General features: G+C 60.6%; 125 protein-coding genes (2 of these 125 running past the window's edge). 61 read left to right on the forward strand and 64 right to left on the reverse strand.

The window, feature by feature from the left end:
- A protein-coding gene (gene mnmA / locus I5L03_RS01995; RefSeq protein ID WP_197920027.1) for a tRNA 2-thiouridine(34) synthase MnmA crosses the window boundary here: on the forward strand, positions 1-90 show its end. It extends 1,074 nt beyond the left edge of the window; only the last 90 of its 1,164 coding nucleotides appear in the window; its start codon lies off the left edge, out of view; its stop codon occupies positions 88-90.
- 3 nt (positions 91-93) lie between these two features.
- On the opposite strand, the gene I5L03_RS02000 is transcribed toward mnmA, so the two are convergent.
- Positions 94-441 (reverse strand): hypothetical protein, encoded by a 348-nt coding sequence (locus I5L03_RS02000; RefSeq protein ID WP_197920028.1) that lies wholly within the window; start codon positions 439-441, stop codon positions 94-96.
- A gap of 32 nt (positions 442-473) precedes the next feature.
- Between I5L03_RS02000 and I5L03_RS02005 the strand changes: the two genes are divergently transcribed.
- Positions 474-1,631 carry a serine hydrolase domain-containing protein gene (locus I5L03_RS02005; RefSeq protein WP_197920029.1) on the forward strand — a complete coding sequence of 386 codons (1,158 nt, stop codon included), beginning with the start codon at positions 474-476 and terminating at the stop codon, positions 1,629-1,631.
- Here I5L03_RS02005 and I5L03_RS02010 read toward each other — a convergent pair.
- The 3 genes from I5L03_RS02010 to pdxH all read right to left on the reverse strand — a co-directional run bounded on the left by I5L03_RS02010 (position 1,616) and on the right by pdxH (position 4,057).
- Positions 1,616-2,428: a PhzF family phenazine biosynthesis protein gene (locus I5L03_RS02010; RefSeq protein ID WP_197920030.1), complete on the reverse strand. Its 813-nt coding sequence runs from the start codon at positions 2,426-2,428 to the stop codon at positions 1,616-1,618. The two genes, I5L03_RS02005 and I5L03_RS02010, sit on opposite strands and share 16 nt — an antisense overlap.
- Positions 2,425-3,360: a cation diffusion facilitator family transporter gene (locus I5L03_RS02015; RefSeq protein ID WP_197920031.1), complete on the reverse strand. Its 936-nt coding sequence runs from the start codon at positions 3,358-3,360 to the stop codon at positions 2,425-2,427. Before I5L03_RS02015 ends, I5L03_RS02010 begins: the two co-directional genes overlap by 4 nt.
- A 94-nt stretch (positions 3,361-3,454) precedes the next feature.
- Complete coding sequence (gene pdxH, locus I5L03_RS02020; protein WP_197920032.1) at positions 3,455-4,057, reverse strand: pyridoxamine 5'-phosphate oxidase; 603 nt, start codon at positions 4,055-4,057, stop codon at positions 3,455-3,457.
- A 189-nt stretch (positions 4,058-4,246) separates the two neighbouring features.
- Here pdxH and I5L03_RS02025 point away from each other — a divergent pair, with 189 nt between their 5' ends.
- Genes I5L03_RS02025 through fabI form a run of 3 tightly spaced genes read left to right on the forward strand, consistent with a single transcriptional unit; the run spans position 4,247 to position 7,104 of the window.
- Positions 4,247-5,224, forward strand: a complete 978-nt coding sequence (locus I5L03_RS02025) for a DnaJ C-terminal domain-containing protein (protein WP_197920033.1) — start codon at positions 4,247-4,249, stop codon at positions 5,222-5,224.
- 48 nt (positions 5,225-5,272) lie between these two features.
- On the forward strand, positions 5,273-6,304 hold the full coding sequence (locus tag I5L03_RS02030) for a YihY/virulence factor BrkB family protein (RefSeq protein WP_197920034.1): 1,032 nt from the start codon (positions 5,273-5,275) through the stop codon (positions 6,302-6,304).
- Positions 6,301-7,104 carry an enoyl-ACP reductase FabI gene (gene fabI / locus I5L03_RS02035; protein ID WP_197920035.1) on the forward strand — a complete coding sequence of 268 codons (804 nt, stop codon included), beginning with the start codon at positions 6,301-6,303 and terminating at the stop codon, positions 7,102-7,104. The genes I5L03_RS02030 and fabI overlap by 4 nt, the downstream gene beginning before the upstream one ends.
- 3 nt (positions 7,105-7,107) lie before the next feature.
- On the opposite strand, the gene I5L03_RS02040 is transcribed toward fabI, so the two are convergent.
- From I5L03_RS02040 to I5L03_RS02085, 10 genes are all read right to left on the reverse strand, one after another.
- Entirely contained in the window at positions 7,108-7,785 is a 678-nt protein-coding gene (locus tag I5L03_RS02040) for a hypothetical protein (RefSeq protein WP_197920036.1), read from the reverse strand.
- 86 nt (positions 7,786-7,871) lie between these two features.
- Positions 7,872-8,396 carry a demethoxyubiquinone hydroxylase family protein gene (locus I5L03_RS02045; protein ID WP_197920037.1) on the reverse strand — a complete coding sequence of 175 codons (525 nt, stop codon included), beginning with the start codon at positions 8,394-8,396 and terminating at the stop codon, positions 7,872-7,874.
- Positions 8,393-8,851 carry a disulfide bond formation protein B gene (locus tag I5L03_RS02050; RefSeq protein WP_197920038.1) on the reverse strand — a complete coding sequence of 153 codons (459 nt, stop codon included), beginning with the start codon at positions 8,849-8,851 and terminating at the stop codon, positions 8,393-8,395. Before I5L03_RS02050 ends, I5L03_RS02045 begins: the two co-directional genes overlap by 4 nt.
- Before the next feature lie 12 nt (positions 8,852-8,863).
- Positions 8,864-10,204, reverse strand: a complete 1,341-nt coding sequence (locus I5L03_RS02055) for a S41 family peptidase (RefSeq protein ID WP_197920039.1) — start codon at positions 10,202-10,204, stop codon at positions 8,864-8,866.
- Positions 10,205-10,288: 84 nt separating this feature from the next.
- Entirely contained in the window at positions 10,289-11,533 is a 1,245-nt protein-coding gene (locus tag I5L03_RS02060) for a murein hydrolase activator EnvC family protein (protein ID WP_197920040.1), read from the reverse strand.
- A 5-nt stretch (positions 11,534-11,538) separates the two neighbouring features.
- The gene (locus tag I5L03_RS02065; RefSeq protein ID WP_197920041.1) at positions 11,539-11,961 is read right to left on the reverse strand and encodes a 23S rRNA (pseudouridine(1915)-N(3))-methyltransferase RlmH; all 423 of its coding nucleotides are present in this window, start codon (positions 11,959-11,961) and stop codon (positions 11,539-11,541) included.
- Positions 11,962-12,285 (reverse strand): hypothetical protein, encoded by a 324-nt coding sequence (locus I5L03_RS02070; protein ID WP_197920042.1) that lies wholly within the window; start codon positions 12,283-12,285, stop codon positions 11,962-11,964.
- Between the two features lie 128 nt (positions 12,286-12,413).
- Positions 12,414-12,797 carry a ribosome silencing factor gene (rsfS, locus tag I5L03_RS02075; RefSeq protein ID WP_197920043.1) on the reverse strand — a complete coding sequence of 128 codons (384 nt, stop codon included), beginning with the start codon at positions 12,795-12,797 and terminating at the stop codon, positions 12,414-12,416.
- A gap of 138 nt (positions 12,798-12,935) precedes the next feature.
- The gene (locus I5L03_RS02080; protein WP_197920044.1) at positions 12,936-13,601 is read right to left on the reverse strand and encodes a nicotinate-nucleotide adenylyltransferase; all 666 of its coding nucleotides are present in this window, start codon (positions 13,599-13,601) and stop codon (positions 12,936-12,938) included.
- 13 nt (positions 13,602-13,614) lie between these two features.
- Entirely contained in the window at positions 13,615-14,901 is a 1,287-nt protein-coding gene (locus tag I5L03_RS02085; protein WP_197920045.1) for a glutamate-5-semialdehyde dehydrogenase, read from the reverse strand.
- A 243-nt stretch (positions 14,902-15,144) separates the two neighbouring features.
- Between I5L03_RS02085 and I5L03_RS02090 the strand changes: the two genes are divergently transcribed.
- Together I5L03_RS02090 and I5L03_RS02095 are read left to right on the forward strand one after the other, a co-directional pair.
- Positions 15,145-16,308 carry a M23 family metallopeptidase gene (locus I5L03_RS02090; RefSeq protein ID WP_325100038.1) on the forward strand — a complete coding sequence of 388 codons (1,164 nt, stop codon included), beginning with the start codon at positions 15,145-15,147 and terminating at the stop codon, positions 16,306-16,308.
- Between the two features lies 1 nt (position 16,309).
- Positions 16,310-16,729, forward strand: a complete 420-nt coding sequence (locus I5L03_RS02095; protein ID WP_197920046.1) for a bactofilin family protein — start codon at positions 16,310-16,312, stop codon at positions 16,727-16,729.
- Positions 16,730-16,805: 76 nt separating this feature from the next.
- On the opposite strand, the gene I5L03_RS02100 is transcribed toward I5L03_RS02095, so the two are convergent.
- From I5L03_RS02100 to I5L03_RS02115, 4 genes are all read right to left on the reverse strand, one after another.
- The gene (locus I5L03_RS02100) at positions 16,806-17,525 is read right to left on the reverse strand and encodes a DUF1013 domain-containing protein (protein WP_197920685.1); all 720 of its coding nucleotides are present in this window, start codon (positions 17,523-17,525) and stop codon (positions 16,806-16,808) included.
- Positions 17,526-17,665: 140 nt separating this feature from the next.
- Positions 17,666-18,709: a glycosyltransferase family 4 protein gene (locus I5L03_RS02105; protein ID WP_197920047.1), complete on the reverse strand. Its 1,044-nt coding sequence runs from the start codon at positions 18,707-18,709 to the stop codon at positions 17,666-17,668.
- Positions 18,706-19,608 (reverse strand): UDP-2,3-diacylglucosamine diphosphatase, encoded by a 903-nt coding sequence (locus I5L03_RS02110; RefSeq protein WP_197920048.1) that lies wholly within the window; start codon positions 19,606-19,608, stop codon positions 18,706-18,708. The genes I5L03_RS02105 and I5L03_RS02110 overlap by 4 nt, the downstream gene beginning before the upstream one ends.
- 108 nt (positions 19,609-19,716) lie before the next feature.
- Positions 19,717-20,739, reverse strand: a complete 1,023-nt coding sequence (locus tag I5L03_RS02115) for an NAD(P)H-quinone oxidoreductase (protein WP_234034989.1) — start codon at positions 20,737-20,739, stop codon at positions 19,717-19,719.
- A 90-nt stretch (positions 20,740-20,829) separates the two neighbouring features.
- Here I5L03_RS02115 and I5L03_RS02120 point away from each other — a divergent pair, with 90 nt between their 5' ends.
- The 5 genes from I5L03_RS02120 (at position 20,830) to I5L03_RS02140 (ending at position 27,963) form a co-directional block, all read left to right on the forward strand.
- On the forward strand, positions 20,830-21,036 hold the full coding sequence (locus tag I5L03_RS02120; RefSeq protein ID WP_197920049.1) for a DUF1192 domain-containing protein: 207 nt from the start codon (positions 20,830-20,832) through the stop codon (positions 21,034-21,036).
- A 180-nt stretch (positions 21,037-21,216) separates the two neighbouring features.
- The gene (clpA, locus tag I5L03_RS02125; protein ID WP_197920050.1) at positions 21,217-23,598 is read left to right on the forward strand and encodes an ATP-dependent Clp protease ATP-binding subunit ClpA; all 2,382 of its coding nucleotides are present in this window, start codon (positions 21,217-21,219) and stop codon (positions 23,596-23,598) included.
- A gap of 33 nt (positions 23,599-23,631) precedes the next feature.
- Entirely contained in the window at positions 23,632-25,326 is a 1,695-nt protein-coding gene (locus I5L03_RS02130; protein ID WP_197920051.1) for a M1 family metallopeptidase, read from the forward strand.
- Between the two features lie 36 nt (positions 25,327-25,362).
- Positions 25,363-26,367, forward strand: a complete 1,005-nt coding sequence (locus I5L03_RS02135; protein WP_197920052.1) for a ligase-associated DNA damage response exonuclease — start codon at positions 25,363-25,365, stop codon at positions 26,365-26,367.
- Complete coding sequence (locus tag I5L03_RS02140) at positions 26,368-27,963, forward strand: cisplatin damage response ATP-dependent DNA ligase (RefSeq protein WP_197920053.1); 1,596 nt, start codon at positions 26,368-26,370, stop codon at positions 27,961-27,963.
- Positions 27,964-28,097: 134 nt separating this feature from the next.
- Here the strand turns inward: I5L03_RS02140 and I5L03_RS02145 are convergent, their stop codons facing one another.
- The 5 genes from I5L03_RS02145 to I5L03_RS02165 all read right to left on the reverse strand — a co-directional run bounded on the left by I5L03_RS02145 (position 28,098) and on the right by I5L03_RS02165 (position 34,147).
- Complete coding sequence (locus tag I5L03_RS02145; protein ID WP_325100040.1) at positions 28,098-28,667, reverse strand: gamma carbonic anhydrase family protein; 570 nt, start codon at positions 28,665-28,667, stop codon at positions 28,098-28,100.
- Complete coding sequence (locus I5L03_RS02150) at positions 28,664-30,883, reverse strand: fused MFS/spermidine synthase (RefSeq protein ID WP_197920055.1); 2,220 nt, start codon at positions 30,881-30,883, stop codon at positions 28,664-28,666. Before I5L03_RS02150 ends, I5L03_RS02145 begins: the two co-directional genes overlap by 4 nt.
- Entirely contained in the window at positions 30,876-31,454 is a 579-nt protein-coding gene (locus tag I5L03_RS02155) for a GNAT family N-acetyltransferase (RefSeq protein ID WP_197920687.1), read from the reverse strand. The genes I5L03_RS02150 and I5L03_RS02155 overlap by 8 nt, the downstream gene beginning before the upstream one ends.
- Before the next feature lie 4 nt (positions 31,455-31,458).
- Entirely contained in the window at positions 31,459-32,454 is a 996-nt protein-coding gene (gene hemB, locus I5L03_RS02160) for a porphobilinogen synthase (RefSeq protein WP_197920056.1), read from the reverse strand.
- Between the two features lie 76 nt (positions 32,455-32,530).
- Positions 32,531-34,147 (reverse strand): M23 family metallopeptidase, encoded by a 1,617-nt coding sequence (locus tag I5L03_RS02165; RefSeq protein ID WP_234034990.1) that lies wholly within the window; start codon positions 34,145-34,147, stop codon positions 32,531-32,533.
- Between the two features lie 215 nt (positions 34,148-34,362).
- On the opposite strand from I5L03_RS02165, the gene I5L03_RS02170 reads away from it, so the two are divergent.
- From I5L03_RS02170 to I5L03_RS02200, 7 genes are all read left to right on the forward strand, one after another.
- Positions 34,363-36,996 (forward strand): helicase-related protein, encoded by a 2,634-nt coding sequence (locus I5L03_RS02170; RefSeq protein ID WP_325100041.1) that lies wholly within the window; start codon positions 34,363-34,365, stop codon positions 36,994-36,996.
- 6 nt (positions 36,997-37,002) lie between these two features.
- Positions 37,003-37,260, forward strand: coding sequence for a S4 domain-containing protein (locus I5L03_RS02175; protein WP_197920057.1), 258 nt, complete (start codon positions 37,003-37,005; stop codon positions 37,258-37,260).
- Between the two features lie 71 nt (positions 37,261-37,331).
- Positions 37,332-37,670, forward strand: coding sequence for a ferredoxin FdxA (gene fdxA / locus I5L03_RS02180; protein WP_197920058.1), 339 nt, complete (start codon positions 37,332-37,334; stop codon positions 37,668-37,670).
- A gap of 33 nt (positions 37,671-37,703) precedes the next feature.
- On the forward strand, positions 37,704-38,549 hold the full coding sequence (locus I5L03_RS02185; protein ID WP_234034991.1) for a YihY/virulence factor BrkB family protein: 846 nt from the start codon (positions 37,704-37,706) through the stop codon (positions 38,547-38,549).
- A 212-nt stretch (positions 38,550-38,761) separates the two neighbouring features.
- Positions 38,762-39,295, forward strand: coding sequence for a CarD family transcriptional regulator (locus I5L03_RS02190; protein WP_197920059.1), 534 nt, complete (start codon positions 38,762-38,764; stop codon positions 39,293-39,295).
- 183 nt (positions 39,296-39,478) lie between these two features.
- A complete protein-coding gene (locus I5L03_RS02195) occupies positions 39,479-40,240 on the forward strand; it encodes a head GIN domain-containing protein (protein ID WP_234034992.1) in 762 nt (253 codons plus the stop codon).
- A 78-nt stretch (positions 40,241-40,318) separates the two neighbouring features.
- Positions 40,319-40,654 carry a hypothetical protein gene (locus tag I5L03_RS02200; RefSeq protein WP_197920060.1) on the forward strand — a complete coding sequence of 112 codons (336 nt, stop codon included), beginning with the start codon at positions 40,319-40,321 and terminating at the stop codon, positions 40,652-40,654.
- A gap of 8 nt (positions 40,655-40,662) precedes the next feature.
- Here I5L03_RS02200 and I5L03_RS02205 read toward each other — a convergent pair whose 3' ends face one another.
- Complete coding sequence (locus tag I5L03_RS02205) at positions 40,663-41,604, reverse strand: L-threonylcarbamoyladenylate synthase (RefSeq protein WP_197920061.1); 942 nt, start codon at positions 41,602-41,604, stop codon at positions 40,663-40,665.
- 26 nt (positions 41,605-41,630) lie between these two features.
- On the opposite strand from I5L03_RS02205, the gene I5L03_RS02210 reads away from it, so the two are divergent.
- The gene (locus I5L03_RS02210; RefSeq protein ID WP_197920062.1) at positions 41,631-42,455 is read left to right on the forward strand and encodes an ATP-binding protein; all 825 of its coding nucleotides are present in this window, start codon (positions 41,631-41,633) and stop codon (positions 42,453-42,455) included.
- A 6-nt stretch (positions 42,456-42,461) separates the two neighbouring features.
- Here the strand turns inward: I5L03_RS02210 and I5L03_RS02215 are convergent, their stop codons facing one another.
- On the reverse strand, positions 42,462-43,940 hold the full coding sequence (locus I5L03_RS02215; protein WP_197920063.1) for a PQQ-dependent sugar dehydrogenase: 1,479 nt from the start codon (positions 43,938-43,940) through the stop codon (positions 42,462-42,464).
- Positions 43,941-44,016: 76 nt separating this feature from the next.
- On the opposite strand from I5L03_RS02215, the gene I5L03_RS02220 reads away from it, so the two are divergent.
- A complete protein-coding gene (locus I5L03_RS02220) occupies positions 44,017-44,496 on the forward strand; it encodes a GAF domain-containing protein (protein ID WP_197920064.1) in 480 nt (159 codons plus the stop codon).
- Between the two features lie 132 nt (positions 44,497-44,628).
- Positions 44,629-45,519 (forward strand): glycine zipper 2TM domain-containing protein, encoded by an 891-nt coding sequence (locus I5L03_RS13375; protein WP_234034993.1) that lies wholly within the window; start codon positions 44,629-44,631, stop codon positions 45,517-45,519.
- Between the two features lie 85 nt (positions 45,520-45,604).
- Here the strand turns inward: I5L03_RS13375 and I5L03_RS02230 are convergent, their stop codons facing one another.
- The 6 genes from I5L03_RS02230 to I5L03_RS02255 all read right to left on the reverse strand — a co-directional run bounded on the left by I5L03_RS02230 (position 45,605) and on the right by I5L03_RS02255 (position 51,457).
- Complete coding sequence (locus I5L03_RS02230) at positions 45,605-46,570, reverse strand: ParB/RepB/Spo0J family partition protein (RefSeq protein ID WP_197920065.1); 966 nt, start codon at positions 46,568-46,570, stop codon at positions 45,605-45,607.
- A complete protein-coding gene (locus tag I5L03_RS02235) occupies positions 46,567-47,343 on the reverse strand; it encodes a ParA family protein (RefSeq protein ID WP_197920066.1) in 777 nt (258 codons plus the stop codon). The genes I5L03_RS02230 and I5L03_RS02235 overlap by 4 nt, the downstream gene beginning before the upstream one ends.
- Positions 47,340-47,966: a 16S rRNA (guanine(527)-N(7))-methyltransferase RsmG gene (gene rsmG, locus I5L03_RS02240; protein ID WP_197920067.1), complete on the reverse strand. Its 627-nt coding sequence runs from the start codon at positions 47,964-47,966 to the stop codon at positions 47,340-47,342. Before rsmG ends, I5L03_RS02235 begins: the two co-directional genes overlap by 4 nt.
- Complete coding sequence (mnmG, locus tag I5L03_RS02245; protein WP_197920068.1) at positions 47,963-49,816, reverse strand: tRNA uridine-5-carboxymethylaminomethyl(34) synthesis enzyme MnmG; 1,854 nt, start codon at positions 49,814-49,816, stop codon at positions 47,963-47,965. Before mnmG ends, rsmG begins: the two co-directional genes overlap by 4 nt.
- Positions 49,817-49,904: 88 nt before the next feature.
- Positions 49,905-51,179 carry a tRNA uridine-5-carboxymethylaminomethyl(34) synthesis GTPase MnmE gene (gene mnmE, locus I5L03_RS02250; RefSeq protein WP_197920069.1) on the reverse strand — a complete coding sequence of 425 codons (1,275 nt, stop codon included), beginning with the start codon at positions 51,177-51,179 and terminating at the stop codon, positions 49,905-49,907.
- A gap of 11 nt (positions 51,180-51,190) precedes the next feature.
- Positions 51,191-51,457, reverse strand: coding sequence for a DUF6489 family protein (locus tag I5L03_RS02255; RefSeq protein ID WP_197920070.1), 267 nt, complete (start codon positions 51,455-51,457; stop codon positions 51,191-51,193).
- Between the two features lie 69 nt (positions 51,458-51,526).
- Here I5L03_RS02255 and I5L03_RS02260 point away from each other — a divergent pair, with 69 nt between their 5' ends.
- A complete protein-coding gene (locus I5L03_RS02260; RefSeq protein WP_197920071.1) occupies positions 51,527-52,228 on the forward strand; it encodes a dienelactone hydrolase family protein in 702 nt (233 codons plus the stop codon).
- A gap of 9 nt (positions 52,229-52,237) precedes the next feature.
- Here I5L03_RS02260 and I5L03_RS02265 read toward each other — a convergent pair whose 3' ends face one another.
- From I5L03_RS02265 to hemE, 4 genes are all read right to left on the reverse strand, one after another.
- The gene (locus tag I5L03_RS02265) at positions 52,238-52,678 is read right to left on the reverse strand and encodes a hypothetical protein (RefSeq protein WP_197920072.1); all 441 of its coding nucleotides are present in this window, start codon (positions 52,676-52,678) and stop codon (positions 52,238-52,240) included.
- Between the two features lie 10 nt (positions 52,679-52,688).
- Positions 52,689-53,945, reverse strand: a complete 1,257-nt coding sequence (gene rho / locus I5L03_RS02270) for a transcription termination factor Rho (RefSeq protein WP_197920073.1) — start codon at positions 53,943-53,945, stop codon at positions 52,689-52,691.
- Between the two features lie 170 nt (positions 53,946-54,115).
- Complete coding sequence (locus tag I5L03_RS02275) at positions 54,116-54,559, reverse strand: CopD family protein (protein WP_197920074.1); 444 nt, start codon at positions 54,557-54,559, stop codon at positions 54,116-54,118.
- A 41-nt stretch (positions 54,560-54,600) separates the two neighbouring features.
- Positions 54,601-55,617: a uroporphyrinogen decarboxylase gene (hemE, locus tag I5L03_RS02280; RefSeq protein WP_197920075.1), complete on the reverse strand. Its 1,017-nt coding sequence runs from the start codon at positions 55,615-55,617 to the stop codon at positions 54,601-54,603.
- Between the two features lie 303 nt (positions 55,618-55,920).
- On the opposite strand from hemE, the gene I5L03_RS02285 reads away from it, so the two are divergent.
- From I5L03_RS02285 to I5L03_RS02330, 10 genes are all read left to right on the forward strand, one after another.
- Complete coding sequence (locus tag I5L03_RS02285; protein WP_197920076.1) at positions 55,921-56,766, forward strand: pyruvate, water dikinase regulatory protein; 846 nt, start codon at positions 55,921-55,923, stop codon at positions 56,764-56,766.
- Positions 56,763-57,344 carry a Maf family protein gene (locus tag I5L03_RS02290; RefSeq protein ID WP_197920077.1) on the forward strand — a complete coding sequence of 194 codons (582 nt, stop codon included), beginning with the start codon at positions 56,763-56,765 and terminating at the stop codon, positions 57,342-57,344. Before I5L03_RS02285 ends, I5L03_RS02290 begins: the two co-directional genes overlap by 4 nt.
- Complete coding sequence (gene aroE / locus I5L03_RS02295; RefSeq protein ID WP_197920078.1) at positions 57,341-58,198, forward strand: shikimate dehydrogenase; 858 nt, start codon at positions 57,341-57,343, stop codon at positions 58,196-58,198. Before I5L03_RS02290 ends, aroE begins: the two co-directional genes overlap by 4 nt.
- Positions 58,195-58,818, forward strand: a complete 624-nt coding sequence (gene coaE / locus I5L03_RS02300) for a dephospho-CoA kinase (protein WP_197920079.1) — start codon at positions 58,195-58,197, stop codon at positions 58,816-58,818. Before aroE ends, coaE begins: the two co-directional genes overlap by 4 nt.
- A gap of 24 nt (positions 58,819-58,842) precedes the next feature.
- Positions 58,843-59,529 carry a DNA polymerase III subunit epsilon gene (dnaQ, locus tag I5L03_RS02305; RefSeq protein WP_197920080.1) on the forward strand — a complete coding sequence of 229 codons (687 nt, stop codon included), beginning with the start codon at positions 58,843-58,845 and terminating at the stop codon, positions 59,527-59,529.
- Positions 59,530-59,583: 54 nt separating this feature from the next.
- Positions 59,584-60,153, forward strand: coding sequence for a ribosome hibernation-promoting factor, HPF/YfiA family (gene hpf, locus I5L03_RS02310; RefSeq protein WP_197920081.1), 570 nt, complete (start codon positions 59,584-59,586; stop codon positions 60,151-60,153).
- A gap of 120 nt (positions 60,154-60,273) precedes the next feature.
- Entirely contained in the window at positions 60,274-60,735 is a 462-nt protein-coding gene (locus I5L03_RS02315) for a PTS sugar transporter subunit IIA (RefSeq protein ID WP_197920082.1), read from the forward strand.
- Positions 60,722-61,195 carry a PaaI family thioesterase gene (locus tag I5L03_RS02320; RefSeq protein WP_197920083.1) on the forward strand — a complete coding sequence of 158 codons (474 nt, stop codon included), beginning with the start codon at positions 60,722-60,724 and terminating at the stop codon, positions 61,193-61,195. The genes I5L03_RS02315 and I5L03_RS02320 overlap by 14 nt, the downstream gene beginning before the upstream one ends.
- 4 nt (positions 61,196-61,199) lie before the next feature.
- A complete protein-coding gene (locus tag I5L03_RS02325; protein ID WP_197920084.1) occupies positions 61,200-61,541 on the forward strand; it encodes a DUF1491 family protein in 342 nt (113 codons plus the stop codon).
- A gap of 207 nt (positions 61,542-61,748) precedes the next feature.
- Entirely contained in the window at positions 61,749-62,417 is a 669-nt protein-coding gene (locus I5L03_RS02330) for a cell wall hydrolase (RefSeq protein ID WP_197920085.1), read from the forward strand.
- Positions 62,418-62,686: 269 nt separating this feature from the next.
- Here I5L03_RS02330 and xth read toward each other — a convergent pair whose 3' ends face one another.
- The 3 genes from xth to I5L03_RS02345 are packed head-to-tail and all read right to left on the reverse strand — an operon-like array spanning position 62,687 to position 64,269.
- The gene (gene xth, locus I5L03_RS02335; RefSeq protein ID WP_197920086.1) at positions 62,687-63,472 is read right to left on the reverse strand and encodes an exodeoxyribonuclease III; all 786 of its coding nucleotides are present in this window, start codon (positions 63,470-63,472) and stop codon (positions 62,687-62,689) included.
- Between the two features lie 10 nt (positions 63,473-63,482).
- Positions 63,483-63,809 (reverse strand): HesB/IscA family protein, encoded by a 327-nt coding sequence (locus I5L03_RS02340; RefSeq protein ID WP_197920087.1) that lies wholly within the window; start codon positions 63,807-63,809, stop codon positions 63,483-63,485.
- A gap of 31 nt (positions 63,810-63,840) precedes the next feature.
- Positions 63,841-64,269, reverse strand: coding sequence for a CBS domain-containing protein (locus I5L03_RS02345; RefSeq protein ID WP_197920088.1), 429 nt, complete (start codon positions 64,267-64,269; stop codon positions 63,841-63,843).
- A gap of 114 nt (positions 64,270-64,383) precedes the next feature.
- On the opposite strand from I5L03_RS02345, the gene I5L03_RS02350 reads away from it, so the two are divergent.
- Positions 64,384-64,686: a hypothetical protein gene (locus I5L03_RS02350; protein WP_197920089.1), complete on the forward strand. Its 303-nt coding sequence runs from the start codon at positions 64,384-64,386 to the stop codon at positions 64,684-64,686.
- Here the strand turns inward: I5L03_RS02350 and I5L03_RS02355 are convergent.
- Genes I5L03_RS02355 through I5L03_RS02370 form a run of 4 tightly spaced genes read right to left on the reverse strand, consistent with a single transcriptional unit; the run spans position 64,683 to position 67,560 of the window.
- Positions 64,683-65,051, reverse strand: coding sequence for a (2Fe-2S) ferredoxin domain-containing protein (locus I5L03_RS02355; protein WP_197920693.1), 369 nt, complete (start codon positions 65,049-65,051; stop codon positions 64,683-64,685). The two genes, I5L03_RS02350 and I5L03_RS02355, sit on opposite strands and share 4 nt — an antisense overlap.
- Before the next feature lie 2 nt (positions 65,052-65,053).
- Entirely contained in the window at positions 65,054-65,521 is a 468-nt protein-coding gene (locus tag I5L03_RS02360) for a DUF2497 domain-containing protein (protein WP_197920090.1), read from the reverse strand.
- The gene (locus I5L03_RS02365; RefSeq protein ID WP_197920694.1) at positions 65,522-66,967 is read right to left on the reverse strand and encodes a TolC family outer membrane protein; all 1,446 of its coding nucleotides are present in this window, start codon (positions 66,965-66,967) and stop codon (positions 65,522-65,524) included.
- A 2-nt stretch (positions 66,968-66,969) separates the two neighbouring features.
- On the reverse strand, positions 66,970-67,560 hold the full coding sequence (locus I5L03_RS02370; RefSeq protein ID WP_234034994.1) for a protein-L-isoaspartate O-methyltransferase family protein: 591 nt from the start codon (positions 67,558-67,560) through the stop codon (positions 66,970-66,972).
- A gap of 150 nt (positions 67,561-67,710) precedes the next feature.
- Between I5L03_RS02370 and I5L03_RS02375 the strand changes: the two genes are divergently transcribed.
- The 3 genes from I5L03_RS02375 to I5L03_RS02385 all read left to right on the forward strand — a co-directional run bounded on the left by I5L03_RS02375 (position 67,711) and on the right by I5L03_RS02385 (position 71,281).
- On the forward strand, positions 67,711-69,234 hold the full coding sequence (locus tag I5L03_RS02375; RefSeq protein WP_197920091.1) for a fumarate hydratase: 1,524 nt from the start codon (positions 67,711-67,713) through the stop codon (positions 69,232-69,234).
- 94 nt (positions 69,235-69,328) lie between these two features.
- Positions 69,329-70,513: a sensor histidine kinase gene (locus I5L03_RS02380; protein ID WP_197920092.1), complete on the forward strand. Its 1,185-nt coding sequence runs from the start codon at positions 69,329-69,331 to the stop codon at positions 70,511-70,513.
- Positions 70,514-70,540: 27 nt separating this feature from the next.
- Complete coding sequence (locus I5L03_RS02385) at positions 70,541-71,281, forward strand: LytR/AlgR family response regulator transcription factor (RefSeq protein WP_197920093.1); 741 nt, start codon at positions 70,541-70,543, stop codon at positions 71,279-71,281.
- A gap of 84 nt (positions 71,282-71,365) precedes the next feature.
- Here I5L03_RS02385 and I5L03_RS02390 read toward each other — a convergent pair whose 3' ends face one another.
- A complete protein-coding gene (locus I5L03_RS02390; RefSeq protein ID WP_197920094.1) occupies positions 71,366-71,665 on the reverse strand; it encodes a UrcA family protein in 300 nt (99 codons plus the stop codon).
- 231 nt (positions 71,666-71,896) lie between these two features.
- On the opposite strand from I5L03_RS02390, the gene I5L03_RS02395 reads away from it, so the two are divergent.
- From I5L03_RS02395 to I5L03_RS02405, 3 genes are all read left to right on the forward strand, one after another.
- Positions 71,897-72,175: a hypothetical protein gene (locus I5L03_RS02395; protein ID WP_197920095.1), complete on the forward strand. Its 279-nt coding sequence runs from the start codon at positions 71,897-71,899 to the stop codon at positions 72,173-72,175.
- A 66-nt stretch (positions 72,176-72,241) separates the two neighbouring features.
- Complete coding sequence (locus I5L03_RS02400; RefSeq protein WP_197920096.1) at positions 72,242-73,099, forward strand: metallophosphoesterase family protein; 858 nt, start codon at positions 72,242-72,244, stop codon at positions 73,097-73,099.
- An 84-nt stretch (positions 73,100-73,183) separates the two neighbouring features.
- Entirely contained in the window at positions 73,184-73,576 is a 393-nt protein-coding gene (locus I5L03_RS02405; RefSeq protein WP_197920097.1) for a response regulator, read from the forward strand.
- Positions 73,577-73,665: 89 nt separating this feature from the next.
- On the opposite strand, the gene rpsI is transcribed toward I5L03_RS02405, so the two are convergent.
- The 5 genes from rpsI to I5L03_RS02430 all read right to left on the reverse strand — a co-directional run bounded on the left by rpsI (position 73,666) and on the right by I5L03_RS02430 (position 76,994).
- Positions 73,666-74,190: a 30S ribosomal protein S9 gene (gene rpsI, locus I5L03_RS02410; protein WP_197920098.1), complete on the reverse strand. Its 525-nt coding sequence runs from the start codon at positions 74,188-74,190 to the stop codon at positions 73,666-73,668.
- Positions 74,190-74,669, reverse strand: coding sequence for a 50S ribosomal protein L13 (gene rplM, locus I5L03_RS02415; protein ID WP_197920099.1), 480 nt, complete (start codon positions 74,667-74,669; stop codon positions 74,190-74,192). Before rplM ends, rpsI begins: the two co-directional genes overlap by 1 nt.
- A gap of 183 nt (positions 74,670-74,852) precedes the next feature.
- Positions 74,853-75,593 carry a hypothetical protein gene (locus tag I5L03_RS02420; RefSeq protein ID WP_197920100.1) on the reverse strand — a complete coding sequence of 247 codons (741 nt, stop codon included), beginning with the start codon at positions 75,591-75,593 and terminating at the stop codon, positions 74,853-74,855.
- Positions 75,594-75,606: 13 nt separating this feature from the next.
- A complete protein-coding gene (cutA, locus tag I5L03_RS02425) occupies positions 75,607-75,942 on the reverse strand; it encodes a divalent-cation tolerance protein CutA (protein ID WP_197920101.1) in 336 nt (111 codons plus the stop codon).
- Positions 75,939-76,994 carry a COX15/CtaA family protein gene (locus tag I5L03_RS02430; RefSeq protein ID WP_197920102.1) on the reverse strand — a complete coding sequence of 352 codons (1,056 nt, stop codon included), beginning with the start codon at positions 76,992-76,994 and terminating at the stop codon, positions 75,939-75,941. Before I5L03_RS02430 ends, cutA begins: the two co-directional genes overlap by 4 nt.
- Before the next feature lie 115 nt (positions 76,995-77,109).
- Here I5L03_RS02430 and I5L03_RS02435 point away from each other — a divergent pair, with 115 nt between their 5' ends.
- The 3 genes from I5L03_RS02435 (at position 77,110) to I5L03_RS02445 (ending at position 79,379) form a co-directional block, all read left to right on the forward strand.
- Positions 77,110-77,478 carry a MerC domain-containing protein gene (locus tag I5L03_RS02435; RefSeq protein ID WP_197920103.1) on the forward strand — a complete coding sequence of 123 codons (369 nt, stop codon included), beginning with the start codon at positions 77,110-77,112 and terminating at the stop codon, positions 77,476-77,478.
- Between the two features lie 21 nt (positions 77,479-77,499).
- A complete protein-coding gene (gene thiS / locus I5L03_RS02440) occupies positions 77,500-78,486 on the forward strand; it encodes a sulfur carrier protein ThiS (RefSeq protein ID WP_197920104.1) in 987 nt (328 codons plus the stop codon).
- Between the two features lie 365 nt (positions 78,487-78,851).
- Positions 78,852-79,379, forward strand: a complete 528-nt coding sequence (locus I5L03_RS02445) for a hypothetical protein (protein WP_197920105.1) — start codon at positions 78,852-78,854, stop codon at positions 79,377-79,379.
- A gap of 84 nt (positions 79,380-79,463) precedes the next feature.
- On the opposite strand, the gene I5L03_RS02450 is transcribed toward I5L03_RS02445, so the two are convergent.
- The 4 genes from I5L03_RS02450 to I5L03_RS02465 form a co-directional block, all read right to left on the reverse strand.
- The gene (locus I5L03_RS02450; protein WP_234034995.1) at positions 79,464-81,005 is read right to left on the reverse strand and encodes a hypothetical protein; all 1,542 of its coding nucleotides are present in this window, start codon (positions 81,003-81,005) and stop codon (positions 79,464-79,466) included.
- 104 nt (positions 81,006-81,109) lie between these two features.
- A complete protein-coding gene (locus I5L03_RS02455) occupies positions 81,110-82,909 on the reverse strand; it encodes an AMP-dependent synthetase/ligase (protein WP_197920106.1) in 1,800 nt (599 codons plus the stop codon).
- A 106-nt stretch (positions 82,910-83,015) separates the two neighbouring features.
- A complete protein-coding gene (gene ggt / locus I5L03_RS02460) occupies positions 83,016-84,731 on the reverse strand; it encodes a gamma-glutamyltransferase (RefSeq protein ID WP_197920107.1) in 1,716 nt (571 codons plus the stop codon).
- Between the two features lie 10 nt (positions 84,732-84,741).
- A complete protein-coding gene (locus I5L03_RS02465; protein ID WP_197920108.1) occupies positions 84,742-85,785 on the reverse strand; it encodes a quinone-dependent dihydroorotate dehydrogenase in 1,044 nt (347 codons plus the stop codon).
- Between the two features lie 312 nt (positions 85,786-86,097).
- On the opposite strand from I5L03_RS02465, the gene I5L03_RS02470 reads away from it, so the two are divergent.
- The 12 genes from I5L03_RS02470 (at position 86,098) to I5L03_RS02525 (ending at position 96,123) form a co-directional block, all read left to right on the forward strand.
- Entirely contained in the window at positions 86,098-87,915 is a 1,818-nt protein-coding gene (locus I5L03_RS02470; RefSeq protein ID WP_197920109.1) for a DUF885 domain-containing protein, read from the forward strand.
- 64 nt (positions 87,916-87,979) lie between these two features.
- Entirely contained in the window at positions 87,980-88,846 is an 867-nt protein-coding gene (locus I5L03_RS02475; RefSeq protein WP_197920110.1) for a helix-turn-helix domain-containing protein, read from the forward strand.
- A 370-nt stretch (positions 88,847-89,216) separates the two neighbouring features.
- On the forward strand, positions 89,217-89,639 hold the full coding sequence (locus tag I5L03_RS02480) for an SUF system Fe-S cluster assembly regulator (protein WP_197920111.1): 423 nt from the start codon (positions 89,217-89,219) through the stop codon (positions 89,637-89,639).
- Positions 89,636-91,147: a Fe-S cluster assembly protein SufB gene (gene sufB, locus I5L03_RS02485; protein WP_234034996.1), complete on the forward strand. Its 1,512-nt coding sequence runs from the start codon at positions 89,636-89,638 to the stop codon at positions 91,145-91,147. Before I5L03_RS02480 ends, sufB begins: the two co-directional genes overlap by 4 nt.
- Positions 91,148-91,339: 192 nt before the next feature.
- Positions 91,340-91,834: a DUF559 domain-containing protein gene (locus tag I5L03_RS02490; RefSeq protein ID WP_197920112.1), complete on the forward strand. Its 495-nt coding sequence runs from the start codon at positions 91,340-91,342 to the stop codon at positions 91,832-91,834.
- The gene (sufC, locus tag I5L03_RS02495) at positions 91,834-92,586 is read left to right on the forward strand and encodes a Fe-S cluster assembly ATPase SufC (protein WP_197920113.1); all 753 of its coding nucleotides are present in this window, start codon (positions 91,834-91,836) and stop codon (positions 92,584-92,586) included. Before I5L03_RS02490 ends, sufC begins: the two co-directional genes overlap by 1 nt.
- Positions 92,586-92,969 carry a hypothetical protein gene (locus I5L03_RS02500; protein ID WP_197920114.1) on the forward strand — a complete coding sequence of 128 codons (384 nt, stop codon included), beginning with the start codon at positions 92,586-92,588 and terminating at the stop codon, positions 92,967-92,969. The genes sufC and I5L03_RS02500 overlap by 1 nt, the downstream gene beginning before the upstream one ends.
- A complete protein-coding gene (locus I5L03_RS02505) occupies positions 92,966-93,292 on the forward strand; it encodes a hypothetical protein (RefSeq protein ID WP_197920115.1) in 327 nt (108 codons plus the stop codon). The genes I5L03_RS02500 and I5L03_RS02505 overlap by 4 nt, the downstream gene beginning before the upstream one ends.
- Positions 93,289-94,047: a SufD family Fe-S cluster assembly protein gene (locus I5L03_RS02510; RefSeq protein WP_197920116.1), complete on the forward strand. Its 759-nt coding sequence runs from the start codon at positions 93,289-93,291 to the stop codon at positions 94,045-94,047. The genes I5L03_RS02505 and I5L03_RS02510 overlap by 4 nt, the downstream gene beginning before the upstream one ends.
- Complete coding sequence (locus tag I5L03_RS02515; protein WP_197920117.1) at positions 94,044-95,228, forward strand: aminotransferase class V-fold PLP-dependent enzyme; 1,185 nt, start codon at positions 94,044-94,046, stop codon at positions 95,226-95,228. The genes I5L03_RS02510 and I5L03_RS02515 overlap by 4 nt, the downstream gene beginning before the upstream one ends.
- Positions 95,228-95,767: an SUF system Fe-S cluster assembly protein gene (locus tag I5L03_RS02520; protein ID WP_197920118.1), complete on the forward strand. Its 540-nt coding sequence runs from the start codon at positions 95,228-95,230 to the stop codon at positions 95,765-95,767. The genes I5L03_RS02515 and I5L03_RS02520 overlap by 1 nt, the downstream gene beginning before the upstream one ends.
- Positions 95,767-96,123 carry a HesB/IscA family protein gene (locus tag I5L03_RS02525; protein WP_197920119.1) on the forward strand — a complete coding sequence of 119 codons (357 nt, stop codon included), beginning with the start codon at positions 95,767-95,769 and terminating at the stop codon, positions 96,121-96,123. The genes I5L03_RS02520 and I5L03_RS02525 overlap by 1 nt, the downstream gene beginning before the upstream one ends.
- A gap of 44 nt (positions 96,124-96,167) precedes the next feature.
- Here I5L03_RS02525 and I5L03_RS02530 read toward each other — a convergent pair whose 3' ends face one another.
- Complete coding sequence (locus I5L03_RS02530; protein ID WP_197920120.1) at positions 96,168-96,596, reverse strand: hypothetical protein; 429 nt, start codon at positions 96,594-96,596, stop codon at positions 96,168-96,170.
- A 4-nt stretch (positions 96,597-96,600) separates the two neighbouring features.
- On the reverse strand, positions 96,601-97,308 hold the full coding sequence (locus I5L03_RS02535; RefSeq protein WP_197920121.1) for an EI24 domain-containing protein: 708 nt from the start codon (positions 97,306-97,308) through the stop codon (positions 96,601-96,603).
- Positions 97,309-97,400: 92 nt separating this feature from the next.
- Here I5L03_RS02535 and I5L03_RS02540 point away from each other — a divergent pair, with 92 nt between their 5' ends.
- Positions 97,401-98,396, forward strand: a complete 996-nt coding sequence (locus I5L03_RS02540; RefSeq protein WP_197920122.1) for an adenosine kinase — start codon at positions 97,401-97,403, stop codon at positions 98,394-98,396.
- On the opposite strand, the gene rhuM is transcribed toward I5L03_RS02540, so the two are convergent.
- Both rhuM and purD read right to left on the reverse strand, forming a co-directional pair.
- Positions 98,397-99,416 (reverse strand): RhuM family protein, encoded by a 1,020-nt coding sequence (rhuM, locus tag I5L03_RS02545; protein WP_197920123.1) that lies wholly within the window; start codon positions 99,414-99,416, stop codon positions 98,397-98,399.
- Positions 99,417-99,491: 75 nt separating this feature from the next.
- Positions 99,492-100,772, reverse strand: coding sequence for a phosphoribosylamine--glycine ligase (purD, locus tag I5L03_RS02550; protein WP_197920124.1), 1,281 nt, complete (start codon positions 100,770-100,772; stop codon positions 99,492-99,494).
- Between purD and xseA the strand changes: the two genes are divergently transcribed.
- The 4 genes from xseA to I5L03_RS02570 are packed head-to-tail and all read left to right on the forward strand — an operon-like array spanning position 100,771 to position 104,395.
- Positions 100,771-102,231, forward strand: coding sequence for an exodeoxyribonuclease VII large subunit (xseA, locus tag I5L03_RS02555; protein WP_197920125.1), 1,461 nt, complete (start codon positions 100,771-100,773; stop codon positions 102,229-102,231). The genes purD and xseA overlap by 2 nt on opposite strands.
- Positions 102,232-102,291: 60 nt before the next feature.
- Positions 102,292-102,495, forward strand: a complete 204-nt coding sequence (locus I5L03_RS02560; RefSeq protein WP_197920126.1) for a DUF2093 domain-containing protein — start codon at positions 102,292-102,294, stop codon at positions 102,493-102,495.
- Entirely contained in the window at positions 102,495-103,427 is a 933-nt protein-coding gene (locus I5L03_RS02565; protein ID WP_197920698.1) for a M23 family metallopeptidase, read from the forward strand. Before I5L03_RS02560 ends, I5L03_RS02565 begins: the two co-directional genes overlap by 1 nt.
- Before the next feature lie 11 nt (positions 103,428-103,438).
- Positions 103,439-104,395, forward strand: a complete 957-nt coding sequence (locus tag I5L03_RS02570; RefSeq protein WP_197920127.1) for an esterase-like activity of phytase family protein — start codon at positions 103,439-103,441, stop codon at positions 104,393-104,395.
- A 70-nt stretch (positions 104,396-104,465) separates the two neighbouring features.
- Here the strand turns inward: I5L03_RS02570 and rpmB are convergent, their stop codons facing one another.
- Positions 104,466-104,768, reverse strand: a complete 303-nt coding sequence (rpmB, locus tag I5L03_RS02575) for a 50S ribosomal protein L28 (protein WP_197920128.1) — start codon at positions 104,766-104,768, stop codon at positions 104,466-104,468.
- Between the two features lie 114 nt (positions 104,769-104,882).
- Here rpmB and I5L03_RS02580 point away from each other — a divergent pair, with 114 nt between their 5' ends.
- Positions 104,883-105,338, forward strand: a complete 456-nt coding sequence (locus tag I5L03_RS02580) for a nucleoside deaminase (RefSeq protein ID WP_197920129.1) — start codon at positions 104,883-104,885, stop codon at positions 105,336-105,338.
- A 21-nt stretch (positions 105,339-105,359) separates the two neighbouring features.
- Here the strand turns inward: I5L03_RS02580 and I5L03_RS02585 are convergent, their stop codons facing one another.
- The 7 genes from I5L03_RS02585 to ileS all read right to left on the reverse strand — a co-directional run.
- Positions 105,360-105,551 (reverse strand): hypothetical protein, encoded by a 192-nt coding sequence (locus tag I5L03_RS02585; protein ID WP_197920130.1) that lies wholly within the window; start codon positions 105,549-105,551, stop codon positions 105,360-105,362.
- A 2-nt stretch (positions 105,552-105,553) separates the two neighbouring features.
- Positions 105,554-106,282 (reverse strand): ribonuclease T2 family protein, encoded by a 729-nt coding sequence (locus I5L03_RS02590; RefSeq protein WP_197920131.1) that lies wholly within the window; start codon positions 106,280-106,282, stop codon positions 105,554-105,556.
- A complete protein-coding gene (locus I5L03_RS02595; RefSeq protein WP_234034997.1) occupies positions 106,258-106,674 on the reverse strand; it encodes a hypothetical protein in 417 nt (138 codons plus the stop codon). The genes I5L03_RS02590 and I5L03_RS02595 overlap by 25 nt, the downstream gene beginning before the upstream one ends.
- Positions 106,675-106,738: 64 nt before the next feature.
- A complete protein-coding gene (gene nadC, locus I5L03_RS02600) occupies positions 106,739-107,614 on the reverse strand; it encodes a carboxylating nicotinate-nucleotide diphosphorylase (protein WP_197920133.1) in 876 nt (291 codons plus the stop codon).
- A gap of 106 nt (positions 107,615-107,720) precedes the next feature.
- The gene (locus I5L03_RS02605; protein WP_197920134.1) at positions 107,721-108,131 is read right to left on the reverse strand and encodes a DUF3035 domain-containing protein; all 411 of its coding nucleotides are present in this window, start codon (positions 108,129-108,131) and stop codon (positions 107,721-107,723) included.
- A gap of 27 nt (positions 108,132-108,158) precedes the next feature.
- The gene (lspA, locus tag I5L03_RS02610) at positions 108,159-108,677 is read right to left on the reverse strand and encodes a signal peptidase II (protein ID WP_197920135.1); all 519 of its coding nucleotides are present in this window, start codon (positions 108,675-108,677) and stop codon (positions 108,159-108,161) included.
- Positions 108,674-110,221 carry the 3' portion of an isoleucine--tRNA ligase gene (ileS, locus tag I5L03_RS02615; RefSeq protein ID WP_197920136.1) on the reverse strand. Its footprint extends 1,320 nt past the window's final position, so the window shows 1,548 of its 2,868 coding nt (coding positions 1,321-2,868); its start codon lies beyond the right edge, outside the window; it ends in the stop codon at positions 108,674-108,676. Before ileS ends, lspA begins: the two co-directional genes overlap by 4 nt.

Raw genomic sequence — 110,221 nt, forward strand, 5'->3', positions numbered from 1 at the left:
TTCGGTGTCGCGCCGGGGCAGGCAGCTGTCATCTATGCAGGGGAACGCGTTGTGGGTGGCGGCTGGATCGAGGCCACGCAACCCGCCTGATTCTTAGCGCGAGTAAGCTTCCAGCACGCAGCCATACCCTTCGCGGTAGCTCGCTTCTTCGCTCGCGATCAGCGGGATCGACGCAGAGACGCTTTGTGCATCGGCATCTTCGCTGAGCCAGATCGGCCACATTTCGGGCGTCAGGTCGGCATAGCAACTATCGATATCGCGCCCAGCAATATAGACGCAGCCGCAACCGTGCTTGGCTGCGTAGCTTGTGCCGACATCGCTGAAGCCTGCGATGGCTTCACCGAAGAAGAACGTGATCAGGAACACGGCAACGACCATAAAGCCGGTAGCGCGCAAGAGAATGGAGAAGAGGCTTGTCTTGGCCTGTTTTCCGGTTGCCATTTGCAAGTTCCTGCAGGAAAGGATGCGTCCCGATGACGCGTCGCACCTCCCCTAGCCGCCAACAGCGCCGCTCGCCAAGAGCTGTGATGGCGCTCGGCATGATTGCCGCGCTGCTGGGCGCCTGTGCGCAGGACGGACCTCCGCCCATTCCGCCGCTTCCCGAAGAAGCACTGAATGCCGTGGTAGTCGAGCCGGGAGTATCGCAGGAGCAGCTGGCGCGGGCGGTAGATGACGTGTTCACTGCAGAGGGTGTGGGCGAGACGCGTGCGCTGATCGTCATGCACGAGGGCGAGATCGTTGCCGAGCGATACGCTGCCGGGATCGATCCGGAAGCGCCTCAGATCGGTTGGTCCATGTCCAAAAGTGTGACCGGGCTCATCATCGGCTCGCTCGTTGCAGACGGGCGTTTGCGGCTCGATGATCCGGCGCCTGTATCTTCCTGGCAGCGCACTGGCGATCCGCGCAGCGATATCACTTTGCGCCAGCTGCTGCAGATGCGCTCCGGCCTTCGGCATGAAGAAGCCGCAGCACCGCTCTACACCTCGCCGGAAGTGCGCATGATGTATCTCGAAGGGCGCGGCGACATGGCGGCATGGGCGGAAGCGCAGCCGCTTGAAGATGAGCCGGGTTCGACTTTCCAGTATTCGACCCCCACCAGCATGATCCTTGCCGACATCGCCACCGATTTGCTTGCGCCCGATGAGGATGCCGAAGACCGGCAGCAGGCCATGGCGGATTATGTTGCCGCCCGCATCGCCGGGCCGATCGGCGTGCCATCGCTCGTCGGCGAGTATGACGCGAGCGGTACGCTGCTGGGCGGCAGCAATTTTTGGGCGACCCCGCGCGATTGGGCGAAGCTTGGTGAATTCATGCGCACAGGCGGGGTTGCAGGCGGCGTGCAAGTCGTCCCGCGGCGTTGGATCGACTTCATGCGCACGCCCAGTCCGGCATCGGATGATTACGGCGCGCAATTGTGGCTCAACCGCGCGACCGAGGCGGACCGCAATGTCCTGTTTGCAGAGCAGGGCCCGGATACAGCCTTCGCCATGGTCGGCAGACTCGGCCAATATGTGATAGTCTCGCCGGATCAGCGGCTGACCGTGGTGCGCATGGGAATGACGCAAGGCGAGGAGCGACCTGCGCTGGTTGAGGAATTGGCCGATATCTTCGCGCTCTATCCGGTCAGGTAGAAGGTCCCCTCCACCACAGTCACACAGCCGCCCGTCAGGATCGCGCGGTCTCCGTCGAGGCGGCAGATTGCGTGCCCGCCGCGTTCGCTCGCTTGAAAGGCAGTGAAGCTTTCCACTCCCAGCCGCTTACACCAGAAGGGTGTGAGGACGGCATGAGCGCTGCCGGTGAAGGGATCTTCATCGACTCCGCCGCCAGGCACGAAGTTGCGGGTGATCACATCGGTCTCCTCGCCGGGAGCGGTACAGATGAACTGGTGATCGCCCAGCTTTGCCAAAGCGCGAAGATCCGGATCGAGCGCGCGGATCTGTTCGGCATGGTCGAACAGGAAGATGTTGTATCGGCCCGGATTGCGCCACACCTCGCGCGGCTGGGTGCCGAGCAGCGCAACCGCGTCGTCGAACGCCTCCTGCTCGGTCGGGATCGCAGGGAGCGCCAGTTCGTACCGGTCGCCAGCGCGGCGCACTTCCAGAATACCGGCTTTGCGAGTCGAAAAGGTCACTCGCCCCTTTGCCTCATTGCCAGACAGGACTGCATGGCCCGAAGCCAGCGTCGCATGGCCGCACAGCGCGACTTCGAGGGTAGGCGTGAACCAGCGCAGCTTGTAATCCGCCTCGCCGGTTGGCGTGGGAATCAGGAAGGCGGTTTCGGCGAACATGTTCTCCGCCGCGACCGTGCGCATCACGTCATCACTCGGCCAAGCATCGACAATGACTACTGCGGCCTGGTTGCCGCCATACGCCTCTTCCGCGAATGCATCGACATGCCAATAGGGAATCGCTTTGGTGGTGGTGCTCATTCTGGCTCCTTCAACTTCTTGAACTCGTCTGCCTCGACAAGCGTATTGCCCGGCTCATCCACATGGCCTTCCGGGTCGATATGGATCAGGATCTCGGTGTTGGGGAAAGCCTCGCACAAGTCCGTCTCCACACGCTCGATCACATCATGCGCCTCGGCCACGGTCATGTCTGCAGGCAGATCGACGTGGAACTGCGCGAAGTCATGCGTGCCGCTGGTGCGGGTGCGCAGATCGTGCATCTTGGCGAGCTCGGGGTGGCGGGCAGCGCGCTCGACAAAGGCGCGGCGCTGCTCTTCGGGCCATTCATGATCCATCAGGTGATCGATCGCCTCGCTCGACGCCTGCCACGCGTTCCACAGAAGCCAGGCCGCAATGCCGAGGCCGAACAGCGGGTCGGCTTTGGTGAAGCCCATATACTGGTCGAGCACCAGCGCCGCGATCACCGCGAGGTTGAGCAGCAGGTCCGACTGGTAATGCACGCTGTCGGTCGAAATTGCGATGGAGTTGGTGCGCATCACCACATGTCGCTGCCACGCCACCAGCGCGAGCGTTGCAACGATAGCGATCACCGATACGCCGATGCCTGCCTCTGCCGCCTTCGTTTCTCCGCCCTCGATCAGGTGCAGCACTGCGCGGAAGCTAAGCGCGCTGGCGGACAGGACGATGAGGATCACCTGGAACATGGCCGCGAGCGATTCAGCCTTGCCGTGTCCAAACCGGTGGTTGGCATCGGCAGGCTGCGCGGCGACGATGACTGCGACCAGCACCGCAAGGCTCGCCACAAAGTCAAGCGCCGTATCGGCGAGCGAGCCGAGCATGGCGGTGGAGCTCGTTTGCCACACCGCCCAGATCTTGAGCGCGCCCAGCAGCAGCGCCACTGCGATAGAGGCCAAGGCTGCGCTTTTGGTGAGGGCGGCGCGGGTATCGTTCATGCGCGACTCCCCGTTCGTCCTGAGCCTGTCGAAGGACGTAGCCGCTCGCGCCCTTCGACAGGCTCAGGACGAACGGAGGTTGGGATGCCTGTCTTCACGGATAGAGCAAGCTGCTGGTCCAGCCGCCACCATCAGAGATGAACCGCCGCCGCTCGTGCAGGCGGTTCGGGCGGTCGGTCCAGAACTCGATAGCGCGGGGCTGGCAGCGAAAGCCTGTCCAATGCGGCGGGCGAGGCACCTCGCCTGCGTCTTCGTAGCGCTCGCGCAGCAGCTCCACCTGATCGAGATAGACCTGCCGATCGGGCAGCGGAGAGGACTGGTCACTCGCCGCGCTGCCGACCTGGCTTTTGAACGGGCGCGAGTGGAAGTAGGCATCCGCCTCCGCACTGCTCACTTCCTCGAGCGGGCCTTCGATGCGGATCTGGCGGCGCAGGCTCTTCCAGTGAAACAGCAGCGCGGCCTGCATATTGGCGCGGATTTCACCGCCTTTGCGGCTCTTTGCATTGGTGTAAAACACGAAACCGCGTTCATCATGGCCTTTGAGCAGCACCATGCGAGCGGACGGGCAACCTTGCGGCGTCGCCGTGGCGAGGCACATCGCATTGGGATCGTTGGGCTCGCAATCCTGTGCCTCGGCGAACCAGTCATCGAAGATGGCCAGCGGGTTTTCGGTCGGGATGGTGTCGGTTTCAACCATGGTTTCTCGCAAGGGTGTGACAGGTGTGACAGTGTTCATGAGCAAAAATGCAAGGCAGCGAAAACCGGTCCGAAAAGCGTAAGTCATTAAAGGCGATTGGCGCGGTCATGCGAAGGGACCTAAACCGCCCGCAAGCCGTAGGAAAGGCATGTCTTGCCGAATCCTCGCGCCTTACCTAACTAATACACCATGAGCGATCCCTACACTCTTCTCGGTGTCAGCCGTTCCGCGAGCGAGGCGGAGATCAAGTCTGCCTATCGCAAGCTTGCAAAAGAGCTGCATCCGGACCGGAACAAGGACAAGCCCGACGCGTCCGAGCGTTTTTCCAAGGTCACGCAGGCGTATGATCTGCTGTCCGACAAGGAAAAGCGCGGCCAGTTCGATCGCGGCGAGATCGATGCTGACGGCAATCCCGCCATGCCTTTCGGCATGAATGGCGGCTTTGGCGGCGCGCGGCCCGGCGGCGGTTTTGGTGGAAGCGGCCCTGGCGGCGCACAATATTCGGCGCGCGACTTTCAGGGCTTCGGCACCGAGGATGTCGACATAGGCGATCTGTTTGAGGGGTTGTTTGGCCGTGGAGGTGGTCCACGCGGCGGGACAGGTCCCGGCGCAGGTGGCTTTCGATCCCCTCCGCCACCGCCCCCGCGCAAAGGCGCGGACATTCGCTATACGCTGACGGTCCCATTCATTGACGCTGCCGCCCGCACCAAGCAACGCATCACGCTTGCGGATGGCAAGACGATCGACCTCTCGCTTCCCGCAGGCGTGGAAGACGGCACGCAGATGCGTCTCAAGGGCAAGGGTCAGTCCGGCCCAGGCGGCAATGGCGATGGCATTGTGACGATCAAAGTCCAGTCGCATGCCCATTTCTGGCGCGAAGGCGATGATGTCCGGCTCGACCTGCCCATTACGCTTTCCGAAGCGGTGAATGGCGCGAAGATCAAAGTACCCACAGTCGATGGCGCGGTGATGATGACGATTGCGCCCGGATCGAGTTCGGGCAAAGTCCTGCGCCTCAAAGGCAAAGGCTGGAGCACCAAAGGCGGTGGGCGCGGCGACCAGCTCGTTACCCTCGAGATCGTGTTGCCGGAGGACCTTTCCGGCCTGCAGGAGGAGCTTGGCGACTGGACGGACGACAGCAATCCGCGCAGCGAGATGGGCGGCTAAACCTTTGCCAGTGCTCGACACTCGGCTTGACGCTGTTAAAAGGCCGGAGTGAGCGGTCTTGCCGACATCGAAGAAGAGACGCTGCCCGAGGACAGGGAGCTGGAGACCGCTACGCCCGAGGCGCGGCGCAAGGCAGCGCTCGAACGAAAGCAGGATCCCGATGCGGAAACGGCGGAGAATCCGTGGGGCCGAGCATGGGTCATCACCAAGCGGGTGGCCATCGGTTGTTTCAATGACGGGCTGATTCATGCCGGCAACCTTGCCTATATGTCGGTGTTGGCGATCTTTCCCTTCTTCATCCTTGGCGCAGCAGTGCTTTCGGTTGTGGGCGAGGACTACGAACGCACCGCCGCGATCGACACGCTGGCGCTGGCCCTGCCGCCGATGGTCGCCAATGTGATCGAGCCTGTGGCCCGCAATGTCGTGCAGATGCGCAGCGGGTGGCTGTTATGGGGCGGCGCGCTGGTGGCGCTGTGGACCGTGGGCAGCCTGGTGGAGACGATACGCGACATTTTGCGACGCGCCTACGGAACGCGCGCGACCAAGGCCTTCTGGACCTATCGCCTGTTTTCCTCCGGAATCATACTTGGCGCGGTGTTCCTGCTCGTCTTGTCGCTGTTCGCGCAGATCATGCTGGGCGCAGCGCAGGAATTCATCGATGCTTACCTGCCGCAATTGAGCAACGCGCTGGGCACGCTGGAAATATCGCGCATCATTCCCGCTATCGGCCTCTATTTGTCGCTATTCCTGCTGTTCATCTCGCTCACGCCCGAACAATATCGCACACGGCGCTACCCAAAGTGGCCGGGAGCCCTGCTGGTTACAGTGTGGTGGATTTCGGTCACCGTGGCGCTTCCGCCTGTGCTGCGCAGCCTGTTTGCCTATAATCTCACCTACGGATCGCTCGCCGGTTTCATGATCGCGCTTTTCTTTTTCTGGCTGGTGGGCTTAGGGATGGTTGCAGGGGCGGAACTGAACGCGGCACTTGCCGAAACGCCCGAGGAAGAACGCAACCGCATCGGTGGACCCGCCAATGATGAGGCGGCAACCGCTGCTGGTAAGGAGGACGAAACGCAATGAGTGGACTGATGGCTGGCAAGAAGGGCCTCATCATGGGGCTCGCCAATGACAAGTCGCTGGCATGGGGCATTGCGAAGAAGCTGCACGAGCAGGGCGCTGAAATGGCCTTTTCCTACCAAGGCGAAGCGCTGAAAAAGCGCGTCGGCCCGTTGGCCGAGCAGGTCGGCAGCGATTTTCTGATCGAATGCGATGTGGCCGATATGGCGAATATGGACGCCGCCTTCGCCGAGATTGAAAAGCGCTGGGGCAAGCTTGATTTCCTCGTCCATGCCATCGGCTTTTCTGACAAAAGCGAGCTGCGCGGCAAATATGTCGACACCAGCCTCGATAATTTCCTGATGACGATGAATATTTCGGCCTACTCACTCGTCGCCGCTGCCAAGCGCGCTGCTCCGCTGATGAGTGAAGGCGGCTCCATCGTCACGCTCACCTATTACGGCGCGGAAAAGGTGATCCCGCATTATAATGTGATGGGCGTTGCCAAGGCCGCGCTGGAAACCAGCGTGCAATATCTCGCCAATGATCTGGGGCCAGACAACATTCGGGTCAACGCGATCAGCGCGGGGCCGATCAAGACCCTGGCGGCAAGCGGGATCGGCGATTTCCGCTATATCCTGAAATGGAACGAGCTGAACGCGCCGCTGCGCCGCAATGTCACGATCGAGGATGTGGGCGGCGCGGGCCTTTACCTGTGTTCGGACCTGTCATCGGGCGTGACGGGGGAAACCCATCACGTGGATGCGGGCTATCACGTCGTTGGCATGAAGCAGGAAGACGCGCCCGATATCGCGCTAGGCTAATCCTTAGAGCGCGCCGGGTTCTGCGGGCGGCGGTGTCGCATCGAGCGGCACCTGCTCTTCATCATCGTCGAATTCGGGTGCGGGCAGATCGCGCGGCGGCATGCGATCGGGATCGACGATGTCGGCAGGCGGCGCGTCGGGATCGACCACTTCATCGCCAACTGGCTGGGCCTGCGCACGGCGGCGGCGCTCCAGTTCGGCGTCTTCCAGCTCTTCCACGCGCTCCTGATAGATCGCCGCATCTTCATCGATGGTGGAAAGGCGCTCTTCACGCGCGGCTGCGATCAGTTCGCCCATGCGCACTTCGCGGCCTGCGGCACGCTCGGCATAGGCCTGCTCGATCATCTGCATGGTGCAACCATGCGCCGCGCCCGAACCAACGGGCGTGCATGAAAGCGGGCCGAATGCGCCGACGACTTCGAGACTTTCGAAGCGATTGTTCCAGCTTTCGTTCTGCGGCGAGTCGCTATTGCGTAGCTGCGGCGGGATGCGATAGCGCTCCGATTCATTCATGCGCGCGCACACGGTGATCGTGTTTTCGTCCGATTCGGGGCACTCGTCATCGCCATAGACGATGATCTGGTTCACCCGGTCTCCGGCCTCATCCTGCGCAGCAGCAGGCGCGGCGGAAAAAGATATGGCAATGGCCGAAGCGGCGGACAGGGCGAGAAGGCGAGTCATGATAATCCCTCGGGTCACAAGTGTTTCGCGCATAGAGCGCTTCATCCCTTGAACGGGCGATGAAGCCATTTGTGTCGCGATTTTTATCAGATTTTCTCGGAAATGCGGATAGCCGCCTTGCAGCCGAGACGAATGACAGCGTGAAGCAGCGGATACCCCGGCGTTTCTTCCGCCCCGTGTGCAATCGCCGCATCGCGGTGCTCGCGCTCGTCTTCGCGGAAGCGGTGGATCATATCGGCAAGCTCAGGGTCATCGCCATCTGCTTCCAACTCATCGAGCTGGCGGGAATAATGAAGGTCTATTTCTTCCTCGACCGCCGCTGTGCAGGCCATCGCCGCCTTGGGGCCGAGCAGTGCTGTGCCTGCACCCAGCGCATAGCCTGCGACATTCCAGAACGGCTGGAGGAGCGTCGGGCGAACCCCGCGCTTGGCGATCAGCGCATCGAATTCCGCGCGGTGGCCGGCTTCCTGCTCTGCCATGGCGCGGATTTCGGCTGAATGCGGGCCGCGTTCCCCCATCACGGCAAGCTGACCGGCATAGATGCGCGTGGCGCCGAACTCGCCCGCCTGATCGACGCGGATCATTTCCGAACGGTCTTTTGTGGCGGTCATACGCGTTTCTCCTTCGCTATCAGCAACACCCATATGGTGATGGCGCTGCCGATGGAAAGAAGCGCATTCCACCCTGCGAGGGAAATACCGAGGAAAGACCATGGCGCGATATCGCAGCGAATGACATCGAGCGACATGGCATCACCCGTCGTCGCGCAACCTGTGATTCCGCGCCACCAGCCGTACTCGACCCCGGCATGAAAGGCTCCGATCAGGCCCGAAGCGAGAATGGCGAGCGCCGCAAGGGCGATCCAAAGCTTTTTTGGCGGGGCAGCGAAAGACAGCAGTGCAAGACCCACGGCAGCGAAATGTGGATAGCGCTGCCACCAGCACATTTCGCACGGAAACAGGTCGAACCCGTATTGCGAAATATACGCGCCCGCGAGCAGCGCAGCAGGAACAGCCAGCGCAAGCCGCTGGGCCAGGCGATCAGACGCGTCTGTGAGGTTGGTCATGGTATCGGAGGCTTAGCGCTCGCGGGAGGCCAGGGAAATACCGGTCGTGCGGCGCAGGGTGCGCACGGCATAGTCGAGCTGGAAGTCGTCCACGCCCTGCGCTTCCAATTCCTCGGCGGTCAGCTGGAAGCGTGGATCGTCGATCCGGTCACGCTCGAGGCCTTCGTCCTCAACCCCGATCTCATTGATCAGATGACCGCGCAAATCGCTTTCGCGCAGGGCAAGGCGCTGGCGGCGTTCGGCATCGGGATCGGAAAGCTGCGGCACGCGAATATCGGGCTCGATCCCGCCTTCCTGCACGCTGCGGCCCGAAGGCGTGTAATAGCGCGCGGTAGTTAACTTGAGCGCTGTGTCGCGCGTCAGCGGAAGCAGCGTCTGCACGCTACCTTTGCCGAAGCTGCGTTCACCCATCACCAGCGCGCGGCGATGATCCTGCAGCGCGCCTGCAACGATTTCGGATGCCGAGGCGGAGCCTTCATCGATCAAAACGATGATTGGCAGACCTTCTGCCACATCGCCGCGATAGACCGTCTCTGCCTCGTAAAACACACTGTCGCGCCGGGTGCGGCCGCGTTGCGACACGATCTGACCGTCGGTCAGGAACAGGTCGGACAGTGCGACAGCTTCATCGAGCGAACCGCCCGGATTGCGGCGCATGTCGAGCACAAGGCCGGCAAGGCCGCCCGGCGCCTGCCGCTGCAGACTTTCCAGCGCGCCTCGCACATCCGCGCCCACATCGGCAGAGAATTCGTTCACGCTGATATGGCCGATGTCATCGCCGATCAGCTCCCACGTCACCGGCTCCAGCTCGATCACGCCGCGCGTCACCGTCACTTCGAAGCTGTCGGCACGGCCGGGACGGAAAATCGTCACTTCGACATCAGAACCGGCAGGTCCGCGCATTTGTGCAACGGCTTCGTCGACTTCGAGGCCGTAGATCAGTTCGCCATCGATATGGGTAATGTAATCGCCCGCCGCGATCCCGGCGCGCTCGGCAGGGCTGCCGCGGAACGGCGAAATGACTTTCACCGCGCCATCTTCCATCTGGATGGTGATGCCGAGACCCTGGTAATTGCCGTCAATCATCGTGGTCAGCCGCTCCATCGCGGCGCCATCGATATAGGCGCTGTGCGGATCGAGCGATGCCAGCATGCCGTCGATAGCGCCCCGGATCAGGACTTCATCCTCGACCGGCTCCACATAGCTTGCCTTGATCCGCTGGTACGTCGCGAAAAGACGCGCAAATTCCGGCGAAGCGCGGCCTTCAACCTGCGCGATGGCGGCAGTGGTGACGGGCATCAGCGCGACAGCGGTGCACAGGGCAGCGGCACGGATGGCGGGGGCAAACTTCATAGTACGGTATTCCTAGACGGGTTGAGTCCCATTGCCCCGGGTTTATCGCACAGCGGCGCTTAACGCCAGATGAGGAAGTAGAGCTCAGGATACGAACGTAATTGGATTTACAGGCTCACCATTGCGCCTGAGTTCCAGTGTCACGCTGGGCCTGTCTGGCCCGGCGACGCCTAAGGGCGCTCCGCCGACTACGTCCTGCCCGACGCGCACATCGCTGCGGGCGAGGCCAGTGATGAGGCTGGTCCAGCCGCCGCGGTGTTCGATGATAACGATCTGGCCGTACCCGCGGTAAGGGCCTGCAAAAGCGATCCGCCCGTTGGCTGGCGCAACGACTTGCGCGCCAGCAATGGGGCCGAGCGTCAGCCCCTGGCTCAGCCCTGCCTCCTGCGGCGCGCCGAAGCCGGTAAGGGTGCGCCCGGCAACGGGCAGGATGTAGGGTGACGGCGGCGCATCTGCCGCGCCAGCTGAAGCGCTCGCTGAGGGAATACTGCCAGACGCGGCGCCGGACGCGTCGGTAACCCTTGCAGACGCTGGCGATGCAGGGCGCAATTGCGGTCCGGGCAGCGCGGCAAGCCTTTCCCGCAAGGCGGCAGCGCGATCGAGCCGATCCACCAAGCCGTCGAGATCCCGCGCCTCTTCCGCCAGTGCGAGTGCACGTTCGGCTTCGCGATCTGCCGCGCTGTCGGCAGCGCGCGCGGCGAGGCGTTCGCGGCTTTCAATTTCTGCGAGTTCGTCGCGCCGCTCGGCTAGCGCCGCTTCATCTGCGGACAGCGCTTCGGCGGCGGCGGCTGCTTCACGACTTAATTCGGCGGAGCGGGCGATCTGCGTGCGCAATCCTTCGGTGCTCTGCTGCACCTGCGGCACAGCATTGTGCAGCATGGCGCGAAGGTGGACGACATCGGACACATCGCCTGGGCGAAGCACGGAAAAGGCGACCGGGCGGCGCGAGAATTGCTGGAGCGCGGCGGTGAGGCGCACGATCGGGCGCTGCTCACGGCCCAATTCTTCACGCAGATCGTCGCGTTCGCGCACGATCATCGTCATGCGAGCGCGGGCGGCGGCTATTCCGGCTTCGGCCTGCTGGATGCGCGCGGCAATCGCCGCAGCCTCGCGAGCGGCGCGTTCGGCGGCATCTTCGGCCTCGGCAGCTTCTGCTTCCAGCCGTTCACTGCGCGCTTCGGCAGCGCGGCGTTCCTGCAGCGCTTCGGCGAGCGCGGCGCGGGTATCGTCGGGATCATCGAGAGCGGGCGCACGCTGGCCCACGGCGGCGACTGCGCAGAGCAGCGCCGATCCGCCCAGCAGGAATAGTCTGTGATTGAGCCACGCCATGGGCGCTATCCTGCCCGATGATAGGGATGGCCTGCAAGGATGCTTGTCGCGCGAAATAGCTGCTCCATCAGCATGGCCCGGGCGAGAAGATGCGGCCAGGTTGCCTTGCCATATGAAAGCAGAAGATCCGCCTCTGCGCGCTCGGCAGCAGAATGACCATCGGCGGCGCCCAGCACGAAGCGGCATTCGCGCATGCCATCATCGCGCCAGCGTTCGAGAATGGCGGCGAGCTCCTCGGAGCCAAGGTTTTTGCCTTTTTCGTCGAGCAGGACGGTTTTAAAAGGGGCCGATGGTTTGGGGATTTTCCCGCCTGTTTCAGGCAGTTCCGTAAGCTTGAGCGGCCACTGGATGCGTTTGGCATAGCGATCGACGAGTTCACCTTCGGGAGAGCGAGCGATCTTACCGCGTGCGATCACATGTAATAGCATTCAGTCCTCTCCCTGCCAGACCCATGCATGCTCAATTGAGGCATCGCATTTGGAGCAACCATTTTTGGCAGGGAAAATCACGAACATGCGATCGAAGAAGCGATGGCGACATTTGCCGCAATGCACCGTCTTGTAAGCGCGCTTTGCCAGCCAGAACTGCACGCCCATGGCCACCAGCAAAAGTATGAAACCGAAGGTGAAAAGAGGCTCTCGCGAAAGGCGAAACGGCCCGTTGATCGCGCTGTAGACCACCAATGCAGCGAACAGACCCCAAGATGCCCACATGGCGCGGTTGGCCATCCGATATCGCGACTGTGCGCTCACAAAAACCTTCCCAAAATCGTCGCCCTAAGGCGGCGACAAAGGCCGAATTGGCCGCCCGCAGGTGCCGCGCAGCGTAGCGGAGCGATTAGCACCGAGGAAGTCCGCGCGGATGCGCGGACTCAAATCAATCAAGCACTACCCATCTGGCGAGTTTTACCGTCTTCGCCAAAGCCCCACATCCGCTCCAGATTATAGAAGCTGCGGACTTCGGGCCGGAACAGGTGCACCACCACGTCTCCGGCATCGATCAACACCCAGTCGGCAGCCGGCAGGCCTTCGACACGCGGCATGGCCTTGCCCGATTGCTTGATCTTTTCCGCCAGCTTGTTCGCCATGGCGGCGACCTGACGGGTGGAGCGGCCCGAGGCGATGATCATGTGATCCGCGATCGAGCTTTTACCCTCGAGCGGAATGGAGACCATTTCCTGCGCCTGATCATCATCGAGCTGCTGGAGGACAAGCTCGTGAAGCGAGCCGGGTTTTGCGTCTTGCGGAGTTGCGTATTCAGTCATGGATAGGAGTGTAGCTGTTGCGGCGGGACTGCCATTTGCGGCTGCGCGCGTTTCTGCGGCATTGCTGGGCTGGGTCATCGCGTTTGATCATGCTCCTGAAATGGGAATGGAAACAAGCCTTTCCAAGAGCTGACTGCATTATGCGCCACCTCCCGGACTGGTTTCATGGATGAGGGAATGCGTTACGTCGTCCCGCGGCACAGGCCCGGCATAGCCGTCTGCCCATTGGGGATCTGCGCGGCGGATCGCTGTCGCCGAGCGCGGATCGGGATCAAAACGCAGTTCTATCAGCGCAGGTGCGCTCCATTCGCTCCGGTTATGAAGTCCAACTGCAGACAACCGGTATTTCCGCAGCCAGGCCATTGCGGGGCTCGCGATAGCATCATCGTCATAACCCGGACGGGCGATTACGGCAATGGGCATCTGCCTCGCTATACCGCGCCAATCCTTCCAGCGGTGGAATTGGGCGAGATTGTCTGACCCCATCAGCCAGATGAAACGACGCTTGGGATAGCGCAGGCTGAGTGCGTGCAACGTGTCCACCGTGTAGCGCGTGCCAAGCTGCTGTTCGATTGCCGTCACGCGGATTGGCGCGCGGCGGCTCATGGCCTTGGCCGATTTCACCCGCGCGGCGAGCGGCGCCATGCCCTTTTTCGGTTTCAACGGGTTGCCGGGGGAGACCATCCACCAGACCACATCCAGCCCCAGCGCATCGGCTGCGAACAGCGAAATGCGACGGTGGCCGACATGGGCGGGATTGAAACTCCCGCCCAACAGGCCGGTGACGGACCCGGTTTGGTTCAAGTGTGCAGGCCGCTCAGGAACGCGCCTGGCCTTGGCCAAGCACCTGCCATTTATATGTCGTCAGACCTTCCAGCGCGACGGGTCCGCGGGCGTGCAGGCGACCGGTGGCAATGCCGATTTCTGCGCCAAGCCCGAATTCGCCGCCATCGGCAAACTGGCTCGAGGCGTTATGCATTACGATTGCGCTATCGACTTCATCGAGGAAACGCTGCGCCGCGGCATCGTCTGCCGTCACGATCACATCGGTGTGCCCGGAAGAATGCGCTGCGATATGCTCGAGCGCCTCACCAATCCCGTTGACCACTGCGACGGACAGGATGGCATCGAGATATTCGGTGTCCCAATCCTCATCATCGGCAGGTTTGATCCGATCATCGAGTTCCTGCGCCCGCGCATCGCCGCGCAATTCGCAGCCCGCATCGAGTAAGGCTGACAGGACATCGGTGCAATCATCAAACAGGCTGTCGATCAAAAGCGTTTCCATCGCCCCGCAAATGCCGGTGCGGCGCATTTTCGCATTGAGCGCGATTTCGCGCGCCATTTCCGGATCGGCGTCGGCATGGATATAGGTGTGGCAAATGCCATCGAGGTGAGCGAGCACAGGAACGCGCGCATCTTCCTGCACACGGGCAACCAGGCTCTTGCCGCCGCGCGGCACGATCATGTCGACGAGCCCTGCAGCTTTCAGCATCGCGCCAACTGCCTCGCGGTCCTGCGTCGGCATAAGCTGGATCGCATCTTCGGGCACGCCTTCCTGGCTGACGCCTTTCACGAAAGCGGCATGCAGCGCGCGATTGGAATGCACCGCTTCGCTACCTCCACGCAGCAGTGCAGCATTGCCTGACCGCAGGCACAGGGATGCCGCGTCTGCGGTTACGTTGGGGCGGCTTTCATAAATGATGCCGATGAGGCCAATCGGAATGCGGCGGCGCACGAGAGTCATACCCGCAGGAGCTTCGGACCGACTGATTTCTTCGCCTACCGGATCGGGAAGGGAGGCAACGTTCTCAATCGCGCTCGCGATACCTTCCAGCCGCTCGGCATCCAATTTCAGGCGATCGAGCATCGCGCCGGAAAGGCCGCGAGCTTCCGCTTCGCTCAGATCTTTTGCATTCGCTTCGAGGATCGTGGCCTCATCTCGGCGGATTGCCGCAGCAGCAGCGCGCAGCGCTTCGGCTTTACGCTCATCGCCAATTCGAGCGAGCTTGCGCTGGGCGGCACGGCCGCGTGTTGCCAATTCTTTTATCAGCTCTTCAGGCGACAGGGTGGAGGGATCGGGCGTGTTTGACATATCGTTCATAAAAATTCTCAGTCAGCTCTTATCTGCTTTCGACATGGGCTCTTGCTGACCAATCGCAAGCGACGTCGAATCGTTCCGAGACAACTTGGTTCCCGCTTTCGGCAATAAAATTGTGAACGTTAAAACGATTCATCGCATCGAACGTCCGTTTCGCCCTGTGCTGGGCAAGGTTGACTCGACCTTGGCGCTATGTTGGGTATGGACCCGACACAACAAAAAGCTTCCAAAACACACGGGGTCGTTTTGCAAAAAGAAACCGCTGGCGGAAAATGGGATCGCCTGCGGAGCTGGTTTCCAGAGCGTGAGTTTTTCATGCGCTCTCAGGGACAGGTCCGCTTCATAACCATCACCACACGCATGCAGATGACAGTTGCAGCCGTTGTGCTCGCAGCCGTGCTTGGCTGGGCGATTTCGATGAGCGTGATGGCTTTCAATCAGTATCGCGCTAGTTCGGAGCGCGCTTCGCTGCTGGAGCGTGAAGCGCATGTCGCGCAGAGCGAAGAACGCTTCGACGCCTATTCGGACGATCTTGATGCGACTGTGGCCGATCTTCAGGCCCGCCAGGAAATGCTCGACGGCATCGTAGAGATGCTCCCGGAAGATCTCGTCGCCGAGGCGGAAGACACTGTCTCCGACAGTTCCGAGGAATCGGCAGAGCTTATCAGCATGATGCGCGAAGTTTTCCCTGAGGCAGTTGGCCTCGCACAGATCGAAGCGCGCCAGCTCGCAACGGTTGAAGCGCTGACGCTTTATGCCGATCGCCGCGCGGCGCGCGCGGAAGCTGCAATTCGTGAGCTTGGCCTGGACCCTCGGCAAGTCGCCGACAGTTCGACCGCGATGGGTGGTCCTTTCGAAGGCATGTTCGGCGATGGTGACAGCGCAATCGATCCGCGCTTCGAGCGCCTCGGCCTCAGCCTTGCCCGTATGAGCGCGCTGGAACGCGGCATGGAGACCATCCCGCAATTTATGCCCGCCGATATCAACTCGATTTCTTCGGGCTTCGGTTATCGCCGCGATCCGTTCAATGGCCGCGCCACCATGCATTCCGGCCTCGATTTCCGGGCTCCGCATGGCGCACCGATTTACGCTGCCGCCGCTGGTGAAGTGACCTTTGCGGGCCGCAAGTCGGGCTACGGCAATGTAGTGGAAATCACTCACAACACTGGCATCGTGACGCGCTATGCGCATATGTCCGGCTTCAATGCCCGTGTCGGCATGGCAGTAGAAGCTGGTGATCGTATCGGCGCCATCGGCAGTACTGGCCGTTCAACCGGACCGCACCTGCACTTTGAAGTGCGCGTCAACGGCCGCGCGGTAAACCCGCGGCATTTCCTGGAGACTGCTCCCCATGTTCTCGAAGAAGCCCGCGCAGAATTCGCGCCCCATGCCGCAGCGGCAGGCCAGTGACATGAAGGGTAATTCCGGCAGCACATTCTCTGTCATCGGCACCGATGTAACGATCCGCGGCAATATCGAAGCCACGGTGGACCTCCATGTCGATGGCCGCGTTCATGGCGATATCGCCTGCGCCTCTCTGGTACAGGGTGAAGACAGCCACATCGAAGGCGAAATCAAGGCAGAGACTGCGCGCCTTTCAGGCAGCGTGCATGGCCGGATCGAGGCGAAGAACCTCGTCGTGCTGAAGTCCGCCAAGATCGACGGCGATGTCAGCTACGAAACGCTGACGATCGAGCAAGGTGCTCACGTCGATGGACGTTTCGCACCGCTCGGCGCGAAGAATGGCAAGGCTGTACCGACCGGCAATCCTGTCGCTGCAAAGCCTGCCAAGACTGACGCGCCAAGCGGCGGATTGCCGCTGACGAACTGAGTCACCAGCGCACAATCAGATTTTCCAGTTTGGGAGGGAGGGGCGGTCCATCGGGCCGCCCCAACTCGTTTAGGGCTTAGATCGAGTCCTTGTCGGGCTCGGGCTCGGGATTGGCTTCGGCTTCGCGCTTGGCTTCGAGCCATGCTTCAGCTTCGGCTTCCTGCGCCGCCTGGGCTGCCGCCTTGGCCGCCTCTTCGCGCTCTTTGCGCAGCTCCTCGATCAGCTTTTCCTTGTCGTCGCGCGGATCGCCAACGACCACCGGCGCCTCTTCGCCTTCCACAGGCTCTGCCGGAGCAACGCGCTTGGCGGCCTTCGCCACTGCTGCGTCAAGCTCACGCTGCGAGCACAGGCCAAGCGTTACCGGGTCCTTCGGCTGGATGTTGGCAATGTTCCAGTGGCTGCGCTCACGAATCGCATTGATCGTATTGCGCGTCGTGCCGATGAGGCGGCCGATCTGCGCATCGGAAATTTCAGGGTGGTTGCGCAGGATCCAGGCGATACCATCGGGCTTGTCCTGCCGCTTCGACACCGGCGTATAACGCGGGCCCTTTGTGCGGCTGACATCGACCGGAGCCTTCTGCATCTTGAGCGAATATTCAGGATCGGCCTGGCCGCGTTCGATTTCCTCATGCGTCAGCTCGCCAGAATGCACCGGATCGCGCCCGGTGTATTTCGAGCTGGCGAGATCATCCGCCATGGCCTGCACTTCAAGAATGTGAAGGCCGCAGAATTCCGCGATCTGCGTGAAGCTCAATGCGGTATTGTCCACCAGCCAGCTGGCAGTCGCGTGCGGCATGAGGGGTTTGGGCTGATCAGCCACGATGTTTCTCCGAAATAAAAGGGCCGCCCCTCACGGGACGGCCATTGCGAGGGTGATGTAGGCGGTTTCGCGCTTGCTCGCAAGCTTTTGCGCCGTGCGCGGGTGCGGCGGAGTGCTCAGGCGGTGCGCAATACTCTGCGATCGCGAGCCGGGGCCGGTTCGATAAGCGCCAGTCCGGCAAGAAATTGCCGGGTACTTTCCCGCCAGCTGAAGGATTGGCCATGGACAAGACAATCTGCTCGGTCGAGCGCAAGCGCGGCTGCGATCGCTTGGTCGAGGTCCTCCGCAATCGCGCCGCTTTCCGGCCGCAGCACATCAAGCGGTCCCTGCACCGGGAAAGCAGCGACAGGTGTTCCGCAGGCAAGTGCTTCGATCATCACAAGGCCAAACGTGTCGGTGCGGCTAGGGAAAACGAAGACATCAGCGCCCGCATAGCAGGCGGCGAGGTCTGCGCCTTTGCGGCTGCCGAGAAAATGTGCATCGGAGAATTGCGTCTTCAGTTTGGCGAGCGCGGGGCCGTCTCCCACCACCACTTTCGATCCGGGATGAGCGCTGCGCAGGAAAGCTTCGATGTTCTTCTCCACCGCGACCCGGCCGACATAGAGCTGTATCGGTCTCGGCAGGCTGAAAAACATTTCCGGCGGCAGGTGATCGGGGTGGAACACAGAAATATCCACACCGCGAGACCAGTGATGCAATTGCGTGAGGCCGTGAGCGCGCAATTCCTCACGCACGCTTTGGGTCGCGACCATGATGCGCTCGGCTGGTCGATGAAAGCGGCGGATGACGGGCCAGAACAATCCCGCAGGCAGGCCCGTACGCCGCGAAAGATATTCGGGGAACTGCGTATGGTAGGCCGTCGTAAAAGGAATGCCGCGCTTAATGCACCACCGCCGCGCTGCCGAGCCGAGCGGACCTTCAGTGGCGATATGGATCGAATCCGGCGCAAACCGCTCCAGCCGCTTCCCCACTCCGTGCTTGCCGGTCAGCGCGAGCCGAATTTCGGGATAGGAGGGCGCAGGAATGGATCGGAAGTCACCCGGCGAGATGATCTGGACGCTGTGCCCCTGCCGCAGCAATTCACCCATCACTGTGGTGAGCGTACGGACGACGCCATTGACCTGCGGATGCCAGGCATCGCTGACGATGGCGATCTTCATGCCGCCTCTGCCACTGCGGGCGCTTCAGCGTCGCGCTTTGCGACTTCCTCGGGCCAGTGAAGGATTTCCATGCGCCCGTCGAAATGTTCGACCAGTGCATTGCAGCCCTCAACCCAATCGCCATCATTCCAATATTCGGTGTCCCCGAACATGCGATGCTCTGCCGTGTGGATGTGGCCGCATACCACGCCATCGACACCGCGTTCTGCGGCCGCGCGGGCGACGACTTCTTCGTATTTGCCGATGAATTCGACGGCGTTCTTTACCTTGTGCTTCGCCATTTTGCTGAGCGACCAATAGGGCAAATCAAGCCGCCGCCGCACGACATTGACCCAGTAATTGGCCCGCATCGAGAGATGGTAAAGCGCGTCCCCCACAAAGGCGAGCCAGCGGTGTGATAGCATGACGGCATCGAATTCGTCGCCATGCAGCACCATCAGCCGCCGCCCATCGGCGGTATCGTGAAAGGCAGCGCGCTGGATCTCAATCCCGCCGAAATTCATACCTGAAAATTGCCTCAGCATTTCGTCATGATTGCCGGGAATGTAGATGATCCGCGTGCCGCGCTTGGCGCGTTTCAGGATCCGCCAGACGATGTCATTATGCTCTGCAGGCCAGTAGAACTTCTTCTTGAGCCGCCAGCCATCGATGATGTCACCGACCAGATACATGGTCTCGCTATCCACGCTGTCGAGAAAGTCGATCAGCAGCTCCGCATTGCAGCCCTTCGTGCCGAGGTGGACATCGCTGATCCACACGGTTCGGTATTTGCGCCGCTCTTCGCCGGAGCGCTCTGGTACGGTGGGTTTCGGGGGCTCAGCACTGCCGGACACATAATCCGCCAGGCTTTCAACTACGCCGTTATTGCCGAATTCGCCTTCGAAATACTGGCCAAACATGCTGCCACATCCCTTGTCGCCACATCCTGGCTAAGGTCAGATGACAGCGAATTATGACATGCGAATCGCAGTTTGGCGGCAGTTCGGCGACAGTATGACGGTTGCGAGTCAGTCCTCTGCGACGCGCAACACGATTTTGCCGATGTGGTCTCCCGCTTCCATACGTGCATGAGCGGCGGCCGCCTCGCTTAGAGGGAAAATCTGATCCATTGCCGGGCGCAACTCTTCATGCTCGACTGCAGGCCAGACTTCGCGGAAAAGTTCATCGGCAATCATGCCTTTGAAGACATCGCTGCGCTGGCGCAACGTCGATCCGGTCACCATCTGGCGCTTCATCATCAGCTTGATCATGTTGATCTCTGATTTGGGCCCGCCAAGCGTTGCGATAATGACCAAGCGACCATCCTCCGCGAGGCAATCCAGATTGCGCTGCGCGTAATCTCCCGCCACCATGTCCAGGATCAGATCGCAGCCGCGCCCTTGGGTAATTTCCAGCACGCGGGCGGAGAAATCCTCCGACTTGTAATTGATAGCCTGATCCGCGCCAATTTTCCGCGCCGCTGCGCATTTATCGTCCGAACCGCAGGTGACGATCACTGTCAGCTCGAACAGCTTGGCCAGTATGATGGCGGTCGTGCCAATCCCGCTTGTTCCGCCATGAACCAAAAGCACCTCTCCATCGCGCGCAAAGCCGCGCTGGAAGACATTGTGCCACACTGTGAAAAGCGTTTCGGGAAAGGCCGCCGCTTCTTCCATCGAAAGATTATCAGGCACCGGAAGGCAGTGTTCCGGCCGCGCGATGCAATATTGGGCGTAGCCGCCGCCGGCGACGAGGGCGCAGACGCGCTTGCCCATCTCGCCCGGATCGACACCTTCGCCCAGCGCCACCACCGCGCCGGAAATCTCCAATCCCGGCAGATCAGAGGCGTTCTCGGGTGGCGGATAGAGACCCATTCGCTGGAGGCAATCGGGCCGATTAACGCCCGCATGGCTGACTTTCACCAGCATTTCGCCCGCAGCAGGCTGCGGCACGGCGCGCTCTGCCAATTGCAGGACTGCAGGCCCGCCCGGCTCGCTGATTTCGACAACCTGCATCTTGCCCGGCAAGGCATCGCCCCCATTGCGGCTCATCGCATCCCCGTTACATCGCCCACTTTCTCCACCACCCCTAAGGCCGCACGCCATTGACAGCAAGCGCGGCGAGAGGGATGTTCTATGCCAATGGACGATGACCTGCCCCGTCGGCGCAGTGACGCCGCAGCCGGACTGGCTGGCGAGAGCCTCGACAGCTATTCGCAGGACGAATTGATGGAGCGCGTGGCGCTGCTGGAGGCGGAAATCGCGCGGGTAAAGGCGCAGCACGCCAAGGCCGCCGATCATCGCAAACTGGCGGATAGCCTGTTCAAATCGAAGGGCAGCGACGGGTGAGGCTGGTAAGGCCTTTCGGACCCCTCGCAATTGCGCAGAAGCGCACCATATCTTTCACGTCAGATAAAACAGCTTCGTTGAAAGCTTATTTTATTCGCTGCATTTTGCCTGTGTTCAGCACTGTCCCCGCAGCTTTTCTTTCCGCCGCCTTCCCGGCCAGACCATAATCCAAGGACGATAATGCCAAAGTTTGCGCAAAATCTCGAAAAAACGCTCCACACAGCGATCCAGCATGCGATCGATCGTACGCATGAATATGCGACGCTCGAACATCTTCTGCTGGCGCTGGTAGAAGATAGCGACGCGGCCGAGGTCATGAGCGCGTGCGGCGTCGACGGGGAAGAGCTGGCGAGCGTCGTTCGCCAGTACCTTGATCAAGAATATCAATCACTTAAATCAGAAGATGACACCGATCCGCAGCCGACTGCCGGCTTCCAGCGGGTGATCCAGCGCGCCATTCTGCATGTGCAGTCTTCGGGCAAAGACATGGTGACCGGCGCGAATGTGCTTGTCGCCCTGTTCTCTGAGCGGGACAGCTATGCGGTCTATTTCCTGCAGCAACAGGATATGAGCCGCCTCGATGCGGTCAGCTTCATCAGCCACGGCATCGGCAAGAACGGCCGGCAGATTGCCGATCGTCCTGCTGAAGGCGCGGAAGACGAAACCGCAGCAAAGCCAGAGGAAAAGGCTGAAAAGAAAAAGGATTCGGCGCTCGACCAGTTCTGCGTCAATCTCAACCAGAAGGCGCTCGACGGTAAAGTCGATCCGCTGATCGGACGCGGTCCGGAAGTTGATCGCACGGTGCAAATCCTCTGCCGCCGTTCGAAGAACAACCCGCTTTATGTGGGCGATCCCGGCGTCGGTAAAACCGCGATTGCAGAAGGCCTGGCGCGCAAGATTGTCGAAGGCGACGTGCCCGAAGTGCTTGAACCGGCGGTGATTTACGCGCTCGACATGGGCGCGCTGCTGGCTGGCACGCGCTATCGCGGCGATTTCGAAGAGCGACTGAAACAGGTCGTCAATGAACTTGAAAAAATGCCCGATGCCATTCTTTTCATTGACGAAATTCACACCGTCATCGGCGCTGGTGCCACCAGCGGCGGAGCGATGGATGCGTCCAACCTGCTGAAGCCCGCTCTTTCCAGCGGCGCAATCCGCTGCGTGGGTTCGACGACTTACAAGGAATTCCGCAATCACTTCGAAAAGGATCGCGCCCTGCTCCGCCGGTTCCAGAAGATCGATGTGAATGAGCCGAGCATCGAAGACACGGTGAAAATCCTCAAGGGGCTGCGCAGCGCCTTTGAAGAGCATCACAAGGTCAAATACACGCCCGACGCCATCAAAACCGCGGTCGAGATGAGCGCGCGCTACATCAATGACCGTAAATTGCCCGACAAGGCAATCGACGTGATTGATGAGGTTGGCGCGATGCAGATGCTCGTCCCGCCGAGCCGCCGCCGCAAGACGATTACTGCCAAGGAAATCGAAAAGGTCGTGGCGACCATGGCGCGCATCCCGCCGAAATCGGTCAGCAAGGACGACAAGGCCGCGCTCGCCAATCTCGAGAAAGAGCTGAAGCGCGTTGTCTTCGGACAGGATCAGGCGATCGACAAGCTGTCGACGGCAATGAAGCTCAGCCGTGCAGGCCTGCGCGATCCGGACAAGCCCATCGGCTCGTTCCTGTTCAGCGGCCCGACCGGCGTCGGCAAGACCGAAGTCGCTCGCCAGCTCGCTTCCATCATGGGCATTGAGCTCAAGCGTTTCGACATGTCCGAATATATGGAGCGGCACAGCGTTTCGCGCTTGATCGGCGCGCCTCCGGGCTATGTCGGCTACGATCAGGGCGGTCTGCTGACCGATGCCATCGACCAGCATCCGCACTGCGTGCTGCTGCTCGACGAAATCGAGAAGGCGCATCCGGACCTGTTCAACATCCTGTTGCAGGTGATGGATAATGGCCGCCTGACCGATCATCACGGCAAGACGGTGGATTTCCGCAATGTCGTGCTGATCATGACGACCAATGCCGGCGCGTCTGACGCGGCAAAGCAGGGTATCGGCTTCGGCGCCGGGCAGAAGACGGAAGCTTCGGAAGAGGCGGTGAAGAAGATGTTCACCCCCGAATTCCGCAACCGCCTCGATGCCATTGTGCCCTTCGGCTACCTCGGCAATGAGACGATCAGCCGGGTGGTGGACAAGTTCATTCTCCAGCTCGAACTGCAGTTGGCCGACCAGAACGTACACATCCAGTTCGATGGTGACGCACGCGAATGGCTGGGCAAGCGCGGTTATGACAAGCTGATGGGTGCCCGCCCGATGGCTCGCCTGATCCAAGAGAAGGTCAAGCAGCCGCTCGCTGAAGAGCTGTTGTTCGGCAAGCTGGCACAGGGCGGCGAAGTGCATGTAAGCGTGAAGGACGAAAAACTAGCCTTCGAGCTGACACCTGCTCCGCCCAAGACCAAGGCGAAGAAAAAGCCCGCTGCGAAGAAGAAAACTGTCACCAAGAAGAAGCCGGATAGTCCGGCGGCTGATGGTGGATCGGAAAAGAAAAGCGAGGACTAGTCGAGGCGCGACGCGCGGGTTACACCTGCCGCCATGACGCCAAGATTTTCCGAAGCATTGTGGACGGCGGGGGCTGCGGCTCTCGCCGTTTGCGTTTCCGCTCCTGTTGCCGCCCAGTCGCTAAATGAACGCACCGCGATCAGCGGCCTCCCGCTTGAGGGGCCACGCGCTTCGATGCAGATCGAGCATGTCGATCTGGCGATCCAGGTGCTTCCGGATCAGCGGCGCATAGAAGGCTCTGCCGACTACACGATCAATGTGTCTGACCGGCTTGAGCAGCTGCAATTCGATCTCGATCCGCGTTACGCCGTGTCTCGCGTCGCCGTGGGCGGAGCTGAATTGCCTGCGAGCGCGATCAGCAATCCGGACGGACTTCTGACACTGGTGCTCTCCGATGCGGTTGAGGCCGGGGAGACTGTAGCGGTTTCCATCACCTATGCGGGCTCTCCGCATGTCGCCCGCAATGCGCCATGGGATGGCGGCATCGTATGGTCGGAGCATGAAGGCCAGCCATGGATCGCAACCGCCTTCCAAGGCGAGGGTTGCGATATGCTCTGGCCCTGCATCGACAATTTCACTCACCGTGTCGATACGATCGAGACGCGCTGGACAGTGCCGGGCGGCCTCGTTGCGACAGGCAATGGTGTGCTGGTGAGCGAGAATGACAACGGCGATGGCACCACCACTTTCCATTGGCGCGCACGTGATCCGAGCAATTACGGCGTGGTGCTGCAGATCGGCCCATATGAGCTTGCCGAGCGGATGTATGAGAGCCGCTATGGCAACACCATCCCGATCCGGTTCTGGCATCTTCCCGGCAATGGCAAAGATGCGCGGCGGCTGGTGCGCGAGACCGAGACCTATCTCGATTTCTTCGAGACGCTGATCGGGCCCTATCCGTTCGGAGACGAAAAGGCCGGCATCGTAGAGACGCCACATCTCGGCATGGAGCACCAGACAATCAACGCCTATGGTAATCGCTACCGGCCCGACCCTTTGGGCTATGACTGGCTGTTGCATCACGAATTCGCGCATGAATGGTTCGCCAACCAGCTGACGCATGCCAGCGTCAATCACATGTGGTTGCACGAAGGCATCGGCACGTGGATGCAGCCGCTTTACCTCGGCTGGATGCATGGGGAGATGTATTACACATCCGAAATGTGGCGCCAGCGCCAGATGATCAACAGCCGCGTGCCGCTCGTCCCGCCCGAAGGCCAGCTGCCCGATTACAATGATCGCGAGGCGGGCTGGGGAAGCGATATCTATGCCAAGGGATCTTGGGTCATGCACACGCTGCGCTATTTGGTGGGCGAAGATGTGACCTTCACCTCGCTCACCCGGCTGACTTACGGCACCGATACTCCGGTGCCTGGCCAGATCGAACCTGTAACGCGCACCACCGATGATTACCGCCTGATCCTTGAGGAGATGACCGGCGAGAACCTTGAATGGTTCTTCGATGCCTATTTCTATCAGCCCGAGCTGCCGCGGCTCGTCTCAGCCCGCGATGGCGACGTACTGACGCTGCGCTGGGAAACGCCTTCTGCGCTCGATTTCGAAATGCCCTTGGACGTGGTGGTGGACGGGGTGGAACAGCGGGTCGAAATGCCGGGCGGCACCGCACAGATGAGTCTGCCACGCGCCGACGCGCATGTGCTGGTCGATCCGCGCAACCAAATCCTTATGTATGACGAGGCGATCGCCCGCTGGCAGGAATCGCGCTGAACGGAACAGAGCGCGCGGCGGTGAATTCTCCTAGGGATGGCCGCACCTTTTTCCTGGATCAAACCTGACCCGCACGGGATCTACATCCCGCCCGCCGATTGCTGGATCGATCCCTCGCGCGCGGTGGACAAGGCGCTGGTCACGCACGGCCACGCCGACCACGCACGCGGCGGGCATGGCAAGACCGTCGCCACTCCCGAGACGCTCGCCATCATGGAGCTGCGCTACAACACGCGAGAGAACACGCGGCCGGTCGGATATGGCGAGACGGTGCGGCTCGATGGCGGAGTCGATGCGACCTATATTCCCGCGGGACACGTTCTCGGCAGCGCGCAGATCCTGCTCGAGCATGCGGGGGACCGGGTGGTGGTGACAGGCGATTACAAGCGCCGGCCCGATCCCACTTGCCCGGCTTTTGAAGTCACGCCCTGCGACATTTTCATCACCGAGGCGACATTCGGCCTGCCGCTGTTCACCCATCCTCCGATCGAGGACGAGATGGCGAAGCTGCTTTCCCGGTTGGATGCGCATCCCGACCGCTGCGTGCTTGTCGGCGCCTATGCGCTAGGCAAGGCGCAGCGCGTGATCGCGGAGTTGCGGGCGGCAGGGCACACGCAGCCGATCTATCTCCACGGCGCGATGGAGAAAATGTGCCGGCTCTATGAAGAGCACGGTGTCGATCTGGGCGAACTGCGCATGGTGATGGACCATGACAAGGACGATATGCGCGGACACATCGTCGTTTCACCGCCCAGCGCTCTTAATGACCGGTGGAGCCGCCGCCTGCCCGATCCGATCACCGCCATGGCCAGCGGGTGGATGCGGGTTCGCCAGCGTGCCCGGCAACGCAATGTCGAACTCCCGCTGGTTATCTCCGACCATGCCGACTGGGGCGAGCTGACGCGGACGATTCAGGAAGTCGACCCGCACGAAACATGGATCACGCACGGCCGCGAGGAAGCGCTGCTGCGTTGGCACCAGCTGCACCAGCGCCGCGCACGTGCGCTTGCGATGGTTGGGCGTGAGGATGAGGATGAATAATTGGAAGAGTTCGCCGATCTCCTTGAAGCTCTGGTCTACACCCGCTCCCGCAATGAAAAGCTGCGGCTGATTGCGGAGTATCTGCGCGAAACGCATGATCCCGACCGGGGCTGGGCTTTGGGCGCGCTGACGGACGGGCTCGATTTCAAAGCGGTCAAAAGCTCGACAGTGCGAAATTTGATGCAGGACCGGGTCGATCCGGTGCTGTGGAAACTCAGCCGTGACTTTGTCGGCGATACGGCAGAGACGACCAGCCTGTTATGGCCTGAGCCCCTCGGCGATGTCGCGCCTGCACCCACGGTGAGCGAGGCGGTCGCCGCGCTATCGGCGATGACGCGAAATACCGCGCCGACCGAATTGCCGAAAATGCTCGACCGGCTCGACCCGTCGGGGCGCTACGCGCTGATCAAACTGGCGACGGGCGGCATGCGCATTGGCGTATCGAGCCGCCTGGCCAAGGTCGCCTTTGCGCAGGCTTTCGAAGTCAGTGTCGATGATGTCGAGGAATATTGGCACGCGCTTGAGCCGCCTTTCGAAGAGCTCTTCGCTTGGGCCGCCGATGGCGCCGATCCGCCCGATACCGAGAACATCCCTCTTTTTCGGCCCTTCATGCTCGCGCATCCGCTGGAGGAGACGCGAGTCGATCTCAGTGACTATGCGGCGGAGTGGAAATGGGACGGCATCCGCGTCCAGCTGGTCCATGTCGCGGGGGAGACGCGGGTCTATTCGCGTTCCGGCGATGATATCAGTGCGACTTTTCCCGAAATGGTCTCTGCGCTCGACCGGCCTGCCGTCCTCGACGGCGAATTGCTGGTGCGCGGCGACATGCAGGGCGGCGAGGAAGGCGGCGCGGCGAGCTTCAACGCGTTGCAGCAGCGGCTCGGTCGCAAGACCGTGAGCAAGAAGATGCTTTCCGAAAGTCCGGCCTTTGTGCGGCTTTACGACGTGCTGTCTTGGGATGGCGAAGATCGCCGCGGGCTCGAATGGGAGAAGCGACGCGGAGTGTTGGAAGACCTCGTTCCGAAATTGCTGGACAGCCATTTCGATCTCTCCCAACTCGTTGAAGCGCGCGACTTCGATCATCTCGCCGAGATCCGCGAAGGGACGCGCGATGCAGCGATCGAAGGGCTGATGCTCAAAAAGCGCGACAGCCTTTATATTCCCGGCCGCAAAACCGGCCTGTGGTACAAATGGAAACGCGACCCGCTGCTGATCGACGCGGTGCTGATGTACGCTCAGCGCGGGAGCGGGAAGCGCTCGAGCTTTTATTCGGACTACACTTTCGGTTGCTGGGATGGCGACCCCGATGAGGGCGCTGAATTGCTTCCCGTCGGCAAGGCCTATTCGGGCTTCACCGATGCCGAGTTGAAAAAACTCGACAGGCTGGTGCGCCAGACCACGCTTAACCGCTTCGGCCCTGTGCGCGAGGTGGAGCGGACGCTAGTTTTCGAAGTCGCTTTCGATAGTGTTCACACCAGTAAGCGGCATAAATCAGGCCTCGCAATGCGCTTTCCCCGCATTCACCGCATCCGCTGGGACAAGCCCGTGCACGAGGCGGATAGGATCGAAAGCTTGAAGGCGTTGATCAAGGATTGAGTTAAGCACAAAATCGCTGGCCATGGGTCAGCGACCGAGCGCACAGCGCGACCCGCAGGTGCCGCGCAACGGGAACGTAGTCCCGGCGGAGCGAATAGCACGGAGGACGAAGCCGCGCATGCGGCTTCGCAAGACTAAGAAGTCGCGCCGCGCAACTCAGCCAGATGCCGCTGAGCCAATTTACAATATCGCTCGGTCTGGAATTTGATCTTGGCGATCTGCGCTTCGTCCTGCGTCTTGTAGTATTTCGCCGGGCGACCGATCCAGATTTCACCCGGTCCGATTTTCTTGTTCGGGCTGAGCAATGCGCCTGCACCAAGCATTCCGCCCTCGGCTATCCGCGCACCATCCATCGCCACGGCGCCCATCCCGACGAAAGCACGATTTGCGAGTTGGCACCCGTGGACGACCGCCATGTGGCCGATCACACAATCCTCGCCGATGACTGTGGGCTCGCCATCGGTATCGGGCCGCGGGCCCTCGACATGGAAGACGCTGCCGTCCTGCACGTTGCTCCGGGCGCCGACTTCGATGCGGTGGATATCGCCGCGCAGGACACAATTGTACCAGACGCTCGCTTCCGGCCCGATGGTGACATCACCGATGATCCGTGCGCCCGGCGCGATGAAGGCGCTGTCCGCGATCTGCGGGTACTTGCCATCAAATTCCAGGATTGTGGCGCCAGGAAATCTGTCATCGGTCACAGGAAGTTCTTCCATACAAGATAGGGCAGGATCGAGGCATAGTCATCGGTCCACACCTGACCTTCTGGCTCTTCAAGCTCATTCCAACCGCCTTCATCGACCAGCGCCTGCACCCGCGAAGGATCGCGCGACAGCGCGACCCAACTCGACGCGAACAGCTCGTTCTCCTGTTCTTCCCCGTCGCTCCGCACGCGCGCGGTGAGCCCGCGTGACGCAGCGAGCTGAGCAATCACCGGCTCGAGCCGGATATAATTGTTCGAGATATGCATGACCAGCAGGCCGTCATCGGGAATGGCGCGCAAATAGATGTCGAGCGCTTCGAGCGTCAGCAGGTGCAACGGGATGGCATCCGAACTGAAGGCGTCGATCACAAGGATATCGAAACTGTCAGCCGACATTTTCTCCAGCTCCAGCCGCGCATCGCCGATGACGGTAGGGCTGTCCGGCGCGCAATCGGAGAGATAGGTAAATTCGCCATTCTCCGAATATTCGAGCACGACCGGGTCGATCTCGAAGAAAGTCCAGTCCTGCTCAGGCTGCTTGTAACATGCGAGGGTGCCCACCCCGAGGCCGACGACGCCAACACGCGCATCGCTGCCAAACATCGCATCTGCCATCAAAAGCGAGCGGCCCACGCCAGAACTCGGGCCGTAATAGGCGGTTGGCGAGCGGCTCGCCTCTTCGCCTTCGCGCTGGACGCCGTGGATAGTGGTGCCATGCATCAGCAGCCGGTCGCCATCTGGTTCCTCCCGCAGGGAATAAATGCCGAAATAGCTGCGTTCCCGCATTCCCTCGGCGCTCATCTGCAGGTTCGCGAGGCCGCCAAGCGATAAGAGCAGCGCAAAGCAGCCCAGCACGTAAGACCAGCGACGCGCAGCGAAGACGATAGCGAGCAACAGAATGCCCAGCAGAGCGGCCCACTGGCCTGCACTCAGCTGCGAATCTGCCAGGCTAGACTGGAAGATCATGAGCGATGCATTGAACACAATCAGCAGCGCCACCGAAAGCAGGATGAGCGCCATGCGCGGATTGCTGAAGCGATTACCGATCAGCCGCTTCCACGGGCCAAGCGGAAGCAATGCCGCCGCGCCGAGAATGAGCAGCGGATGCTCCCAAGTCCAATCAAACACGATTGGTGCGATTAAGGCCGTGAACAGTCCGCCCAAGGCGCCGCCGGCGGACATGATCAGATAGAATTTCGTCAGCTGCGATGCCGGAGGCCGGCTTTCATAGAGGCGCGAATGCAGCGCCACGGCGACCACGAACAGCAAGATGATGCTCGCTGCCGCTGCCAGCAGATCCGCGCGGCCTGCAGCAAACATCGCGACGCTGCCATCGACCAGCAGCACCACTGGCGCGAGGAATACGAAAACGGCGGCAATGGCCCGCTTTTCCGCAAAGGCGATCGAGAAGCTGAGCAGATATAGTCCCAGCGGGATCACCCACAGCAGTGGCATGGCCATGATATCGGTGGTGAGGAATGTCGTGGTCGACAGCATCAGACCCGATGGAACAGCGGACAGCGCCAGCCACAGGGCAATCGTCTTCCAGCCGGTTTGCGGTTGGTCCTCATTCGCTTCGGCCGAAACTTCTGCAGCGGGTGCTGAAACATCGCGCCGCGCAAACACGGCAGACGCGACCAGCAGGATCAGCAGGCCGTAGCCGATCGTCCAAAACAGGCTCTGCTGGCCGATGGAGAAAAGCGGCTCCGCCAGCAGGGGATAGGCGAGCAAACCGCCGAAACTACCCAGATTGGACGCGGCATAAAGCGGATAAGGGTTGCCCGCCTGAGGATGCGCAGCAAACCAGCGCTGGATCAGCGGCGCCTGCGCCGATACCGCGAAAAAGGCCGGACCAACCGTTAACAGGAACAGCCACGGCACCCATAGCGCCTCAAGACCCGGCGCAGGCGCATCAAGGTCGGCGAGCGCCAGCGGCAGAGTCAATCCACCAAGGACCAACACGACGACGTGAATGATCCCCTGCGTCTTCAGCGCGAAACGACCGATAAAATGGGCATAGGCGTAGCCGCCCAGCAGCAGCGCCTGATACACAAGCATCGCGCTGTTCCAGACATTGGGCGCTCCGCCCAAGCGTGGCAACGCCATTCGCGCAACCATCGGCTGGACGAGGAACAGCAGGAAACTGCCCGCCAGGATCGTGATCGTGAAAAGCCAGCGCTGCGAGGAGGTGCGCGCGGCAGAAGTGTCAGTCATTGGCGCGGTCCCCCCACTGCTCCGCAGTGATCGAATAGACGATGGTCGGATTGAGATGCTCCGGCCAATTATCGTCACGAAAATCCCATTCCTCGCGGCGCTGCATGCCGAGCTTTTCCATCAGGCCCCAGCTGGGCGCATTCCCTTCGACAGTAAGGGCGATAATTTCATCATAACCAAAATGCGCGAATCCCAAATCAAGCGAGGCAATCGCCGCTTCCTTGGCATAGCCTTTGCCCCAGGCATCTTCGCGCAGTCGCCAGCCCACTTCGGGCATATCGAAGACAGGTGAGCCTTCGCCATTCGCGCGTTTGAGGCCGCAGAAGCCAAGCATTTCGCCCGACAAATGTCCGCCATCATCCTTGCGTTTGACAATCCAGAACGTGTGGCCGAATTTGCGGCGATAGGTCTCCAGCCGCTCACGCGCAGCCGCCTTGGTCGCTTCATCCGCCTCATTGCCAAGCCAGCGCATTACCGCGGGCGTGTTGGTGAGTTGCCAGAAGCGCGGCCAATCCTCTTCGCGCCAGTCACGCAGCACCAGCCGCTCGGTCTCGTGCCTGAACTTCGTCACAGCTTCAGCCACCCAGGATCTGCACAGCACGCGGCGCGTGATAGGTCAGCACGCCCGAACATCCGGCGCGCTTGAAGCCGATCAGCTTTTCCATGAGCAGCGCGTCGCGGTCTCCCACGCCTGCTGCAGCGCCCGCCTCGATCAGCGCGTATTCGCCGCTGACTTGATAGGCATAGACAGGCACTTCAAAGCGCTGTTTCACGCGCCAGATGATGTCGAGATAGGCAAGGCCCGGCTTTACCATCACGCTGTCTGCACCCTCGGCAATATCCAGCGCGACTTCGGCCAGCGCCTCATCGCCATTGGCCGGGTCCATCTGATAGGTTTTCTTGTCGCCCACCAGCCGCCCGCCGCTGCCCACCGCATCGCGGAACGGGCCGTAAAAGGCGGAGGCATATTTCGCGGCATAAGCCATGATCTGGACATTATGATGATTGCCCATTTCCAGCGCCATGCGGATCGCGTGAACGCGGCCATCCATCATGTCCGACGGGGCGATGATATCCGCGCCCGCCTCCGCCTGATTGATTGCCTGATCGACCAGCACCGCGACTGTATCATCGTTCACGACATAGCCCGCATCATCCACCAGCCCATCCTGCCCGTGGCTGGTGTAGGGATCGAGCGCGACATCGGTCAGCACACCGATATCATCGCCGCAGGCATCCTTCACCGCCTTGATCGCGCGGCACATCAGATTGTCAGGATTGAACGCTTCCGCCCCGTCATCGCTGCGCTTGTCCGCCTGGGTATTGGGGAAGAGGGCGATGCAGGGAATGCCGAGATCGACCGCCTCTTTGGCGCGTTTGGCGATGCCATCGACGGACCAACGCGATACGCCGGGCAGGCTGCCGACGGGATCCTCGACTCCGTCGCCTTCTGTGACGAAGAGCGGCCAGATCAGGTCCGAGGGGGTCAGCACGGTTTCGCGCACCATGGCGCGGCTCCATGTCGTGGCGCGGGTGCGGCGGAGCCTGGTGTTGGGATAGCTTCTGCTCATGATGCAAGTCCTGCCGCAAAAGCACTGCACGGGCAATGCGCCACGGGCGATTTAGTCGCCGGGATAAAGCGACGGATCAATTCACGCGCTGGCGATTCTCGATCCGGTCGATTTCGCGCACCGGCTCATCGGCCATGGAAGGATCGGGCGGCAGTTCTGACAGCGCAGCACCTGCTTCGACCATCTGCAGACGGACGAGCTGCTCGCGGAAATTGGCCAGCTGCGATCCGGTCAATTGCTCGCGCGTCACAAATCGCACGCTGAGCGGGTCGATTTTCTGCCCGTTGCGATACATTTCGTAGTGGAGGTGCGGACCGGTGGAGAGGCCTGTCGAGCCGACATAGCCGATCACCTGGCCGCGCGTGACACTCTCGCCATTTCGCACCGCGATCCGGCTCATATGCGCATATCCGGTCGAGAGGCCGCCAGCATGGCGAATGCGCACAAAATTGCCCAAACCGCCATTGCGCCCGGCATAATTCACCGTACCATCGGTAGCGGCATAGATCGGCGTGCCATGGGCAGCGCGAAAATCGATACCGCCATGCATCCGGCGATAGCCGAGGATCGGGTGGCGGCGCATCCCATAGCGAGAGGAAACCGCACCCGGTACCGGCCGGACGAGACCTTCCTGTTGCGCGCCTTCACCCGCGGCGCTGTAGAAGCGTCCCTCACGGCCAAAACGCATCAGCTGCACGCGCGGACGATCTTCGCGAATGATTGCGGCGTAGAGCAAATCGCCGACTTCAGTCTCGCCGGTAGCCGCGCGGCGATAATCGACGATCATGTCGAACTCGTCACCCGAGCTGATCTGGCGATCGAGATCGTATTCGCGGCCAAGCGTTCGCAGGAAGTCCTGCACTGCACTTGGCGGAGCGCCCAGCGCGCGAGCCGAGCGGTAGAGGCTGTCCCCAACAGTGCCGCGCACACGCAGCGGAGTTGCATCGACCATGATCGGACGCGGATCGAGCACAAGTCGACCATCGCGGCGCGTCACGTTCAGCTGCAGATCGAAACGCGCGCGGAAGGAAAGCGCATCGACGGGGCGGGGCACATCGGGAGATGCGCGGCGGCCCAGCGTAATGTCCACTTGCGTCCCGGGCTCGATGTCCTCCACCGGAATAGCGCCCTTTATCATCGTGGCAATGTAGCCCGCCTCATCCGCACTCACGCCTGCGCGGCGCAGCATGCGGTCGAAACCGTCACCCTGCGCCAGCGTGGCGACGAGGTCGAGACGCGGGCGTTCAGGCGCGCCTTCGAGTTCTGCAACGGCGAAAGTTGCGCCCATGCGGCGACCGCTATCGGCGCCCAGCGCCAGCGGCATGATCATCTGGCTACGGAATTCATCGCGCACCGCATCATCGATCTGCATTGAGGGTGCAGCTTCGACACTCGAGAAACCCGGCCATGCGGCGAGCGCGACGGCGGAAAGGCCCACAAGCGTGAACACACCACGCAGCCAGCGGCGCGAACCGATATCGTTGGCGAGATCTGGGGCGAGGTCGGCCGACGCGAATTTCTGTGAAGTGCGCTCGCGCCAAGCCTGCCAGCGACCGCTGAATCCAGAGCCACGCGGGATGCGTCGACGCGTAGAGGCACCCGCCACCGCAAGGACTTGACCTTGCGACAGCTGCGCGGGCGGATAGTCTCCACCCGGTGCTCCATCATGTTCGCTTTCGCGATCCTTGAACAACGCGCCCTCCTTGGCGGCCGCGCAAATGGCTGGGAAGCCAGAAACGGCGCGACCCGATTCCGGCTCACGGTAATTGCCCGGAAGAGTGGTCCCATAAAGTAAATTTCGCTTTAACGTCGACAAAGTGAGTCCTCTGCGCGACGAGGTGAGTCCAGCCGCGTCCGCAGCGCCCCAAGGTTGCGCTGGTCCGCGCGAAACGGCATGGCGAACCCATCGTGACTGCTTCCCGTACCGACAGCCGTATCCGCGCCGTGCTTGGCCCCACCAATACCGGCAAGACGCATCTGGCGATAGAGCGCATGTGTGCGCATTCCTCGGGCACGATCGGTTTTCCGCTGCGGCTGCTGGCGCGCGAAGTCTATGATCGGGTTTGCGCGATCAAGGGGGAGGATGCCTGCGCGCTGATTACCGGCGAGGAGCGGATCGAGCCGCCCAATGCGCGCTATTTCCTGTGTACGGCAGAGGCCATGCCCCGTGATGGGGGCAACAGAGCCTTCGTGGCACTGGATGAGGCGCAATTGGGCGCGGACCGGGAGCGCGGCCATATCTTTACGGATCGCCTGCTGAATGCACGTGGCCGCGAAGAGACCATGCTGCTGGGAGCCGCCACGCTCGAGCCCATGGTTCGCGCGCTGGTGCCGGGAGCGCTGATCGAAGAGCGGCCGCGCTTTTCGACGCTAAGCCATGCAGGCGCATGCAAGCTTTCGCGCCTCCCTCCGCGCAGCGCGATCGTCGCGTTCTCGGTCGAGCAAGTTTACCAGGTTGCTGAATTGCTCAGGCGATTTCGCGGCGGTGCAGCGGTTGTGATGGGCGCGCTCAGCCCGCAAACGCGCAACCGCCAGGTCGAATTGTTCCAGTCGGGCGAAGTCGATTACATCGTCGCCACGGATGCGATTGGCATGGGCCTCAATCTCGATGTCCACCACGTCGCCTTTGCTTCGCTCAGCAAATTCGATGGTGTGCGCCAGCGTCGCCTCTTCCCATCGGAAATGGCGCAAATCGCCGGGCGAGCCGGGCGGCACCAGACCGACGGCACATTCGGCACGCTGTCGGGTGGGCAAGGCACGCGCGGACGCGGTTCTCCGCTCGAATTCACCGAAGAAGAAGTCTTCGCCATCGAAGAACACCGCTTCGCGCCGATTACCAAGCTTTTTTGGCGAGAGCCGCAACCGCGCTTTGACACGCTGGATGTGCTGATCGGCGATCTTGAGGCGAGCCCGCGTGTCGAAAGCCTGACGGCTGCGCCTGAAGCGATCGATCTCGCGGTGCTGAAGCGCCTTTCCGAAGATGCGGAGATCACCCGCGGCGTCAAGACGTCAGGGCATGTCCGCCGCTTCTGGGAAGCGTGCCAATTGCCCGATTTTCGCCAGCTTGGCCCGGAGGCGCACGCGCGCTTTGTTGCGCGGCTCTGGAGCGATCTTCAGCATGGTCATATCGGGGCGGATTTTGTGGCGCGGCGCATCGACGAGCTGGGCAATACTGCAGGCGATATCGACGCGCTGCAGGGCCGGCTCGCGGCGATCCGTAGCTGGGCCTATATCTGCCAGCGTCCCGACTGGGTCTTGGCGCGCGATGAAATGGCCGCCAGAGCCCGCTCCGCCGAAGCCAAATTATCCGATGCGCTGCACCAGCGCCTCACCGAACGTTTCGTCAATCGCCGAACCGCTGTATTGATGCGGGGAATGGGAAAGGATGCAGGACTTTTGCGTGTAAATCTTGAAGACGATGGCCGGGTCACGGTCGAAGGCCAGCCGATCGGGCATCTCGATGGCTTCCGCTTCGTGGTCGATCCCGAGGCAAGTCATGAGGATCGCAAGCTGATGCTGGCGGCGGCTGAGAAGCATATGGCAGCTTTGCTCGCGCAAAAGGCAAACAAGCTGATTGCGGACGAATTGGGCGAGCTGTCGATTGCCGATGGCAAGATCATGCGTGATGACAAGGTCGTGGCCGAGCTTGAGCGCAGCAAGCTCATCACCCAGCCGCGCATCGTGATGACGAGGGAGCTGGTTCAGCTCGATCCGGCGCAGAAGTCTCGCCTTCAAGATGCGCTTCGCGTCTGGCTGACAGAGCAACTGGCGCCGCTCGCACCTTTGCAAGCTATCGAAGAAGCCGCTGAAGACCCAGAAGCGGGCAGCGAAGTACGCGCCCTGCTGCTGACGCTTGCGGACCGGAACGGCACCGTTTGGCGCGAAGATGCGGGCCTGCGGCACATTCCCAAGGAAAAGCGCCCCTTCATGCGCCGTCTTGGCGTCACAATCGGCTCGCTCGATGTCTATATGCCCGCGCTGCTCAAGCCTGCGCCGCGCCGCCTACTGAAAGCGCTCGGCGTCGATCCGCGCCCGGTTCGCGAGCAGATGGAAGCGGTGATCGAAAGTGCAAAGCCCATGCCCACCGGATATCGCCGTGCAGGCAGGCAGGCGATCCGCGTCGATATGGCTGAAAAGCTCTTTCGCTCCGCGCACGAACAGCGCGCCAAGGCGCAGGCAGCGGGCGACAAAGGGGCGAAAGGCTTCCCTGTCGATATCGCGCTGGCCACCAGCATGGGGCTGGCTGATGAGAATTTCCGCAGCCTGATGAAGGATGCAGGCTTCCGACAGGGGCAGAAGGAAGAGCTGGCAGAGGGCATGTATGGCCCCGAGCGTCCGGTTCCCTGGACCTGGCGTGCACCGCGCAAGGACAATGCACCGCAACCCCGCCACCGCCCTGCAGGAGGGCGCAAAGGCAAGCCGGTCGGGAAACCCCAGGGCAAGCCAGACAATCAAAGGCACTCTCGCGGACCGCGCAAGCCCGCCAACCAGCCGGCCACCGGCAAAGCGCTGGCAGGGCTGGCGGATTTGCTCAAGAAATAGGCGCCGATGCGGCTCGACCTGCTGCTGTGCCGATTGCGCTTTGCCAAAAGCCGCTCGCTCGCACAGCGCTGTATCGCCGAGGGTCATATTCGGCGCAATGGAGAGCGCGTGGTCGCCAGCGACGAGCCGATTTCGCCGGGAGACGTGCTGACCCTTCCAATCGGCCGCACGGTGCGCGTGATCGCTATCGAGAGCTTGCCGGATCGCCGCGGCCCCGCAGCAGAGGCACGCGCGCATTATCACGAACATAGCCGCAACGCTTGACGCTCCGCCCGACTTCGCCATAGGAGCGCGAAAACAACTTTCGCCGGACCATTCGAAGGGATTTCCGCCACATGACCTATGTCGTCACCGACGCCTGCATCAAATGCAAATATACCGACTGTGTCGAAGTGTGTCCGGTCGATTGTTTCTACGAAGGCGAGAACATGCTCGTCATCAACCCGTCGGAATGCATCGATTGCGGTGTGTGTGAGCCGGAATGCCCCGCCGAAGCCATCCTGCCCGATACCGAGGACAATCTCGAGAAATGGCTGGAAGTGAACGCCAAGTTCTCCGCGGAATGGCCCAACATCACCGAGAAGAAAGATCCGCCCGAAGATGCCGATGAGCACAAGGGTGAAGAAGGCAAGTTCGAGAAATTCTTCTCCGAAGAACCCGGTGAAGGCGACTAAGGCTCCACCCGTTTCACCGCATTCTATGGATCCATGAACCATCTGCGCTTTGCGGCGTTGGTGGGCATGGGGTTTATCGACAGACTGAAGCGCGCCTGGTCGCAGGCATCCGATCACAACACATCCATTCTGGCTGCAGGCGTCGCGTTCTACGCCTTTCTCGCGCTCGTGCCGCTATTGGGGTCGGTGATCCTGACCTATGGGTTGCTGGCGGACCCAGCGACCGTCGCAGACCACCTCAATAGCATTGCGAGTGAGCTTCCGGAATCAGCGGCCGAGCTGATCGGTACGCAGCTGGAATCGATTGTAGAAACTTCCGGTGGTGCCAAAGGGCTCGGCCTGCTGGTGTCGCTCGCCATCACTCTGATCGGTGTGCGCAGCGCGGCGAATACCCTGATCACGGCAATAGCTACCGCTTTTGTCGATCACGGCAATCGCAGCTTCATTCGATCGAATCTACTAGCGATTGTACTGACTGTTGGCGCAATATTAGGCGGCGGCCTGATCGCGGCAGCCTTGGCGGTGAGTTCTACCGTGATCGCCCAATTGCCCGATCTTTCTGGGGCAGCGAAAGCTTTCGGCCAATTGCTAACGTATAGCATCGTCGGCATCGGCACGGCGGCGGGTGCGGGGCTGCTTTATCGTATCGCCCCTCCAAGCGTATCGCCGAGTTGGAAGCGCGTTCTTCCGGGGGCGCTATTGGCGGGTTTCGGCATCCTTGTCCTGACCGCAGCTTTCGGATTCTACGTCGCCAATTTCGGTAGTTATAACGCGACCTATGGCTCACTCGGCGCTGTCGTGGTCTTGCTAACCTGGCTATATTTGAGCGCCTATATACTCTTGTTCGGCGGAGAGGTGGCAGCCACTGAACCCGCCTGAATCGTGGAGTTAGGTTGCAAAGCGCAACAGGGTGGCAATTATGTCACGAATCTGTTATATACTTACGCAACTGGCGGCTCTTCGTGGGCCTCAGGCGGATAGGAAGGCAGGTCCCCGCTTCTAGCAACAGGTAACGGTTCGTCGCCGCTGATGGTCAGCGGAGGGGGAATTTTATTTTGGTTTGCGGGGGTTTGCGACAGAAAGGAATATTTATGGCTGCGAATGCGCCCGTCTTCGAAGTCGGCGACTACGTTGTCTACCCCAAGCACGGTGTTGGCCGTGTAATCGAGCTGCAGAATGAAGAAATCGCCGGCATGCAGCTGGAGCTGTATGTGCTGCGTTTCGAGAAAGAGCGGATGACCCTCCGCGTGCCGACCAACAAGGTTGAATCGATCGGCATGCGCAAGCTTTCCAGCGACAAGACGCTGAAGGAAGCGATGGAAACGCTGAAGGGCAAGCCCAAGGTGAAGCGCACCATGTGGTCGCGCCGTGCCCAGGAATATGAAGCGAAAATCAATTCGGGTGAGATCGTGCTGATCGCCGAAGTGACGCGCGACCTGTTCCGCCCCGAAGACCAGCCCGAACAGAGCTATTCCGAACGGCAGATTTTCGAAGCGGCATCCAGCCGTCTGGCGCGCGAGCTCGCCGCCATGGAAAAGACCGATGAGCCGACCGCGCTAGAGAAAATCCTCGACGTTCTGAAAGAACACGCGCCGCAATATTACGAGAATAACGACGACGACTAAGCGCGTCGCTGAAAGTCTTTGAAAATAGTCGAAGGGCCGTTCACAGCATGTGAGCGGCCCTTTTTCGTTCGGTTTGGGCGTGGAAAGGCTCTTCGCTCAACCCCAGCGAGCCGTCGACGAGCGGCTTTGCCCAAATCCCCATATTTCTGTATTACATAGCCAACACACATGGAGGACTAGAACATGGATTTGGGGAAACTCGCGCGGCGAATCACGCCATTCGCTGCACTTGCGGCGGCGACAGCGCTCACCGGTTGTGACGGGATGGAAGTAAATTTCGAGGGCGACGGTGTACCTCTTGCGGAATTGGACACCTCGGGCGACGCGCCCATCGGCATTGCACTCATCGGTTCGGATACAGTCAATGTCACGCAGGGCGATACCTTCACCGTGACCGTCGATGGCTCCGAACAAGCCACCGGGCGTCTGCTCTTCGATCTGGATGGCGACACGCTGGCTGTTTACCGCGAGGGCGGCACCTGGGACGATTCAGAGACGGCTACCGTGTCGATTACTGTTCCGGTTGTTGAAAAGCTCACCATTCCCGGATCGGGGACGCTCACATCAGACACGCTCACAGGTAATGCCGAACTGGCGATAATCGGATCGGGCAATATCACGGTCGAGAATGTCGAGGCCGACCGGCTCGAAGTCGATATCCCGGGCAGCGGGTCTGTGATCGCATCGGGCAGCGCGGAGCGGCTGGAACTCAACGTCGTCGGTAGCGGCGATGCGGAGATGTCCGATCTGTCTGTGGACCGCGCCGATGTGAATATCGTCGGATCAGGCGATGCGACATTCATGTCCGATGGCCGCGTCGAGGCGAATTTCGTCGGATCCGGCGATGTGCGGGTTATCGGATCAGCGAATTGCGAATCGACCGCCGTGGGTTCCGGCAGCCTGATTTGCGAAGATAGTGCGACAGCCAGCGACGCAGGAGAGTAAGCATTTGATCGCAAATTCATTGCGATGACAGCATGGCGGGTTCACTAAGGCTGCGTTCGGCATCCTTAGGAGCCCGCCATGTTGCGTTTAGGACTAACCACCCTGCCGCTCGCCGCGCTGCTTTTGAGCGGCTGCGTGGCGAGGACGCTGGTCGATGTCGCCACCGCCCCTGTGCGCGGCGTGGCGCAGGTCGCCGATTGGGCCACGACCAGCGAGGACGAAGCCGATCGCAATCGCGGGCGCGAAATTCGTGAGCGCGAGGAGCGGCTCGGCGAATTGCAGGGCAATTACGAAGAGCTTTCGGAAGATTGCCGAGACGGAAATGATCGCGCCTGCCGCGAAGCTGTCGAACTACGCGCCGAAATGGATGAGCTGATCCGCTATATTCCCGCTGACCCGCCAGAGGGCGATTAGGCGGACGATTAAGCGGCAGCGCGTTTCAATCGATCGTTGATGGCGCGACCCATACCTTCCTTCGGGATAGGTGCGACACAAATCTGCGCCTTATCGGACGCAGCTGCCTCATGCAGACACGCGTAAAGTCGTGCGGCCGCTTCGGCGAGATCACCTGTCGGCGAAAGCGTTGCGTCGCCACGCACAGAGCCAAACCCGATCATGAAAGCATCTTCAGTCGGCTCATGACAGTTGAGCATCACTGGCTTGCCCGGCGAATAATGCTTTTTCAGCTGTCCAGGCGCTTCAATTGTCGCGCCGCGCAACTTTAGTTCAGGGCCTAGGGTGTTCTCAAGCTCCTCTGCAGTAATCGGACCCGGTCGCAAAAGGCTCCACTCGCCAGACTCGCGCAGTGCAACGATCGTCGATTCCAGCCCGGCCTCAGCATCGCCTCCATCGAGGATTGCCGGGCTGTCTTCGCCGAGCGACGAAAGCACATGCGCGGCGCTTGTTGGGCTTAGCGCGTTGCTGCGATTGGCAGACGGGGCCGCGATTGGCAGGTCGAGCGCTGAGAGGACAGCGGCGGCAACCGGATGAGCAGGTTGGCGCAGCGCGATAGTCGAAAGGCCGGCGCTCACCGCAGGGGCTATCCCGGCGTCGTCACGAAGGGGCAGGACAAGCGTAAGCGGACCTGGCCAGTATTTGCGCGCCAACTCCTCAGCACGGCCATCGAGCCGCGCGAGACGCTTCGCCATCGCGACCGATGCCACATGCACGATTAGCGGATTAAAGTCGGGCCGACCCTTGGCGCGATAGATCTCCGCCACTGCATTCGGATGATCTGCGCGCGCGGCGAGACCGTAAACGGTTTCCGTCGGCAAAGCGACGAGCTTCCCTTCGCGCAACAAATCTACGGCTCGCGCGATGCCGCCCGCATCAGGCTTTAGAATTGCAGGTTTCTTGCCGCTCATCGCATGGCGCTATAGGGACATCGGCGATGGAAGACCAAGCCCAACTGCTCGCCCGGATCGCAGACGCGCTGGAGCGGCTTTCTCCGAGCGAGTCGGGCAATATCGATTGGCTTGCATCTCCAGCCTATGTCTGGACAAAGTCAGGCGCGCGACCGGTGGCTGAGATCGATGCACCCGTGCTTGACCTGCTACGCGGGATCGAAGCGCAAAAGGCTGCCGTCACAGCAAATGTGGATCGACTGGCGAAGGGGCACGCGGCGCATGATATGCTCCTATGGGGCGCGCGCGGGACGGGTAAGTCCACACTGATCCGCTCAGCCGTGCGTGCAGCGCAGGATGATGGCGGGGCTATCGCGTTGGTGCAAGTCGGAACTGACGCCGTGACGTCGCTCCCGCAGCTTTTCGCGCATTTAGGACCGGTTGCACGCAACTTCCTGATTTTCATCGATGATCTGGGCTTTTCCGAAAGCGATGCCACCACACCACGCCATTTGCGCAGCTGGCTCGACGGCGGCGTCGAGGCTCGCCCAGCCAATGTCCGTCTCGCGATCACCTCCAATCGTCGCGCGATCCTGCCGCGCCATGCGAGTGAACAGGATGATCCGATCAATCCGCGCGACGCTATCGACGACACGCTCGCTTTGGCAGACCGCTTCGGCCTGTCGCTCGGCTTTCACAATGCCAGCCAAGAGGATTATCTGGATGTCGTGCGCGGCTACGCGTCCGAATACAATCTCGATTACGAAGACATCGAGGCTCTGGAATGGGCCAAGCGCCGCGGTGCCCGGTCAGGACGGGTGGCATGGCATTTCATTACCGAACTCGCTGGGCGTGCCGGAAAGCGGCTCTGATCAATTTCAATTCCCTATGGCAGGCAAGATCTCGGACGGATCGACCGCACCTTCCTCGAACGCACGCGATGGATCACCGCGCAGCTCACGACGCGGCGGCAGCCTGTCCCCGGCATTGCGCTCGATCGCCTCGGCACGTGCGGCATTGGGATCGGTCACGCGCCAGATGATATTTGCGGTATCATCGCTGACGAGAAGCGCGCCCGTTCCATCCCAGGCGACCCAAGTAGGACGGCCATAAGTCTCGCCCTCACCAGCCAGAAAGCTCTCTAGCACCGGCTGCGGCAGACCTTCGGGATTCCCGCGATCGTCGAAGGCTACGAATACGACGTCATATCCTGCCGCCGGATAGCGATTCCACGATCCGTGTCGCGCGATGAAAGCGCCATTGCCGAAGCGCTCCTGCAAACGGCTGCCGGGCGCGGTAAAGACCATGCCGAGCGGCGCGCCATGCGCACCCAGGGCGTATTGCGGCGTACGCGTATATTCGGTGAGGAAGCGTGGCATGGGTGGTTCGACCCGCTCGTCGACCACATCGTTGAAATAAACCCATGGCCAGCCGTAATGAACGCCAATTGGGACATTCGACATGTAATCCGGCACCAGATCGGAGCCGAGCATGTCGCGTTCATTTACTGTCGTCCAGAGCTCGCCGGTCCAGGGGTTCCAGTCCATGCCATTGGGATTGCGCAGTCCCGCACCGAAAATGCGCGTGGCGCCCGTTTCCAAATTAATTTCATGTATCGCAGCGCGACCTTCCTCGATCTCGATCCCGCTCTCGGCGATATTGGACGCTGAGCCAACCGCGACATACAGCCGCGTGCCGTCCTCATTGAGGATGATATTGCGCATCCAGTGATTGCCTGCTGCGGGAAGGTCGGCAAGTTTCTCGGCTTCGCCCATCACGGCATTCTCGCCGAGTGCGTAATCGAAGCGCAGCACGCTGTCGTGATTGGCGATGTAGAGATTGCCATCATACCACGCGATGCCGGAAGGCGAATCGAGGCCTTCCTCCCGTAGGATATGCCGCTCTTCGGCCGCACCATCGCCGTCACCATCGCGCAACAGGACGAGCTGGTTGGGCGAAGGAACATCCGCGCCGGCCTGGCTGAACAGCAGGCCCGCAACGAAATTCGTGAGCCAACCGCCAGCAATCTCGCGCTCCGGCGTATTGGTCAGCGTCACCAGAACATCGCCATTGGGCAGTGTGTAAATTACGCGTGGATGCTCCAGATTCTCGGCAAAGCGATTGACCACGAGGCCTTCCGCAGCGCCCGGCGATTGACCTTCCGGCCAGCCGATCGGTGTGTTGATACGCACCGTCGGGATCAGCTGCGGATCGGGCTCGGCCAGGATCGGATCGGTCCCACTCGTTTCATCCAGCGTATATTGTGCCTCAACCGGGCGGGTCAGCCACCAGATTATGGCCGCCCCCAGTACGATCAGGATCAACAGGGTGAGGAGGATCTTCTTGAGAATGCTCATGCAACGGAGATAAGCCAGGCGCGCGCGCACGGCAATGGGGCTTTGCCTCCCCGCCTCACCTCCCTATATCGCGCCGATGTTCGATTTCGCCCCCGATCCCAATGCCCCGAAAGCTGCGCTTTACGCCGCTTTGAACGAGGCTGCAGATGCACTCACCCGTGATGAAAGCGATGGCGTTGCCAATATGGCAAATGTCGCCGCGCTGATGGGCGAGTTTCTGGGCGATACCAACTGGGTGGGCTTCTACCGGATGGTGGATGGCGAGCTGGTGCTCGGTCCCTTCGTAGGGAGGCCCGCCTGCATCCGCATTCCCGTAGGTGTCGGCGTATGCGGTGCAGCAGCTAAGGGTGAAACGCAACTGGTTGCTGATGTGCACGCCTTCCCCGGCCATATTGCCTGCGATGCGCGCAGCCGGTCCGAATTGGTGGTGCCTGTCAAGTGTGACGGCCAGGTGATTGCCGTTATCGATCTGGACAGCCCAAGCCTTGCGCGTTTCGACGAAGAAGATCGCGCCGGGATCGAGGCGCTCGCAACTATTCTCTCCGATAGGATCTGATTGGCATTCAGGTGCGATGCCTGCCCCGTTACGGGACAGATAGGCGTGCGTGGTTGGATTTCTGCGCTTCCCCAAGGTAAATATCGCGTAAATCGGGCAAAGGCCCATTTCCGTATGAGGGGAAATATTCAGATGCCGATTCGCCCTGCCACGTTTTTCGCCACTGTTGCCACTCTCGGGCTGGCTGCGCCGGCCCTTGCCCAAGTCGATGATCGTTATGTCGATGTCGAAACCGAGGCGGCATACTGCGAGGCAAATCCGTGGATCGAGTGTTCGCTAGAGAGCGATGCAGCGGATCACGGCGGCGAATACAGCGCGCATAATGGGTCATATGACGGCGACTGGAACGGTCATTGGGAAAGCGAAGAGCGCTGGGCCGGCGACTGGAACGGCACATACACGGATGCGCAGGGCCGCCAGGTAGAAGCACGATATAGCGGCGTGTGGATGGGCGACGCGCATTTCATGAGCGAAGATGGCCGAGCCCTTACGCATGATGGACGCGGTGGATGGCGCGAATACCCTCGGAGCACTGCGCATGCGCCCGGCCTCGGTTATACGACCGCGCAGCGCAATCAGTGGCTGGCCGAGTGCCGTTATCTGATGGCCGGTGGCGGCGGCTATTACGATGACCGCTACGATCGCGGCCCGGACGGCGCCCTGATCGGCGGCGTCTTGGGAGCAGTCGCCGGTGGTGTTGCCGGAAATCGCATCGCCGATGGCGATCGCCTGCTCGGCACAGTTGTTGGCGCGGGGCTTGGCGGTCTGGCGGGATCAGCAATTGGCTCAGCCGTGGATGGCGAGGGCGATTACGCTGAGTTTGACCGCGAAGAACTGTGGGCTGCGCGCTATTGCGATGCCTATCTGGCGCGCCACGAAATGGGCGCGGGCTATGCCTATGCGCAGCCGATGATGCTTGTGCCTGTGCGCGCAGCCCCCATGCGCCGCCCACATTGCTCGCAATGCGCGGAAGAGGTGATAATCGAGGAAGAGATCATCGAGATCGAGCGCACCGCTCGTTGAGGTGCAGTAGCGCCGGGTGTCCTCGACCCCCCAGTCATCAAATCAGCCAGAAATTGCGCCGCGCAACTTTCGGAACGGCGCGTGGCTAGATCCCGCCGCCGGTAAGCCTCTGACAAATAAGGTCTAATTGATCCAGTGTGCGAAAGCGCACCGTCACCGCGCCCGAGCGGGGATCGGCATCGGTCGCGATCTTCACTGGCAGGCCCAGATACTCCTCGAGGTGATTTTCCACCGCAGCAATATCAGCGTCCTGTGCAGGATCGCGCGGCGGGCGCGCTTGTCGGCGCGTCGGCGCTTCACTGCCCGAGCGGCTCTTGCGCGCCAGCTTTTCGACTTCGCGGACAGACAAGCTTTTGGAGACCGCTTCTTCGGCAATTTCTTCGGCATTATCCAGGCCAATCAACGCGCGGCCATGACCCATATCAAGTTTGCCAGCCTCTAGATAATCGAGCACGCTTTCCGGCAGCGACAGCAAACGCTGCAGGTTCGCGACATGGCTACGGGATTTTTCAACAAGCCGTGCAATCTCCGCCTGCGTCATATCCTCATATTCGGACAGCCGCTGGTAAGCGCGCGCCTCCTCAACCGGATTGAGGTCTTCGCGCTGGATGTTCTCGATAAGCGCCAACGCCATGACATCACGATCATCAAGATCGCGAATTATTGCAGGGATTTCATGGAGTTGTGCCTTTTGCGAGGCACGCCAGCGACGTTCACCCGCAACCAGCTGATACTTGCCCTTGCCGATGGGTCGGACGATGACGGGCTGGATGACGCCTCGCGCCGCGATAGAAGCTGCAAGCTCTGCCAGCGCATCCTCGTCGAAATGGCGGCGAGGCTGGTCAGGGTGCGGTTCGATATCCGCTATGGTCAGCGTTTTGAGACCGTCCGCGCGTTCGTTTTCCGCATTTTGCTCCGTGGTGGAGCTATCATCGTTCTGGGGGGCAGGACGGGATGAGACCAACGGCTCTTCCCGGCGCGCTTCTCCGAGCAATGCGCCAAGCCCCTTGCCCAGTTTGCGTTTGCGCGTTGCAGTTTCTTTCTCGCTCATGCGGCAACCCTCTCCTGCGGCAGTCGGCCGATCAATTCTCTCGCAAGGCTCATATAAGCCCGGCTTCCCATGCATGCATGATCATAAACCAGCGCTGGCAGGCCATGGCTTGGAGCCTCTGACAGGCGAACATTGCGCGGGATCACCGCTTCGAACACCAGATCGCCGAGGCATTCGCGCACATCATCTGCCACTTGGTCGGTCAGCCGGTTGCGGCGATCGAACATGGTCAAAGCGATGCCTATTATGCCCAGATCGGGGTTGAAACGCTGCTGAACCTGCTCAACGGTTTGTAACAGTTGGCTGAGTCCCTCCAGAGCGAAGAATTCGCACTGCAACGGCACCATGAGCGTATCAGCGGCGCATAGTGCATTCAGCGTCAGCAGGCCAAGGGATGGCGGGCAGTCAATGAAGCAAATATCGTGAGCTTCATGCGCTTCCAGGGCCTCGCGCAAGCGATGTGTGCGCTTTTCGGCACCGACGAGTTCAACCTCTGCCCCACTCAAATCAACTGTCGCCGGAATGAGATCCAGCCCCGGAATCGAAGAGCTCACTATACAATCGTCAAGCGGAGCCTGATCGACCAACAGATCGTAGGAAGACATATCACGCTGGGCTGCGCTGAGACCCACGCCCGTCGACGCATTTCCCTGCGGATCGAGATCGATGAGGAGGGTGCGCCATCCACTTGCCGCCATCGCTGTCGCGATATTGATGGCGGTCGTGGTTTTGCCCACCCCGCCCTTCTGATTGGCTATCGCGATGACGATCATTGCTGTGCTGGCCTCCCTTTGCCGACCAGAATGGCGGCATCTGCGTCTGTTGCCGATTGTTCCACGTGAAACATCTCTCGCACCTTTGACGGCTGTTCTGCTAATTCTTGCGCTGCTGACCGCCCCTTCGGCAACAACCAAAGGGTCGAGTGTGTGGAAAAACGGGCGGATAACTTGAGCAGTTTGCCAAGCGGAGCAAAGGCTCTCGCCGTAATCACACCCGTTTCGCGACTTTCCAAATTTTCCAACTTCATTCCGTGCACGCGGCAATTTGTGAGCGAAAATTCACCTTTTACATACTCAAGCCAGTCGAATCGCTTACGGCGCGATTCGACCAGGCCCATCGGCATATCCGGGCGCGCCAATGCGATTACAAGCCCCGGAAGTCCGGGCCCGGAGCCGAGATCAAGCCACGGCCCCTTTACCGCCTTTGCGAGATCGAGCAATTGAATGCTGTCGGCGATATGGCGCTGCCATACGTGATCGAGGCTCGCCTTTGACACGAGGTTTTGGCGTGTGTTTTCCTCAGTCAACAAAGCGACGAAGCGCGTAAGGCGATCTATCGCCGCGCTATCGCAGCGCTCGGCACAGAAGTCCCGCGCCTCTTCTTCGGTTTGTATCATGCTGCCCGATTACGACGCTTTGCATGCACCAGCAATGCCGCAAGTGCAGCCGGCGTAATTCCGCGCACACGTCCCGCCGCCGCCAAATTCGCTGGGCGTGCAGAAGAGAGGCGCTCCACCATCTCATTCGACAGCCCTGGTACCTCGGCGAATGGAAAATCATAGTCTAGCGTCAGACCCTCACTGCTGCGCAGATCGCGAAGCTCTGCATCTTGCCGCGCCAGATAAGGGGCGTATGCGGCGTCCTCCTCCAATTCAGCCGCCAGTTCGGAGGATGGATCGCAATCGTCAGGTAGCCAAGAGCGTAATTCCTGAAGGTTGAGGTTTGGGAATGTTAGCCATGCGCGGATCATTCTTCGCCCAGCGTCGCGCTTCACCGATAGATTAGCATCATGGAGGTCCGCAGCGCTAATTTCGCGATCTAGGGCAGTGTTCCACGTGGAACATGCCTCTTGTCTCTCACCGAACCATTTGCCCCGCTTATCTCCGACGCAGCCCATGGCGCGCGCGATTGGGGTCAGCCTGGTAGACGCATTGTTCGCGCGCAATCTGAGGCGATACTCGGCGCGAGCAGTCAACATACGGTATGGCTCGCTCACGCCGTGCAGCGTCAGATCGTCCATCATCACCGCCATGTAGGAATTCGCGCGGTCGAGCGCTGGCGGGGCGATTTCCTTCACAGCGGCAGCTGCGTGCATCCCCGCGAGCAGGCCCTGCGCCGCCGCTTCTTCATAGCCCGTCGTTCCGTTGATCTGACCCGCACAGTACAGGCCGGATATGGCTTGCAGCTGAAGGTCAGTCCCCAGAGCACGCGGATCGATATGATCGTACTCCACAGCATAGCCCGGAACGGCCATTTCCACCTGTTCCAAACCGTCCATGGCGCGAAGCATGTCCTGCTGAACATCGACGGGCAGAGACGTGCTAATCCCATTAGGGTAGACGAGATGTGTGTCGAGGCCCTCCGGTTCGAGAAACACCTGATGCCCGTCCCGATCGGCGAAACGGTGGATCTTGTCTTCGATCGAAGGGCAATAGCGCGGCCCTGCCGCATCAATGGCACCCGAGAATAGCGGTGAGCGATCAAGGTTGGCGGCGATTATCTCATGTGCGCGCGGATTCGTGCGGGTGATCCCGCAGAAAACCTGCGGATTGACTCGTTCCGGCGTCAGCGGAGACATCGTCCATTCGTCACTGTCGGATGCTTGTTCTTCCAACCGCGCCCAGTCGATCGTGCGTCCATCGAGCCGCGGCGGCGTACCGGTCTTCAATCGCGCCATCGGCAGGTCCGCATCGCGCAGCTGGCGAGCCAATTCCTGCGCTGAGTCCTCTCCGATCCGGCCGCCTTCGAAGCGCTCCTCCCCGCGGAACAGCGTTCCTCCTAAGAAAGTCCCGGTGCAAAGAATCACGCGCTGCCCACGCACCTCGCTTCCGTCTGCCAGCGACACGCCTTCGACGCGGCCAGCGTTGAGGAGGAGCGCTGAAGCCTCACCTTCGATCACATACAAGCCGTCCTGGCCTTTGAGCATCCGCTGGACGGCTTCACGAAACAGATTCCGATCCGCTTGAACACGCGGCCCGTGTACCGCGCTACCTTTTGAGCGGTTGAGCATGCGGTAGTGGATCGCAGCCGCGTCGGCAGCGCGGCCGATCAATCCGTCGAACGCATCCACCTCGCGCACAAGATGCCCTTTGCCCAAGCCGCCGATGGCCGGATTGCAGCTCATGGCGCCAAGTTTGTCGGCATCGAAGGTGACGAGAGCTGCACGCACACCCATGCGCGCGGCAACAGCCGCGGCCTCGCAGCCGGCGTGCCCGCCGCCCACAACGATGACATCAAATTGGGACATGCGAACCCAAATAATGCTCTTCGCTTAAGAGGTCAAAAGGTCTCTTCTTGCGCTTTGGCGATCAAGAAATGTTCCACGTGGAACAACTTCATTTCCCGATACAAAAGCGGCCAAAGAGCGCGTCAAGAACGTCTTCGGTCGAGGTGCGTCCTACAAGGGCATCTAACGCCGATCTGGCTTGCCGTAAATTCTCAGCGATCAGCAAAGGGTCATGCACATTGGCACAGGACCGGAGAGCCGCACGAACATCCGACAATAGCTCTCTTTGCCTCGCGTTGAGCGCAACAGATCCCGGTTTCGGCATAGCCTCCGAAGCGCGCGCAATGAGCAAATGCCGCAACTCCGCCAAACCGTCCCCTGTGCGAGCAGACAGACGGCATCGCGGATTACTTTTTCGCGCATGATCCTCGCGATCAGCTTGCGCCTCGATTTCCCAAGCGTCGGGCGGCCCCTCGCCCTCGGCCCCAAGCCAGAGCGTCAGGTCCGCCTTCGCAATTTCCCCAGCCGCGCGCTCTATGCCAATAGCCTCAATCCGATCTTCACCGGGAGCGCGCAGGCCAGCCATATCGACAAAGGTGAATGGAATGCCGCCGAGAGCCACCGACTGGGTCAATACATCGCGCGTCGTGCCGGGAATTTCTGCCGTTATCGCCGCTTCGCTCTCAGTCAGAGCGTTGAAGAGTGTGGACTTTCCCGCATTTGGCGGACCGGCCAAGGCGACGCGATATCCCTCTTTCAAAACCTCCGCACGCGGTGCATCGAGCGCTGCATCAATATCGCTCTGCAGAGCAGCGACACCAGCGCCGAAACTCTCGGGCAATTCCGAAACATCGTCCTCATCATCGAAATCGAGTGCAGCTTCTATTTGCGCCGACAATCCGAGGAGGCGCTCCCGCCAGCCCTCGACCTGAGCAGACAACGCTCCGCCTGCCATCGCCATTGCGCTTTGTCGCTGAATTTCGGTTTCGGCGGAAAGCAGATCGGCAAGACCCTCGGCTTCAGACAGATCAATACGCCCATTGGCAAAGGCGCGGCGCGTGAACTCACCGGGCTGTGCCCTGCGGCAGCCTTCCACCGCAGACAAAGCCGCTTCGACCGCTGCGATGACTGCGCGCCCACCGTGGCAATGCAATTCGCCCAGATCCTCTCCCGTGACAGAGCGCGGCCCGGGGAAAAAGACGAGCAGGCCATCATCAAGCGCATCGCCGTCCGCGTTGCGAAAAGTCGCACGTCGCATAGATCGGGCTTCAGGGACTGTGCCCGTCACCGCCTCCAATGCCGCACGCGTATTGGGGCCGGTGATACGGATCACACCGATACCGGCGGGCGGAGCACCGCTCGATAAAGCGAAAATCGTCGACATTTCTCAGTGCTTTAGCTTTTCGAGCCCTTGGATTTCGCGCTCCCGGCACCGGCGGTTTTGCTCACGCCTTCGACGAAGCTCTGGAACATCTGCATTCCCATCTGTCCCATTGGCGCGAGCTGCCTGGCATATTCTTCCATCTGCTCGACATTCGTCGCGCCCTGCATCGCCTTGGTTACGCTCTCGATGTAGATCCTGTTCGCCTGCTCGACATCGGGCAGCCCCATGAACTCTCGCGCCTCTGCCGGCGTGCAATCGATCTCAATATTCACCTTCATCTGCGGACACCTTTCACAAGCTCCTGCGTATGTAGCATAGAGCACAATCAAACTGCGAGAGATCCCAATATGAGTGAGACAGTCACGATTGCCACCCTTGATGAAAACGGCGACAGCTTCGATGCCTATATTGCGCGGCCAAAGGGTGAAGCCAAATCGGCGATCGTGGTGATCCAGGAAATCTTCGGCGTAAACGCAGGCATTCGCCGCAAGTGCGATAAGCTCGCCGAAGAGGGATATCTCGCGATCGCGCCCGACCTGTTCTGGCGTCTGACACCAGGTGTTGAGCTCGATCCCGATATTGAGCCTGAATTCAATAAAGCTTTGGAAATGATGGGGAATTTCGATCAGGACAAGGGCGTCCGCGATATACAGGCGACCATTAATTACGTGCGCGATCTGACGCAAAGCGGCAAGGTCGGCGCGGTAGGCTACTGCCTCGGCGGACGCCTCGCCTTCATGACAGCTGCGCGCACCGATGTGGATGCAACGGTCGGCTATTACGGTGTTGGAATCGACAATCTGCTCGGCGAGAAAGCGGCCATCGCCAACCCGGTGATGCTCCACATTCCGACCGAAGACGGATTCGTTGACAAAGAGACGCAAAGGGCCATGCATGAAGGGCTGGACGAACACCCCAAGGCCACGCTGTACGATTACGAAGGGCTCGACCACGGTTTCGCAACCGAGTTCGGCGAGCGGCGAAGCGAAGATGCTGCGGAACTGGCTGACAGTAGGACTGCTGCGTTCTTCGAGCAGCATCTGGCCTGACCGGAAGCCTCAGACACCGTCCTCTGTAAGGAAGAAGTCATTCTGGCCGCGCGGATCGACCGGAAGCGCGGTCGGAATTCCAATCAAAACGACCAATAGTGAGGCAGGCGCCAGCAAGCCTGCGATCACTGCGGGGATGCCGAAGAAGAGGGTCGGTCCTAAAAAGAGGGCGACAAGAAGCTGGGTTGCTCGCGTCTGACCCTCCGACGCAATCTCTGCGTCCGGGAGCCCCATCTCCCTGATCAAGGAACTGGCGGCGGCGTGATCAGCCACCGGAATGGTCAGCCGATGCCCACCCAGCGCGTTAGAAAGGGGATCGGCGGAGGCATGCCATACGCCATCGATCCAGACCGGTATGCCCTCGTGTTCCAAGGCGCTGGCGATAACCAGCGCATGTGGCCGCGAGGTAATCGTTGCCACATGCGCCAGATCGGAAGGCTTACGCCCCACCCGCTGAGGCCTACTGGTTCATCGTCTCAAAGAAATCTTCGTTGGTCTTGGAATCCTTCATCTTGTCGAGCAGGAATTCCATCGCATCGACGGTGCCCATCTGCATCAGGATACGGCGCAGGACATACATCTTGCTGAGAGTAGCCTGGTCGACAAGCAGCTCTTCCTTGCGCGTGCCGGACTTGCCGACATCCAGCGCCGGGAAAATACGCTTGTCCGAAACCTTGCGATCGAGGACGATTTCGCTGTTACCCGTGCCCTTGAACTCTTCGAAGATCACTTCGTCCATGCGGCTGCCGGTATCGATCAGCGCGGTGGCAATGATAGAGAGCGAACCGCCCTCTTCGATGTTACGCGCCGCACCGAAGAAGCGCTTCGGGCGCTGCAGGGCATTGGCATCGACACCGCCGGTCAGGACCTTGCCCGAGCTGGGCACGACGGTGTTGTAAGCACGGCCAAGACGCGTGATCGAGTCGAGCAGGATCACGACATCCTTCTTGTGCTCGACCAGGCGCTTCGCCTTTTCGATCACCATTTCAGCGACCTGGACGTGGCGCGAGGCGGGCTCGTCAAAAGTCGAGCTGATGACTTCACCCTTCACACTGCGCTGCATGTCGGTCACTTCTTCCGGACGCTCATCGACGAGCAATACCAGCAGGAAGACTTCCGGGTGGTTGTCGGTAATGGCCTTCGCAATGTTCTGCAGCAGCACCGTCTTACCGGTGCGCGGCGGGGCGACGATCAGCGAGCGCTGGCCCTTACCCTGCGGTGAAATGAGGTCGATCACGCGCGCCGACTTGTCCTTGACGGTCGGATCCTTGGTATCGAGATGCAGGCGCTCATCGGGATAGAGCGGCGTCAGGTTATCGAAATTGGTGCGGTGGCGGACGGCTTCGGGGTCTTCGTAATTGACCTGCTTCAGTTTCGTCAGCGCGAAGTAGCGCTCACCATCCTTGGGAGCGCGGATTTCACCTTCGACCGTGTCACCGGTGCGCAGGCCCATTTTGCGGACCTGGTTCGGCGAGACGTAGATATCGTCAGGACCGGCGAGATAATTAGCTTCGGGCGAACGCAAAAAGCCGAAGCCGTCCTGCAAAACCTCGATCGTACCGATGCCGAGGATTTCCTCTCCCTCTTCGGCGACTTCCTTGAGAATCGCGAACATCAGGTCCTGGCGGCGCATGGTCGACGCACCTTCCACACCCATATCTTCGGCCATCGAGACAAGCTCTGCCGGCGTCCGCTCTTTCAGTTCTTTCAAATGCATATGGTAATTTCCGTATTCAATATGGGAGCCGGCGGGCCATTAGGGCTTGGAGAAAGCAGACCCGGTCGCAAGCGATATGCGATCCTTTGCCGTTGGATATCTGTTCAATATGGGAGCGGCCGTGGCCGGTCAATTCGTTAATCGCTGGCCATTGACTGGCGACCTGAAAATCAGAACGGTTTGACGACCACCAGAATAACGATCAGCGCAAGCATGATGCCGGGCACTTCGCCCCACAGCCGCAATTGCTTATCTGTCAGCGGGCGTTCTCCGCGCAGCATGGCCTTGGCCTTGGCGACCATCCATCCGTGATAGCCAGTCAGGATAAGTACCAGCAGCAGCTTGGCATGAAACCAGCCCTGTGTATGCGCGCCGATTGCGGACATGAGCGCAAGGCCTAGGACCCAGACGACGATCAGGCTGGGGGTCAGGATGATCTTGCGCAGCTTGCCCATCCGGTCTGCCCAGACATCGCTTTCCGGCGACTCCGCACCGTAGGGATGCAGGTAAATCATCTGCCGCGGCAGGATGAAGAGACCCGCCATCCAAAACACCATGAAGATGATGTGGCCTGCCTTGAGCCAGGGATATAGCGGAAGGAGAATCTCTTGCATGCGATGCGTCTACGCGATCACTGGCCCTGCGTCATCACTCTTCAGCCACGAACGACGCGCAGCAAATGGTGAACGTGGTCGATCGGCGTCGTCTTGTCGATCCCGTGGCCGAGATTGAAGATATGGGGACGCTCCGAAAAAGCGTCAAGGATGGCGCGCGCATGGGCCTCAAGGGCCTCACCACCCGCAAGCAGCTGCATCGGGTCACAATTGCCCTGCACGGGCATCTCAGGGGGTAATTCGCCATTGATCCACACCGGATCGGTCGTCTCATCGATCCCAACAGCATCGACACCGGTCTCCCGGGCATAGGCCGGAAGCTTGGCGCCAGCGCCCTTCGGGAAACCGATCACCGGCACGCCGGGGCGTGCTTCGTGTATGGCGGCCGCTAGCCGCGCATTGGGAGCGATGACCCATTTCTCGAATTGCGCGGGGCTGAGCGATCCCGCCCAGCTGTCGAACAATTGCACAGCCTCTGCGCCCGCATCGATCTGGCCGATCAGATACTCTAGGCTCGCCGCCTCGATCGCATCGACCAGCGACTGGAACGCCTGCGGATCGCGATAGGCGAGAGCGCGGGTTGCGCCATGATCCTTCGACCCTTGGCCCGCCACCATGTAGGTTGCGACTGTCCATGGCGAGCCGATGAAACCGAGCATCGTGACCTCATCGGACAGCTCTGCCTTGGTCAGCTCTACGGTGCGGTAGACCGGATCGAAATGGTGGAAGGCCTTTTCCAGCTTCTGCCAGGCCCCATCCACCAGCGGCGGCGCGAGCCTTGGCCCCTCGCCAGCTTCAAACCACAGATCCTGCCCCAGCGCATGGGGAACGATCAGGATATCGGAAAACAGGATCGCCCCGTCGAAGTCGAAACGGCGCAGCGGCTGGAGAGTGACTTCCGATGCCGCTTCGCTGTCATAGACCAGTTCCAGAAACCCACCCTTGCTGGCCCTTAGCTCACGGTATTCCGGCAGGTAACGCCCCGCTTGCCGCATGAGCCAGACTGGCCGCCGCTCGGTTCGGGTTCCGCGCAAATTTTCGAGAAGGGGTCCGGGCATCCTGATTGGGTCCAATCCAATAAATAATATTATTTATAAAAGGATTCTGTTTTCTGTTGGGCCTGTGGATTGCGGGGAAAGTGCGCAATCACCGGAATCCTTTTTGATGAAACTGTCGAAACCAAGGCATCGACTCGTTGGCTTTCCGCGTCAAGCAAAGCTTCTCCACACTACTCACAGGCGCGGTAAAGATTGCCGCTTGCGCGCACTTCCCTGCTGGCGAATCGGCCCGCAGTGGGCATGGAATCTCATCCGCACCTTGTCCGCCATTCTCTCCCGTGGTTTATGCAAGCACATATCCACATGGCCAGACTGCACCTCCACCTCCTGTCCGATTCCACCGGTGAAACGCTGGAAATGATTGCCAAGGCCGCTCTCGCGCGGTTCGAGGATAAGGACGTTGTGCGCCATTTTTGGCCCATGGTGCGATCGCGCCAGCATCTTGAGCGGATTGTCTCCGAGTTCAAGGCCAATGCCGGCCTTGTTCTCTACACGCTGGTGAATGAGGATATCCGCGATCACTTGGAGGAACGCTGTCGCGCGCTTGGGCTGCAACACGTCGCGGCGCTGGATGCGGTCACCGAAGCGCTGGAAGAGCGGCTGGGTCAGGAAGCCAAGGGCCGTCCCGGACGCCAGCACGCAATGGACGAAGCCTATTTCGCCCGTGTCGATGCCATCCAGTTCACCATCGCGCATGATGACGGGATCGGTTGGGAGAATTGGGAAGAGGCAGACATCGTGCTCGCGGGCGTGTCGCGCACGTCGAAAACGCCGACCAGCATCTATCTCGCCAATCGCGGCTTCAAGGTCGCCAATATCCCGCTGGTTGTGGAAAGCCCGCCGCCTGAAAGCCTGTACAAACTGAAGCATCCGATGGTTGTCGGCCTTACCACCGCGCCGGACCGGCTGGTGCAGATCCGCCGCAATCGCCTGCTATCGCTCAATGAAAAGACCGAGACATCCTATGTCGATGAGGGGCGCGTAAAGGACGAAGTCATGTTTGCCCGGCGAATGTTCGCCGACAATGGCTGGCCAGTGATCGACGTGACGCGCCGCTCGATCGAGGAGACCGCCGCCGCGGTGATCCGTCTGCACCAGGAACGCGAGGCGCGCGATACTCCTCCGCGTGTCGGACCGAAGCCGATATGAGCATCATTCTCGCCTCCAAATCCGCCTCGCGCCAGGCTATGCTGACCGATGCCGGAGTACCCTTCGAAGCGCGACCTGCCGATTTGGACGAGCGTGCGATTGAGGAGCAGCTGCAAGGTGCTGCGCCATCGGAAGTCGCACTCGCACTGGCCCGGGCGAAGGCTCTGGCGGTCGAAGAGGCTGAGATTCCTGTCCTCGGCTCCGACTCCCTCGTCGTGGTGGACGGTCGCCGCTTCGATAAACCTACCAGCCGAGAGAATGCTGCTGAGCATCTGCGCTTTTTCTCCGGCAAGGTGATGGAATTGCATTCAGCCGCCGTCATTGCGCGCGGCGGTGAAATTGTGTGGAGCCACGCCGCCCTCGCCCGGCTGCATGTTCGCGAATTATCGGACAAGTTCATCGAAGATTACCTGACACGCGAATGGCCCGAAGTCGGCTATTGTGTCGGTGTTTTCCGGATCGAGGCACTAGGCGCGCAATTGTTCGAGCGGATCGAAGGCGACAATTTCACCGTACTCGGCATGCCACTCCTGCCGGTGCTCGGCGCGCTTCGCGATCTGGGGGAGCTGCCAGCATGACAGCTTATGCCGAAGTTATCGGCGACCCCATCGCGCAATCCAAGTCTCCCGCGATCCACAATTACTGGCTCGGCAAACTTGGCTTGGAAGCGGATTATCGTGCCCACCACGTCACCAGCGAAGGACTGTCCGACTATATCGCCGCGCGGCGCGATGACCCTGATTGGCTCGGCTCTAATGTCACCATGCCGCACAAGCAGGCGATCATTCCGCTGCTAGACAGGCTGGAGATCGGGGCGGAATTGGTCGGCGCCGTTAACACCGTCACCCGCCGCCACAATGGCGCGCTGATCGGCACGAATACCGATGTCGAGGGCTTCTTGGAGCCCCTGCGCAATGAGCTGGCTAAGCAGCACTATTTTCGCATGGCGCGGATTATCGGGACAGGCGGCGCGGCTCGGGCGATTGCCGCTGCTCTCGCTGAGAAAGATTTCACTCTCGTGATTGCGGGGCGGAGCCAAGGCAAAGCACGGGCATTGCTTTACGCCATCGACCCTGAGGGGGCGCACCATGTTGCACCTTTACTGCATTTCGCCGAGCCGACCGATTTTGCTTTCGATGACCGGGAGGGTTGCCTTGATCTGATCGTCAATGCCAGCCCGCTCGGCATGGCTGGGCACGATCCACTCGCTTTCGACCTGAGTCATGCCCCGCCCGGAAGTGTGTTCTACGATATCGTGACTCATCCGATCGATACGCCGCTTTTGCGAACAGCGCGTGAAGCGGGCTACGAGACGATAGACGGCCTCTCCATGCTCATCGGTCAGGCTGCCATCGCCTTTGAACGCTTCTTCGGCCAGCCTCCACCGCGCGATGATGGCGACGCCGAGCTTCGCAAAATGCTCCAGTCATGAGCGAGGCAAAGCGCCCTTTTATCCTCGGCCTCACCGGCTCGATCGCGATGGGCAAGAGTACGGTAGCGCAAATGCTGCGCGATTGCGGTGTGCCGGTTTTCGATGCCGATCATGAAGTGCGCGCCATGCAGGGACCGGGCGGCGAATTGCTGCCTGCGATTGAACAGGAGTTTCCCGGGACGACCGGGCCCGATGGTGTGAATCGTCCGCTTCTCGGCGCACAGGTGTTCGGCAATCCGGAGCGGCTTGCTGCGCTCGAGGCCATTGTCCATCCCGCCGTAGCAAAGCGGCGCGAGGCCTTTGCTCGAGACCATCATGATGCCGATCTGATCGTGTTTGACATACCCTTACTGTTCGAAAAGGGCAGCGAAGGCAGGCTCGATGCCGTGGCAGTCGTCTCCGCTCCGGCAGAAATGCAGCGACAACGCGTGCTTGCGCGCGAAAACATGACCGAAGAGAAATTCGCCGCCATCCTCGCCGCGCAAATGCCCGATGCGGAAAAGCGCGCGCGCGCCGATTTTATCGTCGAAACGGGTGTCCCGCTGGACGAGACCCGAGCGCAGGTGGAGGCGCTGGTGGACAAGCTACGCCCCGGTCCGCATCCTGACTTGCGCGCATAGGAGCGCATTTGCGATAGGCTGATCATGCGCGAAATCATCTTCGATACCGAAACGACGGGCCTTGATCCTGCGACCGGCGACCGAATGGTCGAAATTGGCTGCGTCGAGATGGTCAATCGCGTCGCCACCGGCGCCACCTTTCACGCCTATTATAATCCCGAACGAGATATGCCGGCGGAGGCCGAGAAGGTGCACGGCCTCTCGGCGAGCTTTCTGGCTGACAAACCGCTGTTCAAAGATGGTGCGGCAGAGCTGCTCGAGTTCGTGGGAGATGCCCCGCTCGTCGCTCATAATGCGCAATTCGACTTCGGCTTTCTCAATTGCGAGCTGACGCTGTGCGGGCTGGATATCATCGGCACGGATCGCATGGTCGATACGCTCGCCATCGCGCGCCGCCGCCATCCGGGCGCCAAGCATTCGCTCGATGCGCTGTGCGCGCGCTATGGTGTGGATCGCTCGCACCGCGTTCTGCACGGCGCCCTGCTCGATGCCGAATTGCTGGCGCAAGTCTATGTCGAGTTGATGGGCGGACGCCAGATCGGTCTGGAGCTGGCGGTCGATAACGACCCGCAGAATCCGGTGCAGACGACGACATTCGCACCGAAGATTGGCGAATATCGTGCCCCCCGTCCGCACAAAGCGAGCGAGGAAGAACTTGCGCGTCATGCCCAATTTCTGGAAACTCTGGAAACCCCGCTCTGGACCTCGTGAGTCGCACTCACCACATTGAGCGCAGGAAAAACATAAGGGAAGGAGATACCGCCCATGGATATTCGCGTGTCGGGACATCAGGTCGATACCGGAGCCGCGCTTCAGGAACATGCAGCAGACAGGCTCACAGGAATTGTCGACAAGCACTTCAGTCGCGCGATTTCATCCACGGTCACTTTCGGTAAAGCTCCTGCCAGCGCTTTTGCTGCGGACATCGTCCTTCATGTGAACCATGGGCTTATCCTGAAAAGCCATGGGCAGGCGCATGATGCGCATGTCGCATTCGATCAGGCTGCTGACAAAATCGAAAAACAGCTGCGGCGTTACAAGCGCCGTCTGAATGATCGCCACGAACAGGCGGCGCACGCGGTGAAGGAAGAAGAGGCGGCCTATACGATCTTCGCGGCTGAAGAGCCGGAAAGCGAAGAAGCAGGCGGCGAAGAATCGCCTCCTGTGATTGCAGAAACGCGCATCGACGTGCCCGAAGTCAGCGTATCTGACGCGGTGATGCTGCTCGATTTACGCCACACAACAGCGCTGTTTTTCAAAAATGCTGGAACTGGACATCATAATATGGTGTATCGCCGCGACGATGGATCGATCGGGTGGGTCGAGCCGTCCTGATTTTCGCCGCTTTTCAGCGGTAGCGGAAATCGGTGAACCAATCTCAATCGTTCCCTGCCATGCGGAACACTCCTCTGGGGTGATCAAGGCATTTGGCGGGAACGCAGTACGATAAGAGCAATGAATTCCAATTTTGTATTGAAGCCGGAAGCGGTCGCTTTCACCAGTGCCGGGTCGAAATCAGAAATTCTTGAGCTGGTCGCGAACACCTTTGCGCGCGCTTGGGATCTGGATCCCGTTATTGTGCTTGAGCAGCTGGAGGAGCGTGAAAAGCTCGGCAGCACGGGCTTTGGCCGCGGCGTCGCGATCCCGCATGCCCGCTTTCCAGGGCTGAGCCGTCCGGTCGCCGCGATCATCAAGCTGGAAAAGCCGGTGGACTTCGATGCTGCCGATGGCCTGCCGGTGGATCTGGTATTTGGCCTGCTTTCGCCGGAAAATTGCGGCGCGACACATCTCCACGCGTTGGCCGCCGTCTCGCGTATGATGCGTGATGACCGGATGCATGACGCGCTTTGCGATGCGCCCAATGTCGAGGCTCTCTATAGCCTCGTAACCAATGTGACGGATCGTGACGCTGCCTGATCAGGCTGATGAGAATGGGCAGTCCGCCCATTTTCGCGCGCTGGAGCAGCTTTATGCCTCGGCTCCGATCAACAATCTTTTTCGATCCGAGCTGGAGATACTCGAGCCGGGCCGATCGCGGATCACGTTTTCGGCGCAGGAAGCCCACTTCCATGCGGCGGGCGCTGCGCATGGTACGATCTATTTCAAGATGCTCGACGATGCGGCCTTTTACGCTGCGAATTCGCTTGTTTCCGATCGCTTCCTCCTGACGACCGGGTTCAACCTACATTTCACTAAGCCTATTCGAGGCGGCACAGTTGTCGCCGAAGGACGCTGGGTTAGCGGAAAGCGTCGCGTTTTCATCGCCGAGGCCAATCTGGTCGATGAAGAAGGCGATGAAATCGGGCGCGGGACGGGCACATTCATGCGTTCGCACATCGCACTTTCCGGCCTCTCCGGCTACCGCCAGCCGGACTAGGGTCATGGACGATCGCATCCCTGCGCATCTTGAAGTCAGTGGCCTGATAAAGGCTGTTTCGGCCGAAGGCGGCTTTGCCACCGTTCTTGCCAAGGGCGAAAAGACAGCCGGAACATTGATGATAATATGTTGCGAAAATGGCACAAAATTGCGCGCATACGAACGAATGCCACAATTGGATGGCACCCGCACATGGGTGCTTTCGAAGTCTCAAGACGTTGAAAACCCTATGCAATTCAGCGAATATATAGACCGGAGAAAGCGCCAGGATAGCGACCTTTGGATCCTTGAGCTGGACGTCGTGAATCCAGAACGTTTCATCGGAAACCACTTCCCCGAAATTTGACACTGCGGCGGCAATCGCTATTTGGCCCGCAACCTTCCAGACAGCGTATGTTGCCTTGCACCGCAATGCGGTGGTGCGATGCAGCGCGCAGACGGGGAGTGGACTTGCAGGTCCCAAGGGATGGCAAGCGGTAAGAGATGACACGTCACACAGTGTCGCAGCCGCAAGACCTGCATCAGTCGCTCACCGCCGTGTGATTTAGGATTGATGAAAATTTCTCTGAAGCGGGCTGGGGCCATCGCCCTCGCCTCAACTGTGTTTGCGAGCAGTTTCGGTACCGCAGTGAGCGGCGCCATCGCACAGGACCAGACGGACCCGGTAGTGGCCGAGCTGGCACAGACAGAATTTGAAGTGCCGCAGAACGCTGCCGAACCCACCGCTGATGAACAGGTCCGGTTCGTTGCCAGCGAAGTGGTGCAGGACGTTCCGGAAACGCCGGAAGTCGAAGAAACCGATGCCAGCTCGCTGCGTGAGCTGGTCCACACCGTCGACACCTCAGGTGAGCTCTCGCGTGAAATGATGTGCCTGGCGCAGGCCGTGTATTTTGAATCGCGTGGTGAACCGCTCGATGGCCAGCTGGCCGTCGCCCGCGTGATCATCAATCGCGCAGAGAGCGACACTTTCCCCGATGACTATTGCTCGGTGGTAACCCAGCGCTCGCAGTTTTCGTTCGTACGCGGCGGCCGCATCCCGGCGCCGAACCGCGGCACGACCGCTTGGAACCGCGCCAAGGCGATCGCCCGCATCGCTCATCGCGATCTGTGGGAAAGCCCTGCTGACGACGCGCTTTATTTCCATGCGACTTACGTTCGCCCTAGCTGGGCACGCCGCATGACGACCCGCGCGCGGATCAATAATCACATTTTTTATAGGTAGTTGTTTGTCTCATGCGGCCACATCCGTGGCCGCGTCCTCGGCGCTATTCGCTCCAGCGGGACTGCGTTCCGCCTGCGCGGCACCTGCGGGTCGCGCTGTGCGCTCGGTCGCTGACCTGCGGCCAGCGAGACTAGCGCTTCAATTGATCACAGACGCGGAGCACGCTCGGCGATCTGCCGAAGGCAAGGCCGAATGGCCGCCCGCAGCGGGCGCAGCTTGCCTGCGCGTCTAGCGAGGACGATCGCCCGGATGGGCGATCACGAAACAAATCAATCCCTAATCTCAACCCAAACAGGGGTGTGATCGCTCGCCTTTTCGCGTCCGCGGTATTCGCGGTCGACGCCTGCGGAAACGAGGCGATCAGCCGTTTGCGGTGAGAGCAGAAGGTGATCGATGCGGAAACCATGGTCGCGCTGCCACGCGCCGGCCTGATAATCCCAATAGGTCCATACACCGCCGCGCGGATTGAGCAGGCCGAGCGCGTCTGTCCAGCCATCGTTGAGAATGCGCGTGTAGGCTTCGCGGGACTCCGGCTGCATCAGCGCATCGCCAGCCATAGCCTTGACCGACCAAACGTCATTGTCGCGCGGGATCACGTTGAAATCGCCGACCACCACGGTGGGCTGCTCACTGGCGAGAAGCTCCTGCAACCGCTCCCGCAGCGCCGCCATCCACTCGAGCTTGTAATCGAACTTCGGCCCGGGCTGAGGATTACCGTTCGGAAGGTAAAGATTGACGATCCGCACGCCGTTTACATCGGCTTCGATATAGCGCGACTGCTCGCCTTCACCCTCTTTGGGCCCGTCGACTCCAAGGCCGCGCCGCACCTCCTCTGGCGCAGTGCCATCGCTAAGGATCGCGACGCCGTTGAAGCTCTTCTGCCCGTGCCAGATCGCCTTGTAGCCCATCTCTTCGAATTCATCAGCCGGGAAGCCTTCATCCTGCGTCTTGATTTCCTGCAGGCAGGCGACTGTCGGCCGGGTTTCCTCCAGCCATTCTTTGAGCCGCGGCAGGCGCGCTTTGATACCGTTGATGTTAAATGAGGCAATCCGCATGCAGCGGACTTTAGATGCCAAAGCTGGAACCGCAACCACATCCCGCAGCAGCGTTGGGATTTTGCACCCGGAAAGCCGCACCGCCAAGCGATTCGACAAAATCGACCACACTGCCAGCGACAAGGTCGAGGCTGACCGGATCGACGACGAGCTTCACGCCATCGGTCTCGCTAACCGCATCTTCGCCTTCCGGCTCGCCAAGCTCGAATTTGTACTGAAAGCCCGAACAGCCGCCGCCTTCTACGGACAGGCGCAGCACGGCGGGTTTCGCCTGCTTTTCGGCGATAGTCGCAACACGCTTTGCAGCAGATTCGCTAAGGGTCAGATGAGTTGCCATGCGGTGTATGTAGGGTCGAGCGACCGTCTGCTCAAGCAGAGGTGATATATTCGCGCATCTGCTGCGCCTCTGCCTCGATCATATCCATCCGGTATTTCACCAAATCGCCGATAGAAACGAAGGCGACCATGCGATCACCATCGGTGACGGGAAGGTGCCGAATACGCCGTTTCGTCATCATGGAAAGCGCCTTCAGCACGCTTTCCGTGGGCGAGATGGTGATTGCGGGCGCCGTCATGACTTCGTTTACCGCGCGGTGAAGCACATCAGCGCCATCACGCGCAATGCAATAAAGCAGGTCACGCTCAGAGAATATCCCCGCCACCTTCTCTCCGTCCATCACCGGCAGCGCGCCGATGCGTTTATCGGCAAGCAGGCTGGCGGCGTGCTGGACGCTGTCGGTCGGAGCGCAAGAGACCACCGTGTCATCTCGGTTGGCGATCAGATTGGCTATGGTCATGGGTGCACTCCTCTTTTCCCGCAGCCGCGATTATGCCACGGATTGTCCGCTCCCGGCAAATGCGGACCAAACGCCCCGTTGCATCACAGCCATTTGGCAGGCATGTGCAGGCGAATGGTCAAGCCATCACCCCTCGATGATCCTGTAAACGCAGCACACGCCTGGGCGCATTTCCGCAAGATTATGCGGCTGATGCTCGGCATTACGGTGGCTGTGGTCGTGATCGCGCTCGCGATCATCTACAATCAGGTTGAGGACGTCTCACCGCATTTCTTCATCGCGACGGCGCTGGGTATCGGGTTTTCCATGTTGCTGATGAGCGCGCTGATGGGCCTCGTCTTCATGTCCAGCGGCACGGGGCATGACGAATCGGTCGACAATTCGCTCGACGATCTCGATTTCAGGAATGACGATTAAGGCGCGGGCTGCAGGCGGTATTCGGCGACAGGCGTGCCGCCGATCAGATGCTCCTGAATGATCCGCTCCAGCACTTCTTCTGTGCAGGAATGATACCAGACCCGGTCAGGCCAGACGACCACGATAGGCCCAGCGGCACAGAGCTGCAGGCAATCGGCCTTGGTCCGCTGGACACCGCCCTTCCCCGCAAGACCGACCTCTTTCAGGCGCTTTTTCAGATACTTCCAGGCCTTCTCGCCGACATCGCGCTTGCAGCATTTCTGCTTGTCGGAAACCGCGCAGATGAACACGTGGCGATCGATGGCTGACCCGCCGATCTTGGCGAGCGCCTTTTCAGCCTTCTCGATGTCTTTTTTCTTGGACAGGGTCAGCGCTTCTTGCCGGCGATCCGGGCAATTTCGGCTTTGACCAGCCGCTCCACCATGTCGGGTAGATTGGCATCAAGCCATTGGGCCAGCATCGGGCGCAGCATGTCCCGCACCATACCTTCCAGCGATGTTTCACCAGAGCGAACGATTTGGGGTTTGGCAGGAGGCTCCGACAGCATGGCCAGCGCAGCAAGCGATTGCCGCATGGCATCGGCGGCCTGCGCATTGGTCAGCGTGTCGGCTGTGGTGTCGTCCTCATCCTCCAGTTCAGCCCCGGCTTCACTGAGATCGAGAATTTCCTCCGCCTCATCCTGGTCGACGGGATCGAGGTTGAAAGCGCTGCGCTGCAGTGGCGATTCGGCCTCGGTCGGCGCCGGGTCTTTCTCCTGACGTACAGAATCGCGATCGATCACCCGTTTGATCGATTCGAGAATTTCTTCGACTGAAGGCTCGCCTTCCTGACGCATTTAGTCCCCCGCTGGTATGTCGGCAGATATCTCACCGTCTTGCGCGGGGATGTCAACGGTCCGGGCGCTTTCTACTGCAGGTTCGAGATCGCGCTGCCAATCCCAGATAATGCCGCGCACGCGGTCATAATTGTCGATCGGATCGTAAAGCGGGCCTTCGTCTTCCAGCCCAAGGTCGCGCGCTTCTGCGCGGCCCATTGCGGCAAGGAGGGAGAAGCCTGCGACATAGGCATTGCGCCGTGCAGTCACCAGCTGCGTCTGCGCATTCAGCAATTCCTGCTGCGCGTCGAGGATATCGAGCACGGTACGATTGCCGACCGTGTTTTCAGCCCGCACACCTTCAAGGCTCAATGCAGCGGCATCGACTGCTACTTCGCTTGAAACGATTACTGCCCGGGCCGCGCGCCAGCTAGAAAATGCAGCGCGTACCTGCGCGATGACGCTGCGTTCTACGGCGATGGCGTTCTCGAGAGCTGCACTGGCGAATGCCCCGGCCTGGCGCTGCTGCGCGGCTGGCCTGCCGCCTTGGAAAATCGGGATGGAGATCTGCGCCCCGACAGTCAGGTCGGTACCTGCATTGTTGCCACTGGGAAGCGTGCCGAGAAAATTCTGGTAGTCGCTCGAAGCAAACAGGCTGAGGCGCGGCAGGCGGCCAGATCCTGCCACCTCCACATCGAAGCCAGCGGCCTCTGCATTCTCGCGCGCAGCGATAATGTCGGGATTGTATTCCAGCGCCACATCCACTGCTCCGTCCGGCGAAGCTGGTAGGCCCGGAAGCGGCGGCGGGGCCTGCAGGTCAATGGGCGGTGCGCCGGTCAGTTGCAGATACCGTTCGCGCGCTTCGATCAGATTGGCGCGCGAGCTTTCCAGATCGCCCTCTGCAAGCGCGAGGCGGCTTTGCGATTGGGCGACATCGGTGCGAGTCAAATCGCCGATTTCAAATCGGTCAGACGTCGCTTGTAGATTGATGGCCAGCACATCGACATTGTTCGCCGAGAGCGAGACAAGCGCTTCGTTCAAGATGACATCCATATAGGCCGCAACGACTTGGGCAAAGACGGCGCTTTCGGTGCCGCGAAGATCGGCTCGGCCCGCTTCGACACGGTTTTCGGCCGCCAAGATGCCATTGCGTACAGCGCCGCCCTGATAAACCGGCACATTCAGGCTGACATTGCCTCGGATCAGCCTTTCGGGCGAGACAACTGCGGGCGTGCTTTGCTGGAGCAATTCGGAAAAGCTGCCGGTGGCATCGACGCCGGGCAGGCCTTGCGAGCGCTGGATCACGACATTCTCGTCCGTGGCTCGTAGATTGGCGCGGGCAGCCGCCAGCGTCGGATTGTCGAAATAGGCGCGCGCGAGCGCTTCCTTCAGCGTTTCGGCGGATGCAGGCGTTGAAAAAACGAACGCCCCGGCCAGCAGGCCGGCGATGATCCGCCTTTTCGCCATGGTTAGAAGCTCCATTCCTTCGGTTTGGCAAAGGCATGCAATTGCGGAATGCCGACATCGAATACAGGGAGCAGCGAAACGCCGCGATCGCCCTTGCGCCCCACAGCGATGCGGGTGACGCCATTATCGACGAGGCCCGTCACAATGCGCGCGCCATCGGCGAGGCGCTTTGCCAGCTTGGCAGGCACTTCTTCCACGGCGCCGTCGATTATCAGCAGGTTTGCGCCCTTGCCTTTGCGACCCGAGCCAACCGCATCCTCCGGTGTGATGACGGTGAGATCGGCAACCAGCGGGCGGAGCAATTCGGCAAGGTAGCCAGTGCCGCCATCCACAAGCAGCACATGCTCATCCGACTGCGGTTCGGCTTCCTGCAGCATCATGCCATGCACCAGTGGAGCCGCAAGCGCGCCGCCTTCGGGCAGGCGAATGGCGCGGTCCATATAGGCAAAGCTCTTGGCAGTGGCGGGGACGAAATCCTCACGCGGCACGGCGCTCATCCGCTTCAGCACGAATTCGGCATTCACGCCGCTGGTGCGTAGCTGGCTTTCAATCATCGCGCGGCGGGCGCGGTGCGAGGCGTCTGTTTCGGTCATTTCAGCAGTAGTCACGTCGGCAAAATCCAGTGGTAAATTCTTTTCCCAAATTCTCTTGGTGCCTTAGGGACTGTGTTCCCCGTCGCCAAGTGCTTTACCTGCCTTGCCGGTAAAGCCTAAGGGGTCTCGACCAACAGGAGTAACGGCACGATGAGCGACATGATTACCATCCGCGAAGAAGACCTGATCGAAACGATCGCGGATGCGCTGCAATATATCTCCTATTATCATCCGATGGATTACATCCAGGCGCTGGGCGAAGCGTACAAAGCGGAGCAAGGCCCCGCTGCGAAGGACGCCATTGCTCAGATCCTTACCAACAGCCGCATGTGCGCAGAGGGGCACCGTCCGATCTGTCAGGACACAGGCATTGTAAATGTCTTCCTGAAATGGGGCCAGAATTGCCGGCTGGACTCGGATAAGAGCTTGCAGGAAGTCGTCGATGAAGGCGTGCGCCGCGCGTATAACCACGCCGAAAACAAACTCCGTGCCTCGATCCTCGCCGATCCCGCTTTCACGCGCCGGAATACACGCGACAATACGCCCTGCGTCCTCGATGTTGAAATGGTGCCCGGAGATACCGTGGAGGTCGATGTCGCCGCGAAGGGCGGTGGCAGCGAGAACAAATCCAAGTTCAAGATGATGAACCCGTCGGACAACATCATCGAATGGGTGCTCGAACAGATCCCCAGCATGGGCGCAGGCTGGTGTCCGCCGGGCATGCTCGGCATCGGCATCGGTGGCACGGCAGAGCATTGCATGAAGCTCGCCAAGAAATCGCTGATGGAGCCGATCGACATGGCGCAACTGAAGGCGCGCGGGGCCGAGACCGATATCGAGCAGCTGCGGATCGACATTTTCGACGCGGTCAATGCGACAGGTGTCGGCGCGCAGGGTCTCGGCGGGCTGTCGACCGTGCTCGACGTGAAAATTTACGATTGGCCCTGCCATGCGGCGGGCAAGCCTGTGGCGATGATCCCCAACTGCGCGGCGACGCGCCACGCGCATGTGACGCTCGACGGCTCCGGCCCCGCCTATATCCCGCAGCCCGATCTCGATGCGTGGCCCGATGTGCATTGGGAGCCCGATGCCGAGGCGAAGCGGGTCGATCTCGACAATCTGACGCCGGAAGAAGTCGCCAGCTGGAATCACGGCGATCGCCTGCTTCTCAACGGCGCGATGCTGACTGGCCGTGACGCGGCGCATAAGCGCATACAGGATATGCTCGACAAGGGTGAAGAGCTGCCCGTCGAATTCAAAGGCCGAGCAATCTACTATGTCGGCCCGGTCGATCCGGTGATGGGCGAAGTCGTAGGCCCGGCTGGCCCGACCACGGCCACACGCATGGACAAATTCACCGAAATGATGCTCGACCTTGGCCTGCTCGCCATGATCGGCAAGGCAGAGCGCGGCCACGATGCTGTCGAGGTGATAAGCCGTTTCAAGGTCGCTTACCTGATGGCGACGGGCGGGGCTGCCTATCTCGTTGCGCGCGCAATCAAGGAAGCGAAAGTCGTCGCTTTCGAAGAGCTCGGCATGGAAGCGATTTACGAATTCACGGTGAAGGACATGCCGGTTACCGTCGCAGTCGATAGCGAAGGAAACAATGTCCACACGCTCGCCCCGCTCCATTGGCGCGAGAAGATTCGTGAAGAAGGCCTCCTCCAGACCTGAATCGGCGCAAATCATCGACCAGCGTCATACCGGTTTCGATGGAAACGAGCCGCAAGGCTGGCGTAAAAGCGCCTTGAGGGGCTAAACCGGCTGGATGGACAAAGCTGAAACCAGCAAATCGGCAGCGCGCGTGCCATTCCGCATCGTGCTCGCTTCCGTGGTGGGGCTGTGGGCGACTTATCTCGTCCTCATGACCCTGCGCGCCGAATTGCTCGGTATGGAAAATGCAGGCGAGATGTTTGAGCGGCGACTGATCGCCAGCGCAATCGGTATTCTCATCACTCTGGGCCTGTGGGTCGTGCTGCGCGCCTTCGATACGAAGCCGCTGTGGGCCAAAACCTGCGCCGCGCTAGTATTCGCCCTGCCCGCTGCCCTGCTCAGCATGCAGGCAAACCGGATGGTGTTTGCCGATCTGCAATCGCAATTGAACGATCAGGTTTTGCGAGAGCTGGTGGAAACCAGCGGCGTATCGCAAGAGGATGTCGATGATGCGCAGCTGCAGGGCATCAGCCAGTTCATGCAGCGCGGCAATCTGCAATATATCGTCGAGATTACCTTCAGCCGCTATTTTATGATGCTCGCCTGGTGCGCCCTTTATCTAGCTTTGCTGTCGGGCGAGCGTGCGCGCGTGGCGGAGCGGCGAGAGCAGCAATTTCGAAGCGCAGCAAAGGCGGCAGAGCTCAAAAGCCTGCGCTATCAGGTCAATCCGCATTTCCTATTCAATACATTGAATTCGCTGTCTGCGCTGGTGCTGACCGACAAAAAGCAGGCGGCAGAGAAAATGATACAGATGATCAGCACATTTTACCGCCGCAGCTTAGCCGATGACACCACCGCCGATGTCCCGCTGCGAGAGGAAATCGCCCAGCAGAAGCTTTATCTCGATATCGAGGCGGTGCGCTTCCCCATGCGCCTGGTCGCCGATTACGACATCCCGGAAGATCTGGAAGACGCGCTCATTCCCGGCATGATCCTGCAGCCGCTGGTGGAAAATTCCGTGAAACACGCCGTCGCGCCTTCCGCCGGGCAGGTTACCATCCGCATTTCCGCGCGCGAAGAATACGGTCGCCTTGTCGTGACAGTCTCCGACAATGGCACGAGCGCGCGCGACAGTGAGGAGGTCCGCCCCGGCTTCGGCATCGGCTTAAACAACGTGCATGAACGGCTTGAGGCGCGCTTTGGCAATGAAGCGACGGTCGCATCAGGCCACTCGCCCGATGGCTTCGTAACGCATCTGCGCCTGCCGCTGTTGCGCATGCGCGAACAGGTGGCAGCGTAAACTTCACACAAGTTCAGGACGGTCCGCATGAATGATAATCCAGAAACTTTGCGCACGCTGATCGTCGATGATGAGCCGCTCGCTATTGAGCGGATGCAGGTGCTTTGCGCGGAAATCCCGCAGCTGACCGTCATCGGCACGGCGAGCGATGGCGAATCGGCGCTGCGACTGGCGGAGAAGCTTTCGCCCGATCTCCTGCTGCTGGATATGACCATGCCCGGTATGGACGGGCTGCAAGTGGCGAAAGCGGCGAAAGAGCAGGACAAGAGCCCAGCCGTCATTTTCGTCACCGCGCATGAGAATTTCGCGGTTGAGGCATTCGATCTCGAAGCGATCGATTACGTTCTGAAGCCGGTCGCCTCCGATCGGCTGGAGCGGGCCATCGAACGCGCCATCAATCGCCGCGGAGAAAGCGAGCTGAGCGAAGAAGAAAGCCCGTGGCTCACCGAGTTCTGGGTGCCGCATCGCTCCGAGCTTCTGCGCATCGAAGCTTCCGAAGTCTTCCGCATCGATGCCGAGCGCGATTATGTTCGCCTTCATGTCGGCGAGACCAGCTATCTGCTGCTGCAAACCATTGCCGGCCTCCAGGAAAAACTCGACCCGGACAAATTCATTCGCATCCACCGCTCTACGATTTTACGCCGCGATTTCATTCGCGGCCTGAAGCATGAGGGGCTGGGTGTCTGGTGTGCGGAGCTGGAAGATGGAGAAGAGCTGCGCATCGGCCGCACCTATCTCAAGAAAGTGAAAGCGATGGCTGGCCGCTGAAGGCGGCGTGCATTGCAATGCGCCAAAAAAAGGGCGCCTTCCCTTACCGAAAGGCGCCCATCACGGGGGTTTTGATCTTGGAAATTAAAGTTCGATCACCTCGGCGAGGCTTTCCTCAATACTTGTCCGAGCTTCGCTAACGCATTGGCGCGCCTCGCGGCTCCGGAGCCTTGTACCGAGATTGACATCATCGAGGCCGCAGACGTAGCGCGCGGCGCGCTCGATCCTCTGTTCAAGAGCGGCGACACCGCTTTCGGTCGAGAGATCGAGATCGCTGTAGGAAATGCTCGCAGTGCGCTCATCCTGGGCGTATGCAATGGCGGGGCTGAGGACAATGCCGGTGGCGACAACGGCCAGAGCCATGGCGGATATACGGTTCATCATGGGTCTCCTTCCTTTGCCTCCTCGTCCCGGTAGGAGGGTCACACCGCAGCCGGTGGGACTGGAACGGCTGCGGTGCGATTACGGATGTAGGCCAGACCCATTCGATTCGCGCGCCAAGCTCGATTGGAAGACGTCAATTGTCGACGAGCGATTCTGGCATCCGACAAACGACATTTTTAGCCCTACGAAGTGCGCATTGCCCTTTTTCTCGCCTTTGGGCAGATAAGAATCATGGCTTCGCTGTTCGCTCTCATCCTCACCACGCTGCTCGGCATCGCCAATTTCGTCGCGCACCGTGCGGTGATCGAAAGCGGACATCGCATGGTGCAGGATATGACGCCCGAGGCTTTGCGCGTCCTGCGGCCTGTCAGCCTGTCATTCGAGTTCCTGCTGCTATGCGGCGCGCTTTATGCGGTACGTTTAGGGCATAGCGGCTGGATGTGGGCCTATCTTGCCTATTCGCTCATCAATGCGGGAGCGGCCTGGGCGATTGTGACCCGCCGGCTTTAGGAATCTGCGCTTCAGAGCCATTCGCGCTGGCGAAGCGACGGCAGATACTGCTAGCGCAGGCGGGTAATGTCGAAGAGCAAGCTCCTATTCCACCTGTCCGATCTTCACTTCGGACTCGAAGACAATGAAGCGCTCGATTGGGTCAGCAGAGAAATCGCCGAGCGGACGCCCGATGCGGTCGCGATCACCGGTGATCTGACGATGCGCGCGCGGCATCATGAATTTGCGGCGGCGGAGAAGTGGATTCATTCGCTGCCCGTTCCTGTTACGGTTGAGCCGGGCAATCACGATCTGCCTAATTATTATCTGCCGTCACGCTATCTCAATCCGCTGGGCCGGTTCGAAGCATTTCGCGAAGTCGTGGAACGGCGGATCGAGCTTCCCGGCCTCGCGCTCGTGCCCCTCAACAGTAATGTCCCTGCGCAGCCGCGCCTGAACTGGTCGAAAGGCTGGATCAGCACTTCAGCGCTCGCCGAATGCCTGATGCAGCTCGACGCACTGCCAGACGGAATGCGCGCGCTGGTGACTGTGCACCATCCACTCAGAGAGACAGGTACGCGCGGGACTGCATTGACTCATAATGGCACCAAAGCTTTGCGCGAATTGGCGCGGCGCAATGTGCTCGGCGTGCTGTCGGGCCACGTCCATGATCCGTTCGATATCATGGAAGATGTCGGCAATGGCAGCGTGCGCATGATTGGCGCGGGCACGTTATCGCAACGGATTCGCTCCACACCCCCTAGCTTCAACGAACTGAGATGGGATGGAAAGCAACTGGATGTGCGGGTGCGCACGCTGGGCGATGTGGCGACATCCGACATGATGATCGACGATGTGCCGGAAGATGCGATGCCACCGAGGGAGCCCGGTGAACCAGTCGCTCCCGTCAACAAAGTGCCGCGAACGGACCCTCCAAAGCACTAAAATGGCTCATCCGGCCTTTGAAATTCGGCACCCTGTCGCAATCGCAAGGAACGCCTTGGCAAGGTAGGGCATTCTACGCAGGTTATGACCAAGGTCTTGATAGTCGAAGACGACCTGCTGAACCGCATGTTTTACGAAGCGGTCTTCAAGCAGCGCGGTTACCAGCTGATGGTAGTCGACGATGGCGCGCACGTGCTTGACGCCGTCGATAGCTTTGCGCCCGACCTTATCACCATGGACATCCACCTGCCGCATGTTTCGGGGCGCAAGCTGATCCGCAAGATCCAGAAGAACCCTGACACGAAGCACATCCCGATCCTTGCCATTACGGCCTTTGCCGGGAAGCAGGATGAGGCCGAAATCCGCCGTGCGGGCGCGCGCGGCTATCTGGCAAAGCCGCTGGGCATCGATGAATTGCTCAGCGAGGTGGATGCTCTTTTAGCTGCCGGCGAGCCCGTTCAGCCTACCCAACACTGACATCTTCCGAAAGCGCATGCAAAAAGGGCGACCCTTCGTGGGGGCCGCCCTTCGCATTTTCCTCCGTCGAGGAAACTGGTTGTAGCGAATTAGCGCTTCGAGAACTGGAAGCTACGACGTGCCTTGGCGCGGCCGTACTTTTTACGCTCGACCACGCGGCTGTCGCGGGTGAGGAAGCCGGCGGCCTTGATCACTGCACGCAGCGTCGGCTCGTAGCGGGTCAGCGCCTGGCTGATGCCGTGCTTCACAGCGCCGGCCTGGCCGGAAAGACCGCCGCCCGAAACGGTGGCGACCACGTCATACTGTTCTTCGCGCTCGGAGATGGCGAACGGCTGGTTGATCACAAGACGCAGGGTCGGACGTGCGAAATACACTTCCTGATCCTTGCCATTGACGGTGATCTTGCCGGTGCCGGGCTTCAGCCAGACGCGAGCGGTCGCGTCCTTGCGGCGGCCGGTTGCATAGGCGCGGCCCTGATCGTCAATTTCCTGCTCGCGCAGCGGCGTGCTGGGGACTTCGACATTGGTTTCGGCAGCGTCAGCGGCAGGAGCGTCACCCACGACGTCCTTCAGCTCGGACAGGTCCGATGCGGTGTTCTTGTCTTCGGTAGCCATTATGCGGACACCTTGTTCTTGCGGTTCATCGAGGCAACGTCGAGCACTTCGGGCTTCTGGCCGTCATGCGGATGCTCGGTGCCGTTGTAGAGGTGCAGGTTCTTCATCTGCGCGCGGCCCAGCGGACCCGTCGGGATCATACGCTCAACAGCCTTTTCGAGAACGCGCTCGGGGAAACGACCTTCGAGAACCTTCTCTGCAGTAGTTTCCTTCAAGCCGCCCGGATAGCCGGTGTGCTTGTAATAGATCTTCTTGGCGGCTTTGTTGCTGGTGAACTTCACCTTGTCGGCGTTGATGACGACTACATGGTCACCGCAATCGACGTGCGGGGTAAAGCTCGGCTTGTGCTTGCCGCGCAGAATGTTGGCGATGATCGTTGCGAGACGGCCGACGACGAGACCTTCGGCATCAACGATGTGCCACTTTTTCTCGACCTCGGTCGGCTTGATCGACCGGGTGGTCTTGCTCAGAGCCTTCATGGCTTTTGATTCCTGTAATTCGTGTGCGAATGATCGCTGCTTTAGTCCGGCTGCTTTCCTGCAAAGCAGAATCGCTGATGCCTAAGCGTTGCGAAGGTGCGCATTTGTCGCTTTAGACCCGCGAAGTCAAGCAAATCTGCGGTGTAGCGGAGAGGTAAAATAATACCCCCAGCTTAAATTGGCTTAAGTGAGTGGCGTTAAAGTCCACCGCTCCCGCGTGGTGCGGCGGCTGTTTCCGATAGCGGTTACGATGTCTCGTGCCGCATTGCGCATTAGCCCGGTCGCGCGGTCCATCTCCGCTTCGAAAAGCGTTTCAACGCGACCCTCACTGCCATCGGGCAGGATAATCACCTCGCTGGTGCTTCGGGGTTCAGCCGCTGGCGCGAACAGATCTTCAGGCATGATCGCGGTGATGCCCTGCCCGGCGGCATGGATCGCACCGATATATTGCTCGACCTGCTCACGATCGGACTGCGGCGGATTTCGCTGCGCCATAAGCTCGAGCGCATGATCGACCGCCGCTTGTGTTTCAGCCTGCTGTGGCCCGGTGCCATGCGGCGAAGCGATTCGGCCGGATGCCGTCAGCGCAAGTGGGAATAATCCGCTTTCGTCCCGCGATTCCTCCAGCTCTGCAAAGCGGGAAAGGGCGGCGGGCGCTTCAACCGAAACGCTTTGCTGCAGTCCATCGAGGAGAAAGCCATCGCCATCCTCACGGAATGCGACGGTGAAAGTCCGCACCACTTGTACTTCGCGACCATCGACAAGATCACGCGCTACGCTGCGGCGATAGAGCATCCTGCCGCGTGGAGGTGCGATGAGGTGCGATCCGGAAGACTGCGCCAGAGCCGTCCGGCCAGTCAGTCCAGCCGAAAGCGCAGCTGCGAGCGCGAGCCGCAAGCTTTCTCGCCGATGCCATTGGGCCAATGCGCCCTCCTCGCTACGATCCGTCCCCGCCCAATTGCTCGGCCAGCCAGCCAAGGGTGGCTGGTGCCGCCGCACTTACGGGAAAACCCATAATGGCTGGCGTCTCGTAGGGATGCAATCTTTCCAGTCGCGCGACAGCTTTTTGCAGATGGACCGTATCCGTTTTGCACAGCAGTCCGCATTCAAATGACGTTTCCACCTCTCCCTTCCAGCGGAATACCGATTCGATCTGCGGAATGATATTCCCGCAGGCGATAAGGCGCTCTTCGACCAATTTTGAGGCAGCTGTGCGAGCGCTATCTGTGTCCGGGAAGGGACACCAGATCATCGCCGCGACGCCGCGGCTCATCCGGCGCGGCCAAGCACGTGCGCGGACCAGGCATAAGCTCCCACCAGAAGCGCGCCGACGCCCTGATGCGCAACGGCAATCCACAATTCGACGCCGGTCACGACAGTGGCAATGCCGAGGAGGATTTGGATTCCGAGCATCGCATGAAGCGCGATCGAAGCGCGTCGATCAAGCGGCTTGGTCCGAAATGCCATCACGATGAGAGCGGCCGCCGCCACCCATGCCCACCAGCGATGAATGAAATGCAGCCAGAAAGGATCATGGGTAAGCGTCCACCAGATGCCGCTTGCCCAGCTGATATTCGGCAGCAGCTGACCCTGCATCAGCGGCCAACTGTTGGATGCAAGGCCTGCATTCAGCCCTGCTACCCATGCGCCGAACAGCATTTGCAGGAAGAAGATGAAGCCGACTCCGATCGTCAGCCCGGTCAGCCGAGAGGGACGGGCATTGCCTCGCGCAAGCTGACGCAGATCGAGCGCTGTCCAGATCAATCCGCCGAACGTCAGGAACGCGGTTAGCAAATGGATCGAAAGCCAGAAATGCGAAACGTCGGTCATTTCGGTCGACAGGCCGGAGCGGACCATAAACCATCCGAAAGCACCCTGAAGGCCTCCGAGCGCAAGCAGAGCCACGAGCCGCGGCTTATAGCCTGCCGGGATCGCCTGCTTCACCCAGAACCATGCGAGCGGAATGGCAAAAGCCAGCCCGATAATGCGGCCGAGCAGGCGGTGGAACCATTCCCAGAAATAGATGAATTTAAAATCCGCCATAGTCATCCCGGCGGGTCCGCTGACATTCTGGTACTCGCCGGTGGTCTTGTAGAGCTCGAACTCGGCCTGCCAGTCGGCTTCGTTTAGGGGTGGCAGCGCGCCGGTTACGGGTTTCCACTCGGTAATCGAAAGCCCGCTTTCGGTAAGACGCGTGATGCCACCCACTGCAATCATGATCAGCACCAACACGGCCACGCTGAACAGCCAGCTCGCCAGCGCGAGCGGACGGATGGTGCTGCCATCCGCTTCCGATGCGAAATAAGGTTCTGCCTGAGACGCCATGCGCGCCGATTTGCGCATTCTTTGGCAAAGCGCAAGCTGCACCAAGGGCGGGTATTGATACGAAAAGCGCTTTAAAGCCTTGCGCAATGTTACAGCATCACATAGATGGCTCCGTATGGCGCAGCTTGTCCCATCAGTCCGCGGCAGATTAGACCGCATCGGCATTTTCTTGTCGGCGCTGTGCGTTACGCATTGCGTGCTGGGGCTGATCCTAGTCGCCGGGCTTGGCCTTGGCGCAACCTTCCTGCTCGATCCTGCCATCCATCGTGTCGGTCTTCTGCTCGCCACGCTGGTGGCTGGAGTTGCGATCGGCATTGGCGCAGTCCGTCATCGGCGCGCGGGGCCTTTCGTCGTTGCGATGACAGGCCTTTCCTTCATGGGTGGTGCTTTGGCTGTCGGGCATGGGGCAGAAGAGGCGGTGTTCACCGTGATCGGTGTGGGCCTTGTCGCTGCCGGGCATATGCTCAACTTGCGTCACGCCTGATACGCGCTATCTGCGCTGGCGATGACTCAGCAAATCTCTCTTACCGTGAATGGCGACGCGCGTCGCACCTCTGCCGAAACGATAGCCGCTCTTGTGCGCGAGCTCGGGCTGGAGCCTGCCAAAGTGGCGGTCGAGCACAATGGCGAAATCGCGCCGCGCTCCACTTTGGATGATGCTCGACTTAGCGAAGGCGACCAACTCGAAATTGTCCATTTCGTTGGCGGCGGATCGGGTGACACTGACGATAGCTGGGAAGTGGCAGGGCATCGCTTTAACAGTCGCTTGATCGTGGGTACGGGTAAGTACAAGGATTTCGAACAGAACGCCGCTGCGGTTGAAGCGGCGGGCGCAGAGATCGTCACCGTGGCGGTGCGCCGGGTGAACGTCTCCGATCCCAACCAGCCTGTTTTGATGGACTATATCGATCCCAAAAAGGTCACCTACCTTCCCAACACCGCAGGCTGCTTCACTGCAGAAGACGCCATTCGCACCCTTCGCCTCGCGCGTGAGGCAGGCGGCTGGGATCTGGTGAAGCTGGAAGTGCTGGGAGAGGCCAAGACGCTTTATCCCAATATGGTAGAGACCATCCGCGCCTGCGAAGTGCTGGCGAACGAAGGCTTCAAGCCGATGGTCTATTGCGTCGATGATCCGATCGCCGCCAAGCAGCTGGAGGACGCAGGCGCGGTGGCCATCATGCCGCTCGGCGCGCCAATCGGTTCGGGCCTTGGCATCCAGAACCAAGTCACAATCCGCCTGATTGTGGAAGGGGCAAATGTTCCTGTGCTGGTCGATGCCGGTGTCGGCACGGCAAGCGATGCTGCCGTCGCGATGGAATTGGGCTGTGACGGCGTGCTGATGAACACTGCAATCGCCGAGGCAAAAGACCCCATCCGCATGGCCCGCGCGATGAAGCTGGCGGTGGAGGCTGGCCGAGAAGCCTATCTGTCGGGCCGCATGGGTCGGCGCAAATATGCCGATCCGAGCAGCCCCTTGGCGGGACTCATTTGATTTCCGCCCGCCCATCCGGGCGGGCGTCCTCGGTGCTATTCGCTCCGGCGGGACTTCGTTCCGCCTGCGCGGCACCTGCGGGCTTCGCGTTCGCTCGCTGTCGCTGACCTACGGTCAGCGATCCCTGCACTCCGGTCGAAGGGTGTCGCGGAGCACGCTCGGCGACCAGCCGAGGGCAAAGCCGACTGGCCGCCCGCAGCGGGCGCGTAGCGGAGCGAAGCGCGTCTAGCGAGGACGAAAGCGCGGATGCGCTTTCGCAAAACAAAGATTGCGCGGTCCGATTGGCTGACCAGTCCTTTCACTCACCTCACACCAAAAATTAACCATACTGCGCGATTGTCAGGCTTCAACATGGGGAGCCTGTCATGGCTAAAGCGAAAACTGCCTCGCTGACGATTGCTGAAATGCGCGAGTTCGCCGGTTTCACCGAAAACGAGCGCAGTTTTATCGAGCGGGCTTTGGATATCGGCATGGGCCGGGGCGATGCGTTCAAGACCTGGAGCCGCACGGCGGACGATCAGCGCTCGATCCGCGGCCAGTATCTCGCCTATCGTGAGCTGCGCCAACTGCGCGGCTGCGTTCCGGGCACAGTCGGTTTTGACGGGGTCGAGCAGTTTCTCGGTGCGCTGGTGCGTATCTCTGCGCAGGACATTGCGCTTGGCCAGCTCGATAGCTTTTCGGCCTATCGTTTTTTGTATGAGCGGCTGCTCGGCGCGGCGGTTCGCCCGTTCCTTCCCGCGGCGTTCTGCGGTGCTGCGGCTTTGCCGCAGATCGGTCCGGAACGCCGCAAGATGCTGCTGCAGAGCCTGAGCGAATCGGCGGCGACCGCGCCTGCATGGTCACCGCGCGAGCCTGGGTTCTTCCCGGAAAAGGTCGACCAGCTTGCGGCTTAGGGCCGAATCAAACTAGCGAGAGAATGAAAAACGCCCGCCCGGCCCATGCCGAGCGGGCGCTTTCGGTAGCTCAGAGCTGGACCCCTAGAAAGCGACCTGCGCGCCGACCAGCACGACGTCCGTATCAACGTCGGGGTCAGACCACGTGCTCCCATCGGGAAAATTGCCGCCGGAAAGGAAGTTCAGCGGCACAAATCCATCCACATGGATGAACTCGCCGAACAGGTTCACATTCGCCAGCGGCTGCCACGAAAGGCCCGCCACAATCTGGTTCTGCCGACGCCAAGGGGCGCCTTCAGGGCCGGCAAGGAAGCGCGAAAATTCAGCCGAAAACTGGATCGGGCGCTGCGAATTGGCGCCGCGAGGGCCAAAGCCATATCGCGCACCGATGGTCAGGGCGCTTGGCGCAAAGGCTTCAAACACGCTCAACGGATTCATCGGATTGGGCACCTGCGTGCCTTCCCAGACCTGGGTGGTCTCGGCGTACTCGCCCAAGAGCTCAAGATCGCCATATTCCAGCCGCGCATAGGCCGCGATGCCGGGATTATTGTCCTGGCACGGGTTGAAATGGAAGACCGGGTAGCCCTGGCAATAGGCGGTGCCGTGCAGATAGCTCGCGCCGACCATCAGATTGTTACCATATCCGCCCAGATCGAGCGTGTAGCGCGCGTCCACCGCGAAATTGTTAAGGCGCGACGGGGTGGAGCTGCCCTGCACAGGCACATTGGCTGATCGGAACTGCGCACCGCCCTGCACCGCCATTGCACGGACGTGAAAACCGTCCGACACAAAGCCTACCTGCGCGCCATAGGCAAGAGCTGCAAAGGCGTGCCAATTGGTCGAATTGGTAAATGGGCTCACCGTGTCATTCAACCCGAATGGCACATCCATCTTGCCGATCAGCGCATAGACGGGCGTTTCGTTGAGATCGCCATACATAATCCAGCCGCGGCGCAGCTGGATCTGGTTGCGGGTGAGCGAGGTAATCGTGCCGCCGCCAAAGCTTTGCTGCGGATCGTAAAGCAGCTCGCCATAGGCGGTCACGCGCGGCGCGACATTGGCGGTGAATGCGAGCGAGACCGAATGCAGCACAGCTTCGGACACATTGTCGCCTAGCTGGTTCACGCTTGTCGGGTGGCGCATAAGATAGCCGAATTTATCGTCCGTATCGCTGCGCTGATAGTTGGCGATTGCAGTTACCTGGCCCGACAGCGTCACGCGGCTATCCAGCAGGCCATCGCGCTGGGCTTCCAGCTGCACCAGCGGGCGGGTGGTTATGTTCTCGGTGTGATCGAGCATCGCGAAAGCATAGGTGCTGTTCACGCCGATCAGATCGCGGTCCTCAGTGCCACGCACCGTTTCGACAGGAGCAAGCGCGGGTGCTGGCGCCACGACTGGCGGAGCGCTGACGATGGCGGTCTGCTCCGCAGCATCGACCTGCTCGCGGAGTTCCCGATTCTCTTCTTCAAGCTGGCCGAGCCGCTCTTCCAGAGCCGCCAGTCGGTCTTCAACCGTCATATCCTGCGCCGACGCCATGCTTGGCAAAGCGGCCAGTGCGGATGTGGAAAGGAGCAGTCCGGCGATAAGCTTCGGGCAACCGCGAGCGGCCGCAATACGCATCGACATTTCAAATCCCTGACATTTCACGCGGGGTACGGTCACGCCGACCCCAATGCGGACCTTTATGTCAGGTCAGGATGAAAAATCGGTTTAGGATGCTGCGAAAACCCCTAATAAAGCGCCTCAAGCCGATCCCCATAAGCCTTTGTGATAAAGGGCCGGCGGATCTTCATCGTCGGGGTCATCTGATCGTTATCGACCGAGAATGGCTCGTCGGCAAAAGTGAATTTGCGAACCTTTTCGATCACGGACAGATCCTGATTGGTCCGGTCGATCGCGGCCTTCATCGCGCTGCGGAAAGCGGGCAGTTCCTGCAATTCCTTCATATCGAAAGGGATGTTGTTCGCTTTGGCCCATTCGAGTGCCCATTCCGCATCGGGAACGATCAGTGCGACCATATACGGCTTCTTGTCGCCTGCGATCATCGCTTGGCTGATCTCAGGCTGCAAGGTCAGCATGCCTTCCAGCTTTTGTGGCGCGACATTATCGCCCTTGTCGTTGACGATGATATCCTTCTTGCGGTCGGTGATCTTGATCCGGCCTTTCTCGTCGAGATGGCCGACATCGCCTGTATGCAACCAGCCGCCTTCGAGCGTCCGCTCCGTATCTTCGGGGCGCTGCCAATAGCCGGTCATCACCAACTCTCCGCGTACCAGGATTTCACCATCGTCGGCGATTTTCACTTCGACGCCGCGCATCGGCGGACCGACGGTGTCCATTTTCAGGCCGACCTTGGGCCGATTGCAACTGACCACGGGGCCACTTTCGGTCTGCCCGTAGCCTTGGAGCATGGTGAGACCCATCGCTTCGAAGAAATTACCGACTTCGGGATTGAGCGGCGCACCGCCCGAGACCATCGCCTTCATTCGCCCACCGAATTTCGCGCGGATTTTCGGGCGCAGCGTGCGGTCGATGATCATGTCCATCGGCCGGTCCATCAGCGATTTGCGGCCCATCTCGCTTTCCCGAGACGCGATCTGCAGCGCCTTGTCCATCAGGTAATTGGCGACTTTGCCCTGCTTTTCGACCTGCTTCATTATGCGAGTGCGGAGCACTTCGAACAGTCGCGGGACGACGACCATGAAAGTCGGGCGCACTTCCTCGATATTGCTGGCGAGCTTTTCCAGACCTTCGGAATAGAAAATCTCCGCACCCACGCTGATCGGCAGGAATTGCCCGCCTGTATGCTCATAGGAGTGGCTGAGCGGCAGGAAGGACAGAAAGCGTTCCTCACCCACGCCAAAATCCTCGATCAGGATTTCGGCCGCCCCGCTGATATTGCACAACAGCGCTCCATGGGGCTGCAATACGCCGCGCGGGGCGCCGCTGGTGCCGCTGGTATAGATAATGCAGGCGGTGTCGGTGCGCTGGATCAGCCCAATCCGCTTATCGACTTCGGCGCGCGCTGCATCGGCATCGCCTGCCAGCATGTTGTCCCATTTGTGCAAATTGAATGCACCGGACTGCGCGGTGGAAATGCCCTCGATCACGATGACATTCTCAGCCTTGCCGGTCTTGATAATCGCAGGGAAAAGCGGCTTGGCGAGCTTGGCGTTGGATACGATGATGGCGCGTGCGCCCGAATCGTCCAGGATATGGCTGTGATCGCGTTCGGTATTTGTCGTGTAAGCAGGGGTGGAAATGCAGCCCGCCGCCATGATCGCCAGATCGGCGATGCACCATTCGGGGCGATTTTCCGAGACGATCACGACCCGGTCGCCATCATGCAGGCCCATTTCGCGAAGATTTTCCGCCATCAGGCAGACGCGCCGCGCGACTTCCGCCCAGGAGATGGTTTCCCAGCCGCTTTCGCCCTTGAAACCGAGAAAGGGCGTATCGCCTTTTTCATCGGCCCGTTTCAGAAACAGGCTGACGAGATTTTGGGCATTATCGATATCGTTCAAAAACACGCGGCATCTCTCCTGCACCGGGTTTTCCCGGCGAATTTTCGTTGCGGGACGGATTACGCGCCCCGCCCATGCTGGGCAAGCCTGCCCCGTTTCACATGATCTATCCCTATTGGGTGGCAGATGTTCCCTCGCTGCGCGGATCGGCAGCGCCTATCCAGCGCCCGCCTGACCACTCAACGGCATTCGCTTTTGACGGCAGGCTGCGCGTCCTCACCGTGTGGCCGAGCGCTTCCAGACCTTCCGGCAGGCCGGGAACGACATTATCCTCCTCCAGCGATATCGTATCGCCGGGTGAATAGAGCATGGGCAGTGCGATCGCGTCCTGCGCGGAAAGGCTCCAATCGATATAGCCCATCAGTGCCTTGGCGACTTGCACCGGGATCGTGCCTCCGCCCGCCGCGCCGATGGTGAGGACCGGATTGCCATCCATATCGAAAACGATGGTTGGCGCCATGGAACTGCGCGGCCGTTTGCCTCCTTCGACGCGATTGGCGACGGGCGCGCCATCCACTTCGGGCCGGAAACTGAAATCGGTCAGCTCATTGTTGAGGTAGAAGCCGCCATAGATCAGGCCCGATCCGAACGGCCCTTCGATAGTGGAAGTCCAGCTGACCACATTGCCTGCCGAGTCCGCGACGGAGAAATGACTTGTGCCATGCTCCTCAGGCTCGTCTCCGTCAGTGAAGGCTTGGATCACCCCGGCGGGCACGCCCGCTTCCGGCTCTGCTATGCGCATGTCGGGTGCTATCAGTTCGCTGCGAGCCGCCAGATAGACCGGGTCGACCAGCTGCTGCGCCGGGACCGGGACAAAGTCCGGATCGGCAAGGTAAAGCTCCCGGTCGGCATAAGCGAGGCGCTGGCTTTCGGCGAAAAGATGCCAAACGGTAACGCTGTCCGCACCCATCCCGGCAATATCGAACCGCTCAAGCTGGCCGAGGATCGCGAGCACCGTCGTCGCGCCGGAGGATGGCGGGCCCATGGAGCAGATCAGATAATCGCGATAAGTGCCGCAAAGTGCGTCGCGCATGGTGGCGGAGTAGCCAGTGATGTCCGCTGGCGTCATGGCCGCGTCACCGGGCGTGTTGGCGGCGATGTGCTCCGCCAGGCCCTGCGCCATCACCTCGTAAAAATGCTCCGGCCCGGCGCTCGCTATCGCTTCCAGCGTTTGTGCCAGTTCCGGATTTGTGACCCGCGTCCCGGCAGGGAGGATATTGCCATCATCATCGAAAAACAGCGCCGCACCTTCGGCCTGATGCGCGGCGCGCTCTTGCACACGCTCGGCAAAATTCACGAAGCGCGGGGTAAGCTCCCAGCCTTCTCGCGCGAGGCGTATGGCGGGTTGGAACAGCGCTTCCCACTCAAGTTCGCCATGGGCCGCGTGGGCCTCCGCTGCGAGCGCGATGTTCCCCGGAACGCCTACAGAGCGGCCGCTGATGACAGCCTCGCGATAGCCAAGCGGCTCGCCTTCGCTGTCCAGAAACCAATCGGAACCGGCAGCAGCAGGCGCAGTCTCGCGGCCATCGATGGTGATGAGCTCGCCATTGGCATCGTGATGCAGGAAGAATCCGCCGCCGCCGATACCGGAGCTTTGCGGCTCGACGACGGTCAGTGCGAGCATCACGGCGATTGATGCATCGGTAGCGCTGCCGCCCTGCCGCAGGATTTCGACGCCCGCTTCGGTCGCACGCGGATCCGCCGTGCTGACGACTCCGGGGGTGGTGGGCACCTGTGCAGAAACTGCCGGGCGAGGTTCTTCGCCGGTCTGGCATGCGGCCAAGGCCAGGGGAGCGGAAAGGGCAAAGAGTAAACGTGAGGCTTTCATGTCTCGCTTGCTATTCGCTTCCGACCGCCTCGGCAATGGTGGCAAAGCCATCGCGCCGCATCAGCTTTTCCAGCCCGGTGCAGATGTCCTTGGCGATGCCCGGCCCACGATAGACGATGGCGCTGTAAAGCTGCACCAAGCTGGCGCCTGCCCGAATGCGCTCCCATGCGTCTTCAGCCGTCGCGATACCGCCAACTCCGATAAGGGGGATGCCCCCACCCGTAGCCGCGCGAAAATCACGCACGCGCTGCAAGGCCTTCGCTTTCAGCGGAGCGCCAGACAGTCCGCCTGTCTCGCCCGCATGCGCAGAGTAAAGCGGTGGACGATCGATGGTCGTGTTGGAAACGATCAGCGCGCCCAATGCCTTGTCTGCCGCAATGCGCGCGATGGCATCGATGTCGCTTGGCTCGAGATCGGGCGCGACTTTGAGGAAAATGGGGGGAGCTTTGCCACCGCAGACCGAAGCGCGCGCTTCGATCACCCCGTCCAGAAGGCCGATCAAAGCACCTTCATCCTGCAATGCGCGAAGGCCCGGCGTGTTGGGGCTGGAAATATTGACGGTGAGGTAGGAAGCGTGCGGCGCCATCAGCCGCGTCATCAGCGCATAATCGGCGATCCTGTCCGCACTGTCCTTGTTCGCGCCGATATTGATGCCGATGATGCCGCGGCGATTGGCTCGCGCCTTGATCCGTTTAAGCGCGTCCTGCGCGCCGCCATTATTGAACCCCATGCGATTGATCACCGCTTGGTCTTCGACCAAGCGGAAGAGGCGCGGCTTCGGATTGCCTGCCTGCGGTTTGGGGGTAATCGTGCCAACTTCCGCGTGGCCGAAGCCGAGGCCCAGAAGCGCGTCGGGCACTTCGGCATTCTTGTCAAAACCGGCAGCCATTCCCAATGGATTGGGGAAGCGCAGGCCTGCGACTTCAACGCCCAGCTTGCCGCCAGATGAGGGTGCAGCCTTTCGCGGAGCGGCTTTCAACGCGGCGATCGTCAAGCCATGCGCGCGCTCTGCATCGAGCTTGAAAATGGCCGGGCGGATGATGTCGTAAAGCATGCATCGCCCATGGCAGCGAAACGGCAACCAAAGCAATCCCGCACGCGTTGTCCCGCAAGAAAATGCGGAGCGAGGCATAATCATGTGATATTATGTCGCGTTCTTACAATTCAATGTAACATTTGGGGTGCATGCAACACTTGCGACCCGAAGGGCTCGGAACGCCTGGCGTTACGAGTTCTCCACTCCAAGGGGCGGCGATCTGCGGATGGCCGCCCTTTTTTTGCGCCTTGCTCCCGCTGCTCGGCTATTGGCAGGCTGCGGAGTTTCTCTTAGATGCGATGCATCGCCATAAGAGAAGGATCGCCGCCCATGACAGCCAAGCTTTTGCGCATCACTGCCCTTGCCACCAGCACGCTCGCCCTGTCGGCCTGTGCCGCAAGCCCGATGCCGCAAAGCGCCGCGTCCGTTCCGCCGGTATCGGCAGAGGCAACCGTCCCGTCGGACATCAACAGCTTCTTCGAATTGTACGACAGCGCGCTGCTTGAGCTATCGCCGCAAACAAAATCCTATCGCGGAATCCGGGACGAGGATTACGGCCTCTGGAATGATCCGTCCGCCGAAGCTGAAGAGGCGCAGCGCGCCATGCGCCTTTCTTTCCTCGCCCGCATGCGCAGCGGCTACGATCTCGGCGATTTGGAAGGGCAGGAGGCACTGTCCTATCGCCTGTTCGAAGCGACCAATGCGCGATCCGAACTGCTTTACCCTTTCCGCGAGTATGACTACATTTTCGATCAGATGCGCGGCGCGCAAAGCGGAATCCCGGCCTTTCTCATCAACACGCATGCTGTGCAGAATGTAGATCATGCCCGCGCTTACATCGATCGGATCGGGGGCATCGGCCCTTATCTCGATACGCTGATCGCCCGGTCCGCGACGCGTGCCGATAATGGCGTAATGCCGCCTGATTGGGTTTACCCCTACGTTCTCTCGGACGTTACCAATCTGCTCGATGCAGGGCTGGACAATGCCGTACTCGAAGATTTTCGCAGCGAAGTGTCGGACCTTGACATCAGCGCAGATGAGCGCGCCGCCCTGATTGCCGATGCAGAAGCGGCGTGGTCATCCTTCGCCGCCCCCGCCTACGGCCGCTTGCGCTCCGAAATGCTGCGTCAGCAGGCCTATGCGCCGACGCAAGACGGCATCTGGCGCTTTGAACGCGGTGCCGAATATTACGATGCGCTGCTGAGCTATTACACGACGACCGATCTCAGTGCCGATGAAATCCACCAGATCGGCCTTGACGAAGTGGACCGGATCCACGGCGAAATGCGCGCGATCATGCAGCAGGTCGGTTTCGAAGGGACTCTTCAGGAGTTCTTCGAATTTACCCGAACCGATGATCGCTTCTTCCACACCAGCCGCGAAGATTACCTGGCCGAGGTCGATGCAGTCATCGCGGCAATGGATGAGCGCCTGCCCGAATATTTCATCACGCTTCCCGAACATGAGCTGGAAGTAAAACCGGTCGAAGCCTTTCGCGAGCAAAGCGCAGGAAAGGCGTTTTACCAGAGCCCCGCGCCGGACGGCTCACGCCCCGGACGATATTACGTCAACCTCTACAATCTGCGCGATATGAGCCGGAATGAGCTGGAAGCACTCGCCTATCATGAGGCTTCTCCTGGCCATCACATGCAACGCTCTATCCAGACGGCGCTTGGCGACCTGCCGCCTTTCCGGCGCTTTGGCGGATTCACCGCCTATACTGAAGGCTGGGGCCTCTATTCCGAAGAATTGCCCAAGGAGATGGGGTTCTACACCGATCCCTATTCCGATTTCGGGCGGCTCGGCATGGAGCTGTGGCGCGCTTGCCGCCTCGTCGTCGATACCGGCATGCACCATCACCGCTGGAGCCGGGAGGAGGGCATTGCTTACCTCACCGAAAATACGCCCAACCCCGATGGCGATATTCGCAAGGCGATCGAGCGCTACCTTGTATATCCCGGCCAAGCGACCGCCTATACCATCGGCAAGCTGAAGATCATGGAGCTGCGCGAACGTGCGCGAAACGAGCTGGGTGAGGATTTCGACATCCGGATGTTTCATGAAGTGGTGCTGACAAATGGCCCGGTGCCGCTCGATATCCTTGAAGAACAGGTCGACGACTGGATCGCTTCGGAAATACGGTGATGCAGCGGAATTGAGACGTGTCGCTATCGTCCGGTGATCCGACGCGGGATGGGGGTTCCGCGTAATGGCGCGCCCCTTTTCGCTCACCTATTACGATCCGCCGGAGAGTTTGAAACGGCACATAACCGTGCTGTTCCATTTCGCTACCGAAGCCGATCTTACCGAGGATTCGGTTTCGGGAGCGCTCGCGCAATTCAATATTTTTCCGCGCGGCACGGGAGAGATTTGTTTCGATGCGGGCACGCAGCCTGTCACCGCCAAGGCCAATTTACATGCCGGGATGACGAAGGCCGCGAGTTTCCGCATGCGAGGCCCGTGGCATGCAATCGGCGCGAGTCTCACGCCGCTCGGCTGGGCGGCACTGACCGGGCAGGCGGCCAGCGACCACATCGATCGCTATTTCCCTGCGGCGGAACTCCTGGGCGAGGAGGCATTTGCTTTTGGCGAGGAGGTGAGCGCGCAATATATTTTGGGCCAATTGGAGCCTGAGGCTGCGTGTGATGCCGTCGGCGATTGGCTGGCCGCCCGCCTGGGATCTGTGTCGCCGCAGCATGAAAAGCTGATCGAACAGACAATCTCATGGCTTGGTAGCGCGCTTAATCCCGATATCGAGGATTTGTTTCCAACCCTCAATTACTCGCGCCGTCAGGCCGAGCGGCTTGTGGAGCGGTTTTTCGGTCTTCCGCCAGCGGCTGTTGCCCGAAAATTTCGCGCCATTCGTTCGGCTGCGATCCTGGCAAAAGAGGGCCTGTCCGATGCCGAGGCGGCGGCTGTCGCGGAAGCCTTCTACGATCAGCCGCATATGGTGCGCGAAATCCGCCGCTATTGCGGCCACACGCCGACGCGGCTCGGCGGAGCAGGGCAGCCGATCTTGAAAACCCTGCTGCAGATGAAGAATTTCGACCGATTGCAGAAATTTCGGGCTCTCTAAACCACAAAGGCGCATCCGCGCCTTTGTCCTCGCTAGACGCGCTCCGCTTCGCTGCGCGCCCGCTGCGGGCGGCCGTTCGGCCTTGCCCTCGGCTGGTCGCCGAGCGAACTCCGTAAGACCGATCGAAGGGATCGCAATGATCGCCAGCCGTAGGCAGGCGACAGCGAGCAACCGCGAAGCCCGCAGGTGCCGCGCAGGCGGAACGAAGTCCCGCCGGAGCGAATAGCACCGAGGACGCGCGCCCGGATGGGCGTGCGGAAGACAAAAATGCTAACGACTCGCAACAAGGGGAAATGGCTTGATTCCGCCAGTTTTCCGCATAGATGGCTAATCGGAACAATTTGGTCCAATTAGGAATCGCTCGCAAGCCATGCGCCTGTCCAATCTTGCCGATTACGCCGTCGTCACCATGAGTGCGGCTGCGCGCCATTGCGGTGGCGGGCGCACCAGCGCGAGTGAGCTGGCGAGCGAGACGGGCTTGCCGGTGCCGACAGTGCAAAAGGTGGTCAGCAAGCTGAGCGCTGCTGGCCTGCTGCGCTCCACACGCGGGGCAGGAGGCGGCTTGCAGCTGGCGCGTCCGGCTGCAGCGATCAGCGTGGCTGACATTGTCGAGGCGGTGGAAGGGCCGATTGCGCTCACGCCTTGCGTCACGGGCAGCGAATGCGCGGTCGAAGAAAACTGCGCGGTGAAGCCGCATTGGCCCGTCGTGAACGCAGCCCTGCGCGGCGCGCTCGCCGATATTTCGCTGGTACAACTGGCGCGAACAGAAACACAGGAAACCGAAGTCGCATGACTGATTATGTGAAACTCCAGGATCGCTCCGAAATGGATGCTCCAGAAACAGACCGGGAAGCCAAGGAAGCCGCTGCAAAAGCGGCGGAATATGAGCACGGCTGGTCTTCGGACATCGAAACCGAATTCGCAGAGAAAGGCCTCACTGAAGATACGGTGCGCTTTATCTCGGCGAAAAAGGGTGAGCCGGAATGGATGCTCGAATGGCGACTGAAAGCCTTCCGCCTGTGGCAGACCATGGAGGAGCCCGACTGGGGCAAGCTCGGCTATCCCGAGATCGATTATCAGGATGCCTATTACTTCGCCGAGCCGAAGAAGAAGCCGAAGCTTGAATCGCTCGACGAACTCGATCCGGAGATAAAGGCGGTTTACGACAAGCTGGGCATTCCGATTGCCGAGCAGGAAGTGCTCGCCGGCGTCGAAGGTGCGCGCAAGGTCGCGGTCGACGCGGTGTTCGACAGCGTTTCAGTCGCCACCACCTTCCGTGAGGAGTTGAAAAAAGCAGGTGTGATCTTCCTGTCCATCAGCGAGGCGATCAAGGAATATCCCGATCTGGTGAAGAAATGGCTCGGCAAGGTCGTGCCGCAGAAGGATAACTTCTTCGCTACGCTCAATTGCGCGGTCTTCTCGGACGGCACCTTTGTTTACATCCCGGAAGGCGTGCGTTGCCCGATGGAGCTCAGCACCTATTTCCGCATCAATGCAGAGAATACAGGGCAGTTCGAACGCACGCTGATCGTGGCCGAGAAGGGGTCTTACGTTTCCTATCTCGAAGGCTGCACCGCACCCATGCGTGATGAGAACCAGCTGCATGCTGCCGTGGTGGAACTGGTCGCGATGGAAGATGCTGAGATCAAATATTCGACCGTCCAGAATTGGTATCCGGGCAATAGCGAAGGCGTGGGCGGAATCTACAATTTCGTCACCAAGCGCGGCCTGTGCCAGGGCGCTCGCTCGAAGATCAGCTGGACGCAGGTCGAAACCGGCTCTGCGGTGACGTGGAAATATCCGTCATGCGTGCTCAACGGCAAGGATTCGGTCGGCGAATTTTATTCGGTCGCCGTGACGAACAATCACCAGCAGGCCGATACCGGAACGAAGATGATCCACAATGCGAGCGGCACCCGCTCCACGATCATTTCCAAGGGTGTTTCTGCGGGCAAAAGCAACAACACCTATCGCGGCAAGGTGGCGATTGCCGCCAATGCCGAGAACTGCCGCAACTTTACCGAGTGCGACAGCCTGCTTCTCGGCAGCGAATGCGGCGCGCACACCGTGCCCTATATCGAGGTGCGCAACCCCACCGCGCAGATCGAGCACGAGGCGACCACCAGCAAGATCTCCGACGACCAGCTGTTCTATGCCATGCAACGCGGGCTGGACGAAGAAGAGGCCGTGGCGCTGATCGTCAACGGTTTCGCCAAGGACGTGCTGAAGGAGCTGCCGATGGAATTCGCCGTTGAAGCGCAGAAGCTGCTGGCTATTTCGCTCGAGGGGAGTGTGGGATGATGGGCAGGCGTCACGCAGAAGAACAGCGACTTTTTCTCGCTTTAGTCGCAGCTATTTTTCTTGGATTGGGCATTTTTGGCCCGGACACTGGCGATAGTGCTGGGTCCGGGCTTAGGTTGCTTTCGCTGATCATAGGGATTGGTGCAGTCGCAGGGCTTATTCTTAATTATTATCGCCATTTCAGAGGCCAACGTGACTGAGCGGAAAACCCTTAAAGTCCGCGACACCGCCGAAGCGCCTGAGCTCAAAAAAAAGGGCCGCGGCTGGGAAATCAGCGAAAAGCGGCTCGATGCGCTGCATGATCGTGCGCGCGAAATGAAGCGGCATGCGAGCCCTGCGCACAAGGCGCTGGCCGAGCGTTTCGCCAAGGCTGACCTTGGTCGCTACACTTTCAAGCGCTTCGCCGTTGTCGGCAGCGCGATCGTCGATTTCAATTGCCATATCCTCGGCATGGCTATCGTGATCGATGAGGAAGGCGATGACGAGAAGCTCAACCGCCGCCGCGACAAGAGCCTCGAAAGCGTCGGCATCAAGGTGATGCACCTCAAGGCCGCGGATATTCTCGAGAATATGGACGACGTTTTGAAGCGCATCACCGCCGGAATGCGCCTGCGTATTGCCGACAAGGCCGAAGCTAGGCGCGAGCATTTCGCCCAGCGCAAAACCGGACAGAAAGAACGCTACTAATGCTGATAATTGAAAACCTCTCCGCCGAAATTGACGGCAAGCAAATCCTCAACGGCCTGACCCTCACGGTCGAGGCGGGCGAAATCCACGCCATCATGGGGCCCAATGGCGCGGGCAAGTCGACGCTCGCCTATGTGTTGGGCGGCCGCCCCGGTTACGAAGTGACCGGCGGTTCGGTGACGTTCAATGGTAAGGACCTGCTCGACATGGATCCGCATGAGCGGGCCGCTGCGGGCATGTTTCTGGGCTTCCAGTATCCGGTCGAAATTCCCGGCGTTTCCAATGTCCAGTTCCTGCGCGAAGCGCTCAATTCCCAGCGCAAGGCGCGCGGGGAAGAGCCGCTGTCGGGTGGGGAATTCCTGAAGCTCGCCAAGGAAAAGGCCGGGCTGTTGAAACTCGACATGGATATGCTCAAGCGCAATGTGAATGTGGGCTTTTCGGGCGGCGAGAAGAAGCGCAACGAGATGGTGCAGATGGGCATTCTCGACCCGCAGTTCGCCGTGCTGGACGAGACCGATAGCGGCCTCGATATCGATGCACTGCGCGTCGTGGGCGAAGGCATCAATACGATCATGCGCGATCCCGCCAAGGGCGTGTTGCTGATCACCCACTACCAGCGCCTGCTCGATGTGGTGCAGCCGGACAAGGTGAGCATCCTCGCCAAGGGTCGCATTGTCGAGACCGGCGGCCCCGAACTGGCGCATCGCCTTGAAGAAGAAGGCTATGATGCCGTCATGAAGGAGGACGCCTGATGCTGCTTTTAAGTCTTTTGCTGGCGCAGGCCGCGACCGTACCGCAGGACGCGCCGCCACCGCCTGAAGTGCAGGAAGAAATCCGCGTCATGGCCGAGCGACTTGGCGGCTCCACCATCGACGTCCGCCGCCGCGACGGTGTGTTCCTCTGCGACGTGGAAGTGAGCACCGGTGATGAGGCGCTAGATAATGTGCGCTGCGATGCCTTGCGCTATTGCATGATGCAGGTCGATCCGCAGATCCAGGCGCTCGCCGATCTCGACCTGCCGCGCCGCGAGTTGAATGCGCGCATCAACGAACTCGCGCAAAGCGTCGGACCATGTTCAGAGGACTACGAAGACGCAGTACTCACCCGCATGGCTTGGGAGCGCGCGCAATCGTGACAAATCTGCTCGCACTCGCATTGCTCGCATCGCCGCTTCAAGCGCAGGAGGTTCCCGCCGAAGTCGAGAACCAGATCTTGGTCATGGCGGAACGCCTGCGCTCGATTGAGGTGAATGTCGGGCAGGACCGGGAAGGCAATTGGCATTGCAGCCTCTCTGCATCCAGCGGCAGCGAAATCATCGATAGCCGGCTGTGCCGCACCACCACCCATTGCGTGCGCGAAAACGGCGATGATCGCGCCGCCATCGAAGAATGCGTTCGCACGCATCGCAGCCGGACGCTCGCCGATTTTCGGCAGCGGCTGATTGAGGAACGGCAATGACCGACACTGCAACTCTCCCAAGGCCCACAAATCGCGACGAGGATTGGCGATATTCGGACGGCAAGTTTCTTGCCGAATCTGCGCCTGAAGCGATGCAGACGTGGAGCGAAATCGAGGTTCCCGCTGGCGAGACCCGGTGTGAGATACTCGCTACCGGTGAGGGCGCCGTCGAACGCCTGCGCGTGACCGTAGGCAAGGGTGCTCGTCTCGAAGCTTTCGCCATTCTCGACAAAGACAGCTATCGTCGCACCGAAGTCGAAGTGACGCTGCACGATGGCGCGCATTTCGAATTTGGCGGTGTGACGATTGGCGGCGGCGAGGCGACGCAGGAATTCGTCACCCGCACAATCCATGCAGAGCCCAATGGCACGTCGAACCAGACGGTCCGCGCGGTCCATTGGGGCAAGGCGACGGGCAATTTCCTAGGCCGGATCGAAGTCGTGCGCGATGCGCAGAAAACCGATGCGGCGCAGAATTTTCGGGCCATCCTGCTGGAAAAGGGCGCAACGGCGAATACCAAGCCTGAACTCGAAATTTATGCCGACGATGTGCAATGCGCACACGGTGCCGCAATCGGCCAAATGGATGAAATGGCGGGCTATTACATGGCCAGCCGCGGCCTGCCGCCCAAGGTCGCGCGCAAACTGCTGGTGCAAGCCTTTATCGGCGATGCTTTCGTCGAGCTGGCCGATGACGGGCTGCGCGAAGAGATGATGGAACAGGCGCTCGCCAAGCTGGATGAGGCTGAGCTGTGAGCACTGCAACACTATCCCGCAAAGCCGATTTCCCTGGCCTCATCACCGCAGACGGCGCGCCTTGGCACTATCTCGACAGCGCCGCGACCGCGCAGAAGCCGCAGGCCGTGATCGACGCGATGGCGCGCGCTCTCGGTGAGAATTACGCCACCGTGCATCGGGGTGTCTATTCGCGCTCTGCCGAAATGACCCTGGGCTATGAAGAGGCGCGCCGCAAAATTGCTGCGCTGATCGGTGCAGATGACAGCGAGGTCGTGTTCACGCGCGGTGCGACCGAGGCGATCAATCTCGTCGCATACTCCTATCCGGATAAGGGCAGGGTCCTGCTATCCGAATTGGAACATCATTCGAATATCGTTCCGTGGCAATTGGCGGGTTGGCAGGTCGATGTGTGCCCGTTGACCGACGACGGGCAGATCGATCTCGATGCTGCCGAAGCCATGCTGACACGCGAACACACGATGGTGAGCTTCGCGCATGTCTCCAATGTGCTGGGGTCAGTCCTTGACGCCGAGCGCGCCGCAGAGTTGGCGCACAGTGTCGGCGCAAAGCTTCTTCTCGACGGGTGTCAATCTGTACCGCGCATGCCTGTCGATGTAGCCGCGCTCGATTGCGATTTCTATGCCCTCTCGGCACACAAGCTATATGGCCCGACCGGGATTGGCGCGCTGTGGGGCAGGGCGGAACTGCTCGATGCCATGCCACCTTGGCAAGGCGGCGGCGCGATGATCGATCAGGTCGGGTTCGACCGGACAACTTATGCGCCCGCACCGCAACGCTTCGAGGCCGGAACGCCCGCCATCACCGAAGCCATCACTTTCGGCGCGGCCTGCGATTACGTGCGGAATATCGGGCTGGAAAGCATCCATGCACACGAAGCGCGGCTGGTTGCCCAAACGCGCGATGCGCTTGGCGCGATGAACGATGTGACGCTTTATGGGCCCGAAGAGTCTGCGGGGATCGTCAGTTTCCTGATCGATGGTATTCACCCGCACGATTTGGGCACCATATTGGATGAAGAGAATGTGGCGATCCGCGCGGGCCACCATTGCGCGCAGCCACTGATGGAAAAGCTCGGCATTCCCGCCACCGCGCGCGCCAGCTTTGGCATTTATTCAGATGAAGAGGACGTCGCGGCGCTTATTCGCGGCATCGAACGCACCAAAAGGATTTTCGGCTGATGGATAATCACGATTCAGCGCCAAGCGACGAGAAAGACTACATCGCGGCTCCTTCGCCGACCGAGCAGGTCGTCGAAAAGCCGCCGCGCGCCCGTGTGGAAGATGCGCCGTTGCCCGATCACATCTCGGAAGAGGACGTAAAGGAAACCGCAGGCGCAAAGCTGGAGCGCAAGCGCGATTATCTCGATGGCTTTCTCGCCAAAAAGCCCGAAGGCGTGGCTCCGGGTGAGCCGGGCGGCGAATTGCACCAGACGGTGATCGATGCGCTGAAGGACATTTATGATCCGGAAATCCCGGTGAATATCTATGACCTCGGCCTCATTTACAATGTGGAGGTCTCCGATGATTCCGACGTGGTCGTCACCATGACGCTCACGACGCCGCATTGTCCGGTGGCCGAGACGATGCCGAATGAAATCGAAATGCGCGTGATGGGCCTGCCCGGCGTGCGCGATGCCGAAGTCGTGGTGACATGGGATCCGCCATGGGATCCGTCCAAGATGTCGGACGAAGCGCGCCTCGAACTGGGAATGCTCTGATGGCTGATACGAAGACTCGCGAAATTCCCGCCGCCGTCAAGCTGACACTCTCTGCCGAACAGCGCGTCGCCGACCTGATGGCGAAGGCCCCCGAGGACGCGATTGGGCTGAAGCTTTCCACTCCGCGCAGGGGCTGCTCAGGCCTCGCCTATTCGGTCGATTACATCACTGAAGAAGTCGCCTTCGACGAGAAGATCGAAACGCCGGGCGGCACATTCTACATCGATGGCGCGAGCGTACTCTACCTTGTCGGCAGCGTCATGGACTGGGTGGAAGATGATTTCACCGCTGGCTTCGTATTCGAAAATCCGAATGCCAAGGGCGCATGCGGCTGCGGCGAAAGCTTTATGGTCTGAACTCAGCTGAGTCGCCTACGCACTGGGGCCTCAGCCAGAGTAACTTATCGAGACGACAGCGCCTGGATGCAGGCGAGCCGATCGACCGCCGCACCATCAGACGCGCGGCGTGCCTCCACCCATGTGGCGACGGGCTCTGCGCCCGGCGCGAGCGGATACAGAAACACATCGAGCACGCAAGCCTGCCCTGAAAACTGCAGCTTGCGCATATCGCCTTCGCGCACATTGAGGCGTGGCTCGCCGAAGCGGCGCGTCAGGACGGCAGCCGGCTCGCGGATGATGCCGCCGAGGCCGGGGCCCTCCATGATGCGCGGTGCGGGAACACTACCGATCGCGCGCGGGGCTGCAGGAGCGGAAGGTGGCACCTGCGTCGTCTCATCGACCGGGCGCGGCGGAGGTGGCGGCACGTCCTGCGGCGTGGTGGCGCAGGCGGAAAGTAAAGCAAAGGATGCGAAAGTCGCGAGAAGGCGCATGGGGTCAGGAAGCTTTCTGCAAACGGCGGTTCCGATGGATGAGGTGAGTGGCACTTGCTGCGCCGAGCACGGGAGCGAGCAGATTCGCAAATGGCACAGCGAGTAGTCCGGCAATCGCTCCGCCCAGCAGGAAGCGCTCTCCTTTGCTGACCGGCGGACCATCAGCTGCACTCCCTTGATGACGCAGCCAGACCATGTCCTGCAATTCGCGGCCTACCAACAGCGCATTGACGAACCAGAAGACGACAAAAGTGCCCACACCGGTTACCAGCAGCAGGACTGCTATAGGCAGCGCGATAAGGTTGAATAGCAGCGCGCGCAGGGCGGAGCGGCCCGCATTGCGCGCCTGTTCGGCAAAGCCCAGCTCGCGCGCCATGCTGGCTTCCTCAGGGTAGTGTTTGCGTTCAACCGCCAGCACGACTTCGTCGGCGAAGAATTGCACCACCGTCATCGCCACGAGGCGCCAGACGAGCCAGAGCCCTATGATTGCCAGTACCAGCGACACCGCTCCTCGCACCGCGCCTGCCCCTGCAAAACTGTCATCCTCCAGCCCGCCGCTCAGCAGTGCCCAGTCGAGCAGGTTCCACCCAAGAAACGCCACACCCACAAAAACCACCAGCGTCACGGCGAGGCTTTTCAAGAGGATGCGCAGCACCGCGCCATCGAACAGCTGTCCGAAGCCAAGCGCCAAAGATTTTCCGAGCCGTGTCATCTTGGGTTGCGATTGCGCGGCCCTTCCGCCAAGTCAACGCCGACGCGGCGAAACCCGCCAAATAATCGATTATTACCGCATCAGGAGTTTTCATGACCGAACCCCGTTACGACGTTATCGCCATCGGCAATGCCGTGGTGGACGTGATCGCATCGTGCAGCGATGAGTTGATTGAGGAGCTGGGCCTCAATCGCGGCGGCATGACGCTGATCGATGAGGAGCGGGCGAAGGAACTCTACGACGCAATGCCGCCGGCGCGCGAACTGTCGGGTGGTTCGGCGGCCAACACTCTGGCCGGTTTGAGCACGCTCGGCCTGCAATGCGCCTTCATCGGTCAGGTCGCCGACGATCAGCTGGGCGAGGTTTTTCGTCATGACATGCGCGCAACCGGCATCGATTTCGACACGCCCGCCCGCGAAGGCGAGCCGGCGACAGGCCGCGTGATGATTTTCGTCACGCCCGATGGCGAGCGCACGATGAACACCTTCCTCGGCGCTGGACAATTCCTGCCCGCGGGCGCGCTCGATGAAAATCTGATTGCCAGCGGCGCGATTCTTTATCTCGAAGGTTATCTCTGGGATCCGGAAGAGCCGCGCAAGGCCATGCGCCGCGCCATCGATGTGGCCAAGGCGGCGGGCCGCAAGGTCGCCTTCACCGCCAGCGAAAGCTTCGTGATTGATCGCCATGGCGACGATTTCCGCCAGATGATTGATGACGGCGTGATCGATATCCTGTTCGTCAACGAGCATGAACTCGCCACGCTGACAGGCGAGGATGATTTCGACGCCGGCATCGCCGCTGTGCAGGACAAAGTGCCCGTCCTTGTCGCTACCCGCAGCGCCAAGGGCGCGATTTGCGTGGCGAATGGAGAGCGCTTCGAAACCGCGGCAGAGCCGATCGACAAGGTCGTCGACACGACTGGCGCGGGTGACCAGTTCGCCGCAGGCTTCCTCTCAGGCCATGCCAAGGGTGAACCAATCGACGCCTGCCTCAAGCGCGGCGCTGTGGCCGCCGCCGAAGTGATCAGCCATTACGGCCCGCGTCCGGAAGTCGATATGAAAGCGCTGATGGCGGAGAAGCTGGGCTAATTAGCTCTTCTTTGTGAGGGATTTGGCCGCCCTCTTTATTTCGGTGATCTTAGCATCAGCATCCGCTTGGCGATTATCCTTCCTCCTCTTGTCGAATGTTGCATAAGCCTGTTCAGCATGACGTTTGGCTGCGGTCATTTTGACACGACCACCATGTTGCAAGACGACTCGGCCCAAAGTCTTGAGTTGGCTGTCGAGGAAGGCACTGACTTCATGCATAAGCGTTAGTCTCCCGAGCTCAACTTGGTCTTCGAACATGTCCAACAACATAGTCGTCAACCTGTTCAACTCACGAACCTCGCCTTCGCCAAGGTAATTTTTTGAGATGGCAACATCTGATTTTCGGATGTTCTCGTTTGGCCATGATTGAAGTCCCATATTGGGCTCGGATGCATCGGCTCTACTTGCAATCACCCCAGCGGGAGTGTCTGAACATACCGCGTAAACGAGCTTGGCTTGCGTGTTCCTGTAGAATTCCTGCCAAACCTGTGACTTGCCATCATAATCTTGGCACATTGCGCAAATTTGTCGAAGCTCTCGGTAAACATTCGCTTCGTCCGCTCGGATGTCGCGAATGATTTCCTTAAGTTCTTTTAGCCTGTCTCGATATTCAGGGTTCTTCAGCCGAGCTGAGTCAATCACGAAACCTTTTGTGGCAAACTGCACGAGCTTCTCAGTGGCCCATTTGCGGAAAAGCGTCGCTTGCTTTGAGGCAACTCGGTAGCCAACCGAAATGACCATATCGAGGCTGTAGAGAGTTGCAGGTCTGCCGAGACTTGTTTGCGCTTTTTGCAAAGAAGTCGCCTCTTCGAGCTCTCCTTCTTCAAGGATATTCGAGATGTGCCGAGAAATAGTAGAGATGTCACGGCCATAGAGAGATCCGATCTGGGCCTGGGTCATCCAGAGCTGATCACCTGAATAGTTTACTTCGACATGTAAGCCCGTTCCGTCGCCATAGACGAGAAAGTGATCTCCGGTTCCCTCATCCTCTTGGAGGTGAACAGGTTCAATATCAGACATCGCATTCTCGAATCGGTTGGAACTAATCAAGAACATATAACACGATGATCTTCTATCTGCGAGAAGATGAGTGTGTTATCCCCGCTCCAGCTCCCGCCAGCCGATATCGCTCCGATAGAAGCCGCTGGGGAACTCAACGGCTGAAACGGCCGCGTAGGCGGCATCGCGGGCGGCTTTCGTGTCCTTGCCCAGCGCGGTGACATTCAGCACCCGGCCGCCATTGGCGACGAGCTGATCGCCTTCGAGCTTCGTGCCCGCGTGGAAGACCTTGGCCCCGGTGGCTTCGGCATGGCCGAGATGGATAGCACCGCCTTTTTCGGGCGTGCCGGGATAGCCCTTCGCGCACATCACCACGGTCATGGCTGTGTCGTCACTGAATTCCGGTTCCGGCATGTCGCCGAGGGTCCCCTTGGCGCAGGCGAGCATGTAATCGGCGAGATCGCTCTGCAGCCGCATCATCAGCACCTGGCATTCGGGATCGCCGAAGCGGGCGTTGTATTCGACCAGCTTCACGCCCTCATCGGTCAGCATGAGGCCTGCATAGAGAACGCCTTGGTAGGCATGACGGTCCTTGCGCATCTGCCGCACCGTGGGGAAGATGATCCTCTCGAGCGTTTCCGCCACCAGCTCGTCAGTCAGTACGCGGGCCGGGCTGTAGGCGCCCATGCCGCCGGTATTGGGCCCGGTATCGCCATCGCCCACGCGCTTGTGATCCTGCGCCGTGCCGAAGGGCACGACCGTCTCGCCATCGGTGATGGCAAAGAAGCTGGCTTCCTCGCCTGCCATGAATTCCTCGATCACCACCTCAGCGCCCGCGGCACCGAATTTGCCGCCGAACATGTCTTCCAGCGCTTCTTCGGCGTGGTCGATACTGTCAGCGATGACCACGCCTTTGCCCGCAGCCAGCCCATCGGCTTTCAGCACGAAGGGCGGGGCGAAAGTGCTGAGCGCCTGACGCGCCTGTTCCAGCGAGGTGCAGCGCACATAGCCAGCAGTAGGGATGCCCGCCCGGTCGCACATCTCCTTGGTAAAGGCCTTGGAGCCTTCGAGCTGGGCAGCTTCCTTGCCCGGCCCGAAGGTGGGGATGCCGGCTGCCGACAGACTGTCCGCCAGCCCATCGACCAGTGGTGCCTCGGGGCCGATCACGACAAGCCCGATGTCGTGCTCTTTGGCAAAGCCGATCACCGCATCATGATCGCCCGCATCCAGGCTCACCAACTGCGCGCATTCGGCCATTCCCGGATTGCCCGGGGATACGTATAGCGTTCCGCCCTGCTCGGCCACAGCTGCGGATTGCGCCAGCTTCCAGCACAGGGCATGTTCGCGCCCGCCCGAACCCAGGACAAGGATATTCATGGCTGACGATACTCCATATGGCGATGCTGCTTCGGGCGATGGCGGTCTGGTAGCGAAGGGCCGCGATGGCGACAATGCCGCGCCGCTATCGATTACCGCAATTTCGCAGGCGCTGAAGCGCACGGTCGAGGATCGTTTCGGCTTCGTGCGGCTGCGCGGAGAGCTTTCGGGCGTGAAGCGGGCGGCATCGGGCCATGTCTATATGAGCCTCAAGGATGAGGGCGCGGTACTCGATGCGGTGATGTGGCGCGGCAATGCCGGGCGGCTGCCTTTCCAGCCGGAAGACGGCATTGAAGTGGTCGCAAGCGGCAAGCTGACGACGTATCCGGGACGCTCCAAATACCAGATTGTGGTCGATCGGATGGAGATCGCGGGCGAGGGCGCGCTGCTCGCCCTGCTGGAAAAGAACCGCAAGAAATTCGAGGCGGAAGGCCTCTTCGGCAATGTCCGCCGCCTGCCCTTCGCACCTAAGGTTATCGGCGTCGTGACGTCACCGACCGGGGCCGTGATCCGCGATATCCTGCACCGTCTCGAAGATCGCTTTCCTACGCATGTGCTGGTCTGGCCGGTGCTGGTGCAGGGGCAGGGCGCGGCAGAGCAAGTTGCGGTGGCGGTGCGTGGGTTCGGCGCTCTGGAGCCGGGCGGCGCAGTGCCGAGGCCCGACTTGCTGATCGTGGCGCGCGGCGGCGGTTCAATCGAGGATCTGTGGGCCTTCAACGAAGAGCCGGTTGTGCGCGCTGTCGCCGAATCGCCTATTCCAGTCATCAGCGCCGTCGGGCATGAAACCGATACGACGCTTTGCGATTTCGCTGCCGACAAGCGTGCGCCTACGCCGACGGCAGCGGCGGAAATCGCCGTGCCTGTGAAACGCGAACTGGAGGCGACGCTCGATGATCTCGCGCTGCGCCAGCGCAAAGTGGTGCGGCGCCCACTCGATCTTGGCCGTGAGCGGCTGGAGGCACGCGTGCAGCGCCTGCCGGGCGCAGAGCAATTGCTGCAGCCCCACGCACAGCGGCTCGACGATCTAGGTGCGCGCCTGCGACAGGGATTGATCGATCGCGCGGCCAAGGGGCGCGAGCGGCTGGCTGAGGCACGCCTTTCGCCCGGCATCCTGCGCAGCGCGTTGCGCGATGCATCGCAGCGGCTCACCTCGGCGCGATTGGTGTCAGCGCTTGTCAGCCGGCCAATTGCGGAACGCCGCCAGCAGCTTGATGCGCTGGCCCGCCTCGCCGAGCAATTGCATCCCGAAAAACCCTTGGCGCGTGGCTATGCCATGGTGCTCGATGGAGATGGCAAGGCGGTCACGACAGCGGCGGCGGCTGGAAGCGAGCCAGTGCTCGGCATCCGGTTCTCCGATGGAGAAATCAGGGCCGTGCCGGGCGACTCGCCTCGAAAGCCGCGCAAGGCAGCCAAGGCGAAGCCGAAAGACGCAGATACCGGCCAGACAGAGCTGTTCTAGGCCTTTCGGTCCTGTGGCGTGCAAATTGCTTTGTTGCCAAGCTGCCCCTAAATAGGGGAGATGCTCATGAATTCGTCAGAAAACGCCGCCACTTTGCTCTACGGGCCGAATGGCTTTCGCGTCATCAAGCCGGGACATTTCGTGCCCTGTGCTGTGAGCGGCGTGCCCGTTCCGCTGGAAGAGCTTCGTTATTGGAGCGTCGATCGACAGGAAGCTTATGCGACTGCTGAATTGTCGACCCAGCGCGCGATGGACGAGGCGTGATGGGCAAGGCCTGGTTTGCAGGGCCCGCGATTATCGCGCTGATTGCCGGATGCGCCGTCGTACCTTCAGTTGAGGCCACATCGGAAAACACCGAAACGGTGCAACCCGTCGCCACCGCTACGCCAGCGCCCATTCCTGCGCCTGCTCCTGCCCCCACGCCGACCCCAACCGGGCCCTCAACGTTCCTGTATGACGGTGAGCTGACGCAAGGCGGATGGATCCGGGGCCAAGCTCCCGGCGGCACCGCAACTGCGCGCTTGGGCGAACAGGAATTGTCACTTGATGACGAGGGGCGGTTTTTCGCAGCTTTTGACCGCGACGCTGAGCGCACGACCGAATTGGTAGCGACACTTGAAAACGGCCGAGAAGTGCGCAGCCCGATCACCGTCTCCCTGCGCGACTGGAATATCGAACACGTCAACGTCGCTCGCCGACCCGGCGGAGCGAGCGAAGCCTTCATGCGCCGCCGCCAGCCGGAGCTCGACGCGATCTGGGATGCACGCACCGCCAATTCGGACAGCGATGGGTGGAAGCAGGACTTCATCTGGCCGGTTACCGGGCGCATTTCGGGCCGTTTCGGCTCGCAGCGCATCTATCGCGGTGAACCCGGCAGCTATCACTCCGGCCTGGATATTGCGCCCGGTGCAGGCGTGCCCTTTGTCGCTCCCGCCGATGGCGTGGTGACGCTGGCGGCGGATGATCCTTTCAGCCTCGAAGGCCATCTGATCATCATCGATCACGGCGCGGGTCTGAACAGCGCGTTCCTGCATAGCTCGCAGATCTTCGTGACCGAGGGACAGCGGGTGCAACAGGGCGATCGGCTCGGCCTGATCGGCGCGACCGGCCGCGCAACGGGTCCGCATCTGCATTGGAGCATCAAATGGCACCTGGCGCGGCTTGATCCGCTGCTGTTTGTCGGCCCCATGCCATAACCAGGCGGCAGGTGCTTTCCTCGATCCGTCGCCGCAAAAGGCTTGTCCTGCTCATTGTAATCGGCGTGCTGCTGCTGGTGCTCAGCTGGTGGCGCAGCCCTGTATCGCTGCGTCCCTCCGACCACTTTAATGTGACGCAACTTGCCGTGCCCAAGGCATCGGGACAGGGGCAAGTTACCGCGACCCATGTTTGGGAAGTGAATGGATCAGGCGCCGGCTTTGGCGGCTTCTCCGCCCTGATCGCGATGCCGAATGATCAATTGCGCGCATTTTCCGACCGCAATTGGCGACTCACTTTTACCATGGAAGAGAACGGGCCGGCGGGCATGAATACCGCTCAGGTTATCCCTGCCGATGGTTTCGGCCTCTCGCTCTTCGACATCGAGGCGGCGACCTCTGCGCCTGATGGCTCTGCCTATTGGCTTTCTTACGAAGCGACTCATGCGATCCACCGGTATGGCGCAGACGACTCAGCGGAAGCGGTGCGATTGCTGGAGGAAGAGCTCAGCCTTCCACTCAATGCGGGGCTAGAGGCGTTGGTTCGGCTGGCGGACGGACAGTTTCTCGCTTTCGCGGAGGGCCAGAATGACGGCTATGTCTTTACAGGCGATCCCGCAGATGGAGCCGAATTGGCGAGCTTCCCCGTCGAATGGCCTGTCGCGGATTACCGCCCGACCGATGCCTCGCAATTACCGGATGGCCGGGTGCTGGTGCTTATGCGGCGCTTCTCTCCGTTACCGCTTCCCACGTTCGAAAGCCTGCTGGTGGTGGGCGAGTCCCCCGTTCCCGATGCGATCTGGAGGCCGCAATTGCTCGCCAGTCTTGAAGGCATTGTGCCGCGCGAGAATTATGAAGGGCTTGCGGTGCGTCCGCTGCCCGGTGGTGCAGCCGAACTGTGGCTGATTTCAGACGACAATTTCTCCGCCTTCCAGCGCACCCTGCTGGCGCGGTTGGTCTACGCGCCCTGATCGCAAGTACGAAAAAGCGCGCGAAGGATAACCCTCGCGCGCCATAAATTTCGTTTTTGACCGCCGAAGCTTAGGCCGCTTCAGCCCCAGAATCGTTCAGGGCTTTCTTCAGCTCACGCTTCACCTTGAGCGCGCGCGTCGAAAGCTTCTCGTCGCGAGTCTTCAGCAGCCAGTTGTCGAGACCGCCATTGTGCTCAACACTGCGCAGGCCGTGCGTGGAGACGCGGAACTTGAACGCACGGTCGAGCTTTTCGCTCAGCAGCGTGACGTTCTGCAGGTTGGGCAGGAATACCCGCTTGGTCTTGTTGTTGGCGTGGCTAACATTGTTGCCGACCTGGCGGCCCTTGCCGGTAAGTTCGCAGATGCGCGACATGGCGAAATCTCTCGCTAATTTGTGATTCGGTTACAGCTTTAAGCTGGGAAAGGCGCGCGCATAGCGGTGGGGGGCGCTTGCGTCAAGCAACTCCGGGCCCTAGCGCATGGGGCAATGACCCGTTGGCCCACTCCCGAAGCAATGACGCGTGCCCTCGAATTGGCGCGCGAAGCCGCGCGTGTGGGCGAAGTGCCGGTCGGCGCGGTAGTCGTCAAGAACGGTGCGATAATCGGAGAAGGCTACAATCTGACTCGCTCCAGCCCCGATCCGACGGCCCATGCCGAAATCGAAGCGATTCGCCGCGCGGCCAAGCATCTTGGCGATGAACGCCTGACCGGCTGCGATCTCTTCGTGACGCTGGAACCCTGCGCCATGTGCGCGGGCGCAATCAGCCACGCGCGCATCGCGCGGCTATATTATGCGGCAAGTGACCCCAAGGGCGGCGCCGTCGATCACGGCGCCCACGTGTTCGATCAGGAGCAATGCCTGCACCGACCTGAGGTCTATTCCGGCATGGCTGAAGGCGAGGCGGGGGAGTTGTTGCGCGAATTTTTCAGGGAACGGAGATAGTTCCGACCGAAACGCTAGAGATCACCAACGTTTTTGAGAAAGCAACTGGTCGATTTCAGCCAATTGTTCCTTCAGCATAGCAATCAACTTAGCATTATCAGGTGGATCGCCTGCGCCGCCACCATCGGCAGGGCTGGAAAGCAGCTGCAGCTGTCGCTTGATGGCGAGCCGTGCATCCTGAAGCTGTTTTTGGATCGACGCTTCTCTTGCCAAATTCACATCCCCCGCCAGATGCGCACTTCGTCAATGTCGTCAGGCCCGAAGCGTCGACTATCACACGACACGGGCATAAAGTCCGCGCCATAGCAAATCCGCAATTCCTCCAGCCACCCGCGCTCGTTGACATCAAGGCCGATGGCGCTGGCGGGTAGCCCGGGATTGGCATCGGAAAGCCGCGTGCGGATCGTCCCGGCGGTCAAATCACGGTCGCGCGAGATACGGTCGAAATCTGGCCAGCGCAGGCTGTTCCAGAGTATGCGTGTCACGCGCAGATAGGTATCGGCATTGCTCGTCATGCAACTGCCGTGCTTGGCCCATTGCCGCGCGATCAGGCGGGTGTCCGGCTGCATGCAGAGCGATGCTGCGACTTCCCGCGCCGAGGGCTCGCCGCGCGTGCCGCACCATTGCGGCCATTGCCCGCGCGGCCCCTCTGGCCATAGACCGTGCACGATAAAGCCGAAACGACCGTCTCGGCCTGAGCATTGGCGCGCATGGCGCGGCGCGTCTTCACGTAGGCGGCAGAATTCGGGGCTCCAGCTCAGCGCCAGCGTGTAGCCGGTGACGCGTGTCTGTCGGACAGGGCCATCGGGCTCGATTTCCGGCAGGGTGATGCGGCCTTGCGGGATGCGGCATTGATAGGCCTGCGCTGCCGCCTGTGCAGGCAGCAGAGCGGCTGCCAGCAGCCATGCAAAAGCGCGGATCAGCTTACCTGACCGGAAAACCATGCTTTCGCGTCGGGCTGGAAGAGGAAGAAGACCGCAATCGCCTTAAGCAGCAGCGCAATCGCGCCGGTCAGGCTTAACGATCCCACATCGCTCGCCAAGGCAGTAATGGCCGACACGGCGGAAAAGGCGACGAACACGACAAGCACCCATTTCACCCAGCCCTGCCTTTTGCGGGAGGCGAGATACCAGAGCAGCATATTGACCGCGAAGCCAAGGATGGTGACTCCAATAATGAAATTCTCCGCCTGGTCCTGCAGCCCGACCTGCGTCCATTCCTGCGCGAGCGCGCCAACTTGCGTATCGAAATTCAGCAGACCGCTCGCCAGGCCCAGCGCTATACTGGCCAGAAAAAACAGATCGAACTTTCGGATGGCATCGGGCCGCACAGTCATTCTCCCCATTTGCTGTGACTGATCATCGGAATGGCAGACCTGTGCCTTCCGGTAAAGACAAAGCCTAAGCGACGGTAAAATCGAGACCGATATCGGCGGCCGGAGCGCTTTGCGTGAGGCGGCCGACGGAGACGTAATCGACGCCTGATGCTGCCTTTGCGTGAATGGTCTCGAGATTGATGCCGCCTGATGCCTCGTTTTTCACGCGGCCTGCCACCAGCTGAACCGCTTCGCGCAGCGTTTCAGGCGACATATTGTCGAGGAGCAGATGGTCTGCGCCAGCGGCCAGTGCAGGCTCGATCTGGTCGATCCGGTCGACTTCGCAAATGATGTGCTCGACGCCTGCATCGCGCGCGCGGCGCACTGCTTCACCGACATTGCCGGCGACCAGGATGTGATTATCCTTGATCATGGCGGCATCCCACAAGCCCATGCGGTGATTGCTCGCGCCGCCCTGGCGTACGGCATATTTCTCCAGATGGCGAAGACCCGGAATGGTCTTGCGCGTATCGAGCAACGTGCAATCCTGATTGTCACCGCCTGCACGCATCGCATCGACATATTGCCGCGCCATGGTGGCGATGCCGGAGAGATGTTGCACGGTGTTGAGCGCGCTCCGCTCTGCCGTCAGCATGGCGCGGGCATTGCCGGACAGGCGCATCAGATCGGTGCCGGGGGTGACCTGCGCGCCTTCCTCCACCAGCACCTCTATGGTCATGTCGGGGTCGAGGTGGCGGAAAAAAGCGACAGCAACGGGGAGGCCTGCAACCGTGATCGCATCGCGGCTGTCCATGACGCCTGAAAAGCGCGCATCTGCCGGAATCACCGATTCGGCAGTCACATCGCGGCCACCACCGGGAAGGCCTTCGCCTAAATCTTCTGCAAGGGTTTCCCGCACGAAGCGGTCAAGGTCGAAGCCGGTCAGCGTGAAATCGGTCATGGGGGCTGTCATGGCGCTTTCCGCCAGCACTCTCAAGCACGCATGAAAAAGCGGCGCTGAAGCTGAGCCTCGCGCCGCGGTTTTCGGATCGGTTAAAAAGCCTCGATCAGCTCGGGATGACAGCCTGCGCTGTCTGGCCATTGCCTTCAGGAGCGGCGAGGATCGTGCGCACGTCCAAACCCTTGTCGACCGTGAAAGTCTCCGGAAAGCCGACGACCGTGCGGATGCCCGGCTCTGCCGTGCCGGCCGCTTCCAGCGCGCTGGTTTCCACTTCGCTGCGCGCGGCAGGGCCGCCGAACAGCGCCTCGAGAGCCTGCTCCGACGCGGTGCCTTCAACCGGGCGCGGTGCGCCGGGCTCTGGCGGGACCATGTGGAAATCGGGCGGGATCACCAGCGGCGCCTGACGCTGCACGGCGAACTCGTCCGGGCGTTCGCGGCTGGCGACATCGATACCACCGCAGGCGGTAAGGCCCGTTGCGGCAGTTGCCAGAATGATGATGCGGGTGAATTTGGCCATTGTCTCTACTCTCTAGCGGCTCAGCGCTTATTCGTTTGCAGTGTCCTGCTCGCCCTCGGGTTTCTCGCGCATGAACAGCGCGCGGGCAAGGATAATCACCACGCCGATGGTTATTGCAGCATCGGCAATATTGAAAATCAGGAAGGGGCGAAAGTCCCCAATGTGGAAATCGGCATAATCGATGACATAGCCATACAGCGCGCGATCACGGATATTGCCCGCTGCCCCGCCCAGAATCAGGCTGAGCGCGAGAATGTCTCCGAAGAGTTTCTCCCGGAACATCCATATGAGGACGACAAGCGCGATGAGCGCGGTGACGCCGACGAGGATCCAGCGCATTTCCACGCTGGTCGCCTCGAACATGCCGAGCGAGACGCCGTAATTGTTGGTGCGGGTGAAATCGAAGAATGGCAGGATCGGGTAGTTCTCGCCGATCTGGTCAAGGCCGAGATCGTTGACGACAAAGTGCTTCACCCATTGGTCCAGCGCGAAGATGATCGCGGCAACAGCAAGGCCGATGGCGCGGAACTTGTTGAGCTGGCTCATGCGCTGGCATCCATTTCGGCAACCACGCTTTCGCAGCGATTGCAAAGGTCGCCATCTTCCTCGACTTCGGGGAGGAGGCGCCAGCATCGGCCACATTTGGCATCGGGGCTATTGGTGACTGACACTTCATCTGCATCGCCGAGCGTCACCTCACCGGTGATGAACAGCGTGGCGAGATCCTCGGCGCTGAAGCCTTCAGGCACGGCGCTTGCGGGCACGGTGACTTCGGCTTCCAGGCCGGAGCGGATGGTCTTCTCGCGGCGCAGCGGCTCGATGGCTTCCATCACCCGTTCACGAAGGTCGCGCAGCTTTTCCCAGCGGTCCGAATTGGCATCGGCTGCGGGGATCGGCTCCAGCTCCAGCATGTGCACGCTGCCGGCATCGGGGTAGCGGGTGCCCCACACTTCTTCGCTGGTGAACACCAGTACCGGCGCGGCATAGCGGATCAGCGCGTGGAACAGCGTGTCGAGCACGGTGCGGTAGGCGCGGCGCTCCACGCTGCCGGGCGCATCGCAATAGAGCCGGTCCTTGCGGATATCGAAGAAGAAGGCCGAAAGGTCCTCATTCATGAAATCGACGAGCGAGCGGGTATAGGCGTTGAAGTCGTAATCGTGAATGCACTGGCGCAGCTTCGCATCCAGCTCACCCAGCAGGCTGAGCATATACCGCTCCAGCTCGGGCATTTCGCTGACATCGACGCGTTCGTTTTCGTCGAAACCGCCGAGCGCGCCGAGCATATAGCGGAAGGTGTTGCGTAGCTTGCGATACTGGTCGGCAACGCCCTTCAGAATTTCCGGCCCGATGCGATGGTCTTCGGTGTAATCGACGCTCAGCGCCCACAGGCGGATGATGTCGGCACCGTATTCCTCCATCACCTTCAGCGGATCGACCGTGTTGCCGAGGCTCTTTGACATCTTGCGCCCGTCCGCCGCCATGGTGAAGCCGTGGGTCAGCACGCTCTTGTAAGGCGCGTGGCCGCGCGTGGCGCAGCTTTCGAGCAGGGAGGACTGGAACCAGCCGCGGTGCTGGTCACTGCCTTCCAGGTAGAGGTCGGCAGGCGATTGCAGGTCCGGCCAATTATCGCTTTCGAGCACGAAGGCGTGCGTCGAGCCGCTATCGAACCAGACATCGAGGATGTCGCCGATCATCTCGTAGTCTTCGAGCTTGTAGCTCGCGCCGAGCAGCGCCTGCGCGTTCTCTTCGGACCACGCATCGACACCGTCCGCCATGATCGCTTCCACTATGCGCTGGTTGACCGCCGGATCGACGAGATATTCGCCGGTCTTGCGATCGACGAACAGCGTGATCGGCACGCCCCATGCGCGCTGGCGGGACAGAACCCAGTCGGGACGCCCCTCGACCATCGAGCCGATCCGGTTCTTGCCCTTCGCCGGAACGAACCGCGTTTTGTCGATTTCGGAGAGGGCCACATCCCTCAACGTCATCCCAGCGGACGCTGGGATCTCGCCGCTTTCCGCGCTGCTCTCAGAGACCCCAGCTTCCGCTGGGGTGACGGAGGGCTTGTCCATCGGCACGAACCATTG

The organism is Aurantiacibacter sediminis, from assembly GCF_016019885.1.
In the GTDB taxonomy this organism is placed as follows: domain Bacteria; phylum Pseudomonadota; class Alphaproteobacteria; order Sphingomonadales; family Sphingomonadaceae; genus Alteraurantiacibacter; species Alteraurantiacibacter sediminis.

Bases quoted from the DNA above. Each gene is read 5' to 3' on its own strand.
- hemB (WP_197920056.1), bottom strand. From the start codon at position 32,454: ATGAGCAGAAGCTATCCCAACACCAGGCTCCGCCGCACCCGCGCCACG.
- I5L03_RS02595 (WP_234034997.1), bottom strand. From the start codon at position 106,674: ATGACTGTGCGGCCCGATGCCATCCGAAAGTTCGATCTGTTTTTTCTG.
- thiS (WP_197920104.1), top strand. From the start codon at position 77,500: ATGACTCAGCAAATCTCTCTTACCGTGAATGGCGACGCGCGTCGCACC.
- I5L03_RS02060 (WP_197920040.1), bottom strand. From the start codon at position 11,533: ATGGCGTGGCTCAATCACAGACTATTCCTGCTGGGCGGATCGGCGCTG.
- I5L03_RS02315 (WP_197920082.1), top strand. From the start codon at position 60,274: ATGAATTCCAATTTTGTATTGAAGCCGGAAGCGGTCGCTTTCACCAGT.
- I5L03_RS02285 (WP_197920076.1), top strand. From the start codon at position 55,921: ATGGCCAGACTGCACCTCCACCTCCTGTCCGATTCCACCGGTGAAACG.
- I5L03_RS02395 (WP_197920095.1), top strand. From the start codon at position 71,897: ATGGCTTCGCTGTTCGCTCTCATCCTCACCACGCTGCTCGGCATCGCC.
- I5L03_RS02430 (WP_197920102.1), bottom strand. From the start codon at position 76,994: ATGGCGTCTCAGGCAGAACCTTATTTCGCATCGGAAGCGGATGGCAGC.
- I5L03_RS02535 (WP_197920121.1), bottom strand. From the start codon at position 97,308: ATGACACGGCTCGGAAAATCTTTGGCGCTTGGCTTCGGACAGCTGTTC.
- ggt (WP_197920107.1), bottom strand. From the start codon at position 84,731: ATGAAAGCCTCACGTTTACTCTTTGCCCTTTCCGCTCCCCTGGCCTTG.
- I5L03_RS02220 (WP_197920064.1), top strand. From the start codon at position 44,017: ATGTTCGATTTCGCCCCCGATCCCAATGCCCCGAAAGCTGCGCTTTAC.
- cutA (WP_197920101.1), bottom strand. From the start codon at position 75,942: ATGAGCCGCGGCGTCGCGGCGATGATCTGGTGTCCCTTCCCGGACACA.
- I5L03_RS02190 (WP_197920059.1), top strand. From the start codon at position 38,762: ATGGCTGCGAATGCGCCCGTCTTCGAAGTCGGCGACTACGTTGTCTAC.
- I5L03_RS02605 (WP_197920134.1), bottom strand. From the start codon at position 108,131: ATGGCCAAATTCACCCGCATCATCATTCTGGCAACTGCCGCAACGGGC.
- I5L03_RS02500 (WP_197920114.1), top strand. From the start codon at position 92,586: ATGCTGCTTTTAAGTCTTTTGCTGGCGCAGGCCGCGACCGTACCGCAG.
- rpmB (WP_197920128.1), bottom strand. From the start codon at position 104,768: ATGTCGCGCATCTGCGAACTTACCGGCAAGGGCCGCCAGGTCGGCAAC.
- I5L03_RS02040 (WP_197920036.1), bottom strand. From the start codon at position 7,785: ATGACTCGCCTTCTCGCCCTGTCCGCCGCTTCGGCCATTGCCATATCT.
- I5L03_RS02365 (WP_197920694.1), bottom strand. From the start codon at position 66,967: ATGGCGAAAAGGCGGATCATCGCCGGCCTGCTGGCCGGGGCGTTCGTT.
- I5L03_RS02445 (WP_197920105.1), top strand. From the start codon at position 78,852: ATGGCTAAAGCGAAAACTGCCTCGCTGACGATTGCTGAAATGCGCGAG.
- I5L03_RS02110 (WP_197920048.1), bottom strand. From the start codon at position 19,608: ATGTTTGGCCAGTATTTCGAAGGCGAATTCGGCAATAACGGCGTAGTT.
- pdxH (WP_197920032.1), bottom strand. From the start codon at position 4,057: ATGGTTGAAACCGACACCATCCCGACCGAAAACCCGCTGGCCATCTTC.
- I5L03_RS02000 (WP_197920028.1), bottom strand. From the start codon at position 441: ATGGCAACCGGAAAACAGGCCAAGACAAGCCTCTTCTCCATTCTCTTG.
- I5L03_RS02380 (WP_197920092.1), top strand. From the start codon at position 69,329: ATGGACAAAGCTGAAACCAGCAAATCGGCAGCGCGCGTGCCATTCCGC.
- I5L03_RS02465 (WP_197920108.1), bottom strand. From the start codon at position 85,785: ATGCTTTACGACATCATCCGCCCGGCCATTTTCAAGCTCGATGCAGAG.
- I5L03_RS02470 (WP_197920109.1), top strand. From the start codon at position 86,098: ATGACAGCCAAGCTTTTGCGCATCACTGCCCTTGCCACCAGCACGCTC.
- I5L03_RS02050 (WP_197920038.1), bottom strand. From the start codon at position 8,851: ATGACCAACCTCACAGACGCGTCTGATCGCCTGGCCCAGCGGCTTGCG.
- I5L03_RS02185 (WP_234034991.1), top strand. From the start codon at position 37,704: ATGAACCATCTGCGCTTTGCGGCGTTGGTGGGCATGGGGTTTATCGAC.
- I5L03_RS02150 (WP_197920055.1), bottom strand. From the start codon at position 30,883: ATGACTGACACTTCTGCCGCGCGCACCTCCTCGCAGCGCTGGCTTTTC.
- I5L03_RS02340 (WP_197920087.1), bottom strand. From the start codon at position 63,809: ATGGCAACTCATCTGACCCTTAGCGAATCTGCTGCAAAGCGTGTTGCG.
- I5L03_RS02390 (WP_197920094.1), bottom strand. From the start codon at position 71,665: ATGATGAACCGTATATCCGCCATGGCTCTGGCCGTTGTCGCCACCGGC.
- I5L03_RS02325 (WP_197920084.1), top strand. From the start codon at position 61,200: ATGGACGATCGCATCCCTGCGCATCTTGAAGTCAGTGGCCTGATAAAG.
- I5L03_RS02200 (WP_197920060.1), top strand. From the start codon at position 40,319: ATGTTGCGTTTAGGACTAACCACCCTGCCGCTCGCCGCGCTGCTTTTG.
- I5L03_RS02345 (WP_197920088.1), bottom strand. From the start codon at position 64,269: ATGACCATAGCCAATCTGATCGCCAACCGAGATGACACGGTGGTCTCT.
- I5L03_RS02435 (WP_197920103.1), top strand. From the start codon at position 77,110: ATGGCGCAGCTTGTCCCATCAGTCCGCGGCAGATTAGACCGCATCGGC.
- dnaQ (WP_197920080.1), top strand. From the start codon at position 58,843: ATGCGCGAAATCATCTTCGATACCGAAACGACGGGCCTTGATCCTGCG.
- I5L03_RS02135 (WP_197920052.1), top strand. From the start codon at position 25,363: ATGGCCGCACCTTTTTCCTGGATCAAACCTGACCCGCACGGGATCTAC.
- I5L03_RS02230 (WP_197920065.1), bottom strand. From the start codon at position 46,570: ATGAGCGAGAAAGAAACTGCAACGCGCAAACGCAAACTGGGCAAGGGG.
- sufC (WP_197920113.1), top strand. From the start codon at position 91,834: ATGCTGATAATTGAAAACCTCTCCGCCGAAATTGACGGCAAGCAAATC.
- I5L03_RS02260 (WP_197920071.1), top strand. From the start codon at position 51,527: ATGAGTGAGACAGTCACGATTGCCACCCTTGATGAAAACGGCGACAGC.
- I5L03_RS02290 (WP_197920077.1), top strand. From the start codon at position 56,763: ATGAGCATCATTCTCGCCTCCAAATCCGCCTCGCGCCAGGCTATGCTG.
- rsfS (WP_197920043.1), bottom strand. From the start codon at position 12,797: ATGACTGAATACGCAACTCCGCAAGACGCAAAACCCGGCTCGCTTCAC.
- I5L03_RS02065 (WP_197920041.1), bottom strand. From the start codon at position 11,961: ATGCTATTACATGTGATCGCACGCGGTAAGATCGCTCGCTCTCCCGAA.
- I5L03_RS02215 (WP_197920063.1), bottom strand. From the start codon at position 43,940: ATGAGCATTCTCAAGAAGATCCTCCTCACCCTGTTGATCCTGATCGTA.
- I5L03_RS02235 (WP_197920066.1), bottom strand. From the start codon at position 47,343: ATGATCGTCATCGCGATAGCCAATCAGAAGGGCGGGGTGGGCAAAACC.
- rho (WP_197920073.1), bottom strand. From the start codon at position 53,945: ATGCATTTGAAAGAACTGAAAGAGCGGACGCCGGCAGAGCTTGTCTCG.
- I5L03_RS02005 (WP_197920029.1), top strand. From the start codon at position 474: ATGACGCGTCGCACCTCCCCTAGCCGCCAACAGCGCCGCTCGCCAAGA.
- I5L03_RS02210 (WP_197920062.1), top strand. From the start codon at position 41,631: ATGGAAGACCAAGCCCAACTGCTCGCCCGGATCGCAGACGCGCTGGAG.
- I5L03_RS02450 (WP_234034995.1), bottom strand. From the start codon at position 81,005: ATGTCGATGCGTATTGCGGCCGCTCGCGGTTGCCCGAAGCTTATCGCC.
- I5L03_RS02525 (WP_197920119.1), top strand. From the start codon at position 95,767: ATGGCTGATACGAAGACTCGCGAAATTCCCGCCGCCGTCAAGCTGACA.
- rpsI (WP_197920098.1), bottom strand. From the start codon at position 74,190: ATGGCTACCGAAGACAAGAACACCGCATCGGACCTGTCCGAGCTGAAG.
- sufB (WP_234034996.1), top strand. From the start codon at position 89,636: ATGACTGATTATGTGAAACTCCAGGATCGCTCCGAAATGGATGCTCCA.
- I5L03_RS02115 (WP_234034989.1), bottom strand. From the start codon at position 20,739: ATGAGCCGCAATGGGGGCGATGCCTTGCCGGGCAAGATGCAGGTTGTC.
- I5L03_RS02330 (WP_197920085.1), top strand. From the start codon at position 61,749: ATGAAAATTTCTCTGAAGCGGGCTGGGGCCATCGCCCTCGCCTCAACT.
- I5L03_RS02370 (WP_234034994.1), bottom strand. From the start codon at position 67,560: ATGACCGAAACAGACGCCTCGCACCGCGCCCGCCGCGCGATGATTGAA.
- rplM (WP_197920099.1), bottom strand. From the start codon at position 74,669: ATGAAGGCTCTGAGCAAGACCACCCGGTCGATCAAGCCGACCGAGGTC.
- I5L03_RS02100 (WP_197920685.1), bottom strand. From the start codon at position 17,525: ATGCCGCACGCGACTGCCAGCTGGCTGGTGGACAATACCGCATTGAGC.
- rsmG (WP_197920067.1), bottom strand. From the start codon at position 47,966: ATGATACAAACCGAAGAAGAGGCGCGGGACTTCTGTGCCGAGCGCTGC.
- coaE (WP_197920079.1), top strand. From the start codon at position 58,195: ATGAGCGAGGCAAAGCGCCCTTTTATCCTCGGCCTCACCGGCTCGATC.
- I5L03_RS02385 (WP_197920093.1), top strand. From the start codon at position 70,541: ATGAATGATAATCCAGAAACTTTGCGCACGCTGATCGTCGATGATGAG.
- I5L03_RS02540 (WP_197920122.1), top strand. From the start codon at position 97,401: ATGACCGAACCCCGTTACGACGTTATCGCCATCGGCAATGCCGTGGTG.
- I5L03_RS02205 (WP_197920061.1), bottom strand. From the start codon at position 41,604: ATGAGCGGCAAGAAACCTGCAATTCTAAAGCCTGATGCGGGCGGCATC.
- nadC (WP_197920133.1), bottom strand. From the start codon at position 107,614: ATGACCGATTTCACGCTGACCGGCTTCGACCTTGACCGCTTCGTGCGG.
- I5L03_RS02120 (WP_197920049.1), top strand. From the start codon at position 20,830: ATGGACGATGACCTGCCCCGTCGGCGCAGTGACGCCGCAGCCGGACTG.
- purD (WP_197920124.1), bottom strand. From the start codon at position 100,772: ATGAATATCCTTGTCCTGGGTTCGGGCGGGCGCGAACATGCCCTGTGC.
- I5L03_RS02025 (WP_197920033.1), top strand. From the start codon at position 4,247: ATGAGCGATCCCTACACTCTTCTCGGTGTCAGCCGTTCCGCGAGCGAG.
- I5L03_RS02175 (WP_197920057.1), top strand. From the start codon at position 37,003: ATGCGGCTCGACCTGCTGCTGTGCCGATTGCGCTTTGCCAAAAGCCGC.
- I5L03_RS02480 (WP_197920111.1), top strand. From the start codon at position 89,217: ATGCGCCTGTCCAATCTTGCCGATTACGCCGTCGTCACCATGAGTGCG.
- I5L03_RS02560 (WP_197920126.1), top strand. From the start codon at position 102,292: ATGCTCATGAATTCGTCAGAAAACGCCGCCACTTTGCTCTACGGGCCG.
- I5L03_RS02055 (WP_197920039.1), bottom strand. From the start codon at position 10,204: ATGAAGTTTGCCCCCGCCATCCGTGCCGCTGCCCTGTGCACCGCTGTC.
- hemE (WP_197920075.1), bottom strand. From the start codon at position 55,617: ATGCCCGGACCCCTTCTCGAAAATTTGCGCGGAACCCGAACCGAGCGG.
- I5L03_RS02375 (WP_197920091.1), top strand. From the start codon at position 67,711: ATGAGCGACATGATTACCATCCGCGAAGAAGACCTGATCGAAACGATC.
- I5L03_RS02475 (WP_197920110.1), top strand. From the start codon at position 87,980: ATGGCGCGCCCCTTTTCGCTCACCTATTACGATCCGCCGGAGAGTTTG.
- mnmE (WP_197920069.1), bottom strand. From the start codon at position 51,179: ATGTCGACGATTTTCGCTTTATCGAGCGGTGCTCCGCCCGCCGGTATC.
- I5L03_RS02105 (WP_197920047.1), bottom strand. From the start codon at position 18,709: ATGAAGATCGCCATCGTCAGCGATGCCTGGCATCCGCAGGTCAATGGC.
- aroE (WP_197920078.1), top strand. From the start codon at position 57,341: ATGACAGCTTATGCCGAAGTTATCGGCGACCCCATCGCGCAATCCAAG.
- I5L03_RS02520 (WP_197920118.1), top strand. From the start codon at position 95,228: ATGGATAATCACGATTCAGCGCCAAGCGACGAGAAAGACTACATCGCG.
- I5L03_RS02530 (WP_197920120.1), bottom strand. From the start codon at position 96,596: ATGCGCCTTCTCGCGACTTTCGCATCCTTTGCTTTACTTTCCGCCTGC.
- I5L03_RS02015 (WP_197920031.1), bottom strand. From the start codon at position 3,360: ATGAACGATACCCGCGCCGCCCTCACCAAAAGCGCAGCCTTGGCCTCT.
- I5L03_RS02565 (WP_197920698.1), top strand. From the start codon at position 102,495: ATGGGCAAGGCCTGGTTTGCAGGGCCCGCGATTATCGCGCTGATTGCC.
- fabI (WP_197920035.1), top strand. From the start codon at position 6,301: ATGAGTGGACTGATGGCTGGCAAGAAGGGCCTCATCATGGGGCTCGCC.
- clpA (WP_197920050.1), top strand. From the start codon at position 21,217: ATGCCAAAGTTTGCGCAAAATCTCGAAAAAACGCTCCACACAGCGATC.
- I5L03_RS02130 (WP_197920051.1), top strand. From the start codon at position 23,632: ATGACGCCAAGATTTTCCGAAGCATTGTGGACGGCGGGGGCTGCGGCT.
- rhuM (WP_197920123.1), bottom strand. From the start codon at position 99,416: ATGTCTGATATTGAACCTGTTCACCTCCAAGAGGATGAGGGAACCGGA.
- I5L03_RS02085 (WP_197920045.1), bottom strand. From the start codon at position 14,901: ATGAACGATATGTCAAACACGCCCGATCCCTCCACCCTGTCGCCTGAA.
- I5L03_RS02095 (WP_197920046.1), top strand. From the start codon at position 16,310: ATGAAGGGTAATTCCGGCAGCACATTCTCTGTCATCGGCACCGATGTA.
- I5L03_RS02010 (WP_197920030.1), bottom strand. From the start codon at position 2,428: ATGAGCACCACCACCAAAGCGATTCCCTATTGGCATGTCGATGCATTC.
- mnmG (WP_197920068.1), bottom strand. From the start codon at position 49,816: ATGTCCCAATTTGATGTCATCGTTGTGGGCGGCGGGCACGCCGGCTGC.
- xth (WP_197920086.1), bottom strand. From the start codon at position 63,472: ATGCGGATTGCCTCATTTAACATCAACGGTATCAAAGCGCGCCTGCCG.
- I5L03_RS02255 (WP_197920070.1), bottom strand. From the start codon at position 51,457: ATGAAGGTGAATATTGAGATCGATTGCACGCCGGCAGAGGCGCGAGAG.
- fdxA (WP_197920058.1), top strand. From the start codon at position 37,332: ATGACCTATGTCGTCACCGACGCCTGCATCAAATGCAAATATACCGAC.
- I5L03_RS02510 (WP_197920116.1), top strand. From the start codon at position 93,289: ATGACCGACACTGCAACTCTCCCAAGGCCCACAAATCGCGACGAGGAT.
- lspA (WP_197920135.1), bottom strand. From the start codon at position 108,677: ATGAGCCAGCTCAACAAGTTCCGCGCCATCGGCCTTGCTGTTGCCGCG.
- I5L03_RS02045 (WP_197920037.1), bottom strand. From the start codon at position 8,396: ATGACCGCCACAAAAGACCGTTCGGAAATGATCCGCGTCGATCAGGCG.
- I5L03_RS13375 (WP_234034993.1), top strand. From the start codon at position 44,629: ATGCCGATTCGCCCTGCCACGTTTTTCGCCACTGTTGCCACTCTCGGG.
- I5L03_RS02590 (WP_197920131.1), bottom strand. From the start codon at position 106,282: ATGGTTTTCCGGTCAGGTAAGCTGATCCGCGCTTTTGCATGGCTGCTG.
- I5L03_RS02275 (WP_197920074.1), bottom strand. From the start codon at position 54,559: ATGCAAGAGATTCTCCTTCCGCTATATCCCTGGCTCAAGGCAGGCCAC.
- I5L03_RS02350 (WP_197920089.1), top strand. From the start codon at position 64,384: ATGGTCAAGCCATCACCCCTCGATGATCCTGTAAACGCAGCACACGCC.
- xseA (WP_197920125.1), top strand. From the start codon at position 100,771: ATGGCTGACGATACTCCATATGGCGATGCTGCTTCGGGCGATGGCGGT.
- I5L03_RS02195 (WP_234034992.1), top strand. From the start codon at position 39,479: ATGGATTTGGGGAAACTCGCGCGGCGAATCACGCCATTCGCTGCACTT.
- hpf (WP_197920081.1), top strand. From the start codon at position 59,584: ATGGATATTCGCGTGTCGGGACATCAGGTCGATACCGGAGCCGCGCTT.
- I5L03_RS02405 (WP_197920097.1), top strand. From the start codon at position 73,184: ATGACCAAGGTCTTGATAGTCGAAGACGACCTGCTGAACCGCATGTTT.
- I5L03_RS02580 (WP_197920129.1), top strand. From the start codon at position 104,883: ATGACCCGTTGGCCCACTCCCGAAGCAATGACGCGTGCCCTCGAATTG.
- I5L03_RS02400 (WP_197920096.1), top strand. From the start codon at position 72,242: ATGTCGAAGAGCAAGCTCCTATTCCACCTGTCCGATCTTCACTTCGGA.
- I5L03_RS02360 (WP_197920090.1), bottom strand. From the start codon at position 65,521: ATGCGTCAGGAAGGCGAGCCTTCAGTCGAAGAAATTCTCGAATCGATC.